The 113,025-nt window shown below is 34.8% G+C and carries 111 protein-coding genes, 3 tRNA genes and 3 pseudogenes (1 of these 117 cut by a window edge); 49 read left to right on the top strand and 68 right to left on the bottom strand.

Annotation, left to right across the window (positions count from 1 at the left end):
- Positions 1 to 1,116: the 3' portion of an amidohydrolase gene (locus tag AOY20_RS13850; RefSeq protein WP_054582418.1), read on the top strand. The gene continues 231 nt to the left of window position 1, outside the view; the window shows 1,116 of its 1,347 coding nt (coding positions 232-1,347); the start codon falls outside the window, past its left edge; it ends in the stop codon at positions 1,114 to 1,116.
- A gap of 58 nt (positions 1,117 to 1,174) precedes the next feature.
- On the opposite strand, the gene AOY20_RS13855 is transcribed toward AOY20_RS13850, so the two are convergent.
- On the bottom strand, positions 1,175 to 2,407 hold the full coding sequence (locus AOY20_RS13855; protein ID WP_054582419.1) for an acetamidase/formamidase family protein: 1,233 nt from the start codon (positions 2,405 to 2,407) through the stop codon (positions 1,175 to 1,177).
- A 439-nt stretch (positions 2,408 to 2,846) separates the two neighbouring features.
- On the opposite strand from AOY20_RS13855, the gene ybgC reads away from it, so the two are divergent.
- From ybgC to pal, 6 genes are all read left to right on the top strand, one after another.
- Entirely contained in the window at positions 2,847 to 3,254 is a 408-nt protein-coding gene (ybgC, locus tag AOY20_RS13860) for a tol-pal system-associated acyl-CoA thioesterase (RefSeq protein ID WP_054582420.1), read from the top strand.
- Between the two features lie 27 nt (positions 3,255 to 3,281).
- On the top strand, positions 3,282 to 3,980 hold the full coding sequence (tolQ, locus tag AOY20_RS13865) for a protein TolQ (protein WP_054582421.1): 699 nt from the start codon (positions 3,282 to 3,284) through the stop codon (positions 3,978 to 3,980).
- The gene (tolR, locus tag AOY20_RS13870) at positions 3,980 to 4,432 is read left to right on the top strand and encodes a protein TolR (protein WP_054582422.1); all 453 of its coding nucleotides are present in this window, start codon (positions 3,980 to 3,982) and stop codon (positions 4,430 to 4,432) included. Before tolQ ends, tolR begins: the two co-directional genes overlap by 1 nt.
- Positions 4,433 to 5,620, top strand: a complete 1,188-nt coding sequence (gene tolA, locus AOY20_RS13875) for a cell envelope integrity protein TolA (protein ID WP_054582423.1) — start codon at positions 4,433 to 4,435, stop codon at positions 5,618 to 5,620.
- A gap of 306 nt (positions 5,621 to 5,926) precedes the next feature.
- Positions 5,927 to 7,210: a Tol-Pal system beta propeller repeat protein TolB gene (gene tolB, locus AOY20_RS13880; RefSeq protein ID WP_171250457.1), complete on the top strand. Its 1,284-nt coding sequence runs from the start codon at positions 5,927 to 5,929 to the stop codon at positions 7,208 to 7,210.
- A 42-nt stretch (positions 7,211 to 7,252) separates the two neighbouring features.
- A complete protein-coding gene (gene pal / locus AOY20_RS13885) occupies positions 7,253 to 7,843 on the top strand; it encodes a peptidoglycan-associated lipoprotein Pal (protein ID WP_054582425.1) in 591 nt (196 codons plus the stop codon).
- Between the two features lie 47 nt (positions 7,844 to 7,890).
- On the opposite strand, the gene AOY20_RS13890 is transcribed toward pal, so the two are convergent.
- Complete coding sequence (locus AOY20_RS13890; RefSeq protein WP_054582426.1) at positions 7,891 to 8,079, bottom strand: NF038105 family protein; 189 nt, start codon at positions 8,077 to 8,079, stop codon at positions 7,891 to 7,893.
- Between the two features lie 195 nt (positions 8,080 to 8,274).
- Between AOY20_RS13890 and AOY20_RS13895 the strand changes: the two genes are divergently transcribed.
- From AOY20_RS13895 to AOY20_RS13915, 5 genes are all read left to right on the top strand, one after another.
- A complete protein-coding gene (locus tag AOY20_RS13895; protein ID WP_054582427.1) occupies positions 8,275 to 9,249 on the top strand; it encodes a class 1 fructose-bisphosphatase in 975 nt (324 codons plus the stop codon).
- Positions 9,250 to 9,305: 56 nt separating this feature from the next.
- On the top strand, positions 9,306 to 10,082 hold the full coding sequence (locus tag AOY20_RS13900; RefSeq protein WP_054582428.1) for a TrmH family RNA methyltransferase: 777 nt from the start codon (positions 9,306 to 9,308) through the stop codon (positions 10,080 to 10,082).
- A 164-nt stretch (positions 10,083 to 10,246) separates the two neighbouring features.
- The gene (locus tag AOY20_RS13905; RefSeq protein ID WP_054582626.1) at positions 10,247 to 10,861 is read left to right on the top strand and encodes an RNA polymerase sigma factor; all 615 of its coding nucleotides are present in this window, start codon (positions 10,247 to 10,249) and stop codon (positions 10,859 to 10,861) included.
- On the top strand, positions 10,858 to 11,181 hold the full coding sequence (locus AOY20_RS13910) for a hypothetical protein (RefSeq protein WP_054582429.1): 324 nt from the start codon (positions 10,858 to 10,860) through the stop codon (positions 11,179 to 11,181). Before AOY20_RS13905 ends, AOY20_RS13910 begins: the two co-directional genes overlap by 4 nt.
- A complete protein-coding gene (locus AOY20_RS13915; protein ID WP_054582430.1) occupies positions 11,171 to 11,569 on the top strand; it encodes a DUF3106 domain-containing protein in 399 nt (132 codons plus the stop codon). Before AOY20_RS13910 ends, AOY20_RS13915 begins: the two co-directional genes overlap by 11 nt.
- A gap of 43 nt (positions 11,570 to 11,612) precedes the next feature.
- Here the strand turns inward: AOY20_RS13915 and AOY20_RS13920 are convergent, their stop codons facing one another.
- A complete protein-coding gene (locus AOY20_RS13920; RefSeq protein ID WP_054582431.1) occupies positions 11,613 to 12,326 on the bottom strand; it encodes a DnaA ATPase domain-containing protein in 714 nt (237 codons plus the stop codon).
- 15 nt (positions 12,327 to 12,341) lie between these two features.
- Positions 12,342 to 13,580 carry a chloramphenicol efflux transporter CxpE gene (gene cxpE, locus AOY20_RS13925; protein ID WP_054582432.1) on the bottom strand — a complete coding sequence of 413 codons (1,239 nt, stop codon included), beginning with the start codon at positions 13,578 to 13,580 and terminating at the stop codon, positions 12,342 to 12,344.
- A 134-nt stretch (positions 13,581 to 13,714) separates the two neighbouring features.
- Between cxpE and purM the strand changes: the two genes are divergently transcribed.
- Together purM and purN are read left to right on the top strand one after the other, a co-directional pair.
- Complete coding sequence (purM, locus tag AOY20_RS13930) at positions 13,715 to 14,785, top strand: phosphoribosylformylglycinamidine cyclo-ligase (protein ID WP_054582433.1); 1,071 nt, start codon at positions 13,715 to 13,717, stop codon at positions 14,783 to 14,785.
- Positions 14,786 to 14,791: 6 nt separating this feature from the next.
- A complete protein-coding gene (purN, locus tag AOY20_RS13935) occupies positions 14,792 to 15,421 on the top strand; it encodes a phosphoribosylglycinamide formyltransferase (protein WP_054582434.1) in 630 nt (209 codons plus the stop codon).
- Between the two features lie 62 nt (positions 15,422 to 15,483).
- Here the strand turns inward: purN and AOY20_RS13940 are convergent, their stop codons facing one another.
- Positions 15,484 to 16,287 (bottom strand): alpha/beta fold hydrolase, encoded by an 804-nt coding sequence (locus AOY20_RS13940; protein WP_054582435.1) that lies wholly within the window; start codon positions 16,285 to 16,287, stop codon positions 15,484 to 15,486.
- Positions 16,284 to 17,309 carry a signal peptide peptidase SppA gene (gene sppA / locus AOY20_RS13945; RefSeq protein ID WP_054582436.1) on the bottom strand — a complete coding sequence of 342 codons (1,026 nt, stop codon included), beginning with the start codon at positions 17,307 to 17,309 and terminating at the stop codon, positions 16,284 to 16,286. The genes AOY20_RS13940 and sppA overlap by 4 nt, the downstream gene beginning before the upstream one ends.
- A gap of 119 nt (positions 17,310 to 17,428) precedes the next feature.
- On the opposite strand from sppA, the gene AOY20_RS13950 reads away from it, so the two are divergent.
- Positions 17,429 to 18,364 (top strand): lysophospholipid acyltransferase family protein, encoded by a 936-nt coding sequence (locus AOY20_RS13950; RefSeq protein ID WP_054582437.1) that lies wholly within the window; start codon positions 17,429 to 17,431, stop codon positions 18,362 to 18,364.
- Positions 18,365 to 18,373: 9 nt separating this feature from the next.
- Here AOY20_RS13950 and AOY20_RS13955 read toward each other — a convergent pair whose 3' ends face one another.
- The 5 genes from AOY20_RS13955 to AOY20_RS13975 all read right to left on the bottom strand — a co-directional run bounded on the left by AOY20_RS13955 (position 18,374) and on the right by AOY20_RS13975 (position 24,553).
- Positions 18,374 to 20,776, bottom strand: a complete 2,403-nt coding sequence (locus AOY20_RS13955; protein ID WP_054582438.1) for a DNA internalization-related competence protein ComEC/Rec2 — start codon at positions 20,774 to 20,776, stop codon at positions 18,374 to 18,376.
- 83 nt (positions 20,777 to 20,859) lie between these two features.
- On the bottom strand, positions 20,860 to 21,540 hold the full coding sequence (gene lolD / locus AOY20_RS13960) for a lipoprotein-releasing ABC transporter ATP-binding protein LolD (RefSeq protein WP_054582439.1): 681 nt from the start codon (positions 21,538 to 21,540) through the stop codon (positions 20,860 to 20,862).
- Entirely contained in the window at positions 21,533 to 22,768 is a 1,236-nt protein-coding gene (locus AOY20_RS13965; protein WP_054582440.1) for a lipoprotein-releasing ABC transporter permease subunit, read from the bottom strand. The genes lolD and AOY20_RS13965 overlap by 8 nt, the downstream gene beginning before the upstream one ends.
- 404 nt (positions 22,769 to 23,172) lie before the next feature.
- Positions 23,173 to 24,072, bottom strand: coding sequence for a DMT family transporter (locus AOY20_RS13970; RefSeq protein ID WP_054582441.1), 900 nt, complete (start codon positions 24,070 to 24,072; stop codon positions 23,173 to 23,175).
- A gap of 10 nt (positions 24,073 to 24,082) precedes the next feature.
- On the bottom strand, positions 24,083 to 24,553 hold the full coding sequence (locus AOY20_RS13975) for a YaiI/YqxD family protein (protein ID WP_054582442.1): 471 nt from the start codon (positions 24,551 to 24,553) through the stop codon (positions 24,083 to 24,085).
- Between the two features lie 269 nt (positions 24,554 to 24,822).
- On the opposite strand from AOY20_RS13975, the gene AOY20_RS13980 reads away from it, so the two are divergent.
- Complete coding sequence (locus AOY20_RS13980) at positions 24,823 to 25,743, top strand: hypothetical protein (protein ID WP_054582443.1); 921 nt, start codon at positions 24,823 to 24,825, stop codon at positions 25,741 to 25,743.
- A 692-nt stretch (positions 25,744 to 26,435) separates the two neighbouring features.
- Here the strand turns inward: AOY20_RS13980 and serC are convergent.
- Positions 26,436 to 27,515, bottom strand: coding sequence for a 3-phosphoserine/phosphohydroxythreonine transaminase (gene serC, locus AOY20_RS13985; protein WP_054582444.1), 1,080 nt, complete (start codon positions 27,513 to 27,515; stop codon positions 26,436 to 26,438).
- A gap of 330 nt (positions 27,516 to 27,845) precedes the next feature.
- Here serC and AOY20_RS13990 point away from each other — a divergent pair, with 330 nt between their 5' ends.
- The 5 genes from AOY20_RS13990 (at position 27,846) to gltP (ending at position 34,241) form a co-directional block, all read left to right on the top strand.
- A complete protein-coding gene (locus AOY20_RS13990; RefSeq protein WP_054582445.1) occupies positions 27,846 to 29,369 on the top strand; it encodes a TolC family protein in 1,524 nt (507 codons plus the stop codon).
- 16 nt (positions 29,370 to 29,385) lie between these two features.
- Positions 29,386 to 30,477 (top strand): HlyD family secretion protein, encoded by a 1,092-nt coding sequence (locus tag AOY20_RS13995; RefSeq protein WP_054582446.1) that lies wholly within the window; start codon positions 29,386 to 29,388, stop codon positions 30,475 to 30,477.
- On the top strand, positions 30,477 to 31,610 hold the full coding sequence (locus AOY20_RS14000) for an ABC transporter permease (RefSeq protein ID WP_054582447.1): 1,134 nt from the start codon (positions 30,477 to 30,479) through the stop codon (positions 31,608 to 31,610). Before AOY20_RS13995 ends, AOY20_RS14000 begins: the two co-directional genes overlap by 1 nt.
- Complete coding sequence (locus AOY20_RS14005; RefSeq protein ID WP_054582448.1) at positions 31,607 to 32,707, top strand: ABC transporter permease; 1,101 nt, start codon at positions 31,607 to 31,609, stop codon at positions 32,705 to 32,707. The genes AOY20_RS14000 and AOY20_RS14005 overlap by 4 nt, the downstream gene beginning before the upstream one ends.
- A gap of 238 nt (positions 32,708 to 32,945) precedes the next feature.
- Positions 32,946 to 34,241 carry a glutamate/aspartate:proton symporter GltP gene (gltP, locus tag AOY20_RS14010; protein ID WP_054582449.1) on the top strand — a complete coding sequence of 432 codons (1,296 nt, stop codon included), beginning with the start codon at positions 32,946 to 32,948 and terminating at the stop codon, positions 34,239 to 34,241.
- Between the two features lie 306 nt (positions 34,242 to 34,547).
- Here gltP and AOY20_RS14015 read toward each other — a convergent pair whose 3' ends face one another.
- From AOY20_RS14015 to greB, 3 genes are all read right to left on the bottom strand, one after another.
- Positions 34,548 to 35,012, bottom strand: a complete 465-nt coding sequence (locus AOY20_RS14015) for a hypothetical protein (RefSeq protein ID WP_054582450.1) — start codon at positions 35,010 to 35,012, stop codon at positions 34,548 to 34,550.
- Positions 35,013 to 35,226: 214 nt separating this feature from the next.
- Positions 35,227 to 35,317: transfer RNA gene (locus AOY20_RS14020), tRNA-Ser, on the bottom strand.
- A gap of 105 nt (positions 35,318 to 35,422) precedes the next feature.
- A complete protein-coding gene (gene greB / locus AOY20_RS14025) occupies positions 35,423 to 35,902 on the bottom strand; it encodes a transcription elongation factor GreB (protein WP_054582451.1) in 480 nt (159 codons plus the stop codon).
- A 361-nt stretch (positions 35,903 to 36,263) separates the two neighbouring features.
- Between greB and AOY20_RS14030 the strand changes: the two genes are divergently transcribed.
- Positions 36,264 to 37,379, top strand: a complete 1,116-nt coding sequence (locus AOY20_RS14030; protein ID WP_054582452.1) for a transglycosylase SLT domain-containing protein — start codon at positions 36,264 to 36,266, stop codon at positions 37,377 to 37,379.
- Between the two features lie 41 nt (positions 37,380 to 37,420).
- Here the strand turns inward: AOY20_RS14030 and AOY20_RS14035 are convergent, their stop codons facing one another.
- On the bottom strand, positions 37,421 to 37,804 hold the full coding sequence (locus tag AOY20_RS14035) for an SCP2 sterol-binding domain-containing protein (RefSeq protein ID WP_054582453.1): 384 nt from the start codon (positions 37,802 to 37,804) through the stop codon (positions 37,421 to 37,423).
- Positions 37,805 to 38,011: 207 nt separating this feature from the next.
- Positions 38,012 to 38,935 (bottom strand): tRNA 2-thiocytidine(32) synthetase TtcA, encoded by a 924-nt coding sequence (ttcA, locus tag AOY20_RS14040; RefSeq protein ID WP_054582454.1) that lies wholly within the window; start codon positions 38,933 to 38,935, stop codon positions 38,012 to 38,014.
- A 471-nt stretch (positions 38,936 to 39,406) separates the two neighbouring features.
- Here ttcA and AOY20_RS14045 point away from each other — a divergent pair, with 471 nt between their 5' ends.
- Together AOY20_RS14045 and htpX are read left to right on the top strand one after the other, a co-directional pair.
- Positions 39,407 to 40,219, top strand: coding sequence for a lytic transglycosylase domain-containing protein (locus AOY20_RS14045; RefSeq protein ID WP_054582455.1), 813 nt, complete (start codon positions 39,407 to 39,409; stop codon positions 40,217 to 40,219).
- 127 nt (positions 40,220 to 40,346) lie between these two features.
- On the top strand, positions 40,347 to 41,252 hold the full coding sequence (gene htpX, locus AOY20_RS14050) for a protease HtpX (protein ID WP_054582456.1): 906 nt from the start codon (positions 40,347 to 40,349) through the stop codon (positions 41,250 to 41,252).
- A 59-nt stretch (positions 41,253 to 41,311) separates the two neighbouring features.
- Here the strand turns inward: htpX and AOY20_RS14055 are convergent, their stop codons facing one another.
- From AOY20_RS14055 to AOY20_RS14065, 3 genes are all read right to left on the bottom strand, one after another.
- Positions 41,312 to 41,902 (bottom strand): DUF4112 domain-containing protein, encoded by a 591-nt coding sequence (locus tag AOY20_RS14055; RefSeq protein WP_054582457.1) that lies wholly within the window; start codon positions 41,900 to 41,902, stop codon positions 41,312 to 41,314.
- 74 nt (positions 41,903 to 41,976) lie between these two features.
- The gene (gene mgtE, locus AOY20_RS14060; protein WP_054582458.1) at positions 41,977 to 43,314 is read right to left on the bottom strand and encodes a magnesium transporter; all 1,338 of its coding nucleotides are present in this window, start codon (positions 43,312 to 43,314) and stop codon (positions 41,977 to 41,979) included.
- A 247-nt stretch (positions 43,315 to 43,561) separates the two neighbouring features.
- Positions 43,562 to 46,654 carry a multidrug efflux RND transporter permease subunit gene (locus AOY20_RS14065; RefSeq protein WP_054582459.1) on the bottom strand — a complete coding sequence of 1,031 codons (3,093 nt, stop codon included), beginning with the start codon at positions 46,652 to 46,654 and terminating at the stop codon, positions 43,562 to 43,564.
- A 335-nt stretch (positions 46,655 to 46,989) separates the two neighbouring features.
- On the opposite strand from AOY20_RS14065, the gene AOY20_RS14070 reads away from it, so the two are divergent.
- The 3 genes from AOY20_RS14070 to AOY20_RS14085 all read left to right on the top strand — a co-directional run bounded on the left by AOY20_RS14070 (position 46,990) and on the right by AOY20_RS14085 (position 52,552).
- Complete coding sequence (locus AOY20_RS14070; RefSeq protein ID WP_054582460.1) at positions 46,990 to 47,364, top strand: diacylglycerol kinase; 375 nt, start codon at positions 46,990 to 46,992, stop codon at positions 47,362 to 47,364.
- A gap of 151 nt (positions 47,365 to 47,515) precedes the next feature.
- Positions 47,516 to 51,202, top strand: coding sequence for a methionine synthase (metH, locus tag AOY20_RS14075; protein WP_054582461.1), 3,687 nt, complete (start codon positions 47,516 to 47,518; stop codon positions 51,200 to 51,202).
- Positions 51,203 to 51,386: 184 nt separating this feature from the next.
- Positions 51,387 to 52,552 (top strand): IS3 family transposase gene (locus AOY20_RS14085; RefSeq protein WP_144424787.1). Its coding sequence is split into 2 segments (ribosomal slippage): positions 51,387 to 51,654 and positions 51,654 to 52,552, totalling 1,167 coding nucleotides; the frame shifts between segments, so codons are not numbered across the junction.
- 29 nt (positions 52,553 to 52,581) lie between these two features.
- Here the strand turns inward: AOY20_RS14085 and AOY20_RS14090 are convergent.
- Together AOY20_RS14090 and AOY20_RS14095 are read right to left on the bottom strand one after the other, a co-directional pair.
- Positions 52,582 to 53,043, bottom strand: coding sequence for an SIR2 family protein (locus tag AOY20_RS14090; RefSeq protein ID WP_054582463.1), 462 nt, complete (start codon positions 53,041 to 53,043; stop codon positions 52,582 to 52,584).
- Positions 53,044 to 53,220: 177 nt separating this feature from the next.
- Positions 53,221 to 53,595: an endonuclease domain-containing protein gene (locus tag AOY20_RS14095; protein WP_054582464.1), complete on the bottom strand. Its 375-nt coding sequence runs from the start codon at positions 53,593 to 53,595 to the stop codon at positions 53,221 to 53,223.
- Between the two features lie 293 nt (positions 53,596 to 53,888).
- Here AOY20_RS14095 and dhaK point away from each other — a divergent pair, with 293 nt between their 5' ends.
- The 3 genes from dhaK (at position 53,889) to AOY20_RS14110 (ending at position 57,554) form a co-directional block, all read left to right on the top strand.
- Positions 53,889 to 55,619, top strand: coding sequence for a dihydroxyacetone kinase subunit DhaK (gene dhaK, locus AOY20_RS14590; protein ID WP_081403407.1), 1,731 nt, complete (start codon positions 53,889 to 53,891; stop codon positions 55,617 to 55,619).
- Positions 55,620 to 55,828: 209 nt separating this feature from the next.
- Positions 55,829 to 56,185 carry a hypothetical protein gene (locus AOY20_RS14780; RefSeq protein ID WP_054582465.1) on the top strand — a complete coding sequence of 119 codons (357 nt, stop codon included), beginning with the start codon at positions 55,829 to 55,831 and terminating at the stop codon, positions 56,183 to 56,185.
- A 361-nt stretch (positions 56,186 to 56,546) separates the two neighbouring features.
- Positions 56,547 to 57,554 carry a retron St85 family RNA-directed DNA polymerase gene (locus AOY20_RS14110; protein ID WP_081403408.1) on the top strand — a complete coding sequence of 336 codons (1,008 nt, stop codon included), beginning with the start codon at positions 56,547 to 56,549 and terminating at the stop codon, positions 57,552 to 57,554.
- 24 nt (positions 57,555 to 57,578) lie between these two features.
- On the opposite strand, the gene AOY20_RS14115 is transcribed toward AOY20_RS14110, so the two are convergent.
- The 6 genes from AOY20_RS14115 to AOY20_RS14140 form a co-directional block, all read right to left on the bottom strand.
- Positions 57,579 to 58,040: a hypothetical protein gene (locus AOY20_RS14115; protein WP_054582466.1), complete on the bottom strand. Its 462-nt coding sequence runs from the start codon at positions 58,038 to 58,040 to the stop codon at positions 57,579 to 57,581.
- A gap of 78 nt (positions 58,041 to 58,118) precedes the next feature.
- Positions 58,119 to 58,553 (bottom strand): hypothetical protein, encoded by a 435-nt coding sequence (locus tag AOY20_RS14120; protein WP_054582628.1) that lies wholly within the window; start codon positions 58,551 to 58,553, stop codon positions 58,119 to 58,121.
- Positions 58,554 to 58,628: 75 nt separating this feature from the next.
- On the bottom strand, positions 58,629 to 61,607 hold the full coding sequence (gene gyrA, locus AOY20_RS14125; protein WP_054582467.1) for a DNA gyrase subunit A: 2,979 nt from the start codon (positions 61,605 to 61,607) through the stop codon (positions 58,629 to 58,631).
- Positions 61,608 to 61,964: 357 nt separating this feature from the next.
- Positions 61,965 to 62,897, bottom strand: a complete 933-nt coding sequence (locus tag AOY20_RS14130; protein ID WP_054582468.1) for an FAD-binding protein — start codon at positions 62,895 to 62,897, stop codon at positions 61,965 to 61,967.
- A gap of 17 nt (positions 62,898 to 62,914) precedes the next feature.
- Positions 62,915 to 63,667, bottom strand: coding sequence for an electron transfer flavoprotein subunit beta/FixA family protein (locus tag AOY20_RS14135; RefSeq protein ID WP_054582469.1), 753 nt, complete (start codon positions 63,665 to 63,667; stop codon positions 62,915 to 62,917).
- Between the two features lie 460 nt (positions 63,668 to 64,127).
- Entirely contained in the window at positions 64,128 to 64,733 is a 606-nt protein-coding gene (locus tag AOY20_RS14140) for a LysE family translocator (protein WP_054582470.1), read from the bottom strand.
- Positions 64,734 to 64,847: 114 nt separating this feature from the next.
- Here AOY20_RS14140 and AOY20_RS14145 point away from each other — a divergent pair, with 114 nt between their 5' ends.
- A complete protein-coding gene (locus tag AOY20_RS14145) occupies positions 64,848 to 65,342 on the top strand; it encodes an Lrp/AsnC family transcriptional regulator (protein ID WP_054582471.1) in 495 nt (164 codons plus the stop codon).
- Positions 65,343 to 65,494: 152 nt separating this feature from the next.
- Here the strand turns inward: AOY20_RS14145 and AOY20_RS14150 are convergent, their stop codons facing one another.
- From AOY20_RS14150 to AOY20_RS14180, 7 genes are all read right to left on the bottom strand, one after another.
- Positions 65,495 to 65,875, bottom strand: a complete 381-nt coding sequence (locus AOY20_RS14150; protein WP_054582472.1) for a hypothetical protein — start codon at positions 65,873 to 65,875, stop codon at positions 65,495 to 65,497.
- A 200-nt stretch (positions 65,876 to 66,075) separates the two neighbouring features.
- Positions 66,076 to 67,002 carry a site-specific tyrosine recombinase/integron integrase gene (xerA, locus tag AOY20_RS14155; RefSeq protein WP_054582473.1) on the bottom strand — a complete coding sequence of 309 codons (927 nt, stop codon included), beginning with the start codon at positions 67,000 to 67,002 and terminating at the stop codon, positions 66,076 to 66,078.
- A gap of 39 nt (positions 67,003 to 67,041) precedes the next feature.
- Positions 67,042 to 67,854, bottom strand: a complete 813-nt coding sequence (locus AOY20_RS14160; protein WP_054582474.1) for an enhanced serine sensitivity protein SseB C-terminal domain-containing protein — start codon at positions 67,852 to 67,854, stop codon at positions 67,042 to 67,044.
- Between the two features lie 80 nt (positions 67,855 to 67,934).
- Positions 67,935 to 68,780, bottom strand: coding sequence for a diaminopimelate epimerase (dapF, locus tag AOY20_RS14165; RefSeq protein ID WP_054582475.1), 846 nt, complete (start codon positions 68,778 to 68,780; stop codon positions 67,935 to 67,937).
- A gap of 13 nt (positions 68,781 to 68,793) precedes the next feature.
- A complete protein-coding gene (gene lysA / locus AOY20_RS14170) occupies positions 68,794 to 70,038 on the bottom strand; it encodes a diaminopimelate decarboxylase (protein WP_054582476.1) in 1,245 nt (414 codons plus the stop codon).
- 24 nt (positions 70,039 to 70,062) lie between these two features.
- Positions 70,063 to 70,308, bottom strand: a complete 246-nt coding sequence (gene lptM, locus AOY20_RS14965; protein WP_054582477.1) for an LPS translocon maturation chaperone LptM — start codon at positions 70,306 to 70,308, stop codon at positions 70,063 to 70,065.
- A 135-nt stretch (positions 70,309 to 70,443) separates the two neighbouring features.
- Positions 70,444 to 71,856 carry an amino acid permease gene (locus tag AOY20_RS14180; protein WP_144424789.1) on the bottom strand — a complete coding sequence of 471 codons (1,413 nt, stop codon included), beginning with the start codon at positions 71,854 to 71,856 and terminating at the stop codon, positions 70,444 to 70,446.
- A gap of 304 nt (positions 71,857 to 72,160) precedes the next feature.
- On the opposite strand from AOY20_RS14180, the gene AOY20_RS14185 reads away from it, so the two are divergent.
- On the top strand, positions 72,161 to 73,516 hold the full coding sequence (locus tag AOY20_RS14185) for an alanine/glycine:cation symporter family protein (RefSeq protein ID WP_054582479.1): 1,356 nt from the start codon (positions 72,161 to 72,163) through the stop codon (positions 73,514 to 73,516).
- Positions 73,517 to 73,608: 92 nt separating this feature from the next.
- Here the strand turns inward: AOY20_RS14185 and phnX are convergent, their stop codons facing one another.
- The 4 genes from phnX to psrA form a co-directional block, all read right to left on the bottom strand.
- Positions 73,609 to 74,436: a phosphonoacetaldehyde hydrolase gene (gene phnX, locus AOY20_RS14190; RefSeq protein WP_054582480.1), complete on the bottom strand. Its 828-nt coding sequence runs from the start codon at positions 74,434 to 74,436 to the stop codon at positions 73,609 to 73,611.
- Between the two features lie 37 nt (positions 74,437 to 74,473).
- Positions 74,474 to 75,340 carry a LysR substrate-binding domain-containing protein gene (locus AOY20_RS14195; RefSeq protein WP_054582481.1) on the bottom strand — a complete coding sequence of 289 codons (867 nt, stop codon included), beginning with the start codon at positions 75,338 to 75,340 and terminating at the stop codon, positions 74,474 to 74,476.
- A 38-nt stretch (positions 75,341 to 75,378) separates the two neighbouring features.
- Entirely contained in the window at positions 75,379 to 76,677 is a 1,299-nt protein-coding gene (locus AOY20_RS14200; RefSeq protein WP_054582482.1) for an MFS transporter, read from the bottom strand.
- Positions 76,678 to 76,769: 92 nt separating this feature from the next.
- Complete coding sequence (psrA, locus tag AOY20_RS14205) at positions 76,770 to 77,861, bottom strand: iron-containing alcohol dehydrogenase PsrA (protein WP_054582483.1); 1,092 nt, start codon at positions 77,859 to 77,861, stop codon at positions 76,770 to 76,772.
- A 293-nt stretch (positions 77,862 to 78,154) separates the two neighbouring features.
- Between psrA and radA the strand changes: the two genes are divergently transcribed.
- Both radA and AOY20_RS14215 read left to right on the top strand, forming a co-directional pair.
- On the top strand, positions 78,155 to 79,537 hold the full coding sequence (gene radA, locus AOY20_RS14210; protein ID WP_054582484.1) for a DNA repair protein RadA: 1,383 nt from the start codon (positions 78,155 to 78,157) through the stop codon (positions 79,535 to 79,537).
- 139 nt (positions 79,538 to 79,676) lie between these two features.
- On the top strand, positions 79,677 to 80,669 hold the full coding sequence (locus AOY20_RS14215; RefSeq protein WP_054582485.1) for a Tim44 domain-containing protein: 993 nt from the start codon (positions 79,677 to 79,679) through the stop codon (positions 80,667 to 80,669).
- 82 nt (positions 80,670 to 80,751) lie between these two features.
- Here AOY20_RS14215 and AOY20_RS14220 read toward each other — a convergent pair.
- Both AOY20_RS14220 and AOY20_RS14225 read right to left on the bottom strand, forming a co-directional pair.
- Positions 80,752 to 81,441: pseudogene (locus AOY20_RS14220) on the bottom strand (aspartate/glutamate racemase family protein).
- Positions 81,442 to 81,537: 96 nt separating this feature from the next.
- A complete protein-coding gene (locus tag AOY20_RS14225; RefSeq protein WP_054582486.1) occupies positions 81,538 to 82,719 on the bottom strand; it encodes a S1C family serine protease in 1,182 nt (393 codons plus the stop codon).
- Between the two features lie 169 nt (positions 82,720 to 82,888).
- Between AOY20_RS14225 and AOY20_RS14230 the strand changes: the two genes are divergently transcribed.
- The 8 genes from AOY20_RS14230 to oxyR all read left to right on the top strand — a co-directional run bounded on the left by AOY20_RS14230 (position 82,889) and on the right by oxyR (position 88,606).
- Positions 82,889 to 83,647, top strand: coding sequence for a Nif3-like dinuclear metal center hexameric protein (locus AOY20_RS14230; protein WP_054582487.1), 759 nt, complete (start codon positions 82,889 to 82,891; stop codon positions 83,645 to 83,647).
- Positions 83,648 to 83,805: 158 nt separating this feature from the next.
- On the top strand, positions 83,806 to 84,432 hold the full coding sequence (locus AOY20_RS14235; RefSeq protein WP_054582488.1) for a superoxide dismutase: 627 nt from the start codon (positions 83,806 to 83,808) through the stop codon (positions 84,430 to 84,432).
- A gap of 328 nt (positions 84,433 to 84,760) precedes the next feature.
- Positions 84,761 to 84,836 (top strand) — tRNA-Asn (locus tag AOY20_RS14240).
- A gap of 1 nt (position 84,837) precedes the next feature.
- Positions 84,838 to 84,913, top strand: a tRNA-Asn gene (locus AOY20_RS14245).
- 379 nt (positions 84,914 to 85,292) lie between these two features.
- On the top strand, positions 85,293 to 85,457 hold the full coding sequence (gene rubA, locus AOY20_RS14250; protein ID WP_054582489.1) for a rubredoxin RubA: 165 nt from the start codon (positions 85,293 to 85,295) through the stop codon (positions 85,455 to 85,457).
- A gap of 66 nt (positions 85,458 to 85,523) precedes the next feature.
- Entirely contained in the window at positions 85,524 to 86,702 is a 1,179-nt protein-coding gene (locus AOY20_RS14255) for an NAD(P)/FAD-dependent oxidoreductase (RefSeq protein WP_054582490.1), read from the top strand.
- Positions 86,703 to 86,751: 49 nt separating this feature from the next.
- Positions 86,752 to 87,690 (top strand): alpha/beta fold hydrolase, encoded by a 939-nt coding sequence (locus AOY20_RS14260; protein WP_054582491.1) that lies wholly within the window; start codon positions 86,752 to 86,754, stop codon positions 87,688 to 87,690.
- Positions 87,691 to 87,703: 13 nt separating this feature from the next.
- Entirely contained in the window at positions 87,704 to 88,606 is a 903-nt protein-coding gene (oxyR, locus tag AOY20_RS14265) for a LysR family transcriptional regulator OxyR (protein ID WP_054579973.1), read from the top strand.
- 48 nt (positions 88,607 to 88,654) lie between these two features.
- Here the strand turns inward: oxyR and ppk1 are convergent, their stop codons facing one another.
- Positions 88,655 to 90,736 (bottom strand): polyphosphate kinase 1, encoded by a 2,082-nt coding sequence (gene ppk1, locus AOY20_RS14270; protein ID WP_054579974.1) that lies wholly within the window; start codon positions 90,734 to 90,736, stop codon positions 88,655 to 88,657.
- Positions 90,737 to 90,832: 96 nt separating this feature from the next.
- Positions 90,833 to 91,510 carry a monofunctional biosynthetic peptidoglycan transglycosylase gene (mtgA, locus tag AOY20_RS14275; protein ID WP_054579975.1) on the bottom strand — a complete coding sequence of 226 codons (678 nt, stop codon included), beginning with the start codon at positions 91,508 to 91,510 and terminating at the stop codon, positions 90,833 to 90,835.
- Between the two features lie 111 nt (positions 91,511 to 91,621).
- On the opposite strand from mtgA, the gene AOY20_RS14280 reads away from it, so the two are divergent.
- Positions 91,622 to 92,434, top strand: a complete 813-nt coding sequence (locus AOY20_RS14280) for a rhomboid family intramembrane serine protease (RefSeq protein ID WP_054579976.1) — start codon at positions 91,622 to 91,624, stop codon at positions 92,432 to 92,434.
- Positions 92,435 to 92,464: 30 nt separating this feature from the next.
- Here AOY20_RS14280 and AOY20_RS14285 read toward each other — a convergent pair whose 3' ends face one another.
- Both AOY20_RS14285 and AOY20_RS14290 read right to left on the bottom strand, forming a co-directional pair.
- Positions 92,465 to 94,948 carry an ABC transporter permease gene (locus AOY20_RS14285; protein WP_054579977.1) on the bottom strand — a complete coding sequence of 828 codons (2,484 nt, stop codon included), beginning with the start codon at positions 94,946 to 94,948 and terminating at the stop codon, positions 92,465 to 92,467.
- 1 nt (position 94,949) lies between these two features.
- Entirely contained in the window at positions 94,950 to 95,675 is a 726-nt protein-coding gene (locus AOY20_RS14290) for an ABC transporter ATP-binding protein (protein WP_054582499.1), read from the bottom strand.
- Between the two features lie 9 nt (positions 95,676 to 95,684).
- Between AOY20_RS14290 and AOY20_RS14295 the strand changes: the two genes are divergently transcribed.
- A complete protein-coding gene (locus tag AOY20_RS14295) occupies positions 95,685 to 96,314 on the top strand; it encodes an arylesterase (RefSeq protein WP_054579978.1) in 630 nt (209 codons plus the stop codon).
- Positions 96,315 to 96,357: 43 nt separating this feature from the next.
- Here the strand turns inward: AOY20_RS14295 and AOY20_RS14300 are convergent, their stop codons facing one another.
- The gene (locus AOY20_RS14300) at positions 96,358 to 97,878 is read right to left on the bottom strand and encodes an amidase family protein (protein WP_227510342.1); all 1,521 of its coding nucleotides are present in this window, start codon (positions 97,876 to 97,878) and stop codon (positions 96,358 to 96,360) included.
- Positions 97,879 to 98,001: 123 nt separating this feature from the next.
- The gene (locus tag AOY20_RS14305; protein WP_054579979.1) at positions 98,002 to 98,616 is read right to left on the bottom strand and encodes a carbonic anhydrase; all 615 of its coding nucleotides are present in this window, start codon (positions 98,614 to 98,616) and stop codon (positions 98,002 to 98,004) included.
- Between the two features lie 299 nt (positions 98,617 to 98,915).
- On the opposite strand from AOY20_RS14305, the gene AOY20_RS14310 reads away from it, so the two are divergent.
- Positions 98,916 to 99,953 carry an alpha/beta fold hydrolase gene (locus tag AOY20_RS14310; RefSeq protein WP_054579980.1) on the top strand — a complete coding sequence of 346 codons (1,038 nt, stop codon included), beginning with the start codon at positions 98,916 to 98,918 and terminating at the stop codon, positions 99,951 to 99,953.
- 12 nt (positions 99,954 to 99,965) lie between these two features.
- Positions 99,966 to 100,967, top strand: a complete 1,002-nt coding sequence (locus AOY20_RS14315; RefSeq protein ID WP_054579981.1) for a hypothetical protein — start codon at positions 99,966 to 99,968, stop codon at positions 100,965 to 100,967.
- A 77-nt stretch (positions 100,968 to 101,044) separates the two neighbouring features.
- Here the strand turns inward: AOY20_RS14315 and AOY20_RS14970 are convergent, their stop codons facing one another.
- From AOY20_RS14970 to nfuA, 11 genes and pseudogenes are all read right to left on the bottom strand, one after another.
- Positions 101,045 to 101,374: a hypothetical protein gene (locus AOY20_RS14970; protein ID WP_227510343.1), complete on the bottom strand. Its 330-nt coding sequence runs from the start codon at positions 101,372 to 101,374 to the stop codon at positions 101,045 to 101,047.
- Positions 101,375 to 101,418: 44 nt separating this feature from the next.
- Positions 101,419 to 101,532 (bottom strand): hypothetical protein, encoded by a 114-nt coding sequence (locus AOY20_RS14975; protein ID WP_236762033.1) that lies wholly within the window; start codon positions 101,530 to 101,532, stop codon positions 101,419 to 101,421.
- A 254-nt stretch (positions 101,533 to 101,786) separates the two neighbouring features.
- Complete coding sequence (locus AOY20_RS14980; RefSeq protein WP_227510407.1) at positions 101,787 to 102,083, bottom strand: class I SAM-dependent methyltransferase; 297 nt, start codon at positions 102,081 to 102,083, stop codon at positions 101,787 to 101,789.
- Positions 102,062 to 102,316: a class I SAM-dependent methyltransferase gene (locus tag AOY20_RS14985; RefSeq protein ID WP_227510344.1), complete on the bottom strand. Its 255-nt coding sequence runs from the start codon at positions 102,314 to 102,316 to the stop codon at positions 102,062 to 102,064. Before AOY20_RS14985 ends, AOY20_RS14980 begins: the two co-directional genes overlap by 22 nt.
- Positions 102,317 to 102,381: 65 nt before the next feature.
- Positions 102,382 to 102,561 carry a TonB-dependent receptor gene (locus AOY20_RS14325; protein WP_054582492.1) on the bottom strand — a complete coding sequence of 60 codons (180 nt, stop codon included), beginning with the start codon at positions 102,559 to 102,561 and terminating at the stop codon, positions 102,382 to 102,384.
- 371 nt (positions 102,562 to 102,932) lie between these two features.
- Entirely contained in the window at positions 102,933 to 103,073 is a 141-nt protein-coding gene (locus AOY20_RS14790) for a hypothetical protein (protein WP_158320004.1), read from the bottom strand.
- A gap of 40 nt (positions 103,074 to 103,113) precedes the next feature.
- A complete protein-coding gene (locus tag AOY20_RS14695; RefSeq protein ID WP_144424790.1) occupies positions 103,114 to 103,290 on the bottom strand; it encodes a TonB-dependent receptor domain-containing protein in 177 nt (58 codons plus the stop codon).
- Positions 103,291 to 103,679: 389 nt separating this feature from the next.
- Complete coding sequence (locus AOY20_RS15105) at positions 103,680 to 104,018, bottom strand: TonB-dependent receptor (RefSeq protein ID WP_081403409.1); 339 nt, start codon at positions 104,016 to 104,018, stop codon at positions 103,680 to 103,682.
- A gap of 97 nt (positions 104,019 to 104,115) precedes the next feature.
- Positions 104,116 to 104,340, bottom strand: coding sequence for a hypothetical protein (locus tag AOY20_RS14335; RefSeq protein WP_054582494.1), 225 nt, complete (start codon positions 104,338 to 104,340; stop codon positions 104,116 to 104,118).
- The gene (locus AOY20_RS15100) at positions 104,316 to 104,447 is read right to left on the bottom strand and encodes a hypothetical protein (protein ID WP_257720061.1); all 132 of its coding nucleotides are present in this window, start codon (positions 104,445 to 104,447) and stop codon (positions 104,316 to 104,318) included. Before AOY20_RS15100 ends, AOY20_RS14335 begins: the two co-directional genes overlap by 25 nt.
- 187 nt (positions 104,448 to 104,634) lie before the next feature.
- Positions 104,635 to 105,270 (bottom strand): annotated as a pseudogene (gene nfuA, locus AOY20_RS14340) (Fe-S biogenesis protein NfuA).
- A gap of 332 nt (positions 105,271 to 105,602) precedes the next feature.
- Between nfuA and AOY20_RS15060 the strand changes: the two are divergent.
- From AOY20_RS15060 to AOY20_RS15205, 3 genes and pseudogenes are all read left to right on the top strand, one after another.
- Entirely contained in the window at positions 105,603 to 105,743 is a 141-nt protein-coding gene (locus tag AOY20_RS15060; protein ID WP_250636019.1) for a hypothetical protein, read from the top strand.
- Positions 105,707 to 106,108, top strand: a complete 402-nt coding sequence (locus AOY20_RS14345) for a rhomboid family intramembrane serine protease (protein WP_250636018.1) — start codon at positions 105,707 to 105,709, stop codon at positions 106,106 to 106,108. The genes AOY20_RS15060 and AOY20_RS14345 overlap by 37 nt, the downstream gene beginning before the upstream one ends.
- Positions 106,109 to 106,251: 143 nt before the next feature.
- Positions 106,252 to 107,794, top strand: a pseudogene (locus tag AOY20_RS15205) (hypothetical protein).
- Between the two features lie 66 nt (positions 107,795 to 107,860).
- Here the strand turns inward: AOY20_RS15205 and AOY20_RS15210 are convergent.
- The 10 genes from AOY20_RS15210 to AOY20_RS15010 form a co-directional block, all read right to left on the bottom strand.
- Positions 107,861 to 108,259, bottom strand: coding sequence for an inorganic phosphate transporter (locus tag AOY20_RS15210; RefSeq protein ID WP_417855626.1), 399 nt, complete (start codon positions 108,257 to 108,259; stop codon positions 107,861 to 107,863).
- On the bottom strand, positions 108,256 to 108,384 hold the full coding sequence (locus AOY20_RS15215) for a hypothetical protein (protein WP_417855628.1): 129 nt from the start codon (positions 108,382 to 108,384) through the stop codon (positions 108,256 to 108,258). The genes AOY20_RS15210 and AOY20_RS15215 overlap by 4 nt, the downstream gene beginning before the upstream one ends.
- Entirely contained in the window at positions 108,381 to 108,797 is a 417-nt protein-coding gene (locus AOY20_RS15220; RefSeq protein WP_417855630.1) for an inorganic phosphate transporter, read from the bottom strand. Before AOY20_RS15220 ends, AOY20_RS15215 begins: the two co-directional genes overlap by 4 nt.
- Positions 108,797 to 109,483: an inorganic phosphate transporter gene (locus AOY20_RS15225; RefSeq protein WP_417855632.1), complete on the bottom strand. Its 687-nt coding sequence runs from the start codon at positions 109,481 to 109,483 to the stop codon at positions 108,797 to 108,799. The genes AOY20_RS15220 and AOY20_RS15225 overlap by 1 nt, the downstream gene beginning before the upstream one ends.
- A 697-nt stretch (positions 109,484 to 110,180) precedes the next feature.
- Positions 110,181 to 110,435 (bottom strand): YadA-like family protein, encoded by a 255-nt coding sequence (locus tag AOY20_RS14360; RefSeq protein WP_054582495.1) that lies wholly within the window; start codon positions 110,433 to 110,435, stop codon positions 110,181 to 110,183.
- A 38-nt stretch (positions 110,436 to 110,473) separates the two neighbouring features.
- Complete coding sequence (locus tag AOY20_RS14365; RefSeq protein WP_144424791.1) at positions 110,474 to 111,091, bottom strand: hypothetical protein; 618 nt, start codon at positions 111,089 to 111,091, stop codon at positions 110,474 to 110,476.
- A gap of 15 nt (positions 111,092 to 111,106) precedes the next feature.
- Positions 111,107 to 111,697, bottom strand: a complete 591-nt coding sequence (locus AOY20_RS14370; RefSeq protein ID WP_054582497.1) for a hypothetical protein — start codon at positions 111,695 to 111,697, stop codon at positions 111,107 to 111,109.
- A complete protein-coding gene (locus tag AOY20_RS14375; protein WP_054582498.1) occupies positions 111,666 to 112,019 on the bottom strand; it encodes a hypothetical protein in 354 nt (117 codons plus the stop codon). The genes AOY20_RS14370 and AOY20_RS14375 overlap by 32 nt, the downstream gene beginning before the upstream one ends.
- Positions 112,020 to 112,529: 510 nt before the next feature.
- Positions 112,530 to 112,730 (bottom strand): YadA-like family protein, encoded by a 201-nt coding sequence (locus tag AOY20_RS15005; protein ID WP_335334202.1) that lies wholly within the window; start codon positions 112,728 to 112,730, stop codon positions 112,530 to 112,532.
- Positions 112,723 to 112,887, bottom strand: a complete 165-nt coding sequence (locus AOY20_RS15010) for a hypothetical protein (RefSeq protein WP_227510346.1) — start codon at positions 112,885 to 112,887, stop codon at positions 112,723 to 112,725. The genes AOY20_RS15005 and AOY20_RS15010 overlap by 8 nt, the downstream gene beginning before the upstream one ends.
- Between the last annotated feature and the right edge of the window lie 138 nt (positions 112,888 to 113,025).

Here is a 113,025-nt window from a genome sequence, read left to right on the forward strand (position 1 = left end):
ACAGGTGTTATTGGCATTTTAAAAGGTGGTCAGCCTGGACCAGTTATTGCACTTCGTGCCGATATGGATGGTTTACCTGTTGAAGAAAAAACAGGTTTGGCATTTGCAAGTAAAGATAAGGGAATTTACCAAGGTAAAGAAGTTTCGGTGATGCATGCTTGCGGGCATGATACTCATACAGCCATGTTATTAGGTGCAGCAAAAATATTAGCTGCAAATAAAGATAAAGTGAAAGGTACTGTAGTATTTGTTTTCCAACCTGCTGAAGAAGGTGGTGCAGATATTGATAACTTGACCCAAATTAATGAAATTGGTTCTCGTAAAATGATCAGTGATGGTGCATTAAACAATCCAAAACCTGAAGCTATTTTTGGTCTGCATGTGATGTCTGGTATGCCTGTAAATCATCTTTATTATAAAGCAGGTGCAATTCTAAATAGTGCCGATAATTTACGCGTACAACTTAATGGTCAGCAAGCACATGGTTCAATGCCTTGGCTAAGTCATGACCCAATTGTTGCTTCAGCACAAGTGATTAACAATCTACAAACCATGGTCAGTCGTCGAATTGATTTAACTCAAGGTATGGGTGTTGTGAGTATTGGTAGTATTCAAGCAGGTACAGCTGGCAATGTGATTCCAGATCAAGTTAATTTACTTGGAACCATTCGTTCAAATAATGAAGGTATTCGTCAACAAATCTTAGAACAACTTCCTGAAATGATTCAAAGTACAGCAGCGGCAAACCAAGTGAAAGCACATGTTGAAATTTCACCTTATTCCCCTGTCACAATGAATGATAACGCTTTAACAGAAGCGATGATTCCAGCGCTAGAAAAGGCAGTAGGAAAAGAAAAGCTCCACTTACTTGAACATAATGCAAGTGGAAGTGAAGATTTTGCTTACTATGGAAAACTTATGCCATCTCTCTTTGTCTTTTTAGGTGCTACTCCGACGGATCACGATATGAGTAAAGCAGCAGCAAATCACAGCCCAATGTTTATTGTAGATGATGCAACCCTTAAAACAGGTGTAGAAACACATATTCGCTTTGTTTTAGATTATCCAAATGTTGCAGAACAAGTTCAAAGTGCTTGGAAAAATAATAAAAGTTAAAAGATAGAAATTAAAAATCCTCCATAATTGGAGGATTTTTTATATACAATTTTAAAGATTATTTGAGTGAATCAGTAAACTCTTTAAAATCTGCCTTACGAATCATGGCATGAATGCCTTTAGTTTTATCAACCACTTGAGAAACCTCAAAATCTGTTGCTGCACTTAAATATGCATATGCAATTTCTTCAGAAATTCCAAATTCATCGACCAAAAAGCGAATAGCTTCGCGTGTTGATTTTTTCATTGCTTCATTTAGATCAGGATCTAAACCCGGTGTGATCCAAAATTCAGCATTTTCAATTAATGGCTGTGTTAATTGTTTACTTAAAATTTTATCTTTACCAGATTTTAAAACACTAATTTTAAATGTTGCACGAGCCGATCCTTCTAAAGCAGTTAAAGCAACCTCACCATCACCTTGTACGAAATGGCTATCACCCGTATAAAAAAGTGCACCAGGAACTTGCACAGGATAATACGCTGTTGCACCAGCAGTTAACTCATTGATATCAATATTACCACCGTAAAATGATGGTGGAACTGAATGCACAGGATCACTCGTATTTGCAGCCACCCCCATCGTACCCATAAATGGATTTAATGGAAAACGAATTGCTTTACCAGATTCAGTTTTTAACACGCCTTCCCATTCACCATTTTTATTTTGTTCAATTGGCGTAAAAATAGAAACGTTACCATATTTTTCTGGCTCTGCTGGTGATGCATCTGCATGTTTGGTTCTTTTTGGAAATTCTCCTACCAATGTACCTTTACCATGTCTATTTGAAATTACTCCATAAGGAACACGTGGTTGAACATTCAATATTTCAACTTTGAGAATATCACCTGGCATTGCACCTTCAACATAAAGTGGCCCTGTAATAATGTGTGGACCATCTTTATCAAAATCATGTTTTAAATCTGATTTTGTTATATTTTTTGCTTCATCTAAAATGTATTCTGATTTTACACCTTGTGATTTAAAGTATTTTTCTGCATCACGCCCTTGATCTTCAAGTAATCCTTCATGTGAAACCGTATCAAAAGTAACTAAACTTCCTGATGGAATAGTTAATACAGGTTTTGCATCACGATTGGGTAAATAACCCCAAGTAATTGTTTCCAATGTACTTGGTACATAATAATGCCCTTTGTACTCACCATTTTTAAGTAATGCTGGCTGATCATGTATTTGTTTTAATACTTTAAAATTTTCAACTGCAAAAGTTGCTGAAGCCATCCCACCCATAGATAAAATTGCTAAAGACAAAGCCAACGGTTTTAACATTTGTTCAAATTCCACTTACGTTTTACATTACTTATGGAACAGCAAAAATCATACCAAAGGGTAAAATTAATCTTATTTTTATTCTAATTTCAATTTCAATAATTCATCATTTATTCATTTTTTAATTATTTAATGCGTTAGTAAAAGCTGATTTTCAAATCAATATTGAGTCGTAACATTATTTCATCATCTTTAAATAATGAAATATGTTCCAGCTAAAAATGACTAAATATTAGCTTAATTTCAATATGATGATTTTCCCCAACTTCATTTATCATGTTTTTAACATTTGAAACCTTGTGCCATTGGATGAAGAGATCAAGATGATAAACTTCGCAACACCAAACATAAGGCTGAGCATGGTTCATTTAGATTTGAAAGATCATGAACTTATTTTTGTTTTGCTTAAAATTTAGAAAATCGGTAATGGAAAAATCTCATGGCGAATAAATTTGAATTCAACATTCGTGTCTATATTGAAGATACTGATGCTGGTGGTATCGTTTATCATGCTAACCATATTCGCTTCATGGAACGTACACGCACAGAATGGCTTCGTGCATCAGGTTTAGATCATTATTGGCATCAGAAAGATTATCATTTTGTTGTACATAAAATTGGTTTAAAGTATATGCGTCCAATTTTGATGGATGACTTAATCACGGTAACGGCAAGCGTAGTTTCTTGTAAAGCTTCGTCATTTGTATTGCAACAAAATATTTATCGTGGTGAAATCATGCTAGCATCTGGCGAGGTAGAGTTGGCTTGCATCAGTAAAGAAATGCGACCTCTCAGATTACCCAAGGAAATTCATGCCTTAATTCTTAAGGAATTAGGACAAGATTAAAAAAAAATTAATCGGCACAATGTAATTATGGCAAATCAACTAGAATCAACACTTCACGTATCAGATCTTATTCTTCAAGCAAGTCCTGTCGTCCAACTGGTGATGCTTTTATTATTATTAGCATCATTATTTAGCTGGTATTTGATTGCCAAATTACATATGAGCTATAAAAAAGCCCAAGCTGATGATGAACATTTTCAAAAAATCTTTTGGTCTGGCGCTGAATTAAATACCTTATATAACAATGCCCAACTCAACTCAAAACGTGTTGGTTTAGAAGATATTTTCTATCAAGGTCTAGGTGAGTTTTTTAAACTTAAAAAACGTAATGCCAACATAGATCAAAGCATTGAAGGTACAGAGCGAATTTTACGTGTGGGTTTAAGTCGTGATCAAGGCTATCTTGAAAATGGTTTAGGTGCACTTGCAAGCATTGGTTCTGTTGCTCCTTATGTGGGTTTATTTGGTACTGTTTGGGGAATCATGAATGCTTTCATTGGTTTAGCAGATGTAGATCAAGTTACTCTTGCTACTGTTGCTCCTGGTATTGCTGAAGCACTTATTGCAACTGCTATTGGTTTGTTTGCAGCAATTCCTGCGGTATTGGCTTTTAACCATTACACTGCAAAAGGTGAATCTATTTATTCAGATCGCGCATTATTTGCCGAAGAAATGATTGCGCTTTTACAACGCCAATCTTTAGGTTCATCTCAGGATCAAGAATAATGGCAATTCAACGTTCTGGACGCTTTCAGCGTATAAAAAAACCACTCAAAAGTGATATGAACGTCGTTCCTTATATTGACGTCATGTTGGTTCTGCTGGTGATTTTTATGGTCACAGCACCGATGATCACAACAGGTATTAAAGTCGACTTACCTGAAGCAAATAGTTCCCCAATTGAATCTAAAAATGCGCCTGCCATTGTAAGTTTAAATAAAGATGGACAATACTTTTTAAAGTATAAAGATTTAGGTTCAAATCAACCTTTAAGCATTGAAGAGCTAAGCTCTCTCCTCAATGAAGCTCAAACAACGGCTAAAGCTGAAAACAAAGAACTAAATGTGATTATTGAAGGTGAAAAAACACGTTCATATGGAGAAGTGATGTCTCTTATGAATAGCCTTCAACAAGCAGGATTAACTCAAGTTGGTCTATTGACTGAGCCATTAAAATAAATGAAAGACTTTCAGCATCCTCCTTTCAAACAAAATGCAATTGCCCTTGGATTTACAGTTAGTATCCATATTGTGGCAATTGTAGGCTTACTCTATCTAGGCATGAGCCAACCTCCTGCACCACCAAAGCCAATTAAAACCGTTTTGGTTAAACCTGAAGATTTAGAAATCACACGTGAAGTTACAGAGTTTGCAGAAACGACACATGAAAATGTAGCACCAGAAATTACACAAACGGCAGAACCAACTACCGAAGCCCCTGTTATTCCAACATCTCCACCAGCACCACAAATTCAACAGCAAAACTTAGAAAGACAAGCTGCTGAAGATGCTAAAAAAGCACAACAAAATCTAATAAACGAACAAGCCAAAGCTGACAAAGCAAAAGCCGCTGCGGATGCTAAAGCGAAAGCCGCTGCAGATGCTAAAGCGAAAGCCGCTGCGGATGCCAAAGCGAAAGCCGCTGAAGATGCCAAAGTGAAAGTCGCTGCAGATGCTAAAGCGAAAGCTGCTGCAGATGCTAAAGCGAAAGCCGCTGAAGATGCCAAAGCGAAAGCCGCTGCAGATGCTAAAGCGAAAGCTGCTGCAGATGCTAAAGCGAAAGCCGCTGCAGATGCTAAAGCGAAAGCCGCTGCGGATGCCAAAGCGAAAGCTACTGCGGATGCCAAAGCAAAAGCCGCTGCAGATGCTAAAGCAAAAGCTACTGCAGATGCCAAGGCGAAAGCTGATGCAGATGCTAAAGCAAAAGCCGCTGCAGATGCTAAAGCAAAAGCCGCTGCAGATGCCAAGGCGAAAGCTGATGCAGATGCTAAAGCAAAAGCCGCTGCAGATGCCAAGGCGAAAGCTGATGCAGATACTAAAGCATCAGCAGCAGCCAAGGCGAAAGAAGAAGCGGCTACTAAAAAAGCAGAAGCTAAACGTATTGCCTCTTCAGCTAAAAAAGATTTTGAAAATAAAATTCATCGTGCGTGGAATACACCTTCAGACTCATCTGGTAAAAAAGCAACTGCACGTGTCACATTAAATGATAATGGAAGTATTGCATCAGTTATCGTTAATTCAAGTGATCCGGACATGAAAGCAAGTATTGAAGCTGCTATTCGTTCAGCTGCACCATACCCAATGCCTTCTGATCCTGAAGCAAGACGTGAAGCTCGCTCCTTTAGCTCTACATTTACATCTAAGTAGTATTTTACTCCCTAAAATCATCATTTAGTTTTAGGGAGTTTTTATATGAAAAATAATCAAATATCATTTTTCTATAAATCTGTTTTACACTAGCAAATATAAAAATAAGTCGCTTGCTTACAGTGTTGAAACGATAAATCCTATCTTTCTCCAAAATTAAAGATAAAAATCTCGATTAATGTTTAATTTCATATTTTTTTTTACAGATCTTTATAATCATCTACTTTAAATAAAATTAAATCGTGCCATTATGTATGGCAATCACAATTCACAATAAGTTTTTTAGATTTGAGTAAAGAACGAATGATGCAAAAAACTCGTAAACATATACTTTGGCTTGCTATTTTTACGGCATTAGGTACTAGCTTGTCTTTCCAAACACAGGCACAGCTACAATTAGAAATTGAAAAAGCACCTGAGTCTGCGCCTAAAATTGCAATTATTCCATTTTCAAATGATTCGAGTATTTATCCTATTATTGAACAAGATTTAAATCGTTCAGGTAAATTCAGCAGTGCATCGAAAAATTTACCAGCAACAGCTGGAATGGATACACCAAATGCAGCGGCATGGAAAGCAGCAGGCGTTCCCTATGTTGTTACAGGAACAGTAAAACAAAGTCCTAATGGTGGATATGATATTCAATATCAGCTATACGATGTAGAAAAACAACAATACTTACTCAATGAATTATTATCTGTTCCAGCATCTCGTGTACGTGCTGCAGCTCATTTAATCAGTGATACGATTTATGAAGCACTAACAGGAATCAAAGGTGACTTCAGCGGTCGTATTGCCTATGTATTACGTAATCCTGCAACACCAAATGAACGCTATACACTACAAATTGCAGATACAGATGGCGAACAACCTCGTACAATCTTAACCTCTCGTGATCCAATCCTTTCTCCGGCATGGACACCTGATGCGAAAAAAATTGCCTATGTATCTTTTGAAACTAAACGTCCTGCAATTTACATTCAAGATTTAGCGACAGGTCAACGTGAAAAATTTGCAAGTTTCCGTGGTTTAAATGGTGCACCAAGCTTCTCTCCTGATGGTAAAAACATGCTTTTTACTGCATCTATGCATGGTAACCCTGAAATTTATCAAATGAACTTACAAACGCGTGAAATTAAACGCCTAACAAATGATAGTTCAATTGATACGGAAGCACGCTACGCTCCTGATGGTAAATCATTTATTTTTACATCTGACCGCGGTGGTTCTGCTCAAATTTATCGTTATGATTTAGCAACAGATACAACAAAACGTTTAACGTTTAGAGGTGCATTTAATGCACGTGGAACGTTAAGTGCAGATGGTAAGAAACTTGCTTTAGTTCATCGTCCGAGTGGTAGCAATTATAAAGTTGCTGTTCAAGACCTAAACTCTGGTGTAACCAATATTCTTACACAAACTAGTTTAGATGAATCGCCAAGCTTCTCACCAAATGGACAAATGGTTGTATATGCCACACGCGAAGGCTCACGTGGTTTATTATCAATTATGTCTTTAGATGGTCGATTTAAAATGAATCTACCAAGTGAACAGGGTGAAGTCCGCGAACCAGCTTGGGCTCCAAAGTAATCTCTTTCTATTTTTTATAAATTTAACTTCATGGAGATGAAAATGAAAGCACTTAAATTATTTATTTTACCATTATTAGCAACATCAGTAATTATGACTGGTTGCGCTAGCCGTAAACCTGTTGCAACAGTAGATGCGACACAGGGACTTTCTTCTGGCAGTACAGGTAATGACTCTGGTGTAACTGTAAGTACACAAGGCTTAAGTGAGGATGCAGCTTTAAATGCACAAAACTTAGCAGGTGCTTCTGCAAAAGGTGTTACAGAAGCAAATAAACAATATTTAGCAAACCGTGTTGTTTATTTCGATTACGACAGTAGTGATTTATCAAATCAGGATTACTTAACACTTCAAGCACATGCACAATTTCTTATGGCAAATGCAAATTCTCGAGTTGCACTAACAGGTCATACAGATGAACGTGGTACACGTGAATACAACCTTGCATTAGGCGAACGTCGTGCAAAAGCCGTTGAAAGTTTCCTTATTTCAAATGGTGTAAATCCAGGTCAACTTGAGCCAGTAAGCTATGGTAAAGAAATGCCAATTAACCCTGGGCACAATGAAGCTGCTTGGAAAGAAAACCGTCGCGTAGAAATTAACTACGAAGCTGTTCCTCCATTATTAAAATAATTTAGATACTTCCATCTAATAAAAAAGCACTCTTATTGGGTGCTTTTTTATTTTGAATCATCATCTGAATCATGTGCCGTTTGTAAAGCTTCTATCATATCGTGCTTATTTACACTTTTATATTCAGGCTTTGCTTCATACCCCTTCCACGCTTCTTCCATTTTTTCTTTAGAAATTTCATCTAAGCTAATTGCTTCATTTGGTGTTGGCGTTTTATCAAACTTCAATGTTGTCATAATTTACGCTCCTCAATAATTTTCCTTTCTTTCTATCAACATAGCATTTTTACAAAGACTTTCAAGGGGAAAATGGCAACAAATAATCTGTATTTAATTTTTCTTTTAGTTCAATCTCATCTAAAATGTATTCGTATATTATATCAATAGCCTTTTTTCAATACGGCTATCTGCAATTTTTGGAGCTTCATCCTTATGTCATACCTCACCCTTTCTCAATTCTTAGAAAAGCAAGATGGAAATTTAACACCTGAGCTTTCACAAGTAATTGAAACAATTGCTAATACTTGTAAAACAATTGATCAAGCATTACAGAAAGGTGCTTTAGCTGGGGTTCTTGGTAGTGCTGAACATGAAAATGTACAAGGTGAAACTCAAAAAAAATTAGATGTTATTTCTAATGATTATTTAATCGATGCTCTAAAAATTCACCCTCAAGTAGGTGGTCTAGCATCTGAAGAATTAGATGAATTCACACCAGCTCAAGAAAATGGTAAATATCTTGTTTTATTTGATCCTTTAGATGGTTCAAGTAACATTGATATCAACATGTGTGTTGGAACTATTTTTTCAATTTTACCAGCTAAAAATGCAATCACTCAAGCTGAAGATTTTATGCAAGCTGGTGTAAACCAAGTTGCTGCGGGCTATGTACTATACGGTCCATCAACAATGATGGCATTAACTGTTGGTGCTGGCGTTGTTTTCTTCACTTTTGATCCAGAAACTCAAGAATTTCTACTAACTTCTGAAAGTATTTCTGTTGCCACAGATACTAAAGAATATGCAATTAATGCCTCAAACCAGCGTCATTGGGAAGCTCCTGTACAACGTTATATTGAAGAATTACTTGCTGGTAAAACAGGTCCACGTGAAAAAGACTTTAACATGCGTTGGGTTGCATGTATGGTTGGCGATATTCACCGTATTCTTTGTCGCTCTGGTATTTTCATGTATCCATACGATACTAAAGATCCGAAAAAAGCAGGTCGTTTACGTTTAATGTACGAAGCAAACCCAATGAGTATGTTAATGGAACAAGCTGGTGGTGCATCAACAACTGGTCGTGTACGTATTTTAGATATTCAACCAACAGAACTTCATCAACGTGTGCCTGTCATTATCGGTTCTAAAAATGAAGTTAACTTAGTTACTCAATACCACAATTAATTTTTAATATATAACGTTGGTGAGTATTGAATTCACCAACGTGGACTGCTTTTCATATGGCCACTATTTTTCTTGAATCTAAAGATAATCCTAAAATTAAGCACCTTCGTGGCTTAATTGAACAAAATACGTATCGTAAAAAACAAGGACAAACTGTGCTTGAAGGTACGCATTTATGTTTAGCGTGGTTAGAAAAAAATCGTAAACTCAACTCGCTTTTCACTACCGAAAAATCTCTGACTAATCCAGAAATTTGCGATATTTTAGATCTTTACCAAGGTTCTGTTTTTGTTATTTCAGAATCACTATATAAAGATTTAAGCACATTAGGTACAACACTGCCTTGCTTAGCAATCATTGATATTCCTAGTTCTAGCAAAAGTGTAGATTTTGAAGCTGACACTTTAGTTTTAGAAAATATTCAAGATCCTGGCAATGTTGGTACATTATTACGTTCGGCTGCAGCAGCAGGTATTCAGCAAGTTATTTGCACCAAAGGTTCTGCTGCTTTATGGTCTCCACGTGTTTTACGTGCTGGCATGGGTGCGCACTTCTCATTAGCAACTTATGAAAATATTGCATTAGAAGACATACTTACTCGCTTCCAAATTCCTGTTTATGTTACTAGCTCGCATAATGCAACAAACATTTATGAGCAAGATTTAACCCAAGCAGCTGTGTGGGTACTAGGAAATGAAGGACAAGGCGTTTCTGATTTTGCATTAGCAAATGCTAAGGCTGTAACAATTCCGCAACCTGGTGGACAAGAATCGTTAAATGTAGCAATTGCAGGTTCAATCTGTTTCTTTGAAATGGTTCGCCAACGTCAATAAATGTATCTTTTATTTTCATTCCCCTATTCTAAATATAAAATAGATTACACTAGAAAAAATAATAATGTGTGATGTCAACCAAACCATTATTTTTACGTTATATGTATATGAACTTAAAAATAATGGTGGTTGGTGGGTATCCAATGATAGGATCTTCCATTTCTATGGATGAAATGCCAAAACAGACCGAATCAGCAAAATTAAGTACTTTAAAAAGTACGGCTGAAATACGTCTGAAGAATTTCATGCATGAAATTACAGGAAGAGCACTCGTCATGATGGAAAGTGCTACTCAACATCAACATGGTATTGCCATGGATTTAGTCCAAGAAGCATTTATCTCATTACATAAATCCTATGCAGACAAATCAACTGAAGAATGGTACCCCCTGTTTTACACTATTTTAAACAATAAGTTACAAGATTGGCGTCGTAAGGAAGCTCGTCGAAATCAACCTTTTTCATTTTTCAAAAAAGTCAGCCTAGACGATGATGATATTGAACAATTAGATATTGTTGATGAAAACACCCCTAATCCTTACCACTTTCTAGACCAAGCCGTTACAGCTGAAGAAATTCAAGATGCAATTGCGCAACTACCTGTTCGTCAGCAACAAGCTTTTATGTTAAGAGCATGGGAAGGATTTGACGTGCAAACAACCGCTCAAATAATGAATTGTTCAGAAGGTAGTGTTAAAACCCATTATCACCGTGCCATTCAAGCATTACGCTCAACATTGGCACACATGGATCCTCATTCAGGAGAATCATCATCATGAAACAGCAAGATGATTTCTTAAAAAAAGTGACTTCCAAACTTGATAATTTGGCTCAGCAGCATCAAGCTAAGCCAATGATCATGAATCATGTTTTAAAACATATTCAAGATAAAAAAACATCCCGTTTTGGCTTATTTAAAATGTCAGGTTTTGCTATGGCAGCTGCATTAGCAGGACTCATTATTTTACCTAATTCATCAGAATTAATACCAAAACCTAAGAATCAAGTGGTTATTTCACCAAAACTTTCCCCTCAAATGGTTGAGGATTTAGAAATGTTAATGGTGTTTGGTGAGGAAAAAGTTCCACATGGCAGCTAAAAAAATTGTTCTTGCCTTTTGTGCCATTGGATTCTTGCAAACAAGTTTTGCAGGATTTGAACGCTTTTGGTTTTTCTCTAAAAATCCAGAACCAGAAATCACAAATTCTTGGGAAAATTTGAGTGAGGAAGAACAGCAAGCATTAATTAAGCGTTATCAATCTCTTAAAGAAGTGCCTGATGAAACAAGCAATGCCTTACAACAGCGCATGGATTGGTTTTCACAATTACCAGACACAGAAAAACAAAAAATGCGTGAAGCATGGCAAAAAATGAGCTTGCAGGAACGAAAAGACTTAGCACATCGCTTAGAGAAAGCAAATCCTGAAAATCGTGCTCAAATCAGAAATGAATATATCAATAAATATAAGCAGCCTGACACCAATTAAAAAAAGACCTCAGTACTGAGGTCTTTTTTACTATATTAGAAAATCAATTCTGTACTTGATATTCATCGATCAGTGCATAAATTTGTCGAAGATTTGTGCCATTCAACTTAATTCTATCACCTTTTAGTAACTGTACTAATTTCTCCAGCACTTGTAATAATACTGAGGTTTGATGAGGACCGTTAATCAACAAATGATCAATAATTTGCTGATCAATATGAATTCCGCGCCTTTCAAGTACAGAGTTAACTAAAGCAATACGATCTGCGAATAAGCTTCCATTAGGAACTTTTACGCTAACAGCCTGAGTCAATCGAGATTGTAAATCTGGAAGCTCTAATTTTAATTCAATTGGAGCAAACCGTGATGAGAAAACAAGTTGCCCACCAACCTCATTACTATAGTTAATAAGGTGAAAAACTGCACGCTGCCAATGTGGAACACCACTAATTGCTTCAATATCATCTAGTGCTACTAAATCATATTGATCTAATGATGTAATTGCTTCAGTTGGAGCATCCAACAACTCCAATAAAGAAACTTTTATTGCTGTTTTTCCAGTTTCTAAATAAGAATCACAAATTGCTGAAAGTAAGTGACTTTTCCCACTACCCGCAGGTCCATAGACGTAAAATCTATTCACTAAGCCAGCATGTAACTGCCTCACTGCATCTATCACATGCCCCCATCCTGGACCCGAAAAATCGCTAATTCGAGCATCAAGCTGTGGTTCAATATCAAGTTGCAATTGACGCATATATACTGTTTTTCCTTAACGTTGATCTTTATTATCGGCTTCTTCAATTTTAACTGATTTTTCCGAGACTTGCTCAGAATTTCCTTGTGAGTTATGTAGTTCGATAGAGACATCAAAATTTGCTGTTTCTATATTTGCAGACTCTATATGAATTGAGTTTGATGATGCATCAGACAATATTGAACTTTCTTTACCATAGATTTGAGATTGTTCATAAAACTCACGCAAATGACGTAACAGCACCACAATAACAGCAGCGACAGGCAATGCGATTAACATACCTAAAAAACCACCCAATTGCGCACCTGCAAGTACAGCAAAAACAACAGCAACAGGTGAAAGTCCAATTTTATCGCCTAAAAGGAAAGGCTGTAAAATATAGCCTTCTACTGCTTGACCAATTAAAAAAACAATACCAACTAAGGCAAAATGCATCCAATCCAAGCCAAATTGGAAGAATGTTGCAACACCAGCTGCAATAATACCAACTGCAAATCCTAAATAAGGAATAATACTTGCTAAACCAGCAACCATTCCTATAATCAGTCCGACCTCTAAACCAATAATTTGTAGTCCTACAGCATAAATAACACCCAGTAATACCATCACCAAAAATTGACCTTTTACAAAGGCACCTAAAACTTGATGACATTCTTGAACAATTTGTAATATGCCTTTTTCATGCTGACGTGGAATCAATCTATGGAAACTTTCAAGCATTCGATTCCAATCTAATAAGAAATAAAATGTGATCACAGGAATAAGAACAATTGTTCCACCTACCTGAATAAAGTTAAGTCCAGACTGAGCTACCCTCAATGCAAGTGTTTGAATACTATCAACACTATAATTCGTTTGGATATATTCCATAACAGACTTTGACATTTGATCTGTATCTATTTCCAAAGGAACTAAATTAAAGGTTTTAGATAACCAAGGTAGAAAATCGTAATTAACCCAATGAATCGCTCTAGGAATATTACCTTTTGCATACATGAGTTGTTCCCAAATTAGAGGAACCAAATACCACATTGCCCATGTTACAACACATCCAATTCCAATAAATACTAAACTAATTGATAACCATCTTGGCAAACCAATTTTATGAAGTTTATTAACCAATGGGCTAAATAAGTACGCAATAAAAAATGCACCCACAAATGGAATCAATACAGGTTTTAATAAATATAAAACCCATAAAATCAGTGCAATTGAACACAGAATAAAAATGCGACGTAAGGAACGATCTACCATTGATGTTCGCCTTTTTTAGGATTATTCATTATAGAACAAAAAATATTTCAATTAAGATACCATTTTAGCGCAGAAATAACATAAGAGTTTCATATATTCGGGTATAATCGCCACGCGAATGCGGAGACTTCATTATGAGCAACTCAACTTCTACCCCAAACACTGGTTTAAGCTACAAAGATGCAGGTGTCGATATCGAAGCGGGCGACTTATTAGTCGATCGTATCAAATCTGTTGCCAAACGCACATCACGTCCTGAAGTAATGGGCGGTTTAGGTGGCTTTGGTGCACTTTGTAAAATTCCTAAAGGTTATGAAGAACCTGTTCTCGTATCTGGCACGGATGGTGTAGGTACAAAATTACGTTTAGCACTCAACTTGAATCGTCATGACACAATTGGTCAAGATTTAGTTGCAATGTGTGTAAACGATCTTCTTGTATGTGGTGCAGAGCCACTATTTTTCTTAGACTACTATGCAACTGGTCACTTAAATGTTGATGTTGCTGCAAATGTTGTAACTGGTATTGGTGCTGGTTGTGAACTTGCTGGCTGTGCATTAGTAGGTGGTGAAACTGCTGAAATGCCGGGTATGTATGAAGGCGAAGATTATGATCTTGCGGGTTTCTGCGTAGGTGTAGTTGAGCAAAGCAAAATTATTGATGGCTCAAAAGTTAAAGCAGGTGATGTTTTAATTGGTGTTGCATCATCTGGTGCTCACTCAAATGGTTACTCACTGCTTCGTAAAATTTTAGATGTTAAGAATATCGACTTAACACAACTTGTTGATGGTCGCCCTCTTGCAGATGCAGCAATGGAACCAACTCGTATTTATGTAAAACCTATTCTTGAACTTCTTAAACAAGTAGATGTTCATGCAATGGCACATATTACTGGTGGCGGTTTACCTGGTAATCTTCCTCGTGTATTACCAAATGGCGCACAAGCAATTGTGAATGAATCATCTTGGGAATGGCCAGAATTATTCAAACTTCTTCAAAAAGAAGGTAGTGTTGAACAATTCGAAATGTACCGCACATTTAACTGTGGTGTAGGTATGGTTCTTGTTGTAGATGAGACCGAAGCAGACAAAACTGTCGAATTACTTAACCATCTTGGCGAAAAAGCTTGGGTTATGGGTCATATTGCAGACAATGCTGAATCTGTTGCAGGTGCTGACGAAAAAATCCGCGTGATTTTTGCGTAATCTCCCATGATTAAAATTGCTGTACTCGTTTCTGGTAGTGGAAGTAATCTCCAAGCACTGATTGATGCAAATCTCTCAGGACAAATTGTTGGTGTTATTTCCAATAAACCAGAAGCATATGCTTTGGAACGTGCACAACGTGCAGGAATCCAAACTGCAGTCATTGAACATAAGCAATATCCTAATCGTGAAGCATTTGATGATGTTATGCATCAACAACTGCTTGATTGGGGTGTTGACTTAGTTGTGTTAGCTGGTTTTATGCGCATTTTAAGCGCAAAATTTGTGAGTGCTTGGGAAGGAAAGATGATTAACATCCATCCTTCACTATTACCTCAATATAAAGGTATGCATACACATCAGCGTGTACTCAAAACTGGTGATTTATATCACGGCTGTACTGTTCATTACGTCACAGCAGAATTAGATGCTGGTCAAGCTCTAGCACAAGGTGTATTAAAAGTATCGTATCATGATACTACTGAGACTTTAGCCCTTCGTGTCCATGAACTGGAGCATTTGATTTATCCTCAGGTTGTTGAATGGATTTGTAACCAGACTATTCAGCACACCTCAAATGGCGTACTCTATCGTGGGAAAGTAATAAAAGCACCTGTTCAATTTTGCAAAATTTAAAAAATATAAATCATAAAAAAACGCATCCTCGGATGCGTTTTTTTATGATTTACAAACTTAACTTATTGCGATTGTTCTATTATTAATGTCTTAATTAACTCGACCACTTCCACTGGATATTCTAATGGGAACATATGACCACCAGATGTAATAGTAAATGGAATATCAAATTTACGCTTAACTTGTTGTGGAAACTTTCGCACTAAAAATGGACTATTTTCTGCAACAACCAACTGCATAGGTACCTTTGGCTTTTGTTGAGGTAACCACCATGAAGATGGATTTGTTCTAAAAATATTCACTTCATCCATTTTAGGAATCGTCAATTGAACACCACCACGTACGTGATCTTCAGTTAAGGCATAATCAATATATGCTTGAAAACAATCTTCATCAAAGTTTTGATAAAATGCCTTAGGACGTAAAAGCTCTGCAGCTTGTTCTTTAGAATCCCAATGATCACGACGACGTTTTGATAAACCTGCCGGTGAAAGCTTATCCAATATTTTCAATTTGAAAGTTTGAACTACATTCAACAAAAATGCATCTTTCCCCATAATTAACGGAGGATCTAGCATAATCACTTGTTCAAATAACTCTGGTCGCTTTAGTGCTGCTTGAAAAGTCAGAACAGACCCTAAGGAATGCCCTAAGCCAATTACTTTACGGCCATTTGATTGTTGAACAATACTATCAATCACTTGCTCGGTTAAACTTTCCCAGTGAGAATCGATTGGATAACGCTTATCAGGTCCAAGTAAAGGGACATAAATAATGTCATATTCATCTTTAAGTAAATCAAATAACTTCTGATATACCAAAGATGGTACGCCATTGGCGTGCGCAAAATGAATTAATGGTTTCATTGTAATTGTGGATTACTCTGTTCAGACTGTACTTGCTTCGTTAATGAAGTTGCAAACCCTTCTCCAAGAACTGCTCCCATTCGACCTAATACAGACTCTAGTGGACTATATTCAACAGTATAGTTAACAGTTTTATCAATTTTTAGGTCACGTTTTAATGTTTGTAAACTACCAATCTTATCTGCAACACCTAATTTAACAGCCTGATCACCTGTCCAAAATAACCCAGAGAAAATAGCAGGATCATTTGATTTTAATTTATTTCCACGCCCTTCTTTTACAGCATTAATAAAATGTAAATGAACATCGTCTAAAACAGCTTGAACATGTGCTTTTTGTTCAGGATCGACTGGACGAGTCATTGATAGAATATCTTTGTTATCCCCTGCTGTCATTGTACGGTCTTCAACACCTAACTTCTGCATTAAACCAGTCACACCATAATTTGGCATGATGACACCAATGGAACCAACTAAGCTTGATGGATTCACAATAATTTCATCTGCTGCCGAAGCAATATAATATGCACCTGATGCACCTGTATCGCCAATCACTGCATAAATTTTCTTATCTTTATACATTTTCTTTAAATATTGAATTTCTTGCCAAATTTCATCTGACTGAACAGGTGAACCACCTGGAGAATTAATATTTAAAACCACTGCTTTACTATTTACATTTTCAAAGGCTTTTTTCAAAGATTTAATTGTATTGACACTATTTACGCTTTGTTTATCGGAAGCAATCGTTCCTACAATATCAACAACAGCAATGTGTTCACTTGTAATTGGTGCCTCTGAAGTTGCTGTACTACAACCTTTCCACATAAATAAAATAAGAATCAGAACATAAGCAAAGGTTAAACATTTAAAAAAAATGCTCCAACGACGTGTTCTTCTTTGCTCCTCTACAGAAACCAAGAGTACTTTTTCAAGTAACTTCCATTCCTGCCCCGTCGGTTGTTGTGATGATTGTTGTATATTTTCTTGCTGGTCTTGTGGTTTAGGTGGCCAATCCGACATAAAATTATCCAAATAATAAAATTAACCTATTTGTATTATACCTACGAATGATTTGTAAACTGTCTAATTTATATATTTTGTCCTATAATGATGCTGTTTTTTTGACTTAATTATCAAGAATGTCTGAATCCAACTCAAAATCGACTGTTGCTAGACTTTTATATTTTTTCAGTAGACGTTCTTTAACTGTCTCTCGTCTTTTTGCACGTTTTTTATCTACATTAATTAATCTTCTTCATCTTACTAAAACTTCTAAAATTATTCGCTTAAATTTAGAAATTGCATTTCCAAACTTAAATCAGCACGAACGTGAAAAAATAACACGTGCAGCAATTAATAATGAAGTTATGTCATATATGGAGTTTTTCCATATATGGGGAGCTAAAACAGAAGATAATATTAAAAGTATTCATAAAATACATGGTGAAAAACTATTACACCAAGCACTTGCAGAAAAAAAAGGTGCCGTTTTAATTGTTCCACATTTTGGGACATGGGAAATAATGAATGCTTGGATCGCACAATATACCCAAATGACTATTATGTATAAACCAATTAAGCACCCAATTGCTGACCAATTTGTTCGAGATGCACGAAGCAGAGAAAATGCTCATTTAGTTCCAACAGATGAAATAGGCGTAAAACAAATTTTCAAAGCATTAAAACAAGGTGGTACAACGGTTATTCTTCCTGATCACACACCTGATCATGTTTCAGAAACAGTCCCATATTTTGGCATTCCTTTATTTTCAAGTAATTTAAGCTCTAAACTTGTACAAAAAACAAAAGCAAAAGCCTTATTTCTTTATGCATTAAGAAATAAAAATCAAGGCTTTGATATGTATATTGAAGAAATTAATCCTAAGATCTATGAGGTTGATGCTGAACAAGGTACACAAATTATTTTTCAGGCTTTAGAAAAGCTGATCAGTCAGTATCCCGAACATTATCACTGGAGTTATAAACGCTTTAGTGCGAATTTAGAGTTAAAGAAAATTTACGATATTCAGACATCCGAAGCTTTGAAAAAAGTAGAACATATGCGATTGAAATAATAAATATAATTATTTCTTTAACCATTTTTTTTGATTTCTTAATACTCTCAGACCCGTTTGACCAGTTTTATTTTTCTTAATTTTAATAGTTCCTACATCTGCTGTAGATAAATATGGAATATTTAAATGCTTAAGCCTTTGAATTGTTTTTCCACTTGGATGTCCATAACGATTGTCAAATCCTGCTGAAATTAAAGCAATTTTAGGACGAATATTCTTCAAAAAATCATAAGCAGAACTATGTTGACTCCCATGATGTCCCAAAACTAAAACATCTACTTTTAAATTCGGATATAACTGTAAAAGCTTAAATTCAGTTTCCCATCCAGCATCCCCCATGAATAAATAGTTTTGGTATGGATAAGCTTGTGCCAATTGCAAATAAATGACACATGACATTTCATTTTTATTAAATGGTTTTTTAGTTAAATCTTCGATATGTGGTAATAGTACTTGAATATCAATATTCGAACCTAAATCTATTTTTTTCCCTCGTTCACAAAGTTGATTATGGTCTTGATCTTCAAGAATCTCGTTTGAATATAACTGCTGAACATACAATTGATTTTTAATTTTAAAATATGCCCCACTATGGTCTTGGTCTAAATGACTTAAAATTAAAATATCTAGTTTTCTTGAGTTTTTTATAGACAAAAATGGCAAAATAACTTGCTCACCAATACTAAACTTATCTTCATCAAAACTTCCACCTGTATCTAACAACATTTTTTTATTCTCATTCCGAATAAAAATAGATTGTCCTTGTCCAACATCCAACAATACAAATTCAAAAGTTTCAGATGATTGCTGCCCTAAAAAAATTGGAATGATACACAAAATACTCCATGCTCTAGGCACAATTCCTTTGGGCATAAATAAAATAATTAAAGCTAAAATGAGTCCAGCTAATGCCCAAATATTTAAGTAAATCGGATATAACTGTGGATTAAAAATATCATCTAATAATTGGATGAAATGTAATAATAATGACAACATCAAATCATTCAATTGAAATATGATTGTGCTTAAAGGTTTAAAAAAGAAATAGCTTATACCTCCAAAAATATCTAAAGGTACAATAATTAAACCAATCCAAGGTATTGCAAACAAATTACTTAATGGCGTAATCCAGGAAATTTGATTAAAAAAGATGATCATTAATGGAAATAATGCAATAAATATTTTCCATTGAGACTCTATTAAAGCTCCAATATAGTGTTTGCATTTTTCATAAAATGAAGCTTGTTCTAACTTGTCATTTTGAATGGTTTGATAAATTCTTAATAAAATAAAACAAGCACCATAAGATAGCCAAAATGCAGCAGATAAAACACTGAAAGGATCAAAAAATAAAAGTATACAAGCACTCAAAAGTAATAAAGATAAAGGTTTAATCGATTGCTTTAATAAAATAAATAAGCTTCCCAAGATACATACTAACAAGGTTCTTAAAGCAGGAATTTCAAATCCAACATAAGCACAATAAATAATGACACAACTCAAGAATGGATAAATGAGTAAATACTGTCTTGGAATTTTTAAATAAATATCGGGCTTAAAGCGATCAATTAAATATTGAATTAACCAGCAAATTATAACCGCAAAAATAACAACATGAGGACCTGAAATAGCCAAAAGATGACTCATACCAAATCGCTGAAATTGTTGTTCTAAGTTTTTATCTAAAAGACTTTCATCGCCAGTTAATAAAGCTAAAGTCAAACCTTTATGACGTATTGGTTGTATCTGAATAAATTGTCTAATCAACAACCGTTGCTTTTCAATCCAAACCAAACTTTGACTTAACCATGTATCTTGCTGTTTTACATATTGCATATAACCGAACTGTTGAACTTCTTGTGGGGAAATTTCTTCAAATGTAGAAACTTTTAAATTTCCCATAATATTCTGCTGGATGTACCATTTTTCTATATCAAAGCTACCATCTGTCGCATAACCATGCGCTGGTCTAAGCTTTCCTGATACACGAAAATACTTGCCCAGCTCAAAATCACCTTGATCTAATTCAACAGATGAAAACCACTGAACAGGTTTAGACTTTCTATTCAATACTTCTATTTTTTGCTGGAAGGAATTTTCTCTTAATTCAGAAATATGCTTAACATAAATTAAAACAGTAACGTCTTCGACCTGCTTTTCTCTTAATTCCAGCCTTTGCACTAAATGATGATCTGCATAATTTAACCCTAGAACAAGACTTAAAATAAATGCGCTTGAACAGCATAAGAACTTAAACAGATATGTACTTATTTTTCGATAAAATATCAATTCTAAAAAAAGAAAAATAAATAGAAGAATATTAACAGGGAGCGATAGCTCTAAAATTGAAGTAAATGCCTGCCCCATACAAGCAATACCAATAATCCAACCGAATGCAATGAAATAAAACATTTTTTATTTTTCTTATTCTTTTGTAGATATCATAAAGCCCACCTAAGTGGGCTTCAATATCTTTAATCCAAATTTTCAGTCCATTAATCAGACCATACACCATCTTGCATATGCATAATCGTATCGGCAGATTGAGCTAAAGCCTCATCATGGGTCACAATTAACATCGCCATATTTAATTCAGCACGTAAATCTTGCAATAACTCAAAAATTTTAACTGCTGTTTTACGATCTAAATTCCCTGTTGGTTCATCTGCCAACATTAATTTTGGCTGTGTAACTAAAGCTCGTGCTAATGCTACACGTTGACGCTCACCACCTGATAGCTCACCAGGTTTATGTGTTAGACGATGAGATAATCCTACTTTTTCAAGCAAATATTCGGCTTGCTCTTTCACTTTTTTATAATGCGTACCTTCTCTTAACATTAAAGGCATCGCCACATTTTCAAGTGCAGTAAATTCAGGTAATAAATGATGGAATTGATAAACAAAGCCTAAATGCTGATTACGTAAGTATCCACGCTCAGCTTCACCCAAATTATCAAATCGTTTCCCATTTAAAAATACACTACCATCTGTAGGGCGATCTAATCCCCCCAAAACATGTAATAACGTACTTTTACCTGAACCACTAGAACCCACAATCGAGATAAATTCACCTTCTTTCACTTTCAGATCTAAGCCACGAATCACTTCAACTGTACTTTTACCATCTGTAAAATGCTTAGAAACATTCTGAGCTTCAAGAACAATATTACTCATAGCGTAATGCCTCTGCTGGTTGAATTTTCGCAGCACGACGTGCTGGATAAATCGTTGCAATGAAGCTTAATAGCAATGATAGTACAACAATAATACCTACATCTTGCCATCTTAAATAAGAAGGTAAATAGTTAATAAAATACGCATCAAATAAATTTAAGCCAAATACACTCGACAACCAAGTCACAATACTACTAATACTTAAAGAGAAAATGACACCTAAAATAGCACCGGCAACTGTACCAATTACACCAATAATTGTACCTTGCACAATAAAAATTCGAGTAATAGTTGCAGGTGAAGCACCTAATGTTCTTAAAATTGCAATATCTGCTTTTTTGTCTGTAACAACCATGACTAAAGATGACACAATATTAAATGCAGCAACCAAGACAATTAAAAATAGCAATAAACTTACCATTGCCTTTTCCATCTGAATAGCACTAAATAAATTACCGTGTGTATAAGTCCAATCAGATGCATAAAAATTAGCAGGAAGCTCACGTACAATTTCGCTAGAAACTTGTGGTGCAAGGAAAATATTGTCTAATTTCATTCGGACACCTTGAGCACCATCAGGTAGGCGTAACAAGGTTGAGGCATCATACAAATCAATATATGCCATCATCGAATCAACTTCAGCACCAATACTAAAAATACCTACAATTTTAAATCGTTTAAAACGTGGTACTACCCCTGCTGGTGAAGGAGTTGCTTCTGGTAAAACCAAAGTAATGTAATCATTAAGACCTAAGCCAAATGAATCAGTCATTTGCTTACCAAGCACAATACCAAAATCACCTTTCTTTAAATTATCAATACTTCCTTCAACCATATGATCTTGGATAATTGATACTTTTTTTTCGTACTTCGGATCAATCCCTGTAACCAATACTCCCGAAACCTGACCATGAGCAGTCAGCATTCCTTGTAATTGAGTAAAAGGAGCTGCCCCTGTAACATGCTCATTATTTTCTACTTTTTTAGCAAGTTCAGGCCAATCAGTTAAAATTTGTGTTGATGATATTGTTGCTTGTGGAACCATACCCAAAACACGTGTTTTTAATTCTCGATCAAAACCGTTCATGACTGACAATACTGTAATTAACACAGCAACACCTAATGTCAGGCCAATCATAGAAACTAAGGCAATAAAAGAAATAAAATGATTACTACGCCGTGCGCGAGTATATCTCAACCCTATATACAGCGAGATTGGTTTAAACATACCATCTAGTCCGAGGTAATATAATGGAAAAATTCAGCATCAATAATGTCAAATATCAACACTGCCTTGAAATTCAATCATGAGATATTTATAAAGAAAAATTCTTTAAACTCTCAAATACTGACGTCATTTTCGGTCACTATTTTCTACTACTCAACGTTTTAGATCAATTCAACAATTTTCTTGATCATCAACTTTGAAACAAAATCTATAACCATTTAAATATATGAAGAATAATATATTTAATTAAAAAACAACAAAATACCGTATTATCAAATTTTAACAATCACTTTGTACAATGCTTGTTATTAACGCATAAAAAAATGAATAAATTTTGAATTATTTATATCATCATTTTTAAAATTTATTTTTTATGGATGAAATCTATCTTACGCAACTCACAATCAACGTTTCATCTTTAATTTTTGTGCAACTAAATCTTTATAAAAATAAACCAATAACCCAAAAATCAAAATAAGAGCACCAAGTAAGATCATTAAAGTTAACTGTTCATGATTAAGCCAAGCACCTATTAATATAGCAAGCATTGGCGTAATCACTGTGGTTAAAGACAATGTCGTTGCTGAAACAGATTGAACCAATTTAAAATAACAAAACATTGCAACTAATGATGACATTACAACAGCATAAACAATTGCAAATAAAGATTTCCCTACAGGAAGATGCGTTGGAAAATTTTGCCAAATAAAAGGCATCATAAATACAGTAAATAATACAGAAAATAAGATCGATCCCGTTGCTTGCGCCATTGGCTTTAATTGTGCGTTTACATATTTTATCCAATAAATTGATAACACATAAATAGATACGCTACATAACATTAAAATAATACCTATTGGCTGAACATGCTGAGTCGAACCTGAAAAGCTAATAACTCCTAGACCAATAATAGCAATCAACATTCCAATCCATTGGGTCATTTTTAAATGCTGCTTAAATAAGACAAAACCAATCACCCCTGCAATCATTGGTGCCAGACCAAACATCAATGCAATCATTCCAGAGCTTAAATAATTGGTTGAAATATAAGTAAACACCTGCGAGCCAATAAAGCTCATAGAGCCAGCAAAATAACTATGTAATGCTTTTGAATGAAAAGGTAATTTAATTTTTAAAATATATAACAATAAAACTGCAATGGGCAAAGCTAACCAAAAACGCAAAACCAATGCCCACATGTAGTGAACATCGGTCACACTCCAAACAATAGCAAGTGGTGTGGTTGCCCAAATAAAAATTAACAACGCATAGTTAATGGCAATGCTTGCCTGAGATGATTGCATTCTTTCAACTTTATTGTGAAGTTTTACGCTTTTGTTTTTGAATAGTTTGATCTAAAGAACTTGAAAACTCACGTTTATCACGTTCGGAAATTGGCGGTGGACCACCTGTCTGTACACCAGCTCCACGTAAAGTATCCATAAAATCACGTAAATGTAGTCGTGCTTTAACATTTGCAGAAGTATAAATTTCACCACGTGGATGAATTGCTATACCTCCTTTTTCAATCACTTGTGCTGCAAGTGGAATATCTTGTGTAATCACAATATCATGAGCATGCATTCTGTCTACAATTTCTTGATCCGCAGAATCTGCACCACTTAAAACTTGAATTGAATTAATTCTGACAGATGGTGTTATTCCAACATTTTGATTCGCCACAAAAGTTACTTCTATTTGATAACGATCAGAAGCACGAAGAATTACTTCTCTTAATATTCGTGGTAATGCATCAGCATCAACCCATACTTTAAATGGCAACACGTATTTTTTCCAATTCTAAATTATAACTATTGTATCAATACATAACGACTAAAAGTCATTAAAATAAATATTTTAAAAGACATAAACCAATGATCGCTTTTTATAGATATATTTAATTTATAAACATAAAAAGATATCAAACCTAAGTTACCAAACTAAAAATCAGATTAATTTTCAATAATTTCGACATTATATTTATGATGACACCTTGAAAAATCCAAATTACCCTCGATCTACTTTATAAATATAAACCAATATTACTTGAGCATATGAACAATCAAAACTGTCCTGAAATCATTACAATTGATGATGAAAATTTCGGAAGCCATGTTGAGCATTGGAATCTACTTACTGACGAACCTACAACCGAAGTACCTAAATGGTTAGGGCAAGCGTTAGATGCTCCTGTAATGCCTATGGGATTATGCCGAAGTGAAGCGGAAATGGATGAAAACTCCTGGTTAATTCAGGGCCCCAAAAACTCACCTATTTTACTCTCACAAATTATTGCCGTTGAAAATAATAAACCTCAAGCAGTAAAAACAGCATTCCCTTGTTTTAATAGTCCATTTAAAACTGAAGCAACAATTGAACGTATTATTACTTGTAAATCAAACTCTCAAGCTGTACTTCGACTAAATTTAGGAAATAATACAATTGTATATGCTTTTGATGCACTTTATAGCGTCAACCATACGCAATATAAAAAGAATCAAAAATATCCTGTTCGACTTTATGGTTGGGCATATGAATTAGAAGCTGTATCAGATCATGAGCAATTAGTGGTTGATGACCCAGCTTCAATTAAACATCATAGAGCTCTAAATGCTATTTTAGCAGCCAATAATGGTATAGCTCCTACCAATCTTCAAGAACAAATTGATGCTTGGGAACCTGAGTCAGAAGATGACAAAGCACCTGTCACTGTCGACTTTTCAAAAATGGTTGCATATTTATATGGCGAAAAAATGGGACAAGAAGATGAAGCTTGGTTCCAAAGTAAAATCGTTGGAAAATCAAGTTTTGACTTTATGGATCAAACGTATACTTTCTACGATATCACTTTATTTTCTGAAGAAAATCAGCCTGCGATATTAGCGCGCATCGCAACTAAAAATACGGAGTTCAAAGACTTCCAAATTGGTCAATATATCCGTGGTAATATTTGGCTTCAAACTAATATTTTCTAAGTGATAATTGCATTCTAACTATAAAGCCATGCCTTCCATAAAATATTTTATGGGAGGCTTTTCACAAAAAACCTCGCCCTCAATATTTAAAGAATTCTGCCCTTTTTTCAATATTAATTCTGAAAAAGTTGAACGAAATAATCCTATAAATGAGCACTTATCATATTCAAAATATTAATCATTAAAATCTACTGATAAAATCAAACTTAAATAGAATTTATACTCATACTAAGATACCTTTTCTATTCACTGCTATATTTTGTTTAATCAATTATATTTCATATCAAAATATATTAGATATCATAAAATACTTTCTAAATATTCAATTTTTTTATAAAAAAATGATCAAATAAATAAAATGAATATAAATAGATCTTTATTTAATCAACTTTTTATGATAAAAATGTATCTAAACCTAATACCTAACGATAAATAGATCTCTGGAAAATAATATCTATGAAAATCGTGCAAGAAGAAAATATTCAACCAGTCCAACAACGTATATGGGCGAAGCCTCGACTTGATATTATGTCATGCCTTTTTTTCTTATTGGGTATGTTTATTTGTGCCTATTGTTTACACCATTTTATCTTATAACTTTTCAAAAGATTCATCATAAAAAAAGCCCTTTATTAGGGGCTTTTTTTATGATGAATCTTCCTTATAAATATAAAGAAGATTCCTTGATCTAATTAACCATGGCGTTGAACAAAATCATCCATAAAGCTTACTAAAGTTTGTACACCTTCTAATGGTACAGCATTATAAATACTTGCTCTCATACCACCTACTGAACGATGACCTGCCAAGTTCAATAAATGATGAGCTTCAGCTTCTTGCAAGAAGAGTTTATCTAATGCCTCATCCGCTAGAGTAAATGGAACATTCATGATTGAGCGATTTTGTTTCGCAATTGGATTAGCATAAAGATCACTTGAATCAATATAACCATACAACAAGTTTGCTTTTTCAAGGTTCGTTTTATGCACAGCTTCAACGCCACCATTTTCTAGCAACCATTCAAAAACCAATCCAGATAAATACCATGCATAAGTCGATGGTGTATTTACCATAGAATCATTTTTAGCTTGTGCAGAATATTTTAAAATACTTGGTATTTCTGGTTTAGCTTGATCGAGTAAATCATCACGGACAATAACTAACGTTAAGCCTGCAGGTCCAATATTCTTTTGGGCACCAGCATAAATTAAACCAAACTTAGATACATCCAAGGGTGCTGATAAAATACTAGAAGAAAAATCAGATACAAGAGGTTTATCCGTTTCAGGAATACCTGCAAATTGAATACCACCAATTGTTTCATTATCTGCATAATGAACATAAGCCGCATCATTTGATAAATTCCATTTTGCTTGTTCAGAAATTGCTAATTTCCCATCAATTTGAATACCAGCTTCAATCACGTTAATGTCGCCATAACGCTGAGCTTCTTTTAATGCTTTTTCAGACCAAATACCGGTATGAATATAATCAGCCTTACTATTTTTACCCAATAAATTCAGCGGAATCGCAGAAAACTGGAGTGATGCTCCACCTTGTAAGAATAAGACTTTATAATTCTCAGGAATATTCATCAGCTTACGTAAATCTGCTTCAGCTTTTTCTGCAACAGCAACATAGTCTTTACTACGATGGCTCATCTCCATGATCGAAAGACCTTTCCCCTGCCAGTTAAGTAGCTCTGCCTGAGCTTTTTCTAATACAGCAGTTGGTAATGCAGCAGGACCAGCACAAAAGTTGTACGCGCGCATGATTTTTCCTTTCAAAGTGAAACACAATAAAATATGGGCATTTAACCATATATTCATAGACTGCGCAGTAATTAATCTTGAAAATATTTCAATGTAAGTCAACAAATAAAATTAAATTTTCGATATCAAAACAAATATTTTCACTAAATTTTTCATTATTTTTAAGGTGATTTAAAAATTAAAAACCACTCTTCGACTAAATATTATTTAAATTTTATCCGATTTAATTATTTAAATAAAAATAACAATATATCCTCATATAAAGCCAATACAATAAGCATTAAATCCTTTATACTCCGATAAAAATAGCTTCTGTAACGAGTCGCATCAATGCTTTGTGAATCAGTTCAAAAAAATCCAAAATTTAACCAAAAAAACCTCAATAAATCACTAAATTTTGCGTTTAAATTTGGCATCATTTCTTTACTGTCTCTAAATGGTTCATTCATTCATGCAGAAACGCTAAGTTATATACAAGCTGAACAAAAAGTATTAACTGAGTCATTTACAACACAAGCAAATCAAGCATTAGAACAAGCATCTCTATTACAATCAGAAGCAGTGAAAGGCTTAGGTCTTCCAACTATTGATTTTAACGTACGTGCACTGTCTTATCATACAAAAATTGATGCTCCTTTAAGCTCATTAAAAGGAAATTTAGATAATTCACTTGTCGACAGTGTAAATAATCAAATTGATCAATGGCAAAGTAATAATAGTTCACTCATTTCACCACAAGATGCAGATGCTATTAAACAAGGAACAAGTCAAGTCATTTCTGAAGGCATTGGATTGATTCCCAATTCATATGAATTTACCCTCAAGGATCAGATGGTACGTCCTTCAGTATCTTTTATCATGCCACTCTATACAGGTGGTCTCATTTCAAATGCTAAAGAACTTGCAAAGTTACAAGTACAAAAAAGCAAATTAAGCACTAAACAACAGCAAGATTTGCAAAAATTTGAAGTGATTCAAACTTATTTTGCTGTTCAACTACAAAAACAACTATACAAATCTAGTCAATTTAATGCAAAAGCAATGCAAAGACATTATGACAATGCGTTAAAATTAGAACAACAAGGCTTTATTAGCAAAGGTCAACGCATGCAATTTGAAGTTGCACGCAATGATGCATTACGTATTTTACAAAGTACCGATATTGCATATAAAACAAGCCTATTTAGATTAAATAACCTACTACAAAGTAGTCAAATCACCGATTTAAGTACGCCACTTTTCATTAATTCATCTCAAAATCAAGATTTAAATACTCTGCTCACTTCATTTGAAGAAAATTCAAATTTAATTCGTCAATTAAAAATGGATACTCAACTTGCAGATGTAAATGTCAAAACACAATATGCAGCAAAAAAACCAACCGTTTTTGCCTTTGGTGAATATAGCTTAGAAAACAATGAAAATTGGATTGTTGGTGTTGCAGCAAGCTACAACTTATTCTCTGGTGTAAATAAAAGTAAAAACATACAAGCGGCTGAGTTACAAAAACGTGCAACTGAGTTGTTAACTTCCCGTACAAAACAGGAAATAGAAACTATTATTTATACGTCATATAATGAAGTTTCTAATTCATTAAAAAGTCATCAATTACTTGAAAATAATATTCAAGCAGCTCAAGAAAATTTACGCATTCAAGAACTCTCATTTAAAGAGGATATGGCATCTGCAACTCAAGTGATTGATGCTCAAAATGCTTTAACGACTATTCATAGTGAAATGGCGCTTAATTCTTATAAATATATTATTTCACTCGCAACACTTTTACAAAATTATGGCTCTATTGACCTATTTCAAACCTACATCAATCAACCAAATACACACTATATTCGTTAATGGGTGAGAATTACTTATGACTGATCAACCTTCTACTGAGCAGACTTTAAAGCATGAATCACCAGAACAATCGAATGGTGATCAATCATCTTTAAGTCAAACTGCATCTTCTAAGAAAAATACACTTCTCATTAAAATTGCCGTCGCAATTTTTCTAATTATTGTGCTGGCATTGATTGCTTTCGGTCTTTGGAAAAGCTATCAACCCAATGAGATTGAACTTCAAGGTCGTGTAGAAGCAGAAACCATTTATGTAAGTACAAAAGTACCTAGCCGAATTGAAGAATTATATATTCAAGGCGGTCAAATTGTTAAAAAAGGTCAGCCACTTGTTCGTTTAAATAGCCCTGCTGTTGAAAATCAGAAAAAACAAGCAATTGCTGCATTACAATCTGCTCTAGCACTTCAATCTACTGTAGATCGTGGTGCTCAAGAAGAAAATATTGATAGCCTTTATGCAAACTGGCAAGCATTAAAAGCACAAGAAGCTTTAGCAAAAAGTACTTTCCAACGTGGTGCTAAGCTCTACCAAGAAGGTGTAATTGCTAAGCAACGACGTGATGAAATGCAAGCTGCTGCAATTTCAGCTTCACAATTATCCGAAGCTGCATATCAGCAATATATTCGTGCAAAACGAGGCAGTACACCTCAACAAAAATCAACAGCAGATGCGCAGGTTGAAATTGCTCAAGCAGCATTAAATGAAGCAAATGCTCTCGTTGCTGAAACATTCTTACATGCTCCTATTGATGGTGTTATCTCAAAAACCTATGGCAATGTTTCTGAACTTGTTGCTATGGGGGTTCCAATTGTAAGCATTATTGATGAAAAGAAAACTTGGGTAAGCTTGAATGTCCGTGAAGATCAATATGCTAATCTATATAAAGTTAAAGAGTTAGAAGGATTTATTCCTGCTCTTGATAAATCTGCAAAATTTAAAATTAAAGAAATTAGCCCTGAAGGTGATTTTGCAACGATCAAAACAACTCGTCAGACAGGTGGTTATGATATTAGAAGCTTTAAATTTCATTTAGTTTCTGTAGAGCCCTTACCTAATTTAAAAGTTGGAATGAGCGTTCTCTTTACAGTTAAAGAGGCAACACCATAATGTGGGCAGGCATACAGCGTGAAATAAAATATCTAATAACACATAAGTGGGATTTATCACTCGTTACGATTGTTCCATTATTTTTACTTATTTTATTTAGCTGTATGTTTGTGCAAGGTGTGCCTAAACACCTTCCAATTGCAATCATTGATCAAGACAATAGCCAACTTAGTCAGACTATTGAGCGCTATTTTTCTTTAAATGATACATTACGAGTTACTACAATTTCTCCTAACCAAGTCCAAGTTGAAAAATTACTTAATGAAAACGCAATTTGGGGATATTTACATATTCCTGAAGGTGCCGAACAACGCTTAGTCCAAGGTAAAGATGCTGAAATCAATATGGCTTATAACCAAAGTTATTACAGTATTGGAGATATGATTTCATCTGCAATGCTTAAAAGCACTTTGGAAGCCACAACTAACTTTATGGGAACAGAATATTTGGAAAATGATTTACCATATCTCAATATTCCCACACCTAACTTAAAATTCTCTTTACTATTTAATCCAAATTTTAATTATGAGTTTTATTTAGAGCCGTATCTCATTCCTGCAATTTTCCATCTTTTACTTTCGTGCTGTGTGGCATTTTCTGTTGGACAAGAACTCAAACTCAAAACCACGTCTCAATGGCTCAATCACCAATCTTTTGCAACAGCAATTTTATCTAAAAATTTAGTCTATATTGCTATTTTTAGCGTTTGGACATGGATATGGATGGTTTGGTTAGTAGGGATTCGTGGTTGGTTTGTTGCAGGTCATCTTTGGGTCATTTTAATTGCACAAATCTTCTTTTATACAGCCTATGCATTTGTTAGCACATTACTGGTACTTGCAACAAAACGATCTTTAGAAACTTTTGGTCTTTTAGCCGTTTATGGTGGCTCATCTTTAAGCTTTGCGGGTGTGACCTTACCTGTCACTGAAAATGCCCCCTTATTTACAAAAATTTGGTCAAATTTTATTCCATACACACATTATGCAAAACTACAAACTGAACAATGGGTCATTGGTAGTCCTATTTCAACATCATTATCACCGTTATTTGTGCTTATCATTTATTGCCTCATCTGTTTTGTACTTTCTATTGTATTTTTTAAAATATATGTTAAAGGGCTTAAGGCATGAAAGCATTTTTTAAATATTACTTTCAAACATTTAAAGATGTTGCTAAAAGTGAACCAATCTTAGCTACTTTAATACTTTCTATTTTCTTTTATAGCTTTTTTTATCCGACAGCTTATAAAGCGCAAATACCAGAAGGCTTACCAATTGTTATTGTCGACGAAGAGCAAAGCGTGACAACTGCAAAAATTATTGATGCTGTATATTTAAGTCCAAATGTACATGTCACTACAATTACTGGAAATTTTGCAGAAGCGAAGCAGTTAGTCCAAGAAGAAAAAGCTGAAGGTATTCTATTTTTACCCGATAATTTATCCAACAGCCTCAGACGCGGTGAAATTGGTGGCGTTGGTTTTTATTTAAGTGCTGCAAACTTACTTGCTTCTAAACAAATTGGGGTTGGCTTAGCTGCTTCAATTGAAGCTGCATTGAAAGAACAGATTGCACAACTTGGTCATATTACTGAGTTTTCAATAACTATTCCAGTACATCAAATACCACTGTATAACACCCTCTCAGGTTATGGAAGTTATGTCTTTCCCTCTATATCTTCATTAATCATTCATCAAACCATTATTCTTGGTTTAGGTATGTTGATTGCTGGATATCGTGAAAAAAAATGGATTCCAAAGACAGTTGAATTTTGGGGAGTTTTTTTCGCCATATTTACTATTGGATGTCTAGGCTCACTTTACTTATTTGGATTTACATTTTGGTACTACGATTATCCACATGGTGGTAATTTTTGGGGGATGATACTTGCTGTGCCTATTTTTGTTGGATGTATTGTTTCTTTAGCAATGCTACTTGCAACATTTATGGACTCAGCTGAACGTGTGGGTCATGTCATTGTTTCGACTTCAGTACCTTTATTCTTATTATCTGGAATTGCATGGCCATTTGAGGCTATGCCATCATGGATTAAATGGATTGGACAAGTGCTTCCATCAACGAATGGTATGCAAATGTTTATTCAGCTTAATCAAATGGGTGTTCCAACAAACTTAGTCATTCCAAAGCTCATTTATTTATTTGCATTTGGTTTAATCTGCTTAATTCTAGCCTTCTATAGACTAAGATTTAAACCGATTTCTAGTTAATTCTCATAATTTTATTCGTTTTTTCACATTAAAAACAAATATTCAATCGAATAACCACATTAAACTGTATTAAAAATAAGCGAACAAATCGACATTTCATAAAAAAATAAAGTCATTTACTACTATAAGTAGCAAAATAAGGGGTTATTCCACCCTGCCAAAATTTCATGTGATATTTATATTATTTCAATGAATTAATGCGGAATTTTTTCACCTAATCTAGTTTTCAGAGCTGAGTATGAAAAAAAATAAGATTAGCCTCGCGTGGCAAATTGTAATCGCACTAATTTTAGGTGTAATTGTTGGCTCTTTCCTTCATTATTCTCCTGAATATCGCGAAACATTAGTGTTAAATTTTTTGACTCCTTTAGGGTCAATCTTTATTACACTTATTAAAATGATTGTGATACCACTTGTAGTTGCAATGCTTATTTACGGTATTGCAAATACAGCACATGGTAGCAATATTGGTAAACTTGGTTTCAAAACCATTCTTTACTTTGAGATTATTACAACAATTGCCATCATTATTGGTGTAGTTGCTGCAAATGTCTTCCAGCCAGGTGCTGGTATTGATATGTCTGGACTTACTCAAGTCGATATTTCTTCATATGAAGCAACGACACAAAAAGTAAGCGAAGGCTCTCACAGTATTATTCAAACCATCCTTTCAGTAATTCCATCAAATTTCTTTGGTGCTCTTACTAGCGGGCAAATGTTACCTATTATTTTCTTCTCGGTAATGTTTGGTTTAGGTTTGGGTGCACTTGATAATGAAGTCAAACAGCCGTTACTTAAAGTATTGAATGCTGTTTCAGAAACAATGTTCAAAGTAACACATATGATTATGCTTTTTGCACCTTTCGGTGTTTTTGGTTTAATCGCAGCTACTGTTGCAAACTTTGGTTTTAGCTCTTTACTACCATTAGTTAAACTTGCTGTACTTGTATATGCTGCAATGTTGTTCTTCATTTTCGTCGTACTTGGTATTGTTGCTAAAATCTGTAGCTTAAGCGTTTGGGAAATTATTAAAATTCTTAAGGATGAGCTTATTCTTGCATTCTCTACTGCAAGTTCAGAAACAGTATTACCACGTATTATGGAAAAAATGGAAGCTTATGGTGCGCCAAAGCCGATCATTAGTTTCGTTCTTCCTATTGGTTACTCATTTAATCTTGATGGTTCAACACTTTACCAAAGTATTGCAGCAATCTTTATTGCACAGCTCTATGGTATTGACCTCACGATAACCCAACAAATTATTCTGATTGTTACTTTGATGGTTACATCTAAAGGTATTGCTGGTGTCCCAGGTGTATCGTTTGTTGTACTTCTTGCGACATTAGGAAGTGTAGGTATTCCATTAGAAGGTCTTGCATTTATTGCTGGTATTGACCGTATTCTTGATATGGCACGTACTGTTGTAAACGTAATTGGTAATGCTTTAGCTGTACTTGTTATTAGTAAATGGGAAGGCCAGTTCGATGTTGAAAAACAAAAGAACTATAGCATTGCACAAAATAATCAACTTTAAGCTTACTTAATAAAAAAGGACGCACATGCGTCCTTTTTTATTATACATAAATTATAAAAATCAGTAGATCGACCCTACACCTATTTCATGATACTTAAATGATAGTGCATCAATTATTAAAACCTATATGCTTTAAAGCATATTTTAGTTAAGCATTTAGTTCACAAAAACATCTGAATATCTAAAATAAAGAATAGTTCAACAATATACCTTTATCATAAATCAGCTCCTGTCTCTCTTTATATAAAGAATACTAGAGCATCATTATGAATTAATTTTACTATATAACCCTACTCACACTATTATTTATATATGAATAAAAACACCTGCTACTTTCTGATATTGATCATCTGAATTAAACTGAACCTCATAAATGACTTTTTGATTTTCATATTGATATTCATAAAGAATAACCAGAACTGTCGGATGATTTGAATTTTCTATTCTTTTTACAGACAATATTTTCTTACTAATTAGCTGATCATAATAAGGTATATACACTGACATTTCTTGTACTGATAGCGGATCACTATCAAATTCATGAATGAGCTTAGGCTGCATTACAGCGTTCATCATAGCCCTATCTTTATCTCTTATACCTAAATACAACTGTTCAGCTAAGACATGTAATTCATCAGGAAGATCTGCTATCTCTTCATGAACACCTTTTTCATAACTAAAGTTAAAAATATTCTGTAAATATCCAACTACAGATGAACAGCCTGTTAACAGTAGACTAGATATAATCAATACACTTAGTTTTCTTATCATTTTCTAATTCACTTTGTTTAAATAGCTTAATACCTAATTCAATTTTAAAATACTTTTGCTTGATTTAAATCAAATAAGAAAAGTCGAATATATTAGTAAAGTACAAATAAAATAAATCATATATTAAAAATTTATTTTACAATTAAAATAGTTTATTGATTGATTTTTGTCTTATTATAAAAAAACCCCAATCAATGATTGGGGTTTTTGAATTTGGCGGAAGCGGTGAGATTCGAACTCACGGAGGGGTATAAGCCCTCGTCGGTTTTCAAGACCGGTGCATTAAACCGCTCTGCCACGCTTCCATGGGCGCTATAATATAAATAATTTGCAGACTTGGCAAATACTTTTATTAAAAAAGTTAACTGAGTGTTTAAAATAAAATCAAAAAAGCATATTTTGATGATTTATCAATCTTTTTCATAGCTAATGGAGTTAATAAACCAAGTTTTTTTGCCTAATGGAGTAATCACATCCACCTCATCATCCACTTCTTTTGCTAATAAAGCCCTCGCCATAGGTGAATCAATTGAAATATGTTGTGGATGATGATCATAAATTTCATCAACTCCAACAATTCTCAATTTTTTTACTTCACCTTCTTCATTTTCAATTTCAACCCATGCACCAAAATACACTTTTCCTTCTTGCTCAATTGAAAAGTCAACAATTCTTAACTCTTCAAGTCGTTTTCCTAAATAACGCACACGTCGATCAATCTTGCGTAGCAACTGCTTATTATATTGATAATCTGCATTTTCACTTCGATCCCCCAAACTTGCTGCCCAATTTACTTTTTTTGTAACTTCAGGTCTTTCTTCATGCCACAAGTGCTTTAATTCTGCGACTAAAAGATCATGCCCACCACGTGTAATTAAGTTAGATTTCATAATGTTAATAACAACCTATTAGTCAATATGTGCAAAAAAATGCCTATTATATCGCTTTTTACTATTAATCTTTTAAAAATATAAAAAATATTCCCATTATATTCATAGACTTATTTTTTATTTGTCAATTTTTTTATGTATAAAATTTGACAACTAAAATTTAGGTCATTATTATTCGTTCATCTTTTAAATTAGCTCGTTTTTTAAACAGTGTAGATTTTCTACGCATTTTCCTTAAACCAATGTCATTTTGAATGACGTCATGACTGCCCACCTCTTAATTAAATTTATCAGACTTTAAAAGTTTGAGGGGATTCTCTTCGACTTTTTTATGAGGTAAATGATGTGTAGCGGAGACAACATGCACAGTAGTTCAGTATCTGGGTCGAGGCCTTGCCTTCACTCATTTAAAACCACTCTCCCACTTAAAGCCCTAGCATTTAGTACGATGATGCTACCATTGCATAGTATTAATGCCAGTAAAGCAACTTATCAATTTGATACTGTTGTTAATCAGAATAGATTAATTGTTGTTTCTGTTGAAAATCCAACAACTGTATTTGATAAAACAACTCATTTACATGGTTTCGGATATGATTTGGTACGTAGTTATGCCAACAGTTTAAATGTGAAGCTTGAATTTAGAACTGTTAAAGATAATGCAAGTGCCCTAAATATGGTGAAATCAGGTAAAGCCAATTTTGCAATGACTACTGCATCTTTTCAAGCAATTGAAGATAAGCATCTCGCAGGCTTCTCTGCAACATGTGATGATTCGAGTGTTTTAGAAGACAATGGGTTAAATGTAAATTTAAACTGGGTATTTAAACATGCCAATGATCCATTAAGCCAAAATGCAAGTGCATACATCTGTAACACTAAGCAGAATGGAACTATCTCTCAACTAGCATCATTTTATAATCGTAATGTTGTAAAAGATGAATCATGGGATATCATTCAACGTGATTTAACTAATCGCATGCCCATCTACAAGGCAAGCTTTCAATCAACAGCTGAAACGTATGATATAGACTGGCATTTACTTGCTGCTATTGGCTACCAAGAGTCTTATCTTAAACCAAACTCAGTATCACCTACTGGTGTACGTGGTTTAATGATGCTTACTCATAATACAGCTAAAGCAATGGGAGTAAATGATCGTACAGATCCATCCCAAAGTATTGAAGGTGGTGCTAAATATTACGATCTCATGCTGAATAGATATTCTAATATTTCTTATCCAGATCGTAATTGGTATGCGTTGGTTGCCTATAATATGGGACCTGGTGCAGTAAGCCAAATTCAGTCTCGTCTAAAAGCACAAGGAAAAAATCCGAATAGTTGGATTAACCTATATAGCTATTTAGAACGACATAAGGCTTCAAATAGCCGCTATGGGCAAGCAACTCAATATGTGACACGTATACGTGCCTATTTAGAGCATATTAAGTCTACGCCACAACTTGTAAATCTATAAATAAAAAAAAGCTTAGCAACATTGCTAAGCTTTTTTTATTCTTAAGCAGTTTGTTCAAGAATACGCTTAAATAAGCTTTTTTGTTCTTGGCTAGGCTTTGCAGTTTGTAAAGCCATGAGCTGAGACATATCACCTTGTACTTTTATTTTTCCAGTCATAAACGCCTGCATTGCTGCTGCCATATCAAATTCTAAAAATACTTTACGAAGTGTTTCGCCATCCATATTTAAAGTTGTTTTAGCATTTGGCGATAAACCTTTTTTAATTGCACCACCATCAAGTGATAATTCAGTATTGCCAGAATCATTTGTTACAACCAAATTGATAGCTAAATTTGCCAGAGCAGGTGGTAAATTTAAATTGCCAGCTTGAGCGGTTAAAGTTTCAACAGTTGAAAACCAATCATCAGATAAAAAAGCAGGCATCATCATTCCTCAATTTATTTGTTCATTGTATATACCATCTATCCAAATGGCATCTTACTTAGCATAAAGCCGTTAGTTGTTATAACATGTAATTTTTGCTTTGGGAGAAGAATTTTTAGTCGAAGCGTTCATTTTTATATTTTTTATTATAATTTTCAATAAAATAAAAAAGACACCAAACACTAAAGAATGGTGTCTAAATATGTTTTACTCAGCAGCAAAGCCTAAGTTCACCATATTAATTCGCTTACGTCCCTCTTCAGACTCATCTACAGTGCATGAGCCCTTAAAGTCAAATTCACGTTCAGCATCTAATGCTTCGAAATCGAATAATTCACGATCTGCCAATTGTGATGGCGAAACATTTTGCAAAGCACCAAAAATACTGTGTAAACGTTTTGGAAACTCTTTATCCCACTGACGCAACATGTCATTCAACATTGCACGCTGTAAGTTTTCTTGTGAGCCACATAAATTACATGGAATAATTGGAAACTTACGCATTTCAGCATATTTGATAATATCTTTTTCTTCGACATAAGCGAGTGGACGAATTAAGATATTTTTTTTATCAGAAGATAAAAGTTTTGGTGGCATTGCTTTTAAGCTGCCGCCATGGAATAAGTTCAAGAAGAACGTTGCTAAGATATCATCACGGTGATGTCCAAGAGCCACCTTAGTCGCTCCGATTTCCTGAGCAAACCCATATAAAGATCCACGGCGTAAACGTGAACACACAGCACAGTATGTTTTACCTTCAGGCGTTAAACGTTTAGTAATGCTATACGTGTCTTTTTCTAGAATATAATAAGGAATATTATTTTCTTCTAAATAGCGTGGTAACACATCTTCAGGAAAACCTGGCTGCTTTTGATCTAGGTTAACTGCAATTACATCAAAGTTGATAGGAGCAATGCGCTTAAATTGAAGCAAAATGTCCAACAAGGTATAACTGTCTTTACCACCAGAAATACATACCATGACTTTATCGCCATCTTCGATCATTTTAAAATCACGAATAGCATGTCCAACTTGGCGACGAAGCTTTTTCAACAAACGATAATACGCAGAGCTTGTTGGTAGTTCTGGTTTGAAATTAAATCCTTGATTGGACTCAACTGGCGAGTACATAGACGAGATTTACCCATAAAAAAAATACCGCGCAATTTTAGCCGAAATACGACCACCACGCATCAAAATAATGTAATTAAAAATTCTTCTTTTTTTCTTGATCATTTTTTCTGTTTTTGAACTCAATCGTTCATCTTTTACTCCAATTGCTTATATTTTGGACTTTTCCACAGTTTTCCACAAAAGTTGTGGATAACTTTGTGGATTTTAAAAGACTTGACAGCCTTTTTTGTCCCAACTTTAAGGCTTTCATTTAAATTGTCTACTTTTTATACGATTTATTTTTTATTTGTTTTCAGCAACTTACAATGTCAATACTTATGAATATGAAAAAAAAAATATTTTTTTTTAATTAAGGAATGATCAAACACGCTTGCTTTTTTAAAAATATTTAAGATTAAAATTTTACTTGGCAGCTCCAGTTTTTTTGGTAAACTCTCCAACATAAGCAATAATATTTAAATTGATAAAATGAAAATAAAGATTAATTTTTCCATCTTTTGGGGATCACTTATTTACCTTTCAATTGGTTCATCCAGTTTTGCAGGGCAAATGTATGTCTATAAGAATGAAAATACTGGTACAACCCTATTAACCAATAAAAAAAGTCATGATCAATCTTTAACAACAGTTAAAATTACTTATTATCCTGAAAGTAATATTCATCGTTATTCAAATTGGGGAGCAACTGAATCTTCAGTATTACCTAGTTATCATAAAAATAGAAATACTTTTGATCCTATTATTCAACGTGCATCTGATCGACATGGAGTCTCTGAAGCTTTAATTAAGGCCGTCATGCATACTGAATCGGGTTTTAATGTACAAGCACGTTCACCAGTTGGTGCTCAAGGGCTTATGCAATTAATGCCAGCTACTGCTCGTCGTTTTAAAGTAAATAATGCATATGATCCCGAGCAAAATATTATGGCGGGTGCAGAATATCTTGCTTGGTTGCTTCGCCGTTTTAATGGCAATACTCAATTGGCTTTAGCTGGCTATAATGCGGGTGAAGGTAATGTTGCCAAATATGGTGGGATTCCTCCTTTTAAAGAAACTCAAGATTACGTGAAACGAGTACTTAGTCGCCTTAACCATTTATATGATAAAAACCCTACAGCTCAAATTGCACCTGCCCAAATATCCGAAAATATAAATACTTCTGACTATTCATCGCAAAGAGAAATCATCATTGCAGCAGACGGTACATATACCGATAAACCTGCAAATACCTACTCCACACAAAATGCGGTTGCTTCCGCACGTATTTATATTTCTGAGTAATATTTTTTATTTTTGGCAAAGATTTTGCTTTTATTTCTTGAATTTTTAATATTTTCACCTCATATTGAAGTGAATAATTTATGATTCGTAAATTAGTTTAATTTTTTACTATAAGAGGATTTTCTCAATGATGCGGATTGGTTTGTTCTTGCTTACCAACCTCGCGGTACTGGTTGTAGCTGGCATTATTTTGTCACTCTTCGGTGTCGGTAGTTACCATGGCGCGGGTGGCTTGAATCTAGGCAACCTTTTAGTCGTCTGTTTTGTATTCGGTATGGTTGGTTCTCTTATTTCTCTATTCATGTCGAAATGGATGGCGAAGAAAACTACTGGTACTGAACTCATTGATCCAAATGCACCTCGTAACCAAGCTGAAGTATGGTTATTACAAGAAGTTGCACAATTATCTCAACGTGCAGGTATTCAAATGCCTGAAGTGGGTATTTTTCCATCATATCAGTCGAATGCTTTTGCAACTGGTTGGAATAAAAATGATGCCCTCGTTTCTGTTTCTACGGGTCTATTAGAACGTATGAACAAAGACGAATTACGTGCTGTATTGGCACATGAAATTGGTCACGTTGCCAATGGTGATATGGTTACACTTGCACTCATTCAAGGTGTTGTGAACGCCTTTGTAATGTTCTTTGCACGTGTAGTTGGTGATTTCATTGACCGTAATGTATTTGGTCGTGAAGATGGTGAAGCTCCTGGACTAAGCTATTTTGTAATTACAATTGCACTTGATATTGTCTTTGGTATTCTAGCCTCAGCAATCGTATTGTGGTTCTCTCGTCAACGTGAATATCGTGCTGATGAAGCAGGTGCTCGTTTAGCTGGTAAACAAGCAATGATTTCTGCACTACTTCGCTTGCAAGCAGAATCTGAAATGCCAGATGCGATGCCAAAAGAAATGAAAGCTTTTGCAATTGCTGAAGGTAAAGAACAAGGTTTCAGCTTAGCTGCATTGTTCCAAACTCATCCAACAATTGAACAACGTGTTGCTGCATTACAACAATTGAATGTACCTTAATACGTTTTGAAGATATTAACTTCATAATAAAAAGCCTCCCAATTGGAGGCTTTTTATTTTTAAGTCGTTGTTGCCATTTTATTCTGTAACCATTCCCAAGCTAAAGTCCCACCAATCCATATTGCCATAACAAAAAGAATTAAAAAGATGATTCCTAAAAGATCTGGTAAATGTAACCAAACCCAGGCAATAATTGGATTTTTCCAAATTTTTGATTCTTTCTGCATATGTTCTAATTTCTCATGTAAGAATGGATGAACCACATGATGATCATTCGTAATATCATATTCTTCACGAATATGATCATGCACAATACTTAAAGTACGACGACTTGGACGTATAAAAATATCAAAAATAGTGCCTAAAATAGGTAAGCAACCAACTAAGCCATCTATGATTGCCATTTTTAGAACAACATTTAACTTTGATTGGGGAACACCAATTTGTTTGGCTTTATAAATTGCATAACAAGTCAAAACGAATCCTGCGGCATCTCCTGCAATTGGTATTGTGCTTAATGCCGCATCTGCCCCTACACCCTGCTTTGTAAAAGGGATTCGTACTAAAGAATCCATCATATTGGCATATTTAGCCAAATCACGCTCTAATCGAATAACCTCTTCTTTTGACAATTTTTTTTGTTTTTGCATAACTAACCAATAAACTTCTGTGCTTCTTCATCATAAGCTCAAGCTAATTATTTGCAAGTTTTATAAAACGCCAATTAAAATAAAATAAGTGATGCTATAAATAGATAAACAAGTACACCCATCGCATCACAAATTGATGTAACTAAAGGTGCTGATGCACTTGCAGGATCTAGCCCTAATTTATTGAGAATAAATGGTAAGCTCATACCAATTAAGCATCCAAGTAAAACAATACCTGTCATACTTAAAGCCAAGACTAATGCCACCAATTCATCACCGCGATAAAATCCTAGTAATGATACAGCTACGGCCATAGTCACACCTAAACCTAAAGCAACTAAGGTTTCACGCCCAAGTAAATAGAACCAATCTTTAAATTGAACATCCCCAGTTGCCAATGCACGTACCATCAAAGTTGATGACTGTGAACCCGCATTCCCCCCACTTCCCACCAATAATGGTAAGAAAAATACCAACACAATATGTTCAGCAATGATATCTTCATAATGTGCAATTCCAATACCTGATAGCAAGCTACCAAATACCAAAATCACAAGCCAATACACACGCTTTTTATAAAGCTGGAATAATGGTGCCGTTTTTAAACTAAATCTTGATGAACCATTAACAGCACCAACTTTTAAAAAGTCTTCAGTTGCTTCTTCACTTGCAACATCCATCGCATCATCGTAAGTCACAATACCAATCATAATTCCATATTGATCTACAATAGGTAATGCAAGCAAATCATAACGAGCAATAATTTTAGCCACTTCATCTTGATCATCATCAACTTTGGCAAATAAAATATCAGTGGTCATAATAGAACCAATACTTTGTTCTTCTGCAGCCAAAATCAATTCTTTAAGTGAAATTACACCTAATAATTTACGTTCGTCATTCAATACATATGCAAAATAGATGGTTTCTGTATCTGGTGCTTCACGGCGCAGCATGGTAATCGCTTCTGATACCGTCATATTCGACTTTAATGTCGCATATTCCGAGCTCATAATCGCACCAGCAGTACCTTCTACATAAGAAGCTAATTGGCGTATGTCTTCACGCTCAGCTTGAGCAAGCGCAGGTAGTAATGCATTTTGTTGATTTGTATCTAAACGTTTATATACATCAACACGTTTATCAGATGACATTTCACCAATAATTTCAGCCAAAATATTACGGGGAATAATTTTAGCTAATTCAGCTTGATACTCAGGAGGTAAAAATGAAAACACATCGACACGATCAGGAAGATGAATGAGTAGATTTTTGCTATTTTCTAAAGGAAGTTGCATAAGTAGATCTGCAACATCTGCGGCACGAAATGTTTTAACTGATGCCAAAGCAAGCTCTAGGTGATTTTTTTCTAAAGCATCATTTAATAAATATAAAAAATTGTTATAACCCATGTGTTAGCCCCTTATTGTCATTCAGACAGAATAAAGGCAGCAACACATTATTTAGCTAATGCGTAAACTTTATACTGAATGAAATCAATAAAATAATTTAAAAGTGAATGTAAATGACAACTATGCCTGTCCATTTAAGGGATTGATCCTCTATATACCGTTTATACGGCGTGCAAATTTTACAGAGAAGATTTACACAGCTCAATAGAAACAACAAAAAATCTACAATTCATGCAATTTTTTATATTTAACTCGACTTTAATTTAAATATATTTCGAATTAATACATACATAAATGGAATAAAAATAAGAACAAGTACAGTTCCAAAAATCACCCCACCTAAAACACTTACCCCAATTTCCTGTCGGCTTGCAGCCCCTGCACCAAAAGCAAAAACCAAAGGAATAATCCCTGCACCAAAAGCCAAAGATGTCATTAAAATTGGACGCAAACGTAAACTTGCAGCTTCCATCGCAGCATCAATTGCAGTTTTTCCTTGTTGTTGTGCCATAGATGCAAATTCAACAATTAATATTGCATTTTTACATGACAAACCTATAGTCGTAAGCAATGCAATTTGGAAATAAATATCATTTGGAAAGCCAGCAAAATAACTGAATAAAATATTCCCACCAATCCCCAATGGAATTGCTGTCATAACTGCCGTTGGAATTGACCAGCTTTCATATAAAGCTGCTAAGCATAAGAAAATAAATCCAATTGAAATGAGATATAAGAATATTGCTTGATTGTTTGATTTATTCTCTTGATAAGACAACCCACTCCAAGCTAAATCCACACCTGATTGCGTACTTACCAATTCCTCTAAGTCTTTCATTGCTTGACCAGTACTTGCATCTTCAGCTTTATCTGCTTCAAGCTCAATAGCGGTATAACCATTGAAACGATTAACCACTTCTGGACCACCTGACCAACTAATATTCGTAAAGTTGGAAAAAGGCACCATTTCACCATTATTATTACGCACTGTCCAATATTGTAAATCTTCAGGTTTTGCTCGATATTCAGCATCACTTTGCATCATGACGCGTTTAATACGTCCACGATCAATGAAGTCATTAATATAGCGACCACCTAAAGCTGCTGATAAAGTGGTATTAATGTCTAATAATGCAACGCCTGATGCCATTGCCGCTTTTTGATTAATAGTTACATTAATATTTGCTTTATCTGGCATCGTTTTTTTATCTAAGTTTTCAAAACTTGGAAAGACTTTTGCATCTTCTTTTAACTGTTCAAATTTTTTAGTTAAAACTTGTCGCCCCTGTCCATCTACATCCCTTAGCCAAAGATTCACGCCATTCGTATCACCTAAACCATTCACTACAGGTGGCATCGTAAAATTAATACGTGCATTTTTATTATTTTTAAAATATTGAATAGCTCGTGCACGAATTTCTGCTGCCGTATTCTCTTGACCTGCTCGATCATCCCAATGTTTAAATCGAATAAATCCTTGAGCTAAATTTTGCCCAGTCCCAGAAAAATTTCGTCCATAACGCAACATTACCAAATCAACGTTATCTTTTTCTTGCGTTAAAAAGTATTGTTCAACTTCTTTTCCAATCTCAATTGTTTTAGACATTGGAGCACTATCTTGTAATGAAATTTGAATACCCAACATTCCCTGATCTTCACTTGGTAAAAAGCTCGTTGGTAATGCACGATAAAACAAGGCAAATACAATAAATAAGGCACATGAAAGAACAATCGTAATCCAACGATATTCAATAATTTTACGTGAAACTTTTAGATACTTTTGATTAACACCATCTAAAAATTGGTTGAATTTAATCGCCCATTTATACGGTTTTTGGTTTGGTTTTAAAATTAAAGCACTTAATGCTGGAGTTAAAACCAGTGCGGCTAATAATGATATTGCCATAGCAGTAACAAGTGTAATTGAAAACTGTCTATAAATAACCCCAGTGGAACCGCCAAAAAATGCCATTGGAATAAATACAGCAGTTAAAACTAAGGTAATACCAACTAATGCACCACTAATTTCTTGCATAGATTCTATAGAAGCATCTTTAGCACTTAAACCTTTTTCATGCATCAAGCGCTCAACGTTTTCAACCACAACAATTGCATCATCGACCAACAAACCAATGGCTAAAACTAAAGCAAATAATGTTAGTGTATTAATACTCATACCTATGGCGAGCAAAACTGCCATCGTACCTAAAATAACAACAGGAACTGTAATGGTAGGAATAAGCGTTGCACGCCAATTTTGTAAGAATAAGAAAATGACTAAAATAACGAGAACAATTGCTTCAAATAGCGTTTTAACCACTTCTTTTAATGATTCTTGAATAAAAGGTGTGTTATCTCGAGGATAGACAAGCTTATACCCTGTTGGTAACTGCTTTGAAACATGTTGAATGGCTTCTTCAATTCGCTTTGATGTTTCAATTGCATTCGCACCAGTTGTTAAAGATACAGCCATGGCAGCAGATGGATAGCCATTAATCGTACTGTACGATTGGTAATTTTCCGCACCTAACTCAACCCTTGCAACATCTTTTAAATAGACATAGCCACCTTCTGGTGATGCTTTTAGAATAATTTGATTAAATTCTTCTACTGTTTTTAATCGTGTGCCTGACGTAACTTTTGCATTTAAATATTGTTCTTGAGCAGTGGGTAATTCACCGACACCACCTGCTGCAACTTGTGTATTTTGTGCTTCGACAGCTCTTTGAATATCACTTGGAATCAGTTTATATTCTTTCAGCTTTACTGGATCTAGCCAAATGCGCATAGCTACCTGTGAGCCAAATACATCAACCTCACCCACACCATCTACACGTGCAATTTCAGATTCTAAATAACTTAATAAGTAGTCTGATAATTCTATATTATTGCTTTTACCTGTTTCATCATATAAACCAATCACTAAGTGCGTATCGCCTAATGATTTAAAAACATTCACACCTTGACGTTGAACATCTTCAGGTAAACGATTCAATACACTATTAATTGCATTTTGGACTTGAACTTGTGCTGTATCAGGATCTGTTCCATTCTCAAAACTCAGATTAATACGGCTACGCCCTGTAGAATCGCTACTCGAACTAAAATATAAAAGATGATCTAAACCTTTGATTTGTTGTTCTAATATTTGCGTTACACTTTCTTCAACTGTGACAGCATCCGCACCCGAATACATGGTACTTACGGAAATTCGTGGTGGAGCAATATCTGGATAGCGCTCAACAGGTAAATTTACAATTGAAAATATGCCCAGCGCCATCACAAAAATAGCTAATACCGTAGCAAAAATAGGTCGTTCAATAAAATATTTAGACAGCATAATGCCTTTTTCACATTTCCATATTTGTGATGAGATACATCAACCCAAAGCAAAGTTCATGATTTTTCTTTATTTAAACTAGATCATCATCGACTTAAGAGCAAAAAACAATCCTAGATTACAGAAAAAATTCTTTTTCTATTGAATATGGAGAAAATATGTAGAACTTTCCACACTCAATCAAATGAATTATTAAAATAATAATCAAATAATATTATTTGTCTGTTGAATTCTTTTTATTCATCCCTTTGATTCTTTAATTCCTCATCGTTTAAAATCCCTCCACCGACATTAAGTACTTTTTACTTAATATATTAAATTTCGGATATTTAAATATGGATCAGCATTCTCCCTTTAAAGGTAAAACAGGTATTAAACGTATTCTAAATGCAACAGGTTATTCCTTTGCAGGCTTTAAGGCTGCATTTAAAAATGAAGCCGCATTTCGCCAAATTATATTGATTAATATTGTTTTAATTCCTCTTTCATTTTTTCTAAATGTAAGTGCTACTGAACAAGCCATTATGGTTATTGTTTGTTTACTCTCTATTATTGTTGAATTATTTAACTCTGCAATTGAAGCAGTCGTTGACCGTATTTCACTTGAACGTCATGAACTTTCTAAGAATGCAAAAGATATGGGAAGTGCGGCTCAATTTGTTTCCTTAATTATTATTCTAGTGACATGGCTAATTATTTTGCTTCAATAATCATTTTTTCTGCCCATAAATAATCTGATCTTTATTTACTTATAAATTTTTCAGATCAGCTATATCCGTGATATTGAGCAATCTAAGCAGAATTTAACACCTAAATCTGCTAAGATTACAGCCGTTTTTGATTCCTGCTGAGAAAGTTTGAATGTCCACACTTACCACACTAAAAGAACTTCTTACCAAAAGAATTTTAATTATCGATGGTGCAATGGGTACCATGATCCAACGCCATAAATTGGAAGAAGCCGATTATCGTGGTGAACGTTTTGCAGATTGGGCATACGACCTTAAAGGTAATAATGATTTATTGGTTTTAACTCAGCCACATATTATTCAAGGTATTCATGAAGCTTATCTTGAAGCGGGCGCAGACATTATTGAAACCAATACCTTTAACGGTACACGTGTTTCAATGTCAGATTACCACATGGAAGATTTGGTTCCTGAAATTAACCGTGAAGCAGCTCGTCTTGCAAAAGAAGCTTGTGCGAAATATTCAACGCCTGAAAAACCACGGTTTGTGGCAGGTGTGATTGGCCCAACATCTCGAACTACCTCTATTTCACCAAACGTAAACGATCCTGCATTTCGTAACATTACCTTTGATGCTTTAAAAGTCGATTATATCGAATCAACCAAAGCGTTGATTGATGGTGGTGTAGACATCATTCTCATCGAAACTGTATTCGATACTTTAAATGCCAAAGCTGCCATTTTTGCAGTAAAAGAAGTATTTAAAGAAATTGGTTATGAATTGCCAATTATGATTTCAGGCACAATTACTGATGCTTCTGGTCGTACATTGACAGGTCAAACAGCTGAAGCATTTTGGAACTCAATGCGTCATGCAGAGCCAATCTCAATTGGCTTTAACTGTGCGCTTGGTGCAGATGCGATGCGCCCACACGTTAAAACCGTGTCTGACGTAGCAGATACTTTTGTTTCTGCACATCCAAATGCTGGCTTACCAAATGCATTCGGTGGTTATGATGAAACCCCTGAAGAGACTGCGGCATTCATTAAAGAATTCGCTGAAAGTGGTTTGATTAATATCACAGGTGGTTGTTGTGGTACGACACCTGACCATATTCGTGCCATTGCACAAGCAGTTGAAGGTATTACACCTCGTCAAATTCCTGAAATTGAACCTGCATGTCGTTTAAGTGGTTTAGAGCCATTTAACATCACTAAAGATTCTTTATTCGTAAACGTCGGTGAACGTACCAACGTCACAGGTTCTAAAAAATTCTTACGTTTAATTAAAGAAGAAAACTTCACTGAAGCATTAGACGTTGCTCGTCAACAAGTTGAAGCTGGTGCGCAAATCATCGACATCAACATGGATGAAGGTATGCTCGATTCACAAGGTGCGATGGTACACTTCTTGAATCTAATTGCATCTGAACCTGATATTTCACGTGTGCCAATCATGCTTGATTCTTCTAAATGGGAGATCATCGAAGCAGGTTTGAAATGCGTACAAGGTAGAGCGGTTGTAAACTCGATTTCCCTAAAAGAAGGTTATGACGAGTTTGTAGAACGTGCGCGTCTTTGCCGTCAATACGGTGCAGCAGTGATCGTAATGGCATTTGACGAAGATGGTCAAGCAGATACAGCAGAACGTAAAAAAGCAATCTGTAAGCGTTCTTATGATGTGTTGGTAAACGAAGTTGGTTTCCCTTCTGAAGATATTATCTTTGACCCGAACGTATTTGCAGTGGCAACAGGTATCGAAGAACACAACAACTATGGCGTGGACTTCATTGAAGCAACAGGTTGGATTAAACAAAACCTCCCAAATGCAATGATTTCAGGCGGTATCTCAAACGTATCTTTCTCATTCCGTGGTAACGAACCTGTTCGTGAAGCGATCCATGCAGTGTTCTTGTACCACGGCATTCAACAAGGTTTAACCATGGGTATCGTAAACGCAGGTCAACTTGCGATTTATGATGACATTGATGCCGAGTTGAAAGAAGCCGTTGAAGATGTTGTACTTAACCGTAACCAAGGTGAAAGCGGTCAAGATGCCACTGAAAAATTATTGGCTGTTGCAGAAAAATACCGTGGTCAAGCTGGTGCACAAAAAGCCGAAGAAAACCTTGAATGGCGTAATGAATCTGTTGAAAAACGTCTTGAATATGCGCTAGTTAAAGGTATTACCACTTACATCGACCAAGATACTGAAGAAGCACGTTTAAACTCGACTCGCCCGCTTGATGTGATCGAAGGACCATTGATGGCAGGTATGAACGTGGTTGGCGACTTATTTGGCGCAGGCAAAATGTTCTTACCTCAAGTGGTAAAATCTGCGCGTGTAATGAAACAAGCTGTGGCTTGGTTAAACCCGTTCATTGAAGCTGAAAAAACGGTTGGTCAATCAAAGGGTAAAATCTTACTTGCAACGGTGAAAGGCGACGTACACGACATCGGTAAAAACATTGTTGGTGTTGTACTTGGTTGTAACGGTTATGACATCGTTGACCTTGGTGTGATGGTGCCATGTGAGAAGATTCTACAAACTGCGATTGATGAGAAAGTGGACATCATCGGTTTATCAGGTTTGATCACACCATCATTGGATGAGATGGTGTTTGTTGCCAAAGAAATGCAACGTAAAGGCTTTAATGTGCCACTCATGATTGGTGGCGCAACGACGTCTAAAGCACATACGGCTGTGAAGATTGCACCGCAATATCAAAATGATGGCGTGTACTACACGGCTGATGCATCTCGTGCAGTAGGTGTTGCAACTCAACTCTTATCTGCTGAAATGAAACCACAATTGGCAGCGGACTATGCTGCGGATTATGAAAAAATCCGTGTGCGTCTTGCGAACAAACAGCCGAAAGCTGCGAAGTTGTCTTATGCAGAATCTGTAGAAAATAACTTCAAAGTTGATTTCGACAAGAATGCCCCTGTGAAGCCGAACTTTATTGGTTCGCAAACGTTCACCAACTATTCTTTAGAAACTTTGGTGGAATACTTCGACTGGACACCATTCTTTATTTCTTGGAGTTTGGCGGGCAAATTCCCGAAAATTCTTGAAGATGAAGTGGTAGGCGAAGCAGCACGTGATTTGTATGCGCAAGCACAAGCGATGCTCAAAGACATCATCGACAATAAACGCTTTGATGCACGTGCAACATTCAGCATTTACCCTGCGAACCGTGTTGCGGCAGATACTGTTGCAGTAACCGATGAAAATGGCAATGTGACGCATAGCTTCGAGCACCTTCGTCAGCAGTCTGACAAAGTGACAGGTAAAGCGAACTATTCTTTGGCTGACTTTATTGCGCCAAAAGATGTGGCTCAAGATTACTTGGGTGGCTTCACGGTTTCGATCTTTGGTGCGGAAGAACTTTCGCAAGAATACAAAGCCAAAGGCGATGACTATAATGCGATTATGGTTCAAGCATTGGGCGACCGTTTTGCAGAAGCCTTTGCTGAGCATTTACATGAGCGCATTCGTAAAGAGTTCTGGGGCTACCAAGCAGATGAAAAATTGTCGAATGAAGATTTGATTAAAGAGAAGTATGTGGGTATTCGTCCTGCACCGGGCTACCCTGCTTGTCCTGAACATTCTGAAAAAGCGCCACTGTTTGACTGGTTAGGTTCAACTGAGAAGATGGGCACTTACTTAACGTCTAGCTTTGCAATGTGGCCACCTTCATCTGTAAGTGGTTTCTACTATGCAAACCCTGAAACAGATTACTTTAATGTGGGTAAAATCTCTGGCGATCAGTTGGAAGATTATGCGAAACGTAAAGATTGGACTTTAGATGAAGCGAAACGTTGGTTAGCGCCGAATTTGGATGATTCAGTAGTGTAATCCCCCTCGATCCCCCTTTTGTAAAGGGGGAAGAATCCATTCATATCAAATACAAAAAATCCCCTCACTTGAGGGGATTTTAGTTTTTAATCCCCCTAAATCCCCCTTTTTCAAAGGGTGATGTGTGCTGAAAAAAACGGAGACTTTAACTTGGTAAACTACACATACTCATCAGGAGTTTACCATGAGCAAAAAACAAAAGATTTATACAGCAGAATTCAAAGCTGAAGCAATCAAAGCTATTGATTCAAACAATGGCAATGTTTCAGAAACAGCACGACTGCTTGGCATTTCAATGCAAACCCTTTCAAATTGGTACAACAAAGCAAAAGCTGGAAAATTAGTAGGCACACAACAATATTCACCTGATCTCGTTGCTCTTCTCGAGGAAAATAAAAAACTGAAGCAGCAACTTAAAACCGCTGAAATGGAAAGAGAATTTCTAAAAAAAGCAGCAGCGTACTTTGCCAAAGAAAGTCAGTAAAGTACGCACATATGAAACAGCAAAAACATGCATACTCAGTCACTATGATGGCTCGGTTACTCCACGTTTCAGTTTCTGGATTTTATGAATGGTTAAAATATGGCTTAAGTAAGCGGGTTATTCAGAGAAATCATCAAACAATATTGGTTAAAATTGCTCACCAAGAAGCAAATGAAAGCTATGGTTATATTCGTTTAACCAAGTACTTACAGGCACAAGGAATAGAAATTAGCGAGTATGCAGTTCGTTGTATTAAAAAACTTAATCAGCTGTATTGTAAGCGGCATAGGCGTTTCAAAAAAACAACTCATGGCGACCACCAACGTACGGTTTACAATAATTTGTTAGAGCAAAATTTTACAGTGACTGCTCCAAACATTGCATGGGTAAGTGACATTACATACGTGTGGACAGCTGAAGGATGGCTGTATTTAGCGGCTTTAAAAGATCTTTGCAGCAAACAAGTAGTTGGGTATAGCTTGAGTGAACGGATGACGTCACAGCTCGTTTGCAATGCACTGAGCATGGCGATTCGAAATCATAAACCCTCTCAAGACTTGATTATTCACTCTGACAGGGGCAGCCAATACTGTAGTCATGAATATCGAAAGATACTTGAAAAATATGGATTTCAGGGATCAATGAGTAAACGCGGTGATTGCTTCGATAATGCTCCTATTGAGAGCTTCTGGGGAATATTAAAAAATGAATTGGTTCATCATCGCAATTATAAAACAAGGGAAGAAGCTAAAGCAGATATTACAAAATACATAGAGCTATTTTATAATCAGCAGAGAATTCAGAAAGGATTGGACTTTAAGACACCAAATCAAATGGCAGAAGACTTTTACAGGATGGCTGCCTAGAATTTCCCAAGTAGAAGTGTCCTGTTATTTCAGCACACATCATAATTAGTTGTGATTATTGATGATATATTTTTTGATAATAAATTAAAGACTTCTAACTCATCCTTTTTTTCATCTTTTTTTTCTAAAGCAGTTAATAACGATGATATATAGATTTTAAATTTATCGGAAGTTATACCTTCAGCACTTTTACGATAATACTCATCATTAACATCTTTAAATTTACCATTACGATCTTCTGAGATTTGACGATTAAACTCACTCTGTAAAAATGACGCTAATTGCATGTAATCATAATTACCTGACTTTCTATCATAAACTTTTCCTTTTAGATCAAAGAAAAATTCATCATTACCCTTCAATTCAAATGCAATTTTTTTTAAGAGACCTTCCCACGAATATGAGTTTTCAAGATAGCGAAGACTAAAACCCGTACCAATAAAAAGTACAGGATGGTTTTTGTAATTATTAATAAAATCAAATATATCCATAAATCTACTACATATCTAGCTCGTTGTATAATTGATTTATAACATTAAAAAAAAACAACTTCCATATTTTGTCTATTTTTAAAAATCCCTCCTAACCTCCCTTTAAAAAGGGAGGAACAACACGTATCTAAAACCACGACCAAATTCGCGTGAAGTCCCCCTTTGCAAAAGGGGGATTTAGGGGGATTCATCAGCTAACCGATCCAAACAACATTGATAAACCTCTTCTACTACATCATCAATCCGCCCCATCACCTGCCCATTATCAAATCTCAAAACTTTTAGCCCAAGCTGAGCCAAAGCCTCATCACGAATTCGATCTGCTTCTAAACCTTCTTGGGTAAAGTGCTGACTACCATCACACTCAATCACCAAATTGGCAGCAGGACAGTAAAAATCCACAATGTAATTTAAAATTGGCTTTTGCCGATAAAACTGCAAACCTAAAATTTGTTTATTGCGAAGTCTTGACCATAACAATTTTTCAGCATCGGTCATGTTATTGCGTAAGTCATGTGAGGCTTGCTTTAAATTTTTATTGTAGGGTTTCATTTTTGTTCTCTTTTTTTAAATATCCCCTAGCCCTGAGCCATATATGGCGCAAGGGAAAAGAGGGGGACGTCATGAATCCAATACAGCCATCAAATTCGAGATAAATCCCCCTTTAACAAAGGGGGATTTAGGGGGATTCTTTTCATCAATATATACATCAAAAACCGCCCCTTTTCTAACCCATCAATCCTAAATTATTCTTTTTTGCATATTTAACCCTGCAATCTTTGTCTATTTCAATAATAATAAGCTTATTCAATATCTCTCATATCTAAACGTGTAGGCTACCCTCCATGAAAAAACTAATGAACGGTGCAGAAAACATCGTTGTGGAAATGTGCAAAGGCTTCGTACTTGCACATCCTGAACTTGCTTTCAATGAAACATCTAAAATTATTTCACGTAAAAACAAACACCAAAATGTCGCACTCATTAGTGGCGGTGGTAGCGGTCACGAACCTGCACATGCGGGCTTTGTTGGTACAGGTATGTTAGATGCAGCGGTTTGTGGTGACGTATTTGCATCTCCATCACAAATTCAAATTTATAAAGCATTAACACAAGTTGCGACTGACAAAGGCGTGTTAATGATCATCAAAAATTATTCTGGCGATATGATGAATTTCCAGAATGGTGCAGCACTTGCAACTGAAGATGGCATAAAAGTTGACTATGTAAAAGTAGCCGATGATATTGCCGTAAAAGACAGCCTATATACAGTAGGTCGTCGTGGTGTTGCAGGTACAATTTTCGTGCATAAAATTGCAGGTGCAGCAGCAACAAAAGGCTACGACCTTGCACGTGTAAAAGAACTTGCACAAAAAGCAGCAGACAATGTAACAAGCTTAGGTTTTGCTTATACCTCTTGCACCGTTCCTGCAAAAGGTACACCAACATTTACGTTGGCAGATGATGAAATGGAATACGGTGTAGGTATTCATGGTGAACCAGGTATTCGTCGTGAAAAAATCTTGCCATCTAAAAAACTTGCTCAACGTATTGTAGATGACTTGTTTTTAGATCGTCCTGAACTCAAAGAAGTTGCTGTATTAGTCAATGGTTTTGGCACTACACCATTACAAGAACTATATGTATTTAACAATGATGTATGCGAACACCTTGCAATCAAAGGTATTAAAATTTATCGCACATTTGTTGGCAACTACATGACTAGCATAGACATGAACGGTGCTTCAGTTTCCCTTCTTGCGGTAGATGATGAACTAAAAACCTATTTAGATGCAGAAGCAAATACGCCTGCATTTAAAATGGATGGCTCACCTGCTCTACCATTTGAATTTTCTAAAAAAGATGAAAGTATTACTCGCACTGTAAATACAGATGTAGAGACACATCCTGAACATGCAGTCATTAGCAATGAGCAATTTACCATTGAGAATATGCGTTATGTTGTTGATGTTATGGCAGCATGCATCATCAAAAATGAAGTACCATTTTGTGAGTTAGATGCACATGCAGGTGATGGTGACTTCGGTATGAGCGTTGCTAAAGGCTTTAAACAACTTAAACGTCAATGGCATGAGCTTTTACAAGCTGAAAAAATGAATGACTTTTTACTCAACTGCTCAATGATTATTATGGAGCATTGTGGTGGTGCATCAGGTCCAATTTGGGGTTCTGCTTTCCGCGCTGCAAGTAAAGCAGTTAAAGGGAAAGATTCTTTAAATGTTGCAGATTTTGCTGAGCTTCTACAAGCTGCGGTAAAAGGCATTCAAACAACAGGTGAACGCTCATTTGGTCGTGGTGCAGTTGTTGGTGATAAAACTTTAATTGATGCACTTGTACCTTGTGCAGATTCTTGGTCTGCAAATACCAATAAAACATTTAAAGAAAATTTTGCATTAGGTGCAAAAGCTGCTGTTCAAGGTGCAGAAGCAACTAAAGATATTGTTGCTCGTATGGGACGTGCAGGTACAGTAGGTGATCGTAGCTTAGGCTATCCTGATGCTGGTGCACATGGTTTAGGTGTAATTTTCACAGAAATTTCAGAGCATATTAAATAATTTTTGAAATTTAATATCTTAATTTAAAAGGCATCAAATATATATTTGATGCCTTTTCCTGTTTAAAAAAAGTACTATTATTTTTTAAGTAAGCTATAAATCATCCAAACAGCACGTAAAATTACAAATCACTCTATAAAATTCATTATTTTTCTAAAAGATAAGACTATATTTATTAGATACTTTTCTTAAATTATAGTCTCAAGCTTATGAAATCTGTTTTAAAAATCGCGTTATTATCTGCTATGTCTGCAACTTTATTTGCTGGTTGTGCAAGCATGTCTACAAGTCAAAAGCAATCTAGTACTGCTGCTGGTGGTGCTGCAACTGGTGCTGCTCTTGGTAGTAAAGTAGGTGGTACAACTGGTGCTGCAACTGGTGGTGCGATTGGTGGTGCAGCAGGTAGCAAAGCACAAAATGGCTCTACTTCAAATGCAATTGCAAGTGCGGCAGGTGGTGCAGCAGGTGCAGCAATTGGTAATAAAGTTGGTGGCTCTACTGGTGCTGCTATTGGTGGTGCGATTGGTGCAGGTACAGCATCACATTTAGAGAATAGCAATAAATAATTTTTATTTGCACTAAAACTTTGAAAGGCATTGAAATAATTCAATGCCTTTTTATTTTTGTGACTTTACTCAACAAAATAATAGTAATTGCCAAGTAATTAGAAAATGATTATAATTCCATCATTCTCTTTAGCTTTTTATAAAGCAATTTCTATTGTTTTATACTCTTTAGCGCTTCGCTAAAGTATTGTTATTGTGCATATTATTGTTGTAGGATAATAAATCATCCTAGAGTCAAAGTATAGAGAATCTAAAGGTGAGGTCTACTCACCTTTATTTATTTTCAGTGATATCAATTATCTTTCAAATAAATTCAAGACCATAAAACCTACTTTAATTTTTTGATTTTAGAGATTTTCTAATGAGCAATTTTCTCCAAAAACTAAAACAATTTGTATATCAGTTATTTAACTCAAAATCAGAAAAAAATGTACTAAAAATTTCTTATCCAACGAATATTAATCAACAAAAATTCAAAAATAAAAAAAGTTTTTTAGACTTCGCCTATAGTGCACCTTATAAATATAAAAATTATTATATTCCAAAACGCAATAGCACCCAAAAACGCTTAATCTCTCAGCCTACAGCAGAGTTAAAATTTGTACAAAAAGATGTAATTAATCAACTATCAGCATTTTTGCCCATTCACAACTGTGCTTATGCCTATGTAAAAAATAGAAATATTAAAGATAATGCTGAATTACATCGTCATTCAAATTATGTATTAAAACTCGACTTTAAACATTTTTTTCATTCTATTCGTCCTAAAATTTTATTTAATCAATTAGAACATCATCAAATTAAACTTTCTGAAATTGATCAAACTATTTTAAGTTTCATCTTCTTTTGGCGAGAGAAAAAAGATAGTCCACTAAAATTAAGTATTGGCGCCCCTTCTTCTCCCGTATTATCAAATTTTATCATGTATCGTTTTGATGAAATGCTCAATCAACTCTGTGAAAAGCATCAATGTATTTATAGTCGATATGCAGATGATATTACGATTTCATCTAAATACCATTTTTATGATTTAAATTTTCCACAACACGTCCAAAATTTATTAGATCAAGAATTCCAAGGAAAAATTAAACTCAACACACAAAAAACCAAATATTTAACACGTAAGCATCGTCGTTTTGTCACAGGTATTACACTAACAAATGATGCAAAACTCTCTATTGGACGTCAGCAAAAGCGCTTACTTTCTGCAAAAATTCATCATTTTAAAATCAATAAATTAAATGATGAACAACAAATTTTAAGCTTAAAAGGACAGCTTGCTTTTGCTTTTTATATTCAGCCAGAACTTAAAGTGCAATTTAGCCGAAAATACGGTGAAGAACTGCTTCATAAAATTATGAGCGATTAAAATGACAATGAAATTGCGGGTAACCTAGCAATCATTTGTGCTGATTTTATATTTTATCAGCCTTTCATCTTTAAAAATAAATGTAATTATAGTCGTAGAATCTTCTTCTGATTCAGCATAATAAACATTTGGATGCTCCTCAGATTGCCAAACTAAATCTTTAAACAGTTGTAAAAATTTTGTTTTCCCCATACTTACATCAATTTTTTTATGATAAAAAACTAATCCATTATTCCTGTTCATAATAACGCTATAGACCTGACCTTGATCAGATAACGTGATATCCCGATATACATATTGATTTGGAAAAAAGCCTCCGCTACATTCATTTTCTCCACCTTTAATTATTCTTTCTGGCTTGCCAAAGTTTTTTAATGGCACACTAAGACCCGAATAAGTTTTATTATGAATAATAGGTTGTATAGATTGCGCATAACCAATGTAAGGCATCAAAAATATTAAAATAAAGATAATTTGTTTATTCATATTGTTCACTGATAGAAAGCAAATAAACCAATCGCTTCGTTTATTTGCTATTGTTTTTATAATATAAAAAGTGAGAATTTATTTACCAAAAATTTGAATATTAATATCATGAATTTTTGCACTTCCAGCAGGTTTATCAAAACTCACATCATATTGAACTAAGTTATCAGGATAAGCATATTCATAGCTCACCTTATACTCACTTGGTTTTCCTTCAGCTTCTGTAAAATGCTTCGATACAATTTTCTTTGTTTTATAATCTACTTGTGGCAAAGATTTAGCTAACTTTTTAAGCTTTTTATTATTTTTTTCACTGACTTTCGCTTGTAATTCTGGTGTGAAATTTTCTGTTAATGCATCAAATTCTGCATGACGTAAATGATTAAATACTTCTTGAGCAACTTGTTCTTGTTCTGGGCTTGGATCTGGCACTGAATTTAATGCTTGTTTACCAATTTGATCACACGATGCTAAAAACATTACAGCACTCAATGCGACTAATTTCATTTTCATAATCAATGCTCTACAAATTTTCATATTAAAAGGATAAAAAAGGACGCCTTAGCGCCCTCTTTTATGAGTTCAAACTTAGTCTTCTTCAGATGCTTTTAAATCTGATTCATTTTCAGTTTCAACAACAATCGTTTCATCTGTAACTAGGTTTTCAGTATTTTCTACAGCTTCTAGAAGTTCTTCTTCATCTTCAACTGCTTCAATTGAAACCACGCCCACAAGAAGTTCTTCATTACCTAAACGGATCAGACGAACACCTTGCGCATTACGACCTGTTTGCGCTACTTCAGATGCACGTGTACGTACAAGCGTTCCGCCATCAGAAATCAACATCAATTCTTTGGTTGCATCAATTGAAACTGCACCGACCAACTGACCATTACGCTCAGAGGTCTTGATTGCGATCACGCCTTTACCACCACGTTTCTTCGTCGGGAAGTCATCTACAGGGGTACGTTTACCGTAACCATTTTCAGAAGCACACAGTACTTCACCTGTTTCAGGCACCACAACCAATGATACGATACGGCTCACAAATGCTGAATCCGAACCATCTTCATCATCAGATTCAACATCGTTTTCGTCTTGATCTTCAGCTTGTGTAGCACCGATAGTTACACGCATACCGCGTACACCTTTCGCTGAACGACCCATTGAGCGCACGTCAGTTTCCGCAAATCGAATTGCTTTACCTTCATTCGAGAACAACATAATTTGCTGTTCGCCATCGGTAATCGCAACACCAATTAAAGTGTCACCTTCAGCCAATTCAAGCGCACGTAAACCATTTGAACGAACATTACTGAATTGTTCAAGTTCTACACGTTTAATCGTACCGTATTCAGTTGCCATAAATACGTAGAAGTTTTTACGTACAGCTTCCGCTTGCTGTGCAAAATCATTGATGATGTCATCATCAAGATCGGTTGTAGAAAGCTCTAAACCTAGTTCTTTCAACTGAATACGAAGTGCAGCAGAAATATCATCTGCACCATCTTCAGATTCAGCCAATGCAGCTTCAAGCGCTGTAAAGTGACTGTTAATCACTTCATTGCTTTGAAGTTGAGCACTATTCGCTTTCACAAATGCTTTAAAGTCAGCCAAACGTTCTTTAAATTTCTTCGGTGCATCAATAACAGGAAGAATCGCTGTGATCGACTCATCTGCATCTAATGGCAATAAGTTCACCATTGGGCGACCTTTTGAACCACGTGATGCTTGAGGCACTTCAAATACTTTCAGACGATACACTTTACCTACGTTAGTAAAGCAAAGCACTGTCGCATGGTTTGAAGTTACAATCAGATGTTGAATGTAATCATCTTCTTTCATTGATGTCGCAGACTTACCACGACCACCGCGACGTTGCGCAGCATAATCTGATAACGGTTGAGTTTTTGCATAACCAGTTTTAGAAACTGTTAATACAACTTGCTCTTCAGGAATCAAATCTTCACGTGAGAAATCAATACGAGATTCAACAATTTCAGTACGACGTGCATCGCCATATTGTTGAAGAATCAATGCAAGTTCTTCTTTAATCACGTTCATCAACAAATTAAAGTCATTTAGAATTGCAGTATATTCAGCAATTTGACCTAAAATTTCTGTGTATTCTGCATGTAACTTGTCTTGTTCAAGACCTGTTAAACGATGCAAACGTAATTCAAGAATCGCACCCACTTGAGTTGGAGATAAACGGTAAATTTGACCATCTATACCAAATGGACGACTTAAATCTTCACCTTCAATTTCGTCAGGACGAACTGAAACAGAACCTGCTTTTTCAAGCAATGCTGCAACAGAACCTGCCGCCCACTCACCTGCCTGTAAACGCTCACGCGCTTCTGCTGGGTTTGCGGAAGTTTTGATGGTTTCAATAATTTCGTCAATATTTGCAAGCGCAACCGTCAAACCTTCTAAGATATGACCACGTTCACGCGCTTTGCGTAATTCGTACATCGTACGACGTGTTACCACTTCTTGACGATGGCGAATAAATGCTGCAATGATATCTTTTAAGTTCATTAACTTAGGTTGACCATTGTCTAGGCAAACCATGTTAATGCTGAAAGAGTTTTCAAGTTGCGTATTCATGAATAAATTATTCACGATAACTTCAGCGTTTTCTCCACGCTTTAAGTCAATCGCAATACGCATACCGTCTTTATCAGACTCATCACGAAGCTCTGAAATACCTTCGAGTTTTTTCTCTTTTACTAACTCAGCAATACGTTCAATCGTTTTTGCTTTGTTAACTTGATATGGAATTTCAGTGAATACAATCGTAGTACGGTTGGTTTTCGGATCTTCTTCAAAGTGATATTTACCACGAATATGAAGACGACCTTTACCTGTACGGTAAGCATCAACAATGCCTGATTTACCGTAAATAATACCGCCTGTTGGAAAATCTGGACCTGAAATATACTCCATCAAACCTTCAATTGAGATTTGTGGATTTTCAGCATATGCCAAACATGCATTAATGACTTCTGTTAGGTTATGTGGCGCCATGTTGGTCGCCATACCTACAGCAATACCAGTTACACCATTAATCAATAGATTTGGTACACGCGTTGGCATAACTTTAGGAATACGTTCAGAACCGTCGTAGTTATCTTCCCATTCGACCGTATCTTTTTCTAAATCTGCAAGTATTTCATGCGTGATTTTACGCATACGTACTTCGGTATAACGCATTGCTGCAGCGCTATCACCATCGACAGAACCAAAGTTACCTTGACCATCAACCAATTGATAACGCAAGCTAAAATCTTGCGCCATACGAACAATCGTTTCGTATACAGCAGAATCACCATGTGGGTGATATTTACCGATAACGTCACCCACTACACGAGCAGACTTTTTGTACGCTTTATTATAGTCATTGCCCAATTCGTGCATTGCGAAAAGCACGCGACGGTGAACTGGTTTTAGACCATCTCGAACATCTGGCAAGGCACGAGATACGATTACGCTCATGGCATAATCGAGATACGAGTGCTTGAGTTCATCTTCAATGGCAATCGGTCTAATTTCCGATACGCTCATGCATACTCCTTGTTATACAAGCAGAATTCTGCCCGCATTTTATATCGTAAAATCAGTGAAAAAGCTTGTCTAACAGACAGAACTAAAATCAAAAATACAGTCGCGTAGTATAGCATAAATAAGAGTGAATTTGTGATGCTCTCACTTGAGTAGCACCATGATTTTTTGTATTTATTTTAGTACTAAATTTTGAAAATAAATCTTCTCATTCAAGTCATCTTTTAGTTTTCCATCACCATATATATTTTCTTAAAAATCTTACAGATTCATTCAATGTCTTAAATGAATAAAAAATATTATACTTTTCACACAAATAAAAAAAAGCACTCAAATGAGTGCTTTTTTTGCATTCTAGAATTAAAGTTTTGAAACTAATTCTGGAACAACAGTATTTAGGTCACCAACTAACCAGTAGTCAGCAACAGCATTGATTGGCGCTTCTTCATCTTTGTTGATCGCAACGATCACTTTAGAGTCTTTCATACCAGCCAAGTGCTGAATTGCACCAGAAATACCTACAGCGATATATAAGTCAGGTGCAACAATTTTACCTGTTTGACCAACTTGCATATCGTTTGGTACGAAACCAGCATCTACAGCGGCACGTGAAGCACCTTGAGCAGCGCCTAGTTTGTCTGCCAATGGGTCAAGAACTGTATGATAGTTTTCACCAGAACCTACACCACGACCACCAGATACAACAATACGAGCAGCAGTTAATTCAGGGCGTTCAGATTTTACAATCTCTTCAGCTACGAATTTAGAAACACCAGCTTCACCCGCAGATGCAACAGCTTCAACACTTGCAGAACCACCTTCAGCAGCAACAGCATCAAATGCTGTACCACGTACAGTACCCACTACAATTGCTTCACCAGATTCTACAGTTGCAATTGCATTACCTGCATAAATTGGACGCTTGAAAGTTTTAGGACCTTCAACTGCAATAATGTCAGTAATCATACTTACATCAAGAAGAGCAGCAGCACGTGGAAGTACATTTTTGCCTGTAGTTGTAGAAGCAGCAAGAATATGTGTATACCCTTTACCCAATTCAGCAACTAATTTTGCAACGTTTTCAGCCAATTGGTTTGCATAAGCAGCGTCATCAGCAAGTAATACTTTACTTACACCAGCAACTTTTGCAGCTTGATCAGCAACAGCTTGTGCGCCTGAACCTGCAACTAATACAGTGATATCACCACCGATTTTTTGAGCCGCAGCAACAACGTTTAAAGTTGCACCATTTAGTGCTTTATTGTCGTGCTCAGCGATAACTAAAATACTCATGATTTTATCCTTCTGTATTAGATCACTTTCGCTTCATTTTTTAATTTTTCAACAAGCTCATCAACAGATTTCACTTGTACGCCAGCTTTACGCTCTGCTGGTGGTTCAACTTTAACTGTTTTAAGTTTAGTTGCAGCAGTTACACCGTAGTCTGCAGGAGACTTAGTTTCAAGCGGCTTTTTACGAGCTTTCATAATGTTTGGAAGCGCAGCATAGCGTGGCTCATTCAAACGTAAGTCAGTCGTAATAATTGCTGGAAGTGAAAGTTCAACAGTTTGTAAACCACCATCAATTTCACGAGTAACCTGAACTTTATCACCTTCAACTTTAACTTCAGATGCAAAAGTACCTTGACCTGCACCAAGTAAAGCACCAAGCATTTGACCTACTTGGTTTGAATCTTCATCAATTGCTTGCTTACCAAGAAGAATCAATTGTGGCTGTTCAGCATCTACAATGCCTTTTAAAATTTTAGCAACTTCTAAAGCACCAAGTTGGCTATCATCAGCTTCAACTAAAATGCCACGATCTGCACCAAGTGCCATCGCTGAACGAATTTGTTCTTGAGCTTCTTTAGGACCAATAGAAACAACAACGATTTCTGAAACAGTTCCTTTTTCTTTTAAACGAACCGCTTCTTCCACTGCGATTTCACAGAATGGGTTAATTGACATTTTAACGTTAGTAAGGTCCACCCCACTATTGTCCGGTTTAACTCGAACTTTAACGTTGGCATCAACCACACGTTTTACAGCAACAAGAGCCTTCATGTAATCCTCGGCTGTTTTAGCAAAAGTAAATATTGAGAAGAATTAGAGTAACTCTTCACTTAAAATTTTTTAGGTACCTTATCTTGCAATGCGTATGGCATTTCGGTCAAGTCACAATTAACTAAAGAACTATAAAAAAGCGTAAAAATAACTGAACCCTACGTTCACTTTGTTTATTTTGGACACATTTATCAACATTTAGGACACTTTTCAAACAATTTTAACTATTGATTTTTATTATGTTTTTATTTTATTTAATACATCAAAAGAACTTATGTATAACGCGTTTTATATCATTTTTTCTAAATAACTTATCGTCCATAAAATCAATTTATCTATCTATATTCGTCATTTAAGAGAAATAGCGAACCTTAATTTTATGTATTTTCGCATCTTTCTCTTTCAAGCATGTATAAAAAAGCCTGCATAAATACAGGCTTTTTTTATTTACACTTATTTTTTAGTTAATAATCAACCAACTTGCAGCTAATGCCAATAAGCCACCTGAAGAACCATCTATCCATTTTTGGCGACGTTCATTAATTTGTGCTCGTTGTGATAATTTTGCACACAAAATACTTAAAGCACTATAAACAATGAAACATAAAGCAATAAAAATAAAAGACAACACTAAACCTTGAATGACAGTATTCTCAGACTTATTAATGAATTGCGGCAAAATGGCAAAATAAATCAGCATACCTTTTGGATTTAACAGTGCAGTAAAAAATCCTTTTTTAATTGGATTCGATACAGACTTATTGTCAATTTTAAGTGTTTTCTTGCTCAATACAGATTTAAACAAACCAAATGCAAGAAAAAGTAAATATGCAATTCCTAACCATTTAATAGTTTCAAATAGAATTGGGAATGACACAATAATTGCCGCAATGCCGAGTGCAACAAGAATAGAATGTATTAAATAACCACAGCACACACCTATTGTTGCCATAATGCCAGCTTTTGCATTCTTCCCCATCACTTGAGACAAAATAAATAACATATCTGGTCCTGGTGTAAAAATAAGTGGGATCACGGTCAGTGCGAAGAGTACAAATACAGACATTTTCCTTTACCTTTCTGTATAACAAAAAACAGAAAATAGTATCTTCTAATTTACTTAAAATAGGATTTCAAATATTCTACTTAGTGAGCTATTTTTAGAATTTAATTCTATTTTATGAAACAATCTCCAAACTCTATTTCAATAAAGCTTGATCGAATTGATAAAAATATCATTCGTGCTTTACAGATCCATGGACGAATTCAAAATAATGAATTGGCAGATAAGATTGGGCTTTCACCTTCCTCATGTTTAAGACGAGTCAAAATTTTAGAAGAAGCAGGTGTTATTCAACACTATGCAACTATTGTTGATCCTCAAAAAATTGGATTAAAACTGATCCTTTTTTCTCGTATTTGGCTCATTGGGCAAGATGCCGAAACGATTGATACTTTTATTGAAGCAATGAAAGAGCTTCCTCAAGTGATGGAGTGCTATATTATTTTAGGTGAATGTGATGCGATGCTGAAAGTGGTGGTGCCCGATTTAGAAAGTTATAGAAAGTTTCAATCAACACATCTAACCAAGAAAAATGGTATTACCAGTGTAAAAACAGATTTACCTAGCCAAATTATTAAACAGAGTTTTCAACTACCTCTAGAAGATTTATAAAAATCTCCTTATTTTTAATATTATGAAAATCCCTCATTTAAAAATAAATGAGGGAGAACTTTAAAATCAAAAAACTAAAAAATTCAGTAAGAAACTGATGATTACAATTCATTTCAAGCTAAATGAAGTGATCTCAATTTAATAAATTCATCCTAAGCATTTTCTTTCTGCAAACTTTCTAAAAAATCACGATGAACATGACTTAAATCAATCAGGTTATATTTTTCTAAATGAAAAACTTCCCAGACAGCAATAAAATCTTCTTTTAAATCTATATTTTGCATTGACACAGGCTTTTCTTGCCACTGTTTATCTGAAATCCAAATATATGTTTTCTGATTATTAGGATTCCTCGCTTGCAACTTACCTTCAACATTAATTCCTTCTACATGTGCACCGTCAGGAAGAGTAGCCTGAATTGTAGGAAGATTAACTTCAACAAAATGTTTAACTTGTCTAAGCCCATAACCGGCAAAGATTTCTTTTTGTGTTGGTGTAAGTTGATCATATTTTTGCTGTATATTCGTAATCATTTTTTAACCTTGTTTTTCAATATCTATCTTTCAATAACAATTTAGCGAACCAAAAATATTTTAATATTTACATTGCTCATGTCATAAATTCTTCAATTAAGCAATTCTTATACCTTAACTGTTGCTTTATTTTTATTCTACATTAGTTCAAATTACCATCATAATCAAAAAAAATGATCTAAATAAAAATTTACCGTCTTTCAACTATCACTTTTAAAATGTGCTCTAGGATGTGCTTGATCATATACCTGTGCTAAATGATCAAAATCAACATGCGTATAAATTTGAGTTGTCGTTAAATTACTATGTCCCAACATTTCTTGTACTGCTCTTAAGTCTCTGCTATTTGACAACATATGACTTGCAAAGCAGTGACGCAAGAGATGTGGATGTAAATCTACACCAACACCTGCTCTCTGTGCTTGATACTTCACTCTATTTTCAATTTGTCTTACACCTAATGGATTTCCCTTTTGAGTAATAAAGATCTGTGCCTCGGGTACAAAATCACCATTCCATAAAGGATAAATTTGCAACCATGCCATCACTGCATCTTTTGCCTTAGTTCCAAATGGAACTACTCTCATTTTATTACCCTTACCTGTAATCCTTAATAATTGGCGAGTGAAATCAATGTCTTTAATTTTTAGCCCTTGCACTTCCGATAAACGCAACCCGCTAGAATATAGTAACTCCAAAATAGCTTTATCCCTGACCCAAAGTTGTTGTTGCGTTGGAGATTCAGGATCGGGCTGATCAAGTATTTGATGAATTGTTTCAATATCAATCAGCCCAGGCAAAGGTCTAGGTTGACGCTTTAATTGAAAATCATCTGATGGATTAAACAATAAATATTGTCCTTGTTCAGCCCATTTCATAAACTGACGAATAGCTGACAACATACGTTGTAAACTACTAGAACTTAATTGATTAAGCTCGACTTTAAATGCTAAATAACCTCTTAAATCTGAAGTTTCTATGCTTTGTAATGGAATATTTTGCTGTTCACAATAGTTTAAAAAATCAGCAACATCTCTTTCATACGCACTTAGTGTATGTTTAGATTGATTCTGTATCTCTCGCTCTTTTAACCACATGGAAAGTAATTGCATAGTCGTATGCTGCATTTTACTTTTCTCCATGATTCAACAAAAATTTTAATTTTTTCATGAAAATAGTTTATCAAAAAAACGCGGTTTATTCTCTTCAGTTCGCATATAAAATGGTGTTATTTCCTCTCTAAAATATCGATTAATTTCATCTTCCTCTAAATCTAAATGTACCAAGTTAATTTCAATTTTTTCTTTTAAAGATGCATATGCAATTTGGCTAATTTTACGATGTAGCTCATCAATATAATACATAGATAAATGCTGATCGAGTTTTAAACCTATCAATAAAAATGGTATCTCACTCATATCACTATCGTAAATCTGCGCCAAATATGCTGCAATAATATGAAGTTCTGTTGAAAAAAAATGTTTTAATTGCCCAACCATAAATTCTGGATATATATCTGGCTGTTTCATTAAAAATATTGAATCTCCCTCTATTTCATAACTTTCTAATACTTGACTATAATCTCCCAATAAAATGCCTCTAATTTCATCAGGATAAAATTCTTTAATCGCTTCTGATTCAGGATTTAAAATTAAATGAGCACCCAAGGTAATTTCAAATAAAATTCGACATGGTAAGCAAATAAAATTCTCATTCGATATTTTTCTTAATTTTTCCACTGAAGTAAAAAAAGGAATGATATGCCCATATTCTGGATCATCCCAAACTTTTAAAGAAATAGATTGTTTATTATTGAATGTTTTTTCAGGAAATTTCTCCGTAAGCTCTTCAACATCATATTGAATACAATAAATATTTGCTTCAAGTAACTTCTCTAAAAACTCAGGTCGGTACGCTGGTTCATGTACAGCATGTATTAAGATTTCTTCGAGTTTTCTCTCATCATCTTTATCTTTCATTTTATTTTCCTATATTTATTTTTGTATGGTTAAAAAAAAGCCCTAATCAATTAGGGCTTTTTTATTCAGCTTTTTTAGAATTAAGCTTGAAAGTAACTTAAGTCGAGGCGACCATGATAGACAGTAGCTGTTGGACCAGTCATCCAAACCACCTCTCCTTCACGCCATTCAATCAGAAGTTTACCACCAGCCAATTCGACCTCGACAGCATTAGATAATAATCCACGGCGCATACCTGAAACTGCCGCAGCACAAGCCCCTGTACCACACGCCAATGTTTCACCTACACCACGTTCAAACACACGCAATCGTGCTCGTTTTTCATCCACAATTTGCATAAAACCAACATTCACACGTTGTGGAAAACGCTCATGAGACTCAACAATTGGACCTATTCTTGCAACTTCTGCTGAAATCACATTTGGTACAATTGTCACCGCATGTGGATTCCCCATATTCACAACATCAATTGTTAATTGCTCATCACTTGATAAATCAATGTCATATAAGTTTTCTACATCTTCTGCCACAAATGGAATTTCTTGTGGTAAAAATTTAGGATAACCCATATTTACCCGAACCCAGCCATTCGCACCAAGTTCTGGTTCTACAATACCCGATTTTGTCTGAACTTTAATTTTAGTTTTTGTAGTTAATTGGCGTTCATGTACAAATCTTGCAAAGCAACGTACACCATTACCACACTGTTCAACTTCAGAACCATCTGCATTTAAAATGCGATATTTAAAGTCAGCATTTGGAACATCAGGTGGTTCTACAATTAATAATTGATCAAAACCAATACCAAAATGACGATCTGCTAAACGTTGAATCGTTAAGGTATCTAAAAATGCTTTTTGGCTGATTAAATCAACCACCATAAAGTCATTGCCTAGACCATGCATTTTTGTAAATTCTAATAACATCTCGAATTCATCCTTAAGGTAATAAACGTTCACGTTCCCAAAGTGATTCAATTGTTTCGCGTTCACGAATCAAATGAGCCTGAGAACCATCAACCATCACTTCTGCTGCACGACCACGACTATTGTAATTAGAACTCATGACAAAGCCATAAGCACCTGCACCAAGTACCGCCAACACATCATTTTCTTGAATAGCAAGCTGACGCTCTTTTCCAAGGAAATCACCAGTTTCACAGATAGCACCCACAACATCCCACTCTTTTTTTTCTGTATCTGTTCGTGGTGTTACTTCTTGAATATCCATCCAAGCTTCATATAAAGCAGGACGAATTAAATCATTCATTGCCGCATCAATAATGGCAAAGTTACGGTGATTTGTTGGTTTAAGTAGATCAACTTTCGTTAGTAATACCCCAGCATTTGCAGAAATACTACGACCGGGTTCCATATAAACTTTTAAGCCTAATTTTTCTAAAGCAGGTTTTAAAGCATTGGCATATTCTTCAACTGTAGGAGGAACTTCATCTTTATAAGTCACACCTAAACCGCCACCAATATCAATATGTTTAAGCTCAATTCCTAAAGCTTTTAATTGATCAATCATCACAATGACACGATCAAGTGCATCAACAAAAGGTTGTGTTTCAGTTAATTGAGAACCAATATGACAATCAATACCCACAATATCTAAATTAGGCAATGATGCTGCATATTGATAAGTTTCAAATACAGTATCTGAAGGAATCCCAAATTTATTTTCTTTTAAGCCAGTTGAAATATAAGGATGCGTTTTAGCATCTACATCAGGGTTTACACGCAAAGAAATAGGTGCTTTTTTCCCAAGATGCGCTGCAACTTTTTGAATACGATCAAGTTCAGCATAAGATTCCACGTTAAAACATGCAATACCGACATTTAACGCTGTCTCAATATCAACTTCTGTTTTACCTAAACCTGAAAATACAATTTTAGATGCATCACCACCTGCTTTAAGTACACGTGCTAATTCACCGCCAGTCACAATATCAAAACCAGCACCTAACTTCGCTAATACATTCAATACCGCAATATTTGAGTTAGACTTTACCGCAAAACATATTTGATGATCGATAAAGCTAAAAGCACGATCCATATCTAAGTAATGCTTTTCAAATGTTGCTTTTGAATAAACATAAAGTGGTGTGCCATATTGCTGCGCAAGCTGTTGTAATGAACATTGCTCGGCATGCAAAACCCCATTAATGCGGGTAAAACTCATGAATGTATCCCTTTCGTTGAACAATTATGGTGTTGAAGTTGAAAATTCAGTAACGATAGCTTCTGAAACTGGTGTTGTCACAGCAGATGGAACAGACACATCTTGTTGCTGTTCTTGCTGATTTGATTTTTTCGCATCAGGATATATCAAGTATTTTGAGCGTTTATCGTAAGTTGGATCGTTCGGTAGCTGTAATGCTCCTGTTTGACCACAACCTACAAGTACGCTACTTGTAACCAATAAACTCATGCAGCAAATGGCGAAACGCATCTGACCACCTATAATAATATTATTGAGAAAGTATAACGTGATCACGAACGTGACCAAAGTATTTAACGCCAAAGATTAGCTTTTGTGATAAAAAAACGCCAGTTTTAACTGACGTTTTTCTGTTTAAATCTTATATTATTTCTTTTTATAAAAACAAAAATAACAAATTAATAAAATAATAAACCAAATTGGGCTGATTTTAAGCGCTTGGAAGGTATCTGCCTCTAAAGACAAAACATAAATCATTGTGATAAAGAAAATAATCACAACCCAACAAGTGACCAAACCACCAGGCAATTTAAATTTCGATTTTGCGTGCAATTCTGGACGTGTTTTGTAATACACAATATAACTCCACATAATCATCAACCATACACAAATAAAAAATACAGTTGAAAGTGTCGTTGCTAATGTGAATGCCTTCACCGCATCAGGTACAAAATATTGTAATGCAGCACCACACAATAAACATAATGCTGAAAAATATAATGCATTAGCAGGTACAGCACGACTGTTTAATCGTCCAAAAACTTGCGGACCTTGCTTTTCTCGAGACAAACCAAACAACATTCGACTTGTAGAGAAAACTCCACTATTCATAGATGACATTACAGAAGAAAGCACCACTAAATTCATGATAATCGCAGCAGCAGCAATACCCGCCTGACTAAACAAATTTACAAAAGGTGAAATACTCGGATCAATTGCATTCCAAGGTGTTACAGACATAACAATCAACAATGCCAATACATAGAAAATAATGATACGAATAGGAATTGAATTTACAGCTTTCGGTAAGTTATGTTCAGGGTCTTTTGTTTCAGCAGCAGTTGTACCTACAAGCTCTACCCCAACAAAAGCAAAAATTGCAATTTGAAAGCCTGCTAAAAATCCTAATGCACCTGTAGGAAATAATCCATCATAAGCCCATAGGTTAGTAAAGGATGCAACATGCCCTGCATCTGAAGTAAATCCAGTAAAAATCATCCAAGAACCAACAGCAATTAAGACAATAATTGCAATGATTTTGATCAGGGAGAACCAAAACTCTAATTCACCAAACAATTTTACTGTAACTAGATTCAGCCCCATAATAAAAATAATGGAAGCAACACTGATCATTACACCTTCTTCTGGAGAAAAAGGTAGTCCACCATTAAAAAACTGTAAGTAATAAATAATTGCTGATAAATCTGCTATACCAATGGTGATCCAACATAGCCAATATGTCCAACCGACAAAATACCCTGCCCAAGGACCAATTAAGTCAGAACTAAAATCAATAAACGACTTATATTCAAGATTGGATAATAATAATTCGCCTAGCGCACGCATCACGAAAAAAATCATAAATCCAATAATCATATATATCAGAACAATAGATGGTCCAGCTAAGCTGATGGTCTTACCAGACCCCATAAACAACCCTGTACCTATTGCCCCACCAATCGCAATTAACTGTAAATGTCGATTAGATAAACTTCTTTCTAATTCACCTTTTTCAGCAGGCGAATTAACTTCTCGATCTGACACTCTTTCATTCACCATTCACGCAATAAGTGCGACAAATTAACGCAAAACGCACGAAATTCAAAAGTAAAATTTAATTGTTATTGAAATTCCAATTAATTATGGAAATTAATTCATTTTTCTTATATCTATTATCTCAATTTAAGTCGTTCTTTTTTTGTACATAAAATATAAAAAACCTTGAAAGCAAAGTTAAACTGTGTAAAAAATAATCTTATAAATTTTGATATGAATAATAATTTTACGGATTGCCAATCATGGCACAACGATTGCTTAAAAAATTAAGCCATCACAACAATCAGGATGAAAAGAAGAATCAACTATGCAAAATTTACAATCTTTTATGGAAACATTAAGCGGTTGGGTCTGGGGTCCTTATATGCTTGTACTCATTGTTGGTACAGGGATTTTCCTGACTTTCCGCCTTTTGTTTTGGCAATTTAGGATGTTGCCTTTAGCGTTTAAACAAGTCTTTAGCAAACATAAAGGTGAAAAAAATCAACAAGGTGATATTTCACAATTTGCTTCATTAATGACAGCACTCTCTGCAACAATTGGAACGGGTAATATTGCTGGTGTTGCAACAGCATGTGTTCTAGGTGGTCCAGGTGCTGTATTTTGGATGTGGATGACTGCTCTATTTGGAATGGCAACTAAATATGGTGAAGGGGTTTTAGCGGTTAAATATCGAATAAAAAATGAAAAAGGAGAAATGTCTGGCGGTCCAATGTATTACATTGAACGTGGTTTAAAATGGAAATGGTTAGCCATTATTTTTGCTCTTTTTGGTACGCTTGCTTCTTTTGGTATTGGAAGTTCAGTTCAATCCAATACCGTTGCTCTTACTGTGGAACATAGCCTACATATCGACACTTGGATTACAGGTATTGTAATTACTGTTTTTTCCGCATTGGTTATTTTAGGCGGGATTAAATCAATTTCTAAAGCTTCATCCATTATTGTTCCATTTATGGCAATTGGCTATGTAGCTGGTGGCATAATTATTATTTTAAATAATTTAGAACTTGTAATGCCTGCACTAGAACTCATTTTTAAAGATGCATTTACAGGTGAAGCAGTTGCTGGTGGAGCTGTTGGTGCTGCAATTCGTTACGGTGTTGCTCGTGGTGTATTTTCTAATGAAGCTGGGATGGGGTCTGCACCAATTGCGGCAGCTGCTGCAAAAACAGATCACCCTGCTCGACAAGGATTAGTCTCAATGACAGGTACTTTTATTGATACCATCATTGTATGCTCAATTACGGGCATTGTTTTAGTTATGGGCTTTATTATCGCAGGAAATTCTTTCGGTGATTCAACAGGTGCTGTACTCACAACAAAAGCATTTGACCAACTATTACCAGGTTTTGGTGGTTGGGTTGTTACATTTGGTGTAGTTTTCTTTGCCTATTCAACTATTTTAGGTTGGTGCTACTACGGTGAAAAATGCTGTTCTTACTTATTAGGTGAAAAGTTCGTTCTGCTATACCGCATTATCTATATCATCTCTGTCTTTATTGGATGTGTAGCAACACTCGATCTTGTTTGGTTATTCGCTGATATATTTAATGGACTGATGGCTGTACCAAACTTAATTGCTTTATTATTGCTTTCAGGTGTGATTGCAAAAGAATCTAAAGACTTTATTGCGAAACGAAAATCTGGCGAACTCTACTAAAATATAATTTCATATTAATAAATAGTCACTTCATTGAATCATAAATACGCCGACTTGAAGCATCAAGTCGGTTTTTAACTTTAATTACCAAATTAATAGTTTTGTGGCATCTCACCACGCTTCAATCTTTCATTAATGTCATCAATAACATTTGGTAATTCTGCAATCGTATCGATAAAATAATGTGGTCGAGATGCCTCAAATAAGTGTTCAATTCGAAGACGCTCCTCATTCAATTTATTTTCATCTAACCTTTTATATTCCTCATAGGTTAATCCTAAAGCATTTCCAGAACACGTTAAAGCAACTGTCCACATTCCAGCACTTCGTCCCTCCAAAATACCAGGCCATGTATCATCAACTTTTACACATGCAGCAACATCACTAATACCTAATGAAATTACATTTTGTAGAGATTGAGCTGGATAAGGACGTCCATTTGGAACTTCATCCGTTGCAACAACACAGTCTGGTTCATATCCATTTCGAGCTGCTAACTCTACAACTTTATCCATAACAACTTTAGGATATCCAGAACAAGTTCCTATTTTTAATCCTTTAGATCTTAAATTGGAAATAGTATCTAGGGCTCCTGGTATTAAAGCAGAATGTACTGCAATTTTTTCTATTTGTAAGGGCATAAATCGATTATAAATTGCCGTCACATCATCATCAGTTGGAAGTCGACCAAATTTTTCACGATATCGTTCTGCAATTTCAGGAATATTACATAACGTCCGAATGTGATCCCATTTCCCCATTCCCATAGGACCTCGTGATTCTTCTAAAGAAACCTCGATACCAAACTCACGAAAAGCCTCAACAAAAATTTGGGTAGGTGCAAATGAACCAAAATCCACCACCGTCCCTGCCCAATCTAAAATTACTGCTTGTAATTGATCTGGTTGATCATATTTCATAAAAAACTCCATTTAAACACATTAAAACGATCTATTTTTAATCTATTGCATAATGCTGAAATACTTCAGATATCATTTGACGATCCTTTCTTAAATTTAAGCAACACAAGCGATATTCAATATAAAAAGGATGACCAGTAAACTTAATTGGCTGAAGATTTAGCATGTCGACAAATTCTATTTCAGAGACAAAACCTATTCCGCTTCCTTGTGCAATTGCATAGAAAATTGCTTCACGGCTATTCATTTGCATAACACTATTTAATTTAATGTTTCGTTCGTGACATATATTTTCAACTTGGACACGAGTTTGAGATCCTTCTTCCCTTAAAATAATTTTCTCATGCTGAAGTTGTTCAAGAAAAACTTCTTTTTCCTTTGCCCAAGGATGATCTTCTCGAACTACAGCAACAATTGGATAGCGCTTATAAACTTGTGTATATAAATCCGCTTCAAAATTTGATCTTGCCAATATTGCAATATCTATATCAAAGTTTCGTAACCGAGTAATTGTCTCAGTTGCAGAATAAAATGATGTTTTAAAATCAATTGTCGGATACTGCATCCTTAATTCATGCGTCAATTCCATAGCAATAGGTGGAGAAACTGCACCTATGCGAAACATCCCTACTTTTTTCTGCTGAAAACTTTGTAGTAAATGAATTGCCTCCTCTTCTAACTTAAATAATGGTTTTGCTATTTCATATAATTTTTGTCCAGCCAAACTCATTTCAACCGTATTTCCATTCCGATGAAATAATTCAACCTTAAATACTTTCTCTAATGCTTTGACTTGTTCACTGACCGTGGGTTGACCAATACTCAAATATTCAGCTGCTGTTGTAAAACTCCCTTTATAAGCCACAGCATAAAATGAACGTAACCACTTATGATATTGATGCATTAGTCAATTCCCTCCATAAAAACTAAATGTTGATTTTTTTATCGTCTTACAAACAAAGCAACAAAAGCACTACAAGCACAGGCAATCGTCACAATCATAAAAATTAGAGATGTATTACCTGTCATGTCTAATACACTACCAATTAGTGGCTCTGCCAATCCTGCAAATAAATATGATGCAAAATTCATAACCCCAGTTGCAGTACCTGCTCGTTTAGCACCTGCTAAATCTGGACACAATGCCCAAAAACTAGAGGCTGGACCATAGACAAAGAAGCCACATAAAAATAAAGCACCAATTGCAACAGAACTATATGTAGGAAGTGTCCACATCCATAAACTTGTAATAGCACCTAAAACCATATAAAGAATAATGGCTAAATAACGTTTCGATCCAAATAATCTGTCAGAAACCCATCCATTAGTTAGTGCACCAACAGCCATTCCAACTGGTAATGCAACGGTAATCCAGATAGGATCAATCCCCGCATCTCCTGATTTCCAATTCGAACCTAAAAAATGCACAGGAACCCAAATAATCAATCCATAACGTGCCGCATTTTGAAATCCTAATGACACTGCCGCAATTAAAAGCTTTACATTCTTTAATATTGCTTTATAACGTTGCCACGATGTTTCTTCTACATCACCTGCTAATTCTTGAGCTTTATCTTCTTCATTTGCAACACCAGTATTTTCTAGCGGTTTAAAACCAAGATCTTCTGGTCGTTCACGTGCAACAAAGAAAAATAAAATACCTCCTGCCAACATAAGTAAAACTGGTAAACGGAAAATCCATCTCCATTCCAACTGAAAAACTTCAATTACAACAACAGAAGTTACATACGACAAAATGGATGCACAACCTGCTGCAAATACATAAAATCCATATACTTTTCCACGTTCAGAAACACCCCACCAATTTGAAAGTAAACGGCTTCCTGGTGCCCAACCTAGAGCTTGTAAATATCCATTTGCAGCCCATGGAATAATTAAACTAAAAAAACCACTTGCAAAACTTACAATCCAATTCGCACCACAGGAAAGTACTGCTCCTGTTGTCATAATACGGCGGCCTCCAAATTTATCCGCCAAATTTCCATTAATTGCTTGCCCAATAGCATAAGCCCACAACATACTTGCAGAAATCCATCCTAGAGCTGCACTACTTAACCCAAATTCTGCTTGTATACCAGGTATGGCAAAACCAAATGTTTGTCGACCTGTATAAAAAAATAGATAACAAAACATTGCAGCAAATAACATTCTCCACTGTGCACGTCGAAATGCTGGTGTATTATTATCAGCTAATGGTATTGAATATTGTGTTCGTTCCATGATTCTTATCCTTATTATATAAATACGCGCAAATCCTTTATAAATAGGAAAATATAAAGATCCTCTTATTTTTTCCTACAAGATAATGCTTTTTAAGAAAGAGAAACTCCTATAAAGTTTTTTCCTCGTGCTCCTTGCATCGCATAATTGATCATCTCCATTTGCTCGTCTGCATATACCCCATAATCACAAAACTCTGTTTTAACATCTAAGCTATGTAAGAAATTCAATAATTGTGTCTGAGCATCTTCTAAACTATTTCCGAACATTTTTTTAAAGATTTGATCTCTTGATTTACTCTTACCCCAAGCAAGTCCTAATACATAAGGCAATGTAAATGAGCATGCAATTCCATGGGCTAATCCATACCTCAATGTCATCTCATAAGAAATCGAATGAGCTAACGCAGTCTTTGTATTCGAAAATGCAATCCCTGCTTTTAAAGCTGCTAATGCCATTTTTGAACGTAAATTTTCATTCAATAAATCTTGAGATAATTTAGGTAAACAATCCAAAATATCTTCAATAGCAGAGATTGCAAAAATATCTGAAACTGGATTTGAATTAACATTCCAAATAGACTCTAAAGCATGTGATAAAGCATCTAAGCCTGTTGAAATTGTAATTGCTCTAGGAACAGTTAACATTAAATCTGGATCAATAATTGCAACTTTTGGCCATGTACAATCCAAATGCAAAGAGTATTTTTTTTGTTCTTTACTATCCCAAATTGTTGCCCAAGGTGTTACTTCACTGCCTGTTCCTGCAGTCGTTGGAACAGCGATTAATTTTTTATATTTTGTAGGTGTAAACTTTTTCCCTGTTACTAAAGGTTCAAGTAACTCTTCAAATTTTTTTGATTCTGTTCCAACAATAAGTGCCTTTGCTGTATCAATTGAACTTCCGCCACCAATTGCTAGAACAGTATCGCAATCTTCAAATTTCTCCCAAAAATATTCATATATTTCTTTGAGTTGAATTACATCAGGATTAGGTTGAACATTTTGAATTATATGAACCAACCGATCTCCCAATAACAGCTTAATTTTCTCAATTAACCCTAAACTTTCAGCTTCAGGAAAAGTAACCAAAGTTACTGTCTCGTTTTCAGTTAACTCTTTTAATTTACAAAGAGATCCTTTCCCAAAGTATGTAGTCACAGGATTATAAAAAGTATCGACCATGATGATTTTACGCCTCCCTTTTAAACGTATTTCATAGTCAATCCTATTTATCTTTTAGACAAATCGATTAATTATCAGTTAACATTGATTAAACCATTAACAACTGATTTATATTATTTTTTTACAAGAAAACCACCTGTTTTTTAATCACAATAGTCACTAAAATAGACATTTTTCCTGCGAAAAATAAAAGTAAATATATTCAATCTATAAAAACATTTCAGGATTTTTTTTTCATAAAAAACAACTTCAGCTGTATGCTGTATATAAATTTTATCTGCTTTTAAAATAATATGGCCAAAGCAAAAACAGTATATCGTTGTGAACAATGTGGTACAGATCATCCTAAGTGGGCTGGACAATGTACAGATTGCGGTGAATGGAATTCACTCGTTGAAGTCAACATTGCACCTGCCGTTACGCATCGTGCTCAACCTAAAATGGGTGGTGGTTATGCAGGGCAAGCTTCTGCTGTTACCACACTGAATCAAATTTCTATTTCAAATGAAACACGTTTAGCAACAGGAATTAGCGAATTCGATCGAGTATTAGGTGGCGGTTTAGTGACTGGATCTGTCGTCCTGATTGGTGGTGATCCTGGTATTGGTAAATCAACTATCTTGCTACAAACTGCGACTCATATGGCTTCAGCCAATAGCTCTGCCCTATATGTAACAGGTGAAGAATCATTATCTCAAGTCGCTTTACGTGCACAACGCTTAGACTTACCTACTGACCATTTAAAAGTCATGGCTGAAACTTGTGTAGAGCGCATATGTGAAATTTTAGCGCAAATTCGCCCTGCCGTAGCTATTTTAGATTCTATTCAAACGTTATATACCGAAACTTTACAATCTGCTCCAGGTGGTGTTTCACAAATTCGTGAATCAGCTGCACTATTAACTCGCTATGCTAAAAATAGTGGTACTGCGCTATTCATTGTGGGACATGTCACTAAAGAAGGTTCTTTAGCAGGACCTCGTGTTTTAGAACATATGGTCGATTGTGTTCTTTATTTTGAAGGACAATCAGACTCTAGATACCGAATGATTCGTGCTGTTAAAAACCGATTTGGTGCAGTGAATGAATTAGGTGTATTTGGTATGACTGACAAAGGTCTAAAAGAAGTTGCCAATCCTTCAGCTATTTTTTTAAGTCGTTATGATGAAGCAATACCCGGCTCAATTGTAATGATTAGCCGTGAAGGTACACGCCCCCTTTTAGTAGAAGTACAAGCATTAGTTGATGATGCACATGGTCAACCAAGACGTGTTGCTTTAGGTTTAGAACAAAACCGTTTGAATATGCTTTTAGCAGTTATGCATCGTCATGGTGGTGTTCAAACATCAGGACAAGATGTTTATGTAAATGTGGTCGGTGGCCTAAAAATTACCGAAACAGGTTCAGATTTGGCTGTACTTCTAGCATGTGCATCAAGCTTGAGAGGCAAAGCACTACCACAGCAACTGGCTGTTTTTGGTGAGGTTGGGTTATCAGGAGAAATTCGCCCTGTACCGAATGGACAAGAACGTTTAAAAGAAGCCATTAAACATGGTTTCAAATACATTATTGTCCCTAGGGCCAATGCACCTCAAAAAAAGATCGCTGGTGTACAAATTATTGCCGTTGCAAGATTGCATGAAGCATTAACTGAAGCCATCAATTTATGTGAGTAATATTCACGTTTTTTGACACCTTGTTTTCAGACAAATTTATATATTGAGTTGCAAGAATATACAAATTTTTATTGAAATTTTAATCAAAGCCTATATAAATATAGAAGTTAAACAAGATTTACTTCGACAGGAAAATTTAATGGAAGTTCGACAGCGTGGTTTTATTGCCGGTATTTTAACAGCGGCATTATTGGTAGCTCCTTTGGCAGCAGAAGCAAAACGTGCTGGTGGCGGTAAAAGTCACGGTATGAGTCGCTCTGCAGCGCCATCTCAATCATACCAACAACCTCGTCAAGCAGCTCCTGCTCAACAACCTACAGCTGCACCTGCTCAACAAAAATCAGGTCCTGGTGTAGGTGGTATGGTTGCTGCTGGTGTAGCCGGTGCTGCTATTGGTGCTGTAGCTGCAAATGCTTTAGCAGATGACAAACCTGCAAATGCAGCAAGTGAAGCTCAAGCGCCTGTACAAGCACAAGAGGAAGAAAAAGGTGGTATTCCAAGCTGGTTATGGATTCTATTAATCGCTGCTGTTGCTTTCTTTATCTTCCGCAAAGTCGGAGCAAAAAAAAAACTAGCTTCTAACAATCCTTATGCGCCAAATAGCGGTGCGCAACAAGCACCGTTTGGTCAAACACCACCTACTGGTCGTCCTTCTAATGACGGCACCAATATTTTTGGTCAAAATGTAGGTGGCTCAAATGCAACTGCTCCTGTAAACAATGCTCCTTTTGGCACTGCTTATACGAACAGCGGCAGCCAATTACCAGATGGTACTGAACCTGCTGCATTCCTACGTGTTGCTCGTCAGCGTTTTAACCATATTCAATCAATGAATACAGCAAGTAACATTGCAGAAATTCAGCGTTATTTAACACCTGATCTTTACCAGTCAATGTATAACGACATTATGGAAAACCAAGATCAAGATGTTGCTGAATTTTCTAACTTAAATGCAATGGTTGCAGATTCTGCTAATGAAAATGGTCAATACATTGTAAGCGTACGCTTTACAGGTACAGTGAGTGAAGACTTAAACAGCTTACCTCAACCATTTACTGAAGTTTGGCATTTTGTAAAACCTGCTGGTTCAAGCCAAGACTGGTTAGTTGCTGGAATTCAACAAGAAGGCTAATTTAACTTAGTCTTCAAAAAGCCCAATAACTTAAAGTTGTTGGGCTTTTTTATATAAAATATAATCATGAGAATTTAAAAAATTATTGCAAAATAAAATCTACTATTTTTCGTACATGTATTTCAGTTGTATCTAAAACTGCAATATTAAAATCTGCTTGATCCACAATTAAACCTAATTCCGTACAACCTAAAATGACACCTTCTGCACCAGAAACAATCTGCTTTTGAATAATTGTTTTATATATTTCTTTAGATTGAGAATTAATAATGCCTTGACAAAGCTCATCGTAAATAATTCTATTTATAATTAATTGATCATCTAAATGAGGTACAACAACATCAATTCAAAAATTAATAAGTTAAGTAATATAAAAAGCTTGTCCCATGGTAAATTTTGTACCAAGCAATACCACTTTTTTTAATTTTAACTGCTGAATTTCAGCTGCTACAGCATCAATAATATGTAAAAAAGGAATATTGATAGCACTTAAAATTTGAGGTGCAACCTTATGCATTGTATTGGTACATAAAGCAACTGCATCACAGCCTGCATCTTCTAATTTTTTAGCAATTACAGCAAGTTCATTTCCTGCACGCTCCCATTCTTCATTTCTTTGTAATTGCTCTATTTCTTTAAAGTTCACGCTATAAAATATTATTTTTGCAGAATTTAATCCACCTAAAGCTTCATGTACAAGCTGATTAATACGTTGATAATACAATGCTGATGATTCCCAGCTCATACCACCAATTAATCCAATTGTTTTCATTTTTATCTCTCTTTTATACACATAATTTCCTTTATTTTTCATAAAATAAAACCCCAAATTTGGGGTTTTATGAAAATTCAATAATGATCTAAAACATTATCTTGGTAACGGAATATATTGCTTATTTGCATCTACATTCTGCTTTTTTAATTCACCAATCACGACATTGAGTACTAATTTTTCATTACCACGTTTGACCGTAATATCAATATTACTATTTGGGGCTTGTTGAGCAACATAATTTCTTAAGTGAGATGAAGAGGTAATTTTTTCATTTCCCACTTTTAAAATAATATCACCTTTTTTAATTCCTGCTTGATCTGCTGGTGCTTCAGGCTCTACATAAGCAACCTCTACACCTTCTTTTGAAGATAAGAAATTATCTTGTTTTATAGATTGTAATCCAATACCTAACCATCCACGAACAACACGACCATCTCTTAAAATAGAATTCAACACTTGTTGACAAACTTTTGCAGAAATTGCAAAACCAATGCCCATTGAACCACCAGATTGAGAGAAAATCGCAGTATTTACACCAATTAAATTTCCTGCAACGTCAATTAAGGCTCCACCTGAGTTACCAGGGTTGATAGCAGCATCAGTCTGAATAAAATCTTCATATGTACTAATACTTAAATCAGATCGGCCTGTTGCAGAAATAATTCCTTGTGTCACAGTTTGCCCAACGCCAAATGGATTACCAATCGCTAAAACAACGTCACCAACTTCATTACCACTTAATTTAAATGGCAATACAGGTAATTTATCTAAATCAATTTTAATCACAGCTAAATCAGTATCTGGGTCTGTCCCAATCACTTTAGCTTCTGCTTTACGACCATCATTTAATGCAACAATGATTTTATCTGCCTGAGCAATCACATGATTATTAGTTAAAATATACCCATCTGGACGTACAATTACACCTGAACCTAAACTATTTTGATCTGGTCCTTGTCCGAATTGATCAGGTAATTGATCACCAAAAAACTCTCTAAATGCTGGATCATTAAACAGTGGATGTTTAACTTTTTGAATACTTTGGGTGGTATAAATATTTACAACAGCAGGAGCTGCAACTTTAACTGCTGCATGATAGGACACGACTCCACCAGTACGCGTAGTATCAATTAACGGCTCTACCTTTTCAGCAGGTAATTTAACTCCATCTGCTGAAATTGGTGCTTTTGGCTTGGTTATTTGTTGCCAGCCAATAAAACCAATAATCACAATAATTAAGAGAATCCAAGGCAACCATGTAAAGGTCCTACGCACGATTTATACCTCTAATAAAAAGATTTTACTTCGTTGATGAGTAAATGATTTATAAGTTATTTTAAATGGAAATAAACAATGAATCACAAAAAAAACCAAGAAATTTGTCTCGCTTTGGTTACAATTAAGATATGTTTTATATAATTTAATTCAACTTTTCAGGAAATCTATGGCCAATCTCAATGAAATTATCTTATGGTGTAATCAAACCCTAAAATCTCATGAGTTTAAGGATTATGCACCAAATGGTTTACAAATTGAAGGTAAACTTGAAGTGAATAAAATTCTTTGCGCTGTAACAGCCTCACAAGATGCCATAGATGCAGCTATTTCCCAAAATGCAGACTTACTTTTAGTTCATCATGGCTATTTTTGGAAAGGTGAACCCTACCCAATTATAGGGATGCGTGGCAAACGCATAAAAGCATTAATACAAAATGATATTTCTTTAGTTGGTTATCATCTGCCATTAGACTCTCATCCACGCCTAGGAAATAATGCAGCGATTGCTGATCTATTAGAATTGGAAAATATTGAAGCGCTTGATCCAGCTGAAAAACATCCCATTGGAAATATTGGCTTTTTAAAGCAGCCTATGTCACCTGAAGAATTTAAAGATTTTTTAACATCACGCTTAGGCTTTAATACAATTCATTTAGCTGCAAATAAAAAAGAAATTCATAAAATTGGTTATTGCACAGGTGCTGCACAAGATTTTATTGCAAAAGCTGCTGAACAAAACTGCGATGCATTTATTTCTGGTGAAGTCAGTGAACGTACTTTTTACGAAGCAAAAGAATTAAATGTCCACTATTATGCGTGCGGACATCATGCAACTGAAAAATATGGTGTGCAACGCTTAGCAAAAGCCATTTCTGAACAATTTGATATTGAAACATGCTATTTTGAATTAAATAATCCTATTTAATGTATTATTTTCAAGTACTTTAAAACAGGCCTTATCTCAATAAATTCAAGCTTTATTCTGTATTGTTATTTGCAACTAATGCCCAATTTAGCTCAAGAATCTATTACAATAAGGTCACTTAAATGTCATAACCCAGCAAAATGCAAGGAATTGAAATCATGACAGCGATTACTTTACCCGCTTTACCTTACGGCTACGAAGATTTAGCTCCACATATCAGCAAAGAAACTTTAGAGTTCCATCATGACAAGCACCACAACACTTACGTGGTTAACTTGAACAACTTGATTAAAGGCACAGATCTTGAAGATAAAACTTTAGAAGAAATCATTAAAGCTTCAGCTGGTGATGCATCTAAAGCAGGTATTTTCAACAATGCTGCTCAAGTTTGGAACCACACTTTCTATTGGAACTGTATGGCTAAAAATGGTGGCGGTAAAGCAACTGGTGCTTTAGCTGCTAAAATTGATGAAGCATTTGGTTCTTATGAAAAATTTGCTGAAGAGTTTGCTGCTGCTGCAACAACTCAATTCGGTTCAGGTTGGGCTTGGTTAGTTGCTGACAAAGTAAATGGTAACCTTTCTATTCTTAAAACTTCAAATGCTGATACTCCACTTGCTCATGGCAAAGTTGCTGTATTAACAATTGACGTATGGGAACACGCTTACTACATCGACTTCCGTAATGCTCGTCCTAAATACATCACAACTTTCTTAGAAAGCCTTGTGAACTGGGATTATGCAAACGCTAAATATGCAGGTCTTGCTGCTGGCGTTGAAAAATAAGATCTAACGATTTTATTTTATCTCAAAAGAACCATCCTTATCGGATGGTTTTTTTATATTTGAATCGTCATGAATAGTAAAATTTGATCTATTTCAAGTGTTCTACTCATCACTTCATCCTAGCTTTAAAGCATAAAAACTATCTAATTATTATTTTTCAATCATTTAATAAATTTTCATTTTTTATATTTCTCTTTTATAAATTAGTCAAAATCAATCAATATATAAACATTTTTTTAGAAATTGGCTAATAAAAAAACATTTGGTTATCTTTTCTTGTATTTTTGCTTGACCAGTTCTGATTTCATCCCTAAAATGCGCTTCAGATTCTCCAATAGCTCAGTCGGTAGAGCGACGGACTGTTAATCCGCAGGTCCCTGGTTCGAGCCCAGGTTGGAGAGCCATTCTTCCATAGCTCAGTCGGTAGAGCGACGGACTGTTAATCCGCAGGTCCCTGGTTCGAGCCCAGGTGGAAGAGCCAAATTCTTAAAAAACCCACTCATTGCGAAGTGGGTTTTTTATTGTCTTAATTTTATTTAGTACAAAAATATATTTCTTAGATTCTATCCCCTTATTCTAAGACCACATACACTCTTCCTTTAGTTTATGGTTCTAGATCTTATTTCAATTTCTAAGAAAACTTAGATCTATCATTTTTAGCAATATGACTAAATTTTGTTACAATTTAATCTTAATCGAATTTTATGCATCATTTAATAGAATAAAACGCTGATATTTACTTTACTTTACATAGGCAACTGCGTAAAAATTTAACTTAGCTAATACGTCCCTCGTATCTCTAGAGTCTTATCTAATTTTATTTTGCCGATCAGCCTTAGATCAGCTTTTTGGAGTGTTCAATGAAAAAATATCAATGCATCGTTTGTGGATGGATTTATGATGAGGCGGAAGGTTGGCCACAAGATGGCATCGTTGCTGGAACAAAATGGGAAGATATTCCAGATGACTGGACTTGCCCTGACTGTGGCGTAACGAAAGATGATTTTGAAATGGTAGAAATCTAATTTTTATAAAAGACCATCCTATATGGTCTTTTTTATGTTTTAAAAAATTTATACGGAGAAATACACATGCATCCTATCGTCATCATTGGTTCTGGCATGGCGGGTTATACAGTCGCTCGAGAATTTCGTAAATTAAATGCGGAACAAGAACTTGTCATGATTTGTGCAGATGATGCGATAAATTATGCAAAACCAACTTTATCTAATGCATTAACAGGAAAAAAAGCACCTGAACAAATTGCCTTAGGCGATGCGACTAAAATGAGCTCACAGCTCAATATGCAGATTAAAAGTAATACTTGGGTAAAAGCCATTGATTCAGTAAACCAAACGCTTACATTAGAAAATGCTGACGGACAATCAACTCAAGTATATTCAAAACTTGTATTGGCATTAGGTGCAACACCTATTCGTTTAGCTCTTGATGGTGATGCGAATAATGATATTCATGTTGTAAATAACTTATCTGATTATCAAGCTTTCCGTCTACAATTAGATGCCAAACAAGAAAAACGAGTTGTTATTTTAGGTGCAGGACTCATTGGTTGTGAGTTTGCAAATGACTTAAAAAATACAGATCATCAAGTTTCTGTTATAGATTTAGCTGAACAACCTCTCGGACGCTTGCTACCAGCTCATGTAGCACATCAATTTAAACAAAACCTATCCAATACAGGTATTATGTTTGAACTTGGTACAACTGTAGAAAAAATTACAAAAACTTCAAACAATGACTATGTTATTTCTTTAGCTAATGGTCAGTCTCTTCATGCAGATGTTGTATTATCGGCAATTGGTTTACAAGCAAATATCACTTTAGCTAAAACAGCTAACATTAATACTGGTCGTGGTATTATCACCAATAGCCTATTAGAAACAAATCAACCTCATATTTATGCAGTTGGTGATTGTGCAGAAGTGAATGGTATGCTCCTTCCATATGTCATGCCAATCATGCAACAAGCTCGTGCTTTAGCAAAAACGTTGAATGGCGAGATAACTCACGTTCATTATCCAGCAATGCCTGTGGCTGTTAAAACACCATCGTCCCCTCTTACTGTATTACCCGTTCCTACTGAAATAGAAGTCAATTGGGAAACAGAAGAATTAGAAGATGGCATGATTGCAAAAGCGATTGATGCAAACCATACTTTACGTGGCTTTGTCCTACTTGGTTCTACTGCCAACAAACAAAGACTTACATTAACAAAACAAGTTCCAGACTTGATTCCTATTAAGAATTAAGGTTTTAATAGAAAGGACGCTAATACCGTCCTTTTTTAGAGACATTAAAATGAATAGTGCCTTAAAGTTTAAGGATTCTCCTTATACACCATTTATGCAAGAGACACGGATTACTCTTTCTAATGGTATAGAACTGCATGTTGAAATAGGCGGTAAAAGTACAGACCCTACAATTTTGTTAATTATGGGTTTAGGTGCTCAAGTGCTTTTTTGGCCTGATTTTTTTTGTAAATCTCTTATAGATCAAGGTTATCGTGTTATCCGTTTTGATAATCGAGACATTGGATTATCAAGTAAAATTAAACATGATGGACCTAAACTTAATGCCATTAAAATGATGGGTCGCTTTACATTAGGTCTTAAAAATGAAGGTGCACCATATACTCTATATGATATGGCTGAAGACTGTGCACTCATGATTGATGCTTTGAGCTTAGAAAAAGTTCATGTAATTGGCGCTTCCATGGGCGGAATGATTGCACAAATTCTTGCTGCACAATATCCAACTAAAGTTCAAAGTTTAGGCTTATTATTTACAAGTAATATTCAACCTTTTTTACCTATTCCAAGACCCAAACAACTCTTTAGTTTAATTGGAAAACCCAAATCTAGAGATGAAAATGCTATTATTGACCATACGTTAAAAGTATTCCAAACCATTGGGTCACCAGGTTTGGTAAATCCTTTGGAAACTATGCAAACTGCTAAAAAACTATATGAGCGGAGCTACTATCCAAAAGGTGTACTTCAACAATTTTTAGCAATATTATGTACAGGTTCTCTGCTACAATTAGATAAGCAGATTCATCACCCCACTCTTGTTGTTCATGGGGCATGTGATCGCTTGTTACCACCTGGACATGGTAAAGCTGTTGCGAAAGCAATACCGGGCGCTAAATTTGAATTAATTGAAGGAATGGGGCATGATATCCCACCGCAATTTGTTCCATATCTTAGCGGACTTTTTGCACATCATTTTACATCATAAATATTAGGACACTATGGCTGCATTACCATCCCTAAGACAGCTGTCATATTTAGTAACACTGTCTGAAACGCTGCATTTCACCGAAGCAGCTCGCCGATCTTTTGTAACCCAGTCAACTTTGTCTGGCGGTATCATGGAATTGGAGCGACTTTTGGGTGGCGTACTCGTTGAACGTGATCGCCAAAACGTACGCTTAACTCCACTAGGTGAGCAAGTTGTTGCACGGGCCCGTGTTCTTTTAGCGGATGCTCAAGACTTGATGCGCTTAAGCCGTGAAATGAGTGAACCCCTTACAGGTGATTTACATTTAGGTATCATTCCAACAATTGCGCCTTTTATTTTGGCTCAACTCTTAGATGAAGTGCATAAACAATTACCTAAAATTCAATTGCATTTGCATGAGGCTCAAAGCGAGAAAATCGTAGAGCGCCTTGAGCACGGCAACCTAGATATGATTGTTCTTGCATTACCATTCGATACGCGTGGCTTAAAAGTTGCAGAAATCGAAAAAGAAAATTTATTCTTGGTTTGCCATAAAGCTGATCCAATTGCAATGAAAGCAAACTCATTAGATCAATTAGATCTTTCACGTTTAATGTTATTGGAAGAAGGTCACTGCTTACGTGATCATACACTTAGTGCTTGCCCAATTGGTGAACGTAAAAATGATCATCGTTTAAAAGCAAGTTCACTTCCAACATTGGTTGAGATGGTTTCTGCAAATCTTGGTTTTACTCTATTACCAGAAATTGCACTTCATACCAATATGATTAAAGCAAATCCAGATTTAGTTGTTAAGCCTATTGAGGCAGCACCAAATCGCACTTTAGCTTTAGTTACACGTAAAAGCACACCTCTTCAAAGTGAATTTGATGTTCTATTGCAAATTTTGCAAAAAATCACAAAAAAAGCTTAAGCAATAAACAAAAAAGGAGCCTAAAAAGACTCCTTTTTTTACTTTATATCAGGTAATCGTACTCAATAAAATACGTTGAGCATTATGTGGCTTCTGACCCTCATCAACCTCTGCACGAACCCACGTACCATCACCTTTCAACAACCAAGCCTGTTGATTATCTTCTAAATAATTAACTAAACCTTGCTGATAAATACGTTTTTTCAAAGCAATATCTTCAATTGGGAAACAAGCTTCAACTCGATTAAATAAATTACGATCCATCCAATCCGCACTTGAACAATAAATACGAGCATCGCCATTATTGCTAAAATAATATACACGTGTATGCTCTAAGAATCTTCCAACGATTGATCTCACGCGAATATTTTCAGATAAACCAGGTAAACCTGGACGCAAGCAACAAATTGAGCGAATAATTAAATCAATTTGCACACCAGCCTGTGATGCTTCATATAATTTATTAATTAACTGAACTTCAGTTAAAGCATTCACTTTCACAATAATTCTTGCTAATTTTCCAGCTTTTGCATTTGCAATTTCTTCATCAATGAAGTTAATAAGCTGTGCATGTAAAGTAAATGGAGCATGAAGAAGTTTCTTCAATTTCGCCATTTTACCCATACCAGTAAGCTCTTGGAAAATACGATGCACATCTTCACACAAATCTTTTTCAGTCGTTAATAAACCATAGTCTGTGTAAATACGTGCATTACCTGCATGATAATTTCCTGTTCCCAAATGCACATAACGCACTAACTTATTATTTTCACGGCGTACAACCAAAATCATTTTTGCATGTGTTTTATAGCCAACAATACCATAAACAACAACAGCGCCTGCTTCTTGCAATACGTTCGCCACTTCAATATTTGATTCTTCATCAAAACGTGCACGAAGTTCAATGACAGCTGTAACTTCTTTACCATTTCGTGCAGCTTCAGCCAAAACTTGAACAATTTCAGAATCTGGTCCACTACGATATAAAGTTTGCTTAATGGCTAAAACTTGCGGATCTCTTGCAGCTTCACGTAATAGATTAATAACAGGTGCAAAAGATTCAAATGGATGATGCAATAAAATATCCTGCTTCTTCATCGCACTAAAAATATTTTCAGACTTTTTCAATACTTTCGGAATAACAGGAATATGTGCATCATAACGTAAATGAGGTCGCTTAAAATTTGACAGTAATCGTGCAAGATTTACAGGACCATTCACCTTATAAAGCTGATCTTCATCTAACTCAAATTCATCTAATAGATATTTATAAATATGTTCAGGACAATTTTCTGTTACTTCTAAACGTACAGCTCGCCCAAAACGTCGCGAACTCAACTCACCTTTCAACGCTTTTGCTAAATCTTCCACATCTTCATTTAATGCTAAATCTGCATTACGTGTAACGCGGAATTGATAACAACCTGTTGCTTTCATTCCAGGGAATAAATCTGACACATGCTCATGAATAATGGCAGATAACATCACATGATGCTCTTTACCATCTGTTAACTCATCTGGTAAACGTACAACACGTGGTAAAGAACGTGGTGCAGGAACGACTGCTAAATCTATTTGACGTCCAAATGCATCTTTACCTTCCAAAGTCACAATAAAGTTTAAACTTTTGTTGGCAAGTCTAGGAAATGGATGTGCAGGATCTAAACTAATTGGTGTAAGTACAGGTGCAACTTGTTCTTGAAAATATTTTTTTACCCAAACAGATTGTGCAGGAGTAAGCTCCCCACGTCTTAAAAAACAAATATCCTCTTCTCGTAACTTCGGCAATATTTGTTCATTCAAAATTCGATATTGTCGTTCAATTGCAATATGTGCTTTCTTTGAAATTTTTTCTAAAATTTGTTTTGGTGTTAATCCATCAGGTGTACGACTTTCATTTCCAAGACCTAATTGCTCCATAACCCCAGCAACGCGAATTTCAAAAAACTCATCTAAATTTCTAGAAAAAATAAGTAAGAAGTTCATCCTTTCAAGAACAGGATGTAATGGATCTACGGCTTGTTCTAATACACGCAAATGGAAATTTAAAATTGATAATTCACGATTAATATAACGATCGTTATAGGTATATTCCGTTTGTGTTGGAAGTGTACTAATTGCCGTATTCATATTTCACCTATGAAAAATTCCTTATGACTTTAAGTATGCTTTAAATTTATTTAAATTTCATAAAAAAAGCTCAATTTAATGAGCTTTTTATCTTTTTTAATTTGGAATATGGCTATAACGCATATATTTTTGAATCATACGCTTTTTATAATTTAAGCGTCGATCATTTCTATTATTCTGATAATATTTAGGATTCGTCAAAATAGCTGCTAAAAATGAGGCTTGTTCACGCGTTAAGCTTTTTGCAGATTTACCGAAATAATATCGAGCGGCAGCTTCTGCACCATAAATATGATTACCAAACTCAACTGAATTTAAATAAACCTCTAAAATTCGTTGTTTAGACCACATACGCTCCATCATCCATGTCGCGATGGCTTCCTCACCTTTACGAATAAATGAACGCTTATTATATAAAAATAAGTTTTTTGCTAATTGCTGTGAAATGGTAGATCCGCCTGCAACGACTTTTCCTTTATCTTTATTTCGCTCTAAAGCAAATTGCATTCCAGCCCAATCAAAGCCTTTATGCTGTAAAAATTTTCCATCTTCAGCAGCAACCACCGCTTTTTTCAAATTATCACTAATTTGATCATAATCGAGCCATTCATGTTGAATAGGCTGAGATCGATCTGAATAGTAAGCAATACGCATAAACATTGTCGTATCTACAGGATGCGTCCGCCACCATGCTAAACTTGCAAATATCCAGATTTGAACCAAAAGGAATAAACTAACAAGTATTAATAAGACACGAACAATAAAAGCCTTCATATGGGAGACTGACCCTTAATTAATTTTTGCCTGCTCATGTTAAAATTTACACGGCAAGAAAAAAAGCATTTTCCTTTAATTTTTTAACATAAATATCTAATCAGCCCAATTATGACGAATTCAACACCCACTTTTGTAAAATCTAAATTTGATCTACAGCTATGGTGGATGACTGCCATTCTAATCGCGATTAATGTTGGATTATTTTTCTGGCAAGTTTTAAATGGTATGGATATTAGTTCTCCTAGCACTCAAGATGCCATTCGATGGGGTGCCGATTTTGCACCTTTAACATTTTTAGAAGAACCACAACGCTTATTTACTAGCATGTTTTTCCATTTTGGTTTTGTTCATCTCATGCTAAACATGTGGGCACTTTATCTTTTTGGTAGCATAGCTGAACAACTTTTTGGTCGAATTTATTTTATTTTTCTTTATATTCTTGCTGGCTTAATGGGAAGTTTACTCAGTGGCTATCTTGCCATTCAAGACAGCTATGAAATTCTTTATTTAGGGCAGGTCGAGCAACATTTACTACCTAGTGTTGGCGCTGGTGCTTCAGGTGCAGTAATGGGTTTAGGTGCAGCTTTAACTGTTTTAGCACTGCTTCCTCAGCTCCCTAACCAACATTTTTTCCTTGATCGTAAAACACTTGTGATTGTAATGGGCTTAAACCTTGCTATTGGCTTTACTATTAGTGGAATTAATAATGCCGCTCATGTTGGCGGCATTATCATGGGAATTATCTTAACGCTGATTTGGTATATTGGCGAAAAAGTAAAACTTCCTTTTATATTCAAAGTAATTGGTATTATTACAGGAATAATCACATGTTACTTTTTCTATCAATATTGCCAAAATCAAATTATTGAACTTCAACCACTTTGGCAAGAATTGGTTCAATGGATGATGTCAGACGACTAAAACCTCTAAATGGGCTTTTAAAAAGATGAATCAAGACTGATTCATCTCTCTTAAGCTCTTTAATGGTGGAATATGACTTAAGTATCCCAGACGATAACGTCCAATTAACATACACAATATGGTCATGCTTAAAGGTAAAATCAACCAAATTTCCCAATGTAATTGCATGACCAAATCCATACGTGAACTCGCAATAGCACTAACTACTTCAGCAAAAATACAAGAGACAATTCCTGCAATAAAGCCCATAAAACCAATTTCAAGAGTTAACATATTTTTTAATTGGCGCTTCGAACCTCCAAAAGAACGCAACAAAGCAACTTCTCTTTTTCGCTCATCCATTAATAAATTTAAGCAAGCAATGAGGACCAAAATACCAGAAACACTAACAAGCAATGCCAGTAAGCTAATAATTTGAATCAGTACACGTACTAAATTTTTAATTTCATCTAAAATTAAACTAACATCAATAAATACAGTATTCGAAAACTGCTGAATAATAGGAATCAGTTTTGCCTTACTTTGCTCAGGCACATAAAAACTACCTAAATAACTTCCCGCATTTTCATCCATTGTTTCAGGTGAAAAGATAAAAAAGAAATTGGGGCTAAAACTTTCCCATTCTACTGTTCTTAGATTAATTACCGTTGCATGAAGCACTCCTTCAGGCAAACTAAAACTAAGCTTATCTCCAACCTTAATACCAAGTTCTTTTGCCGTTTTAGCTTCAACAGAAACTTCATTCAATGCATTAAACTGCGAACGCCCTTCTACAATTTGATTATTTTCAGGATATCCATTCGCTTGTGTAAGATTTAATTCACGGCGTAATGAATTGTTTTCCTTCACCAATTGCTCTGAAAATGGTTGATCATTTTTCGCAATTAATCGCCCCTTTACATTTGGATATAAAGGCGTACTTTTCCAACCTTGTTGTGCAATTTGCGCTTTAAATTCAGGCATATCAAATGGTGGAAGCCCATACACAAATTGATTTGGTGTTTGCGCTGGAAGTTGTTGTTGCCAACGATCCATTAAGTCTGTGCGTAATACCATTAATACCGTAATTAGACTTAGTCCCAATGCCAAAGCCGTAATTTGAAATGCTGTTTGATATGGCACGCGAATATACGTAGATAATCGAGATTTACTCGCTCTGATTGCTTTTAAAATTACCCAAATTACAGCATATAAAGCAGTACATAACAGGATAATTGAACCAATCACCAATACGCTTAAAGTTAAATTTTCAGTCAATACCACACTAAAAACCACAAGACTTAAAGTTCCTGTAAGCAACATCCAAAGCCATGAGCTTACTGACTTTTCTTGTTGACGAATCACACGAATTGGTGGCGTATTTAAAAGTTGCAATAGACTTGGCAATACAAAACCAAGTAATACCAATGTGCTGGTGAGCATTGCAATTGGTAATGGCCCTAAAAGCAAAGCCATTGCTGAAAATTGAAGCTGTAAATGAGGGATTAACTGCAACATCAATTGCAATAAGGCATAACCCAAACCAACACCAATAACTGAACCAATCAACATTGAAATAACTAAAACAACAGCTAACAATACTAAATATGCCATCAAAATATTGGATTTTTTGGCACCAATACAACGTAGCAGTGCAATATGATCTTGGTTTTGTTGTACATATCTTTGCGCAGTTAAAGCAATTGCAATACCACACAATAAAATGGTGAGAATATTTGCCAATTGCAAGAATGTATCTAAATTAGATACAGGTTTCATTAACCGTGTATTACCTTGACTTGCATTTCTTATTTTTAAACTACTTTGCTCTTCAATATCTTGCCCTTCAACTTGAGCTGTTGGAGGATGATCCTTAATATATTGCTTAAATGCTCGCTCATATTTTTTGATTTGATCTGCTTCACCCGCAAGTAATAATCTATATTCAATACGACTTCCCACTTGAATTGCATTCGTAGCAGCGACATCATCTTGAGAAATTAAAACGGTCGGAGAAAAAGCAGAAAAACCTAATTCTTGATTTGAATCTTGCTCAATTACAGCAGCAACTTTAAATTTTCCATCAGCGATATGGATGGTATCTCCCACCTTTACATGCAACAAATCCATTGCACGCTGACTTAACCAAACATCTCCCTTTTTCACAGAAGATTGCTGCGGATTTACTGTCATTTGCCCACGTAATGGAAACGCTTGATCAACTGCTTTGACATTCACCATTACAAAGTTTTCATCTGTATGTGCCATAGAGCCAAATACAGTAACTTTAGATTGCTGTAATGATGCTTTTTTAGCTCTATTTTCCCAAGATGAATCAATAGGTTGATTATCATTTAATACCAGATCTGCTGCTAACATTTCAGAAGCTTGCAACGCAACAGCTTGCTTAATTTGTTCATTACTAAATTTCAATGCAGTCGTTGCACTAATTGCAAGTGTTAAAGCAATAATGAGTAAATAAATGCCTGTTGTTTTAAAGCTTTGTGTAAAGATCGGACGAAATAAATGATTCACTTCATCCTCCTTGTGGATGCTCAATGAGCTGACCATTGAGCAATTCAAAATGACGATGACATTGTTTTGCTAACTGCTGATCATGTGTCACCAAAACTAAAGTTGTTCCCAATTCACGATTAAGCTGAAATAATAATTGTTCAATTTCTTTTGCTGTTTCACCATCTAAATTTCCAGTAGGTTCATCTGCAAAAATAATTTGCGGCTGGCTAATCAAAGCACGTGCAATTGCAACACGTTGCTGCTCACCACCCGATAAAACTTTGGGCGTTTGATGAATTTGTCTTTCTAAGCCAACTTTTATTAATAACTCAATTGCTGCTTTTTCAGCATTTTTATATTGGAAATTTTGCTGCAACCGTAAAGGAAGCATGACATTTTCTAAAGCACTTAAATGTGGAAGTAACTGAAAAGATTGAAATACAAATCCAATATATTTTAAGCGAATAAGTGCTCTTTGCTCTTCACCTAAATCATGTACAGCTTCACCACAGACTGCTAACTGCCCACCACTAGGTTGATCTAATGTTGCTAAAATCCCCAATAATGTAGACTTCCCTGAACCAGAACGCCCAGTAATCGCAACTTGATCACCTGCTTGAATTTCTAAATTCAAATTTTCAAAAATAACTAATTCTTTATGTGCAAGTGGAATCTTTTGTGTCAATTGCTGTGCAGAAATTATTGCTTGTGGCATGATTAAGTTATCGTCATTAAATGTGGTCATAGCATCCTTATGCAAAAAAGCAATCTCATTAAAATAAAATTCGTGTGTTGTCTTTTATTCAGCATAGGTTTTTTGCCAATGCTTGCTTCAGCTAAAACTATCATGATTTTAGGTGATAGTTTAAGTGCTGGTTATGGGATTCAAAAACAACAAGGTTGGGTGAATCTTCTACAAAATAAACTAAACCAACAGTATCCCAAACAACATAAAGTGGTCAATGCAAGTGCAAGTGGTGAAACAACAAGTGGCGCCCTTGCTCGTCTACCAAAATTATTACAAACCCATCAACCCGATATTGTTGTCATTGAACTGGGAGGAAATGATGGTTTGAGAGGTCAACCGCCTCAAATGATTCAAAAAAATTTAGCGCAATTAATACAGCAAAGCCAAAAAAGTAAAGCGACTGTTATTCTTTTAGGAATGAAAATTCCACCGAATCTGGGCACAGCATACAGTAAAGCTTTTGAAAATACATATAAAACAGTAAGCCAACAATATAAAGTAAAACTACAGCCGTTCTTTTTAGATGGTGTAGCTGGAAATAAATCTTTAATGCAACAAGATCAAATTCATCCTAATGCAAAAGCACAACCTATTTTACTAAATAATACTTATCCATATATCAACAGTGCTTTATAGGCACCTTTGATTTTATAAACTAAGCTCTATATAGATATGAGCCTTACTTTAAAGTAGGTTTTTTTCGCATTGGGTACTGCTGTTCAAATGAATATGCTATTTCTAATAATTGCGGTTCACTTAAAGGCAATCCAAATATTTCAATACCAACAGGAACTCCAATCGGTGCTGTTTCTGTTTTTGGGCTAAATCCTGCAGGAACTACAATTGAAGGGAATCCCGTTACTGAACCCAATACACCATTACGTTCAATTTGAGTTTCACCAATTGGTACAACTAAGCGTTTTTGATGAGGAAAAACCAAAGCATCCAACTGATTATTTTTCATCAATTTTTCAACATCTTTTTGCAATTTTTCTCTCGCTATTAAGCGCTTCTTATATTCTTCTGAATCTTTTTTTAAAGTCACTGCTTTTTCAATATTTGCTTTAATTCCATCATCAAACTCTCCTGATTGAATTAAGTTAGCTAAATTACCAATTGGTTTTTGTTTTGGATGACTTATTAAATATGTACTTAAATCTTCATCCAAATCATATAAATGAACACTTGTATCTCTCACTAGAGCATCTGCATTAATTGGCTCATCTATCTGAATAATCGTTGCCCCACTCTTTTCCATTTGTAAAATTGCTTGGTTTACAACATCATTTGTTGTTTTATGAATATCTTCTTTTCCAAAAAAGCTATTTAGAACTCCTATTCTTTTATTTTCCAATCCATTTAATTTCAATGATTGAGTGTAATCTACGGAATAATTATTAGCTAAACTTGTTATAGAATCTGTCGGATCATATCCTACAATAACATTTAACGTTCTCGCAGCATCTGTAACCGTTCTTGTAATTGGACCTGCGGTATCTTGTGTAAATGAATATGGAATAATACCTGATCGACTCACCAAACCAATCGTTGGTCGGAGTCCTACTAAACTATTTGCTGACGCAGGTGATCGAATTGAATTAATAGTATCTGTTCCAATACCAATAATACCGAAATTTGCTGCAACACTCGCACCAGTACCACCACTAGACCCCCCTGGTGTTCTGGTTAAATCATAAGGATTATGTGTTTGCCCTTGCATTGAACTTTTTGTTTCACCCCAAACTGCAAACTCATGTAAATTAGTTTTAGCAATAACAATTGCTCCAGCATCTTTCAGCTTTTGAGCAATAAATGCATTTTCTGTTGTAATATTATTTTTTAAGCTAATAGAGCCACCTGTAGTTAATAAATTTTCAGTATCTACATTATCTTTTAATAATACAGGCACACCCTGTAATGGCTTTAATTTTCCTATTTTTTTATATTCTAAATCTGCTTGCTCAGCTGCAATTAATGCTTCTGGATTAATGACAATAATACTATTAAGATGCGCTCCCTTCTGATCATTTTTAGCAATCGCATTTAAATAATCTTGCATTGTTTCTTTAAAAGTCGTTTTATTTTCAATGATTAATTTATGCAATTGATCTACCGTCAATTCAGCTGTATCAATATTTGCATATGTACCACTTGATATCATAAGCATCAATATCGCGACTTTTAAATTAAGATTTTTCACACAATTTCCCCAAACTAAACTAGTAATTCAATATTTAGAGCAAATCACATGCCAAATTTAGCTTTAAAGCCCCTAAATACAAAAAAGCCAGCAATTTTGCTGGCTTTATACTTCAATTTTTAATTAAAAATCGTAGAATTGTACTTCACCTGTTTCAAGTGAATATTCTGCACCTACAATTTGTAGTTTACCTTGCGCAATTAAGTTTTCCAAAACAGCAGAACCATGTCGTAATTGATTCACAGATGCAAATACATTTGAACGCACAGCATGCTTAGATAATTTATCTAAATCATCTTTTAATTCAGTTTGCATTAAAATTTCAACCGAAGGTCTTACGCGATTTACAATAGACATTAAATTTGCAGATGATGGTTGTGTAGGATTCATTAATGCACTAATAGTTGAATGAATCGCACCACAATGTGTATGCCCAAGAACAACTACTATAGGGCAACCAAAACTTTCAGCCGCAAATTCAACACTGCCAACTTGAGATGGCGCAACAATATTTCCTGCTACACGAATAACAAATAAATCTCCCAAACCTTGATCGAATACCATTTCAGCTGGTACACGAGAATCTGAACAGCCCAAAACAATTGCAAACGGTTCTTGGCTTTCTGCCATTTCTGCACGTTGAGCATGAGTTAAAAGCTTTGGATGATTCGTCTGACCATTTACAAAACGTTGATTTCCATTTTTTAAACGTTCTAAAGCTTCTTCTGCTGTAAGCATTTTATTCACCATGATTTGAAGTCTGAATATTTTAATCTCTGTCTAATCGAATGTCACTTGCAAATAAATTAAGGTTTATCTCTTTTTACCAAACTAAAAGTATTGAAAACAACTCAAAATATTGTGATATAATTCACAAAATATATATTTGTGTTTAAATACAACATAAAAAGACTTAGTGACAAGTCAAATAAAATATTTAGAATAGAATCAATAACATTTGAATCAGAGACTAAGTTTTTTTTAATAAATTTAGACTTTAGATCAAAATGAATTTAAGGTAATCGGGAAAGCAAAATATGTATTCATTCACTCGAAGACTTAGTGTTTTTGGCAAAACATTATGTTTTGGACTTGCTTTATTGCTTTCCTCATCTCTTCAAGCGATTGATAAAAGTATCGATGCTTCATCAACTAATTTTTCAGTTATTCAAAATTTTATCGAACACGAAAGACAATCAGCTGGATTACAAAACAAAACTTTAAAAGTTGGTGACCTTACATGGCACTATAGTGAAGGTGGCTTGTCTCAGAAGCCTTCTATTTTATTGCTTCATGGATTAGCGGGAAATCGTGACAACTGGAATAAAGTTGCTCAATATTTAACACCGTACTATCATGTTATTATTCCTGATTTACCCACAAATTTTGATGCCCAAATTCCTAAAAAGTTTGATATTTCTGTTCCAAATGTATCTTCTGAACTTCGACAATTTATAGAAGCACTACATATTGAAAATAATTTAAATATTGCAGGACATTCTCTAGGAGGCTCTATTGCGACCTACTATGCTTCTCAATATCCATTTGATACCCAAAGTTTATTTTTATTAAGTAGTGCTGGTATTTATAAAGATGCAAAAACATCTTATGCACTAAATCCAGCGCAATTAAAATCTTTAGTCATTACTAAACCGGGCGATTTAGATCAAATCCTTTCAAAATTAATGCAATCTCCACCACCTATTCCATCAAACATTAAAATTGCTCAAGAAAATTTATTAATCTCACAGGCATTTCAGACTACACAGTTAATTGATCAAGTCATCAAACTCAATCAAATTTACACACCTGAAACTTTTGCTCGTTTAGCTCGTTCTGTAGAAGCGCCTACTTTAATTTTATGGGGCAAACAAGATCAAATTATTAACTATGAAGTAGCAACTGAATTACAACAGCTTATTAAAAGAGCCGAAACTCCTATTATTTTAAATAATGTTGGTCATATGCCAATTTTAGAAGCTGAAAATTTAGTTGCTCAATCTTATTTACCATTTCTAGCCAAAACACAAAACCTAAAAAATCCACTTGCTGATAAACTAATACCTTTAAATTAAAGTCGAGCTGATATGTTGAAAGTAGATATGATTGAGCAGCTCATAGAAGCTCACTTAAATTTTCTAGATCAAGAATTGTCTAATACAAACAATATTAAAACTGAGTTTGTTTGTTTTTATCAATGGTTTCGCAAACAAACACTACAAGATATTTGGACATTCGAACAAATTAATCAGCTATTACAACAACAAATTTTAGCAACATCTTTAAGTGATTTCTTCCTTCAGCAACTCGTTGAGCATATTCATTTTGCTCTTGTACACGATTTAAATGAAACAACTAAAATTTCGGATCTTATCCCTGTTTTAGCCGTTGATAAAATTGCGCAATATGTCTCAAGTAAAAGTGAACACCGTCAACACTTAATTAAAACTATCGTCAATAATCCTGCTTTTTCTGCAATGATTACACAATTAATTCAGCATTCAATTCAAGATTATTTAGATAATTCAGTTATGGTTAAACATGTTCCTGGTGTTTCTAAATTTATGAAAATGGGGAAATCAGTTCTAGAAACTGTCACAGATTCTAACTTAGATCAGACAATTCAAAACTATTTGCAAAAAAACATTTTAAAACTCAGCCAAATGAGTGAACATGTTTTAAATCAACATTTTGATGATCAAAAACTTTATCATTTTCAAGCAAATTTATGGCATAAAATTAAAGATTTACCTGTTTCTGTAATTAAAAACTACATTGAAATACAAGATTTACCACAAACAATAAATTTAGGTCATGAAATTTGGGATCATTTAAGACAAACAGATTATCTAAAGCAACAAATACATGATGGTATTTATACTTGGTACATCCGTAATCAGGAACGCTCTTTTGATTTATTACTTCGTGACTTAAATATTGAAGAAAGTTTAGTGCAAAATGAACTGCAAAACTTGCTTGCCCCTCTCGTTCAGCAACTTATTTCTAATCAATATTTGCATGCACGTGCACGTGTTTATCTAGAAAAATTTTATTATTCAGCACATGTGAAATCTATTTTAAATATATAAATTAAATCAAGGGAAATCAGATATATTTCTAATTTCCCTTTAAGTCCTTTTAATTTTGAATTGTTAGAAATAAAAATTTAAAAATGCATAATTGTATTATCAAGCATCTTTAAACGACTGCCTTCTTCTTGCATTTTATGATTAAATTTTTGAATTATTTTAGCATCCACCAATTTCGATTTAGTTCCGACTGGCTGTAAATAATGTTCATTCATCAATAAAAAAATCGTTTCAATTAAAAACATAGGATTCTGCTTAAAGTAATTTAATTTCAGTAAATCATAAAAATACGCTTCATTTTTTACAAATAATCCAAATACTTCAGAAATAATCTCTTTCGGTGCTTTTATTTCACCTATATTTGTATGAAAGGTGATAGCACTATTTTTAGGTACATGCGGCAGCAACTTAAATTTTAAATTACCAATTTCATGAACATGCTCAGTACTCGTTAATGCTTCAGGTTTTTTTGAAAAATATCAACTCTTTGTTTTGAATTCCTTGCTAAATCCTTTAAATATTCTTTTAATTCAGGTGCTTGTTGATTCTGAACAATTTGTTGCATATTTCTTGGAATACTCAAACTTTCAACATTTTCAACTGGATTGCACTTCCTATATAATTCATCTGTGTCGCGCTAAAAACTTTTTGATGCAAGTCACACTATATAACGGTTGCCAATAATCTGTTAAAAACTCATGTACCAAATACGAATTACTATTTTCTAATGACTTTATTATTGCTTCAATTTGAGGATGATCTACAAATGTTCCAGCTTGATGCAAAGCTGAAATAGTGTTTTACCTATTTCAATATTTTTTAAGAAGATTCATTGTTTTGTTGATCTACCAAATGGAGTAGTTTTTGTATCGGTTGTAAGGCACTAGAACCTGGATAACACATGTATGCAAATAAATCCCCTAAATTTTTTAGAAATTTAGCGACTATTTGCAAAATATAATCTTGTTCTTGAGCTGAAACCCACGTAAATGTTCCATGATTCACAATAAAATCAAACTGATTCTGATTTGTTTCTAAAAAAGTTTGAAAATCACCATGTATAAATTCAATATTTTCAATCTCTAAATATGCTGCTAACCCTTTTGCTTTTTCAATATGTTGCTGATTAAATCAACTCCTATAAATTGTCCATGAGGATTTAATATTGCACAAACCAGTAAATTAATTCCTGTTGCACAACCAAGTTCTAAATATGAAAATTTTTTATCAATATCAATAGTATTAAATCCTGAAAACTTTAATACTGTATTCAACCATAACGGCTGCATTTCCTTATAAAAAAATATGGGATAAGGTGCATCCAATACATAGCCATTTTGCTTTTTCATGTAATACCCATAATAATTTAGATTTAAATCAAATGTGAAAATGGGGCTATTCGCCCCATTTTTATTTAAAATTTAATGTTCATTGCAACACTATATCGTCTACCATCTAAAACATAGCTGTTCCCATCATCAACTACATTTTTATTGGCAACATTATAAACACCTGTAGCAAACTCCAGATTATCGGTATATTTATAAACGGCACCTAAATCAACAAAAGTATATGATGGTGTTGGTATACCCATTATTACTTCCGCTTGTCTCACCTCTATAATTTAACTGTGTCCATAAAAGATTTGATCTGTAACATCCCATCTAAGCAGCATTAAACATATGTTTAGGAATATCATTTAATGGCTTACCTTCATACTGACCAGATTTTTGCTCACTATGGTATATGTGTACGACTGTCTATACTTCACCGTATCTGTAATATGATAATCGGTTGTTAATTCAATTCCACGAATTTCTGCTTTATCAACATTATAATTGATGTATAGCCGTTCGAATATAAGGCAAGTTAGGATTATCTAAATAGAATTGACTTCCCTCTTCTTGATTCCTGTAATACGTGATGATCTCGTAATTTTATTTTTAAAATCTGTTTGGAAGAACATTAAGCTTCCCTCAAGCCCCAATCTTGATTGTTATAAGCAAACACCTTCATATGTAAACTTTTTTCTGGTTTTAAATCTGGGTTTGGAATAATTGCTCCCCCCATTGAATTCAACATATACTCAGGAGATGAATTTCTCAAGCTTGGAGCTTTATACCAGAAATTACGCCACCTTTAACAATTAAATTATCCGTTGCGTTATAACTGCATAAGCTTTGGGACTAAAATTACTACCAAAGAATTCATTATGATCATATCTTCCACTGAAAGTTAAAGCTAAATCATTTGTTGCATTCCATGTATCTTCAGCAAAAAGTGACCATTGGTATCTTTCTAAATTAGTGACTTTACCAGCCATATCTGTTTTTTGATGGTAGTACCATCTTTAAGTTTTTCTTTTTTATAAGTTGCACCTAAAGTCAAGTATTATTATCAAAGAAATAAGCACCTTGAGAGTTTGCTGTCAAAGTTTCAAATCTAATTCCCCAGGATTTGTCACATCAACTTTAGTTCCATCTGGATTTGTTATCGTGATTGTTCTCCCTGTAATAGAGGTGTTTTTTATCTTTGTCGTACTGTAAATATGAGTTAACTACAAGCTTGTCATATTTCCCTTCGTGCGTAAGGCTATAATTATTTTTATCTAATTTTGAATACGTTCTTGATGCTGTAGGCAATAGACTTAGGCCCGGATTATGCTCACGTTCTTGTTGAGTATTTGAATATTCCGCTGTAATTGTATTGTTTTCATTTGGCGTGATACAAACTTTGTACCAATATCCTTTTTAGTAAATTTTGGGTCACTTTCCCCAGATTCTGTTGTTGTTCTCTGCAAATGACTTTCATCAATATTTTGAAAACCGCCTGTGACTTGTAATGATAAAAGTTTATCATTAAAGGGGTATTAACATAAACACTTGTATTAAACTCATCACTATTGACATCATTTGAACTTGCGGCTTTTACATATTCTGTCCGAACACTTGCAGTCATTTTATCCTGATGTTTTTTAGTAATAATATTAATTACTCCTCCCATCGCATCAGAACCATATAACGATGATGCAGAACCTCGAATGACTTCAATTCGTTCATTGCTTCTAGAGGTGGTAAGAAATTAACAGAGGCACCTTGTACTCCACCATTTGTCGTCAATAAACTCCCATCATTCATTGGTTTACCATCTACCAATACAACGTATACGACGACCCATTCCACGAATGGATACAGTTTGATTTGTTCCACCCCCTGTACAAATACACCTGGTACATTTTTAAAGCGTCAGTGACATTACTATAAGATTTTTTTGCAAGTTCTTCTGCTGTAATTACAGAAATTGTTGCGGCTGCATCTGCAATATTTTGTTCATAACCACCCGCAGTCGTTACAACAATTGTATCCAACTGCATAATGATTCTGTTGAATTATCCGTATTCTGCTCATTTGCATATACGGAAATAGTCATTGCAGAAAGTACTGCTAAAGTGAGTGTACTTTTAAAAAATTGCTTATTCATAAGATGCTTAGCCCCAACCCAATTGAAAACTTTGTTTAAATTTTGACGCACATTTTATATATTAATAAGAATAATGCAATAGATAATAATAACTATTCTCATTATTATTTATGAGTGATCTATGTAATAAATTTATAACAAAAAATAGCCTCTTAAAGAGGCTATTTTGATCATTAAAAATATCGAATTATTTAAAGTATGCACCATCTGCTTGACTATGATCAGTTTGATCACCACACGTTTAATTCAGGAATATGCTGTTGAAGCGTAGTTTCAACACCCTGTTTTCAACGTAACATCAATGGCAGAACACCCTTGACAACCACCACCAAATTTAAGTACAGCAGTTAGACCATGTTCAGGATCATCAAGTACTTCAACTAATGCACAATTTCCACCATGTCCAGCCAGACCTGGATTAATTTCTGATTGCAGAACATAAGTAATACGTTCTTCAATAGATGCATCTGGTCCTACACGTGGCACTTTAGAGTTTGGTGCACGGAATGTTAACTGACCACCAAAACGATCTTTGTTGTAATCAATCACTGCATCCAACAAATATGGAATTGATGGTGAATCAATAAATGCAGGAAAATCTGGTAATCTTGTTTATAGTCAGTAGGTACTACTTCGTCTGGAGCACTGTAGGCCATACAACATTCAGCACGTGGCGTACCTGGATTTTCAACAAAAACACGAACACCAATACCTGGTGTATTCTGTTTTTCCAATAAATCTTTCAATACTCTTGTGCAGTTGGTGTAATGAGTAAGTTAGGAATTTCTCCTGCAACTGCAGTGCTGGTGTTTTCAGTCGACATAACAAATTTTCCTCAATCTGAAGTTCCTATTCTAACTGAAGATGCGTCTATATAAAAAAAAATCAACTAAATTTGTTGGAATTAATTATAAAGTTTGAAAACTATCATCAAATTAATGGCATTATTGGACACATGAATATAATTTTATGATTTCCTACTTATGCTTGATTTACCTTTTAACCATACTGTAACGATTATCATTATTACAGTTATTATTCATTTTTAGCCTTTTCAAATCAGCGCTTAATGATCGTTTAATATTTTGGCCACCGGCAATGCAAAAAGGCCAATATGATCGTTTTATTACTCATGGCTTTATTCATGCCGATGGTATGCATTTACTCTTTAATATGTTCACCCTTTTCTTCTTTGAAGCATTATTGAAAGTTTCTACCGTCAGTATGCCTATGACATGGGCTTTGTACTTTTTATTTAGGTGGGCCTTATTTTTGCGATTTTACCCAGTTATTTAAAACATAAAAATGATACTCAATGGGCAAGTCTAGGAGCTTCAGGCGCTGTTTCTGCCGTTTTATTTGCATATATTCTTTTTCAGCCTTGGAAACTTATTTTTGTTTCTTCATTCCAGTGCCTGCCATTATTTTTGCTATTTTATACGTTGCTTATAGTATTTGGTCTGGTAAAAAAGGAAATTCAAAATATCAACCACAGTGCTCACTTATGGGGGGCTGCTTATGGAGTTATAATAACAATTTTAATTGAACCAAAGGTTCTGCTCATTTCTTTAAAGCACTTTCTCAACTTCCTTTCTAATATTTCAAAACTCAGGGCTTTAATTTCAAAGCCCTTTAAAATACGATCAAATAATTACAATTAGACTATATTATTGATTGATCATAATTACAAATTTTGAAACACCTCTTATAAAAGTTGGTATCTATTGCCACCGCATTTCTAAAGTTTGTAGCGATAATGTATACATCTGTACATTAATTACATTTGTAGACGAGCTATTTTGCAATGACATCATCTTTAGAAGGCTTACAGTTTCCTATTCATTCAAAAACGAATAAAGCCAGCACATCACAAATGGGAAAAGATATTATAGCTGCGGCATTAGCTAATATTGATCCTGCAATAAGTTTAGAAATAAAAAATGAAAAAAACTGGCGTAAGCAATATCCCAAATACTTTAAAGCGCTGGTTAAACATGGCATTAAAGATAGCAAATACACCTTAGAAATTGCTAAAAATGGATTAACAAAGGCTCATCAATCTTTTGATTTCTATCACAATCAAAATAAACATTCCTTTTCCGATGTCATGACGCTTCCTCACAATGCTTTACATACTTTTAAATTTACTGGTAAAAATGACAAACAACCTGAATGGTACGTTCCATATCAAGGTAAAAATTTACAAGGAAGTGAGTTACTTACACAAATCCAAATTTGGGAAAATTTGGGTACGATTGAACCTAGCCATGCAGATGCTTTACGTGAAGTCATTGCACATCCTGAATGGCTTGATTTATCTGATCGAACAATGGTTTTATTTGGCGCTGCATCTGAAGCAGGGCCCTCACCTGGCTTTCAAAATGGAAAGCAAATATTGTCGCTGTAGACTTACAAAATGAACGAGTATGGGAAAAAATTCTCACAACAATTCAAAATGGTAATGCCACACTTTATGCACCTTCAAAAGAAAATGTAAATCATATAACTGATATGGCAACATTAAAAACCAAGTTAGGTGCTAATCTTTTAACACAAACACAAGATATCGCTCATTGGCTATTAGAAAATCCAAATCATTTAGATCTTGCTGCAATTGCTTATTTAGATGGTGAAAAACATGTCCGTGTCGCATTGGCAATGGACGCTATTATGGAATATATAAGCCAGCACAAAGTAAATACTAGCCTCATGTTTATGTGTACACCTACTGATGTATATGCTGTACCTGAAGAAGTCATTTCCTCAGCACATGAAAAATTCAAAAACCGCTCAGCACTAAATAAATTATTAACAAAGAGTATTTCAACAGTAAGTTTCAAACATTTCTTTAATGAAAATAATGATGCACTTATTCAATCAAATGACCAAAAATCGTATGGTATAGCAGATTGCTTAGTTGTAGAACAAGGACCTAATTATGCGCTTGCAAAACGCTTACAACAATGGCGCGCAATACTTGCACGTGCAGAAGGTCAAACGGTAAGCATCAATATCGCACCTTCAACAACAACACATTCTGTTACTAAAAACCCTCTACTTAAAGCTGCATTTAATGGTGCATCTCTATTTGATGTAGAGGCATTCAAACCAGAAACCACAAATGCGTTAATGGCTGCTCTTTGGATTCATGATTTACGTAATTCAAAATCAGTCGCGCACCTCAAACAAAACTTAATCATCCTCTCGAACTTATGATGAGTGGTGCAAATCATGGTGGTTTGTGGCGTGTAGCATATTTAGCAAGAACTGCATTACCTTTTGCAGCACTTTATGGTTTTGCTAATGAAAAACTCCCCTTAAAGAATTTATTTTCTACAAAAAAATAAAATTCTACAGCATAAAAAACGCTGCGATTGCAGCGTTTTTTAACATCTAAGCATTAAATTTCAACATTAGAAAACTTTTAGCAGTAACCAAATAAAAACACCAGATAAACAAATTGTTGCTGGCAATGTGAAAATCCAAGCAGACAAAATTGTTTTAACCATCTGTAAATTTAAACCAGATTTATTTGCAACCATCGTACCGGCAACAGCAGAGTTTAAAACATGTGTTGTTGAGACAGGCATACCGAAACCATCAGCAGCAGCGATAGTAGACATCGCAACTAGTTCAGCTGACATACCTTGACCATAAGTCATATGTTGCTTACCAATACGTTCCCCCACTGTCACTACAATACGCTTCCAACCTACCATTGTACCCAAGCCTAGAGCAAGCGCTGTCGCAACTTTAACCCATGTTGGAATATATTGAAGGAATGAATCTAAGCTATTACGATACTCCTTCACAACTTTACATCATCCTTAGACATTGCAGGCAATTGCTCTGCTTTATCTAAACGCTTAAAAGCTGTAACACTTAAGTACATATCATTACGTAAATTTGAAACTTCATGCTCAGGAATATTTTTCAATCACCATAATGACCAATTTTATCACCTACATGCTGAGTCAAGCTTGCTAAAGCAGGAACAACTTCTGGTGTAATGTCCTTAGTTTGAATATATTTAGTGATGATATCTCTTGCTTGAGGATCTGGCATTTCTTCATGCTTCGGATAAATAATCGTCGCGGTTTGCGCAGATAGACTCTCAAAAGTCTGCAAGTGCTGTTGATCTAGATTTTTATTTAATGAATAAGCAAGTGGCACAATACCAATCAGAATTAACATGATTAGTCCCATACCCTTTTGACCATCATTTGAACCATGTGCAAAACTTACACCCGTACAAGTAAAAATCAAAATCGCACGAATTAATGGTGGTGGTGGCTTATTCCCTTCAGGTGGCTTAAAAAGCTCTAATTGTTTCTTAAATATTTTTTTCACTAAAAGAAATAAACAGCAGCAAAAGCAAAACCAATTAAAGGAGAAAACAATAATGCCTTACCAACTTTAATCACTTGTTCTAGGTCAACACCTGATGCACCCAAATCTGAATGCAAAATGTAATTCATAATTCCGACGCCTAAGATCGAACCTATTAAGGTATGTGAACTTGAAGCTGGAATTCCTAGAAACCAAGTTCCTAAATTCCACAGAATTGCAGCTATAAGCATTGCAAAAAACCATTGCAAAGCCAGAGCCATCACCTGAACCAACCCCATAATCAGCTCTACAGGCAATAATGCAATAATACCGTAAGCAACAGCACCACTAGCAACCATTACCCCAATAAAATTACAAAATCCTGCCCACATCACAGCAACAGGAGCAGATAATGCATTTGTATAAATAACCGTAGCTACAGCATTTGCAGTGTCATGGAAACCATTTACAAACTCAAAACCAAGAGCAATAAATAAAGCTGTTCCTAATAATACTAAAGAATACAAACTTAATGCTGGTACATGTGCTAAATCACTAGATAATTGAATACCTATATAGATTAACGTAGAGAAAATCAGTGTAAGAAACACTGGAAGAAAAAACTTTGGCGTTGGCACATGAACATTTGTCGACTTCATTTCGGTCGACTGATGCGCTGAATCAACTGGGTTTTGATTAGAATTCATGCAAGCAAAAAAGAGGATAACGAATCCACTTATTGTTCAATTTAATTATGACAATTATATGACAATTGCACGCTTAATAAAGTATTTCCTTCTACTTCTTATCAATTTAACTACTTAATGCTTAAACATTGAGTAAAAAATCAATAAGTTTCAAATAAATAATTTTATATAAAATAATTTTTCATTATTACTTTATTTTGAAACATTACAAATTATATTCTTCAAAAAAGATCTAATCTATTTTCTATGACATATCATTACTTTTAATTATTACAATTTTATGAATTAAGATAAAATAGTCTGCAATTAAAATTAAACCCATGTTTTGAAAATAGATCACATTTATTTAACTTACTGTTTTATATCTTTTTTGTAAAAGCAGTCGATAAATCTCTTCATTTTCATTTTGAATATTTTGAGTTTTTCATTCATTTCAATAATCATTCTATAAAGCTTTTTAATTCTTCTTGATTAACAGAAATTTGAGCATTTTTTTCTCCAAATAGTCAACCATAAAAAATAACCTCTTATTTTTATTCAAAATTTATTAAAAACCAACATCATATATTAGTGATATATCAAGTATTATTATATATTCTTACACCTTATTTAATATTTACTTATTCTTTTGTTATCTCATTTATAATATAGAAATCCCACAAAATGTGGGGATTTTTTTATGCTTTATACTTCAGTATTACTTACCACCAAATACATAAACACCTAAACGACCGCCAACTTCATTACACCCTGCAAAACCTACAGCAGCACTAAAAGATGTACGCCCATCGGCAAACACATTCGCAATACCGACAGCACCAGCACTTTCACCTTTATAATGACCAGCACCACCAAAAACTGCAAATTGCCCAGCTCCAATATTTGGAATTTGTTGCTGCGCAGCTAAAGCAATTGCAACACCACGATATGAAGTCTTCTCAACTTCATCCATACGATTATTTAATTGTGTAGCTGTTGTATTAAACTGTGTTAAACGTGATCAACTTCTGCAATTTTATTATCCAATTGCTTCGTAGCATTTCCTACTTCTTTATTAATATTTTCAACAATACTTACACCACCAATTTGGTAGTCCGCGGCATTAATAACACCTGTTGTTGTAATTCCTGAAGCAGTAACTTCTGTTGACTCTTTTTTATCACCATCAGTTTTTACAACTTCCAAACCATATTTGTTTGACTTATCTTCATTTGTACCAATTATACCAGTTGATACGTATTGTTCAGTCGTTTTAATAGGATTTTGATTAAACTGCTGATTAAGAATTGTCGTAGAACCATCTGGATTAGTAATCGCAGCCTGAACAACTTGTTGATTTACAGTTTGTACTGACTCTTTATAAGTAACATTTTTATTAGTTACAGTATTATGGACTTTTGCAATATCATAAACACCTTCAGTATATTCTCCTGTACCTGTACGAATATGCGTACCTGCTGTTGGAGTTGTACCAGAATAAGCAGTCAATGAACCATTCGTAGCAACTTCATAATACTTAGATGCTAATTCACGACCAGCATCATCATTATAAATTTCAATGATAGTTTTACCATTGATCGTATACTCACGTGTTTTTTTGAACACCACCGAGTGTACTACTGACTAACTTACGATCCACAACACTACCGTCAGTTTTTGTAAAACACCTTTGTTCGATAAATCTGCTAATGCAACACCATTACCAGTCATCATTACGACATTATCATTGTCTCGAGCACTAACACCATAAATATTTTTAGATGGATCTAATGCTTGACCTGCAAGGTAAGTACCTGTATTTGCTAAAATACCAGATTGTACATAACGCACATCAGTAACTGTATTTGCACCATTAACAAAATCACCAGATACTCGTGTTAATGATCCATCTGGATTTGTAATATAACCATCAACTCCACCATTAGAAGTTAAGCTTGTTCCTTGATATCCATAAAGTACATGCTCACCATTAACTACTTTGTTTTCATAGCCTGTGACTGCAGTTGCACCTGTTCTACCATCAATCTGACCACCTTTTAAAGTACTAGCATCAACACTGCCAGTATATGGAACTAAATTATTTCCATCTTTTACAAAGTAACCCGTATATTCACCTGTGATCGGATTTTGAAAACGATATACATCAGTCCCATTTGGACCCGTATATCTAAAAACATCATATTTAATATATATTACCTTGCTGACCTGTTGCAACTAATTGCTGTGAGCCCAAATCAATACCAATCCAGCGAGTACCATCAGTTGTATTAATATTTAATGTTGGTAAATAGTTATTTGCATAATACTGAACAGTGGTTGTTGAATTTGCTGTAGCTAGCTCACCATACACAGGAGCTTGTACTAAAATTGCAACATTATTAGCACCAACCACAGGATTATAAATAATATTTTTATTATGTAGACCTTCGGTTACTTGTACTGGATTTGCAGTTTGAACCACAACTGCTGCTTGTAAAGAAAAGTAATAAGCCCTAAACTTATTGCCAACACTGTCTGCTGAACCTTCATAAATCACTCCAATTTTTTATATAAATACTGACTTACTCAACTAAAATGTAAATCAGCGATTTTAAAAGGACTCTTTATTTATTATTTAGATTCTCTTCAAAGTCGACCTTTTTGGTGGTTTGGCAAATAATAATCAAACAGCACTCATTAAATCAATCTAAATTTGATTTATTTTAATTAAACTTAACATTATATTTTTTTAACATGAAAAGTATTTAATTAATTATCAATAACTTAAATAAAAATAAAATGTAATTTAAGTTAATCATATTTTTATTTTTAATACTTCAAAATCCAAATATCATTAGATTTTATTTACAATCTATATCAACAATCACTTGCTCTTTAAGCATATTAAATAAAATTAGAACACATCATTATTTAGAAAATATTTCATATAAATCACCACCACAAAAATCAAAAATATCTTATTTAAATTATTATATAAAATAGATCACATTATTTTATTAATTTTTTTCCCAAAAAAAATCCTCACAAAAGTGAGGATTTTTACACATTAACTGTAAATATTATTTACCGCCAAATAAGCAACACCTAGACGACCACCAACTTCATTACCGCCAGAGAAACCTACAGCAGCACTTACAGAAGTACGACCATCTGCAAATACACTTGCAACACAGCACCCAGCACTTTCACCTTTATAATGACCAGCGCCACCAAATACAGCAAATTGACCTGCACCAATATTAGGAATTTGTTGTTGTTGCTAATGCTACTGCGATACCACGATAAGAAGTTTTTTCAACATCATCAACACGGCGGTTTAATTCAGAAACATTATTACTTAAACCAGCAAAACCAGATTCTAAGCGATTCAAACTATCACTTACACTCTTGTTACCATTAATCACAACATCACCAGTAGTTTTAATACCAGTTGCAACAACAGTAGTCTGGTCAACAATATTACCATTTACAGTATTTGTTGCTTGTAGACCGTAAGTATTACTACCATTTCATCAGTAGCAAGAATACCAGTAACTACATTT

Origin of the sequence: Acinetobacter equi, assembly GCF_001307195.1 — a bacterium.
Lineage (GTDB): Bacteria > Pseudomonadota > Gammaproteobacteria > Pseudomonadales > Moraxellaceae > Acinetobacter > Acinetobacter equi.

Bases quoted from the DNA above. Each gene is read 5' to 3' on its own strand.
- AOY20_RS13940 (WP_054582435.1), bottom strand. From the start codon at position 16,287: ATGAAACCATTAATTCATTTTGCGCACGCCAATGGCGTACCATCTTTG.
- AOY20_RS14015 (WP_054582450.1), bottom strand. From the start codon at position 35,012: ATGATAAGAAAACTAAGTGTATTGATTATATCTAGTCTACTGTTAACA.
- AOY20_RS14235 (WP_054582488.1), top strand. From the start codon at position 83,806: ATGACAGCGATTACTTTACCCGCTTTACCTTACGGCTACGAAGATTTA.
- AOY20_RS13910 (WP_054582429.1), top strand. From the start codon at position 10,858: ATGAAACAGCAAGATGATTTCTTAAAAAAAGTGACTTCCAAACTTGAT.
- AOY20_RS14150 (WP_054582472.1), bottom strand. From the start codon at position 65,875: ATGATTACGAATATACAGCAAAAATATGATCAACTTACACCAACACAA.
- AOY20_RS14135 (WP_054582469.1), bottom strand. From the start codon at position 63,667: ATGAAGGCTCTTGTTGCTGTAAAACGTGTGGTTGATGCCAACGTTAAA.
- AOY20_RS14360 (WP_054582495.1), bottom strand. From the start codon at position 110,435: ATGGATGAAGTTGAGAAGACTTCATATCGTGGTGTTGCAATTGCTTTA.
- AOY20_RS15100 (WP_257720061.1), bottom strand. From the start codon at position 104,447: ATGAATAAGCAATTTTTTAAAAGTACACTCACTTTAGCAGTACTTTCT.
- lptM (WP_054582477.1), bottom strand. From the start codon at position 70,308: ATGCGTTTCGCCATTTGCTGCATGAGTTTATTGGTTACAAGTAGCGTA.
- xerA (WP_054582473.1), bottom strand. From the start codon at position 67,002: ATGCAGCATACGACTATGCAATTACTTTCCATGTGGTTAAAAGAGCGA.
- AOY20_RS14095 (WP_054582464.1), bottom strand. From the start codon at position 53,595: ATGAAACCCTACAATAAAAATTTAAAGCAAGCCTCACATGACTTACGC.
- AOY20_RS13995 (WP_054582446.1), top strand. From the start codon at position 29,386: ATGACTGATCAACCTTCTACTGAGCAGACTTTAAAGCATGAATCACCA.
- AOY20_RS13905 (WP_054582626.1), top strand. From the start codon at position 10,247: ATGGATGAAATGCCAAAACAGACCGAATCAGCAAAATTAAGTACTTTA.
- lolD (WP_054582439.1), bottom strand. From the start codon at position 21,540: ATGAGTAATATTGTTCTTGAAGCTCAGAATGTTTCTAAGCATTTTACA.
- purN (WP_054582434.1), top strand. From the start codon at position 14,792: ATGATTAAAATTGCTGTACTCGTTTCTGGTAGTGGAAGTAATCTCCAA.
- AOY20_RS14230 (WP_054582487.1), top strand. From the start codon at position 82,889: ATGGCCAATCTCAATGAAATTATCTTATGGTGTAATCAAACCCTAAAA.
- AOY20_RS13990 (WP_054582445.1), top strand. From the start codon at position 27,846: ATGCTTTGTGAATCAGTTCAAAAAAATCCAAAATTTAACCAAAAAAAC.
- AOY20_RS13955 (WP_054582438.1), bottom strand. From the start codon at position 20,776: ATGTTTTATTTCATTGCATTCGGTTGGATTATTGGTATTGCTTGTATG.
- AOY20_RS14305 (WP_054579979.1), bottom strand. From the start codon at position 98,616: ATGCTTACAGCAGAAGAAGCTTTAGAACGTTTAAAAAATGGAAATCAA.
- AOY20_RS14200 (WP_054582482.1), bottom strand. From the start codon at position 76,677: ATGGAACGAACACAATATTCAATACCATTAGCTGATAATAATACACCA.
- gyrA (WP_054582467.1), bottom strand. From the start codon at position 61,607: ATGAGCGTATCGGAAATTAGACCGATTGCCATTGAAGATGAACTCAAG.
- pal (WP_054582425.1), top strand. From the start codon at position 7,253: ATGAAAGCACTTAAATTATTTATTTTACCATTATTAGCAACATCAGTA.
- AOY20_RS14975 (WP_236762033.1), bottom strand. From the start codon at position 101,532: ATGCAACAAATTGTTCAGAATCAACAAGCACCTGAATTAAAAGAATAT.
- AOY20_RS14140 (WP_054582470.1), bottom strand. From the start codon at position 64,733: ATGTCTGTATTTGTACTCTTCGCACTGACCGTGATCCCACTTATTTTT.
- AOY20_RS14160 (WP_054582474.1), bottom strand. From the start codon at position 67,854: ATGAAAGATAAAGATGATGAGAGAAAACTCGAAGAAATCTTAATACAT.
- AOY20_RS15060 (WP_250636019.1), top strand. From the start codon at position 105,603: ATGCATTTACTCTTTAATATGTTCACCCTTTTCTTCTTTGAAGCATTA.
- AOY20_RS14295 (WP_054579978.1), top strand. From the start codon at position 95,685: ATGCAAAAAAGCAATCTCATTAAAATAAAATTCGTGTGTTGTCTTTTA.
- AOY20_RS14780 (WP_054582465.1), top strand. From the start codon at position 55,829: ATGAAATCTGTTTTAAAAATCGCGTTATTATCTGCTATGTCTGCAACT.
- mgtE (WP_054582458.1), bottom strand. From the start codon at position 43,314: ATGGGTTATAACAATTTTTTATATTTATTAAATGATGCTTTAGAAAAA.
- AOY20_RS14035 (WP_054582453.1), bottom strand. From the start codon at position 37,804: ATGCCTGCTTTTTTATCTGATGATTGGTTTTCAACTGTTGAAACTTTA.
- AOY20_RS14195 (WP_054582481.1), bottom strand. From the start codon at position 75,340: ATGCATCAATATCATAAGTGGTTACGTTCATTTTATGCTGTGGCTTAT.
- dapF (WP_054582475.1), bottom strand. From the start codon at position 68,780: ATGTTATTAGAATTTACAAAAATGCATGGTCTAGGCAATGACTTTATG.
- AOY20_RS14185 (WP_054582479.1), top strand. From the start codon at position 72,161: ATGCAAAATTTACAATCTTTTATGGAAACATTAAGCGGTTGGGTCTGG.
- AOY20_RS13900 (WP_054582428.1), top strand. From the start codon at position 9,306: ATGGCCACTATTTTTCTTGAATCTAAAGATAATCCTAAAATTAAGCAC.
- AOY20_RS13855 (WP_054582419.1), bottom strand. From the start codon at position 2,407: ATGTTAAAACCGTTGGCTTTGTCTTTAGCAATTTTATCTATGGGTGGG.
- tolB (WP_171250457.1), top strand. From the start codon at position 5,927: ATGCAAAAAACTCGTAAACATATACTTTGGCTTGCTATTTTTACGGCA.
- AOY20_RS14045 (WP_054582455.1), top strand. From the start codon at position 39,407: ATGAAAATAAAGATTAATTTTTCCATCTTTTGGGGATCACTTATTTAC.
- lysA (WP_054582476.1), bottom strand. From the start codon at position 70,038: ATGAGTTTTACCCGCATTAATGGGGTTTTGCATGCCGAGCAATGTTCA.
- ttcA (WP_054582454.1), bottom strand. From the start codon at position 38,935: ATGTACTCGCCAGTTGAGTCCAATCAAGGATTTAATTTCAAACCAGAA.
- AOY20_RS13950 (WP_054582437.1), top strand. From the start codon at position 17,429: ATGTCTGAATCCAACTCAAAATCGACTGTTGCTAGACTTTTATATTTT.
- ybgC (WP_054582420.1), top strand. From the start codon at position 2,847: ATGGCGAATAAATTTGAATTCAACATTCGTGTCTATATTGAAGATACT.
- AOY20_RS14000 (WP_054582447.1), top strand. From the start codon at position 30,477: ATGTGGGCAGGCATACAGCGTGAAATAAAATATCTAATAACACATAAG.
- AOY20_RS14255 (WP_054582490.1), top strand. From the start codon at position 85,524: ATGCATCCTATCGTCATCATTGGTTCTGGCATGGCGGGTTATACAGTC.
- AOY20_RS14065 (WP_054582459.1), bottom strand. From the start codon at position 46,654: ATGCTGTCTAAATATTTTATTGAACGACCTATTTTTGCTACGGTATTA.
- psrA (WP_054582483.1), bottom strand. From the start codon at position 77,861: ATGGTCGATACTTTTTATAATCCTGTGACTACATACTTTGGGAAAGGA.
- AOY20_RS14985 (WP_227510344.1), bottom strand. From the start codon at position 102,316: ATGAAAAAGCAAAATGGCTATGTATTGGATGCACCTTATCCCATATTT.
- AOY20_RS13970 (WP_054582441.1), bottom strand. From the start codon at position 24,072: ATGCAATCATCTCAGGCAAGCATTGCCATTAACTATGCGTTGTTAATT.
- ppk1 (WP_054579974.1), bottom strand. From the start codon at position 90,736: ATGAATACGGCAATTAGTACACTTCCAACACAAACGGAATATACCTAT.
- AOY20_RS14115 (WP_054582466.1), bottom strand. From the start codon at position 58,040: ATGAATAAACAAATTATCTTTATTTTAATATTTTTGATGCCTTACATT.
- phnX (WP_054582480.1), bottom strand. From the start codon at position 74,436: ATGAAATATGATCAACCAGATCAATTACAAGCAGTAATTTTAGATTGG.
- AOY20_RS14325 (WP_054582492.1), bottom strand. From the start codon at position 102,561: ATGGGTATACCAACACCATCATATACTTTTGTTGATTTAGGTGCCGTT.
- AOY20_RS14180 (WP_144424789.1), bottom strand. From the start codon at position 71,856: ATGGTGAATGAAAGAGTGTCAGATCGAGAAGTTAATTCGCCTGCTGAA.
- AOY20_RS14145 (WP_054582471.1), top strand. From the start codon at position 64,848: ATGAAACAATCTCCAAACTCTATTTCAATAAAGCTTGATCGAATTGAT.
- AOY20_RS14215 (WP_054582485.1), top strand. From the start codon at position 79,677: ATGGAAGTTCGACAGCGTGGTTTTATTGCCGGTATTTTAACAGCGGCA.
- AOY20_RS14030 (WP_054582452.1), top strand. From the start codon at position 36,264: ATGCACAGTAGTTCAGTATCTGGGTCGAGGCCTTGCCTTCACTCATTT.
- AOY20_RS14130 (WP_054582468.1), bottom strand. From the start codon at position 62,897: ATGAGTATTTTAGTTATCGCTGAGCACGACAATAAAGCACTAAATGGT.
- AOY20_RS14005 (WP_054582448.1), top strand. From the start codon at position 31,607: ATGAAAGCATTTTTTAAATATTACTTTCAAACATTTAAAGATGTTGCT.
- AOY20_RS14695 (WP_144424790.1), bottom strand. From the start codon at position 103,290: ATGGCTGGTAAAGTCACTAATTTAGAAAGATACCAATGGTCACTTTTT.
- dhaK (WP_081403407.1), top strand. From the start codon at position 53,889: ATGAAAAAACTAATGAACGGTGCAGAAAACATCGTTGTGGAAATGTGC.
- AOY20_RS14260 (WP_054582491.1), top strand. From the start codon at position 86,752: ATGAATAGTGCCTTAAAGTTTAAGGATTCTCCTTATACACCATTTATG.
- AOY20_RS14120 (WP_054582628.1), bottom strand. From the start codon at position 58,553: ATGAAAATGAAATTAGTCGCATTGAGTGCTGTAATGTTTTTAGCATCG.
- AOY20_RS14070 (WP_054582460.1), top strand. From the start codon at position 46,990: ATGGATCAGCATTCTCCCTTTAAAGGTAAAACAGGTATTAAACGTATT.
- AOY20_RS14090 (WP_054582463.1), bottom strand. From the start codon at position 53,043: ATGGATATATTTGATTTTATTAATAATTACAAAAACCATCCTGTACTT.
- AOY20_RS14310 (WP_054579980.1), top strand. From the start codon at position 98,916: ATGTATTCATTCACTCGAAGACTTAGTGTTTTTGGCAAAACATTATGT.
- tolQ (WP_054582421.1), top strand. From the start codon at position 3,282: ATGGCAAATCAACTAGAATCAACACTTCACGTATCAGATCTTATTCTT.
- AOY20_RS13920 (WP_054582431.1), bottom strand. From the start codon at position 12,326: ATGCGTCAATTGCAACTTGATATTGAACCACAGCTTGATGCTCGAATT.
- serC (WP_054582444.1), bottom strand. From the start codon at position 27,515: ATGCGCGCGTACAACTTTTGTGCTGGTCCTGCTGCATTACCAACTGCT.
- greB (WP_054582451.1), bottom strand. From the start codon at position 35,902: ATGAAATCTAACTTAATTACACGTGGTGGGCATGATCTTTTAGTCGCA.
- cxpE (WP_054582432.1), bottom strand. From the start codon at position 13,580: ATGGTAGATCGTTCCTTACGTCGCATTTTTATTCTGTGTTCAATTGCA.
- AOY20_RS14280 (WP_054579976.1), top strand. From the start codon at position 91,622: ATGACGAATTCAACACCCACTTTTGTAAAATCTAAATTTGATCTACAG.
- AOY20_RS13915 (WP_054582430.1), top strand. From the start codon at position 11,171: ATGGCAGCTAAAAAAATTGTTCTTGCCTTTTGTGCCATTGGATTCTTG.
- AOY20_RS13890 (WP_054582426.1), bottom strand. From the start codon at position 8,079: ATGACAACATTGAAGTTTGATAAAACGCCAACACCAAATGAAGCAATT.
- mtgA (WP_054579975.1), bottom strand. From the start codon at position 91,510: ATGAAGGCTTTTATTGTTCGTGTCTTATTAATACTTGTTAGTTTATTC.
- gltP (WP_054582449.1), top strand. From the start codon at position 32,946: ATGAAAAAAAATAAGATTAGCCTCGCGTGGCAAATTGTAATCGCACTA.
- sppA (WP_054582436.1), bottom strand. From the start codon at position 17,309: ATGTCGGATTGGCCACCTAAACCACAAGACCAGCAAGAAAATATACAA.
- AOY20_RS14055 (WP_054582457.1), bottom strand. From the start codon at position 41,902: ATGCAAAAACAAAAAAAATTGTCAAAAGAAGAGGTTATTCGATTAGAG.
- tolA (WP_054582423.1), top strand. From the start codon at position 4,433: ATGAAAGACTTTCAGCATCCTCCTTTCAAACAAAATGCAATTGCCCTT.
- htpX (WP_054582456.1), top strand. From the start codon at position 40,347: ATGATGCGGATTGGTTTGTTCTTGCTTACCAACCTCGCGGTACTGGTT.
- AOY20_RS15225 (WP_417855632.1), bottom strand. From the start codon at position 109,483: ATGAATTCTAATCAAAACCCAGTTGATTCAGCGCATCAGTCGACCGAA.
- rubA (WP_054582489.1), top strand. From the start codon at position 85,293: ATGAAAAAATATCAATGCATCGTTTGTGGATGGATTTATGATGAGGCG.
- metH (WP_054582461.1), top strand. From the start codon at position 47,516: ATGTCCACACTTACCACACTAAAAGAACTTCTTACCAAAAGAATTTTA.
- AOY20_RS14110 (WP_081403408.1), top strand. From the start codon at position 56,547: ATGAGCAATTTTCTCCAAAAACTAAAACAATTTGTATATCAGTTATTT.
- AOY20_RS14335 (WP_054582494.1), bottom strand. From the start codon at position 104,340: ATGCAGTTGGATACAATTGTTGTAACGACTGCGGGTGGTTATGAACAA.
- AOY20_RS13965 (WP_054582440.1), bottom strand. From the start codon at position 22,768: ATGTTTAAACCAATCTCGCTGTATATAGGGTTGAGATATACTCGCGCA.
- AOY20_RS14290 (WP_054582499.1), bottom strand. From the start codon at position 95,675: ATGACCACATTTAATGACGATAACTTAATCATGCCACAAGCAATAATT.
- tolR (WP_054582422.1), top strand. From the start codon at position 3,980: ATGGCAATTCAACGTTCTGGACGCTTTCAGCGTATAAAAAAACCACTC.
- purM (WP_054582433.1), top strand. From the start codon at position 13,715: ATGAGCAACTCAACTTCTACCCCAAACACTGGTTTAAGCTACAAAGAT.
- radA (WP_054582484.1), top strand. From the start codon at position 78,155: ATGGCCAAAGCAAAAACAGTATATCGTTGTGAACAATGTGGTACAGAT.
- oxyR (WP_054579973.1), top strand. From the start codon at position 87,704: ATGGCTGCATTACCATCCCTAAGACAGCTGTCATATTTAGTAACACTG.
- AOY20_RS14315 (WP_054579981.1), top strand. From the start codon at position 99,966: ATGTTGAAAGTAGATATGATTGAGCAGCTCATAGAAGCTCACTTAAAT.
- AOY20_RS13980 (WP_054582443.1), top strand. From the start codon at position 24,823: ATGAACAATCAAAACTGTCCTGAAATCATTACAATTGATGATGAAAAT.
- AOY20_RS13895 (WP_054582427.1), top strand. From the start codon at position 8,275: ATGTCATACCTCACCCTTTCTCAATTCTTAGAAAAGCAAGATGGAAAT.